Annotated in this window: 95 protein-coding genes and 1 pseudogene (1 of these 96 only partly in view); 43 read left to right on the forward strand and 53 right to left on the reverse strand. The window is 71.4% G+C overall.

Going from position 1 to position 114,018, the window contains the following annotated elements:
• Positions 1-166: 166 nt before the first annotated feature.
• Positions 167-895: a DUF6585 family protein gene (locus ACH4YP_RS17450; protein WP_398491084.1), complete on the reverse strand. Its 729-nt coding sequence runs from the start codon at positions 893-895 to the stop codon at positions 167-169.
• Positions 896-1,163: 268 nt separating this feature from the next.
• On the opposite strand from ACH4YP_RS17450, the gene ACH4YP_RS17455 reads away from it, so the two are divergent.
• The gene (locus tag ACH4YP_RS17455) at positions 1,164-2,045 is read left to right on the forward strand and encodes a LysR family transcriptional regulator (protein WP_398491085.1); all 882 of its coding nucleotides are present in this window, start codon (positions 1,164-1,166) and stop codon (positions 2,043-2,045) included.
• 17 nt (positions 2,046-2,062) lie between these two features.
• Here ACH4YP_RS17455 and ACH4YP_RS17460 read toward each other — a convergent pair whose 3' ends face one another.
• Entirely contained in the window at positions 2,063-5,410 is a 3,348-nt protein-coding gene (locus ACH4YP_RS17460) for a tetratricopeptide repeat protein (protein WP_361051074.1), read from the reverse strand.
• 191 nt (positions 5,411-5,601) lie between these two features.
• Here ACH4YP_RS17460 and ACH4YP_RS17465 point away from each other — a divergent pair, with 191 nt between their 5' ends.
• Positions 5,602-6,687 (forward strand): IS630 family transposase, encoded by a 1,086-nt coding sequence (locus ACH4YP_RS17465; protein WP_361051071.1) that lies wholly within the window; start codon positions 5,602-5,604, stop codon positions 6,685-6,687.
• A gap of 496 nt (positions 6,688-7,183) precedes the next feature.
• On the forward strand, positions 7,184-8,458 hold the full coding sequence (locus ACH4YP_RS17470) for a transposase (protein ID WP_361051068.1): 1,275 nt from the start codon (positions 7,184-7,186) through the stop codon (positions 8,456-8,458).
• On the opposite strand, the gene ACH4YP_RS17475 is transcribed toward ACH4YP_RS17470, so the two are convergent.
• On the reverse strand, positions 8,441-8,893 hold the full coding sequence (locus tag ACH4YP_RS17475) for a VOC family protein (protein ID WP_398491390.1): 453 nt from the start codon (positions 8,891-8,893) through the stop codon (positions 8,441-8,443). The two genes, ACH4YP_RS17470 and ACH4YP_RS17475, sit on opposite strands and share 18 nt — an antisense overlap.
• 68 nt (positions 8,894-8,961) lie before the next feature.
• The gene (locus ACH4YP_RS17480) at positions 8,962-9,561 is read right to left on the reverse strand and encodes a hypothetical protein (RefSeq protein ID WP_398491086.1); all 600 of its coding nucleotides are present in this window, start codon (positions 9,559-9,561) and stop codon (positions 8,962-8,964) included.
• A gap of 243 nt (positions 9,562-9,804) precedes the next feature.
• On the opposite strand from ACH4YP_RS17480, the gene ACH4YP_RS17485 reads away from it, so the two are divergent.
• The 6 genes from ACH4YP_RS17485 (at position 9,805) to ACH4YP_RS17510 (ending at position 14,830) form a co-directional block, all read left to right on the forward strand.
• On the forward strand, positions 9,805-11,589 hold the full coding sequence (locus tag ACH4YP_RS17485; protein WP_398491392.1) for a sensor histidine kinase: 1,785 nt from the start codon (positions 9,805-9,807) through the stop codon (positions 11,587-11,589).
• Between the two features lie 178 nt (positions 11,590-11,767).
• Entirely contained in the window at positions 11,768-12,430 is a 663-nt protein-coding gene (locus tag ACH4YP_RS17490) for a response regulator transcription factor (RefSeq protein ID WP_361051062.1), read from the forward strand.
• Positions 12,431-12,657: 227 nt separating this feature from the next.
• Complete coding sequence (locus ACH4YP_RS17495) at positions 12,658-13,056, forward strand: sortase-dependent protein (RefSeq protein ID WP_398491087.1); 399 nt, start codon at positions 12,658-12,660, stop codon at positions 13,054-13,056.
• Entirely contained in the window at positions 13,053-13,685 is a 633-nt protein-coding gene (locus ACH4YP_RS17500; protein ID WP_361051056.1) for a class F sortase, read from the forward strand. The genes ACH4YP_RS17495 and ACH4YP_RS17500 overlap by 4 nt, the downstream gene beginning before the upstream one ends.
• Before the next feature lie 163 nt (positions 13,686-13,848).
• Complete coding sequence (locus ACH4YP_RS17505; RefSeq protein ID WP_361051053.1) at positions 13,849-14,340, forward strand: RNA polymerase sigma factor; 492 nt, start codon at positions 13,849-13,851, stop codon at positions 14,338-14,340.
• Entirely contained in the window at positions 14,324-14,830 is a 507-nt protein-coding gene (locus ACH4YP_RS17510; protein ID WP_361051050.1) for a hypothetical protein, read from the forward strand. Before ACH4YP_RS17505 ends, ACH4YP_RS17510 begins: the two co-directional genes overlap by 17 nt.
• A 32-nt stretch (positions 14,831-14,862) precedes the next feature.
• On the opposite strand, the gene ACH4YP_RS17515 is transcribed toward ACH4YP_RS17510, so the two are convergent.
• The 3 genes from ACH4YP_RS17515 to ACH4YP_RS17525 form a co-directional block, all read right to left on the reverse strand.
• Positions 14,863-15,429 carry a hypothetical protein gene (locus tag ACH4YP_RS17515; protein ID WP_398491088.1) on the reverse strand — a complete coding sequence of 189 codons (567 nt, stop codon included), beginning with the start codon at positions 15,427-15,429 and terminating at the stop codon, positions 14,863-14,865.
• 145 nt (positions 15,430-15,574) lie between these two features.
• A complete protein-coding gene (locus tag ACH4YP_RS17520) occupies positions 15,575-18,160 on the reverse strand; it encodes a bifunctional FO biosynthesis protein CofGH (RefSeq protein ID WP_361051044.1) in 2,586 nt (861 codons plus the stop codon).
• Positions 18,161-18,257: 97 nt separating this feature from the next.
• On the reverse strand, positions 18,258-19,103 hold the full coding sequence (locus tag ACH4YP_RS17525; protein WP_361051041.1) for an LLM class F420-dependent oxidoreductase: 846 nt from the start codon (positions 19,101-19,103) through the stop codon (positions 18,258-18,260).
• Positions 19,104-19,327: 224 nt separating this feature from the next.
• Here ACH4YP_RS17525 and ACH4YP_RS17530 point away from each other — a divergent pair, with 224 nt between their 5' ends.
• Positions 19,328-20,899: a CehA/McbA family metallohydrolase gene (locus ACH4YP_RS17530; protein ID WP_398491089.1), complete on the forward strand. Its 1,572-nt coding sequence runs from the start codon at positions 19,328-19,330 to the stop codon at positions 20,897-20,899.
• 94 nt (positions 20,900-20,993) lie between these two features.
• Here ACH4YP_RS17530 and ACH4YP_RS17535 read toward each other — a convergent pair whose 3' ends face one another.
• The 4 genes from ACH4YP_RS17535 to ACH4YP_RS17550 all read right to left on the reverse strand — a co-directional run bounded on the left by ACH4YP_RS17535 (position 20,994) and on the right by ACH4YP_RS17550 (position 27,700).
• Entirely contained in the window at positions 20,994-23,270 is a 2,277-nt protein-coding gene (locus ACH4YP_RS17535) for a PQQ-binding-like beta-propeller repeat protein (protein WP_398491090.1), read from the reverse strand.
• 1 nt (position 23,271) lies between these two features.
• Entirely contained in the window at positions 23,272-25,215 is a 1,944-nt protein-coding gene (locus ACH4YP_RS17540) for a DUF4328 domain-containing protein (RefSeq protein ID WP_398491091.1), read from the reverse strand.
• Positions 25,216-25,395: 180 nt separating this feature from the next.
• Entirely contained in the window at positions 25,396-26,907 is a 1,512-nt protein-coding gene (locus tag ACH4YP_RS17545) for an alpha/beta hydrolase (protein ID WP_398491092.1), read from the reverse strand.
• A 145-nt stretch (positions 26,908-27,052) separates the two neighbouring features.
• The gene (locus ACH4YP_RS17550; RefSeq protein ID WP_398491093.1) at positions 27,053-27,700 is read right to left on the reverse strand and encodes a TetR/AcrR family transcriptional regulator; all 648 of its coding nucleotides are present in this window, start codon (positions 27,698-27,700) and stop codon (positions 27,053-27,055) included.
• A gap of 195 nt (positions 27,701-27,895) precedes the next feature.
• Here ACH4YP_RS17550 and ACH4YP_RS17555 point away from each other — a divergent pair, with 195 nt between their 5' ends.
• Positions 27,896-28,927 (forward strand): medium chain dehydrogenase/reductase family protein, encoded by a 1,032-nt coding sequence (locus ACH4YP_RS17555; RefSeq protein ID WP_361051029.1) that lies wholly within the window; start codon positions 27,896-27,898, stop codon positions 28,925-28,927.
• 125 nt (positions 28,928-29,052) lie between these two features.
• Positions 29,053-29,448 carry a nitroreductase/quinone reductase family protein gene (locus ACH4YP_RS17560; RefSeq protein WP_361051026.1) on the forward strand — a complete coding sequence of 132 codons (396 nt, stop codon included), beginning with the start codon at positions 29,053-29,055 and terminating at the stop codon, positions 29,446-29,448.
• A 19-nt stretch (positions 29,449-29,467) separates the two neighbouring features.
• On the opposite strand, the gene ACH4YP_RS17565 is transcribed toward ACH4YP_RS17560, so the two are convergent.
• The 8 genes from ACH4YP_RS17565 to ACH4YP_RS17600 all read right to left on the reverse strand — a co-directional run bounded on the left by ACH4YP_RS17565 (position 29,468) and on the right by ACH4YP_RS17600 (position 39,238).
• The gene (locus ACH4YP_RS17565) at positions 29,468-31,144 is read right to left on the reverse strand and encodes a serine/threonine-protein kinase (RefSeq protein WP_398491094.1); all 1,677 of its coding nucleotides are present in this window, start codon (positions 31,142-31,144) and stop codon (positions 29,468-29,470) included.
• A gap of 186 nt (positions 31,145-31,330) precedes the next feature.
• Positions 31,331-32,107, reverse strand: a complete 777-nt coding sequence (locus ACH4YP_RS17570; RefSeq protein WP_398491095.1) for a TetR/AcrR family transcriptional regulator — start codon at positions 32,105-32,107, stop codon at positions 31,331-31,333.
• Between the two features lie 35 nt (positions 32,108-32,142).
• Positions 32,143-33,042, reverse strand: a complete 900-nt coding sequence (locus ACH4YP_RS17575) for an SDR family NAD(P)-dependent oxidoreductase (RefSeq protein WP_361051017.1) — start codon at positions 33,040-33,042, stop codon at positions 32,143-32,145.
• 28 nt (positions 33,043-33,070) lie between these two features.
• Positions 33,071-33,835 carry an SDR family oxidoreductase gene (locus ACH4YP_RS17580; protein ID WP_361051014.1) on the reverse strand — a complete coding sequence of 255 codons (765 nt, stop codon included), beginning with the start codon at positions 33,833-33,835 and terminating at the stop codon, positions 33,071-33,073.
• Positions 33,836-33,964: 129 nt separating this feature from the next.
• Positions 33,965-35,416: an aldehyde dehydrogenase family protein gene (locus tag ACH4YP_RS17585; protein WP_361051011.1), complete on the reverse strand. Its 1,452-nt coding sequence runs from the start codon at positions 35,414-35,416 to the stop codon at positions 33,965-33,967.
• A 28-nt stretch (positions 35,417-35,444) separates the two neighbouring features.
• Complete coding sequence (locus ACH4YP_RS17590; RefSeq protein WP_398491096.1) at positions 35,445-37,178, reverse strand: amidohydrolase family protein; 1,734 nt, start codon at positions 37,176-37,178, stop codon at positions 35,445-35,447.
• A 54-nt stretch (positions 37,179-37,232) separates the two neighbouring features.
• Positions 37,233-38,351: an LLM class flavin-dependent oxidoreductase gene (locus ACH4YP_RS17595; RefSeq protein WP_361051005.1), complete on the reverse strand. Its 1,119-nt coding sequence runs from the start codon at positions 38,349-38,351 to the stop codon at positions 37,233-37,235.
• 110 nt (positions 38,352-38,461) lie between these two features.
• The gene (locus tag ACH4YP_RS17600; protein WP_398491097.1) at positions 38,462-39,238 is read right to left on the reverse strand and encodes an SDR family NAD(P)-dependent oxidoreductase; all 777 of its coding nucleotides are present in this window, start codon (positions 39,236-39,238) and stop codon (positions 38,462-38,464) included.
• Positions 39,239-39,549: 311 nt separating this feature from the next.
• On the opposite strand from ACH4YP_RS17600, the gene ACH4YP_RS17605 reads away from it, so the two are divergent.
• Entirely contained in the window at positions 39,550-40,284 is a 735-nt protein-coding gene (locus tag ACH4YP_RS17605; RefSeq protein WP_361051000.1) for a hypothetical protein, read from the forward strand.
• Between the two features lie 42 nt (positions 40,285-40,326).
• Positions 40,327-41,118, forward strand: coding sequence for a hypothetical protein (locus tag ACH4YP_RS17610; protein ID WP_361050997.1), 792 nt, complete (start codon positions 40,327-40,329; stop codon positions 41,116-41,118).
• Positions 41,119-41,288: 170 nt separating this feature from the next.
• Here ACH4YP_RS17610 and ACH4YP_RS17615 read toward each other — a convergent pair whose 3' ends face one another.
• The 3 genes from ACH4YP_RS17615 to ACH4YP_RS17625 all read right to left on the reverse strand — a co-directional run bounded on the left by ACH4YP_RS17615 (position 41,289) and on the right by ACH4YP_RS17625 (position 44,390).
• Entirely contained in the window at positions 41,289-42,089 is an 801-nt protein-coding gene (locus ACH4YP_RS17615; RefSeq protein WP_398491098.1) for a response regulator transcription factor, read from the reverse strand.
• Positions 42,090-42,234: 145 nt separating this feature from the next.
• A complete protein-coding gene (locus tag ACH4YP_RS17620) occupies positions 42,235-43,137 on the reverse strand; it encodes an LLM class F420-dependent oxidoreductase (protein ID WP_361050994.1) in 903 nt (300 codons plus the stop codon).
• A gap of 20 nt (positions 43,138-43,157) precedes the next feature.
• Positions 43,158-44,390 (reverse strand): amidohydrolase family protein, encoded by a 1,233-nt coding sequence (locus ACH4YP_RS17625; protein ID WP_398491099.1) that lies wholly within the window; start codon positions 44,388-44,390, stop codon positions 43,158-43,160.
• Between the two features lie 223 nt (positions 44,391-44,613).
• Here ACH4YP_RS17625 and ACH4YP_RS17630 point away from each other — a divergent pair, with 223 nt between their 5' ends.
• The 3 genes from ACH4YP_RS17630 (at position 44,614) to ACH4YP_RS17640 (ending at position 49,281) form a co-directional block, all read left to right on the forward strand.
• Positions 44,614-47,556, forward strand: a complete 2,943-nt coding sequence (locus ACH4YP_RS17630; RefSeq protein ID WP_398491394.1) for a BTAD domain-containing putative transcriptional regulator — start codon at positions 44,614-44,616, stop codon at positions 47,554-47,556.
• A gap of 215 nt (positions 47,557-47,771) precedes the next feature.
• On the forward strand, positions 47,772-48,014 hold the full coding sequence (locus tag ACH4YP_RS17635; RefSeq protein WP_361050990.1) for a hypothetical protein: 243 nt from the start codon (positions 47,772-47,774) through the stop codon (positions 48,012-48,014).
• A gap of 550 nt (positions 48,015-48,564) precedes the next feature.
• Positions 48,565-49,281, forward strand: a complete 717-nt coding sequence (locus ACH4YP_RS17640; RefSeq protein WP_398491100.1) for a hypothetical protein — start codon at positions 48,565-48,567, stop codon at positions 49,279-49,281.
• Positions 49,282-49,363: 82 nt separating this feature from the next.
• Here the strand turns inward: ACH4YP_RS17640 and ACH4YP_RS17645 are convergent, their stop codons facing one another.
• From ACH4YP_RS17645 to ACH4YP_RS17655, 3 genes are all read right to left on the reverse strand, one after another.
• Positions 49,364-50,560 (reverse strand): serine hydrolase domain-containing protein, encoded by a 1,197-nt coding sequence (locus ACH4YP_RS17645; RefSeq protein WP_398491101.1) that lies wholly within the window; start codon positions 50,558-50,560, stop codon positions 49,364-49,366.
• A gap of 201 nt (positions 50,561-50,761) precedes the next feature.
• Positions 50,762-51,421 (reverse strand): response regulator transcription factor, encoded by a 660-nt coding sequence (locus tag ACH4YP_RS17650; RefSeq protein WP_190229026.1) that lies wholly within the window; start codon positions 51,419-51,421, stop codon positions 50,762-50,764.
• Positions 51,409-52,695, reverse strand: a complete 1,287-nt coding sequence (locus tag ACH4YP_RS17655; RefSeq protein ID WP_361050979.1) for a sensor domain-containing protein — start codon at positions 52,693-52,695, stop codon at positions 51,409-51,411. The genes ACH4YP_RS17650 and ACH4YP_RS17655 overlap by 13 nt, the downstream gene beginning before the upstream one ends.
• 257 nt (positions 52,696-52,952) lie before the next feature.
• On the opposite strand from ACH4YP_RS17655, the gene ACH4YP_RS17660 reads away from it, so the two are divergent.
• Genes ACH4YP_RS17660 through ACH4YP_RS17670 form a run of 3 tightly spaced genes read left to right on the forward strand, consistent with a single transcriptional unit; the run spans position 52,953 to position 56,546 of the window.
• Positions 52,953-53,195 carry a hypothetical protein gene (locus tag ACH4YP_RS17660; protein ID WP_361050976.1) on the forward strand — a complete coding sequence of 81 codons (243 nt, stop codon included), beginning with the start codon at positions 52,953-52,955 and terminating at the stop codon, positions 53,193-53,195.
• Positions 53,192-53,956 carry an ABC transporter ATP-binding protein gene (locus ACH4YP_RS17665; RefSeq protein ID WP_398491102.1) on the forward strand — a complete coding sequence of 255 codons (765 nt, stop codon included), beginning with the start codon at positions 53,192-53,194 and terminating at the stop codon, positions 53,954-53,956. The genes ACH4YP_RS17660 and ACH4YP_RS17665 overlap by 4 nt, the downstream gene beginning before the upstream one ends.
• Positions 53,957-53,960: 4 nt before the next feature.
• The gene (locus ACH4YP_RS17670) at positions 53,961-56,546 is read left to right on the forward strand and encodes an FtsX-like permease family protein (RefSeq protein WP_398491103.1); all 2,586 of its coding nucleotides are present in this window, start codon (positions 53,961-53,963) and stop codon (positions 56,544-56,546) included.
• A 100-nt stretch (positions 56,547-56,646) separates the two neighbouring features.
• Here ACH4YP_RS17670 and ACH4YP_RS17675 read toward each other — a convergent pair whose 3' ends face one another.
• The gene (locus ACH4YP_RS17675; RefSeq protein ID WP_398491396.1) at positions 56,647-58,281 is read right to left on the reverse strand and encodes a fatty acid--CoA ligase family protein; all 1,635 of its coding nucleotides are present in this window, start codon (positions 58,279-58,281) and stop codon (positions 56,647-56,649) included.
• Positions 58,282-58,383: 102 nt separating this feature from the next.
• Between ACH4YP_RS17675 and ACH4YP_RS17680 the strand changes: the two genes are divergently transcribed.
• From ACH4YP_RS17680 to ACH4YP_RS17695, 4 genes are all read left to right on the forward strand, one after another.
• The gene (locus ACH4YP_RS17680) at positions 58,384-59,538 is read left to right on the forward strand and encodes a lipid-transfer protein (protein ID WP_398491104.1); all 1,155 of its coding nucleotides are present in this window, start codon (positions 58,384-58,386) and stop codon (positions 59,536-59,538) included.
• A 25-nt stretch (positions 59,539-59,563) separates the two neighbouring features.
• Positions 59,564-60,004 (forward strand): OB-fold domain-containing protein, encoded by a 441-nt coding sequence (locus ACH4YP_RS17685; RefSeq protein WP_361050964.1) that lies wholly within the window; start codon positions 59,564-59,566, stop codon positions 60,002-60,004.
• A complete protein-coding gene (locus tag ACH4YP_RS17690; RefSeq protein ID WP_398491105.1) occupies positions 60,001-60,771 on the forward strand; it encodes an enoyl-CoA hydratase/isomerase family protein in 771 nt (256 codons plus the stop codon). Before ACH4YP_RS17685 ends, ACH4YP_RS17690 begins: the two co-directional genes overlap by 4 nt.
• Before the next feature lie 114 nt (positions 60,772-60,885).
• Positions 60,886-61,386, forward strand: coding sequence for a hypothetical protein (locus ACH4YP_RS17695; protein ID WP_398491106.1), 501 nt, complete (start codon positions 60,886-60,888; stop codon positions 61,384-61,386).
• Between the two features lie 22 nt (positions 61,387-61,408).
• On the opposite strand, the gene ACH4YP_RS17700 is transcribed toward ACH4YP_RS17695, so the two are convergent.
• Positions 61,409-63,772: a serine/threonine-protein kinase gene (locus tag ACH4YP_RS17700; protein WP_361050955.1), complete on the reverse strand. Its 2,364-nt coding sequence runs from the start codon at positions 63,770-63,772 to the stop codon at positions 61,409-61,411.
• Positions 63,773-64,061: 289 nt separating this feature from the next.
• Entirely contained in the window at positions 64,062-64,820 is a 759-nt protein-coding gene (locus ACH4YP_RS17705) for a VOC family protein (RefSeq protein ID WP_398491107.1), read from the reverse strand.
• A gap of 148 nt (positions 64,821-64,968) precedes the next feature.
• On the opposite strand from ACH4YP_RS17705, the gene ACH4YP_RS17710 reads away from it, so the two are divergent.
• Positions 64,969-65,616: a TetR family transcriptional regulator gene (locus ACH4YP_RS17710; protein ID WP_107015451.1), complete on the forward strand. Its 648-nt coding sequence runs from the start codon at positions 64,969-64,971 to the stop codon at positions 65,614-65,616.
• A gap of 65 nt (positions 65,617-65,681) precedes the next feature.
• Here ACH4YP_RS17710 and ACH4YP_RS17715 read toward each other — a convergent pair whose 3' ends face one another.
• Both ACH4YP_RS17715 and ACH4YP_RS17720 read right to left on the reverse strand, forming a co-directional pair.
• Positions 65,682-66,215 carry a nitroreductase family deazaflavin-dependent oxidoreductase gene (locus ACH4YP_RS17715; protein WP_361050948.1) on the reverse strand — a complete coding sequence of 178 codons (534 nt, stop codon included), beginning with the start codon at positions 66,213-66,215 and terminating at the stop codon, positions 65,682-65,684.
• Positions 66,215-67,444, reverse strand: coding sequence for an acyl-CoA dehydrogenase family protein (locus tag ACH4YP_RS17720; RefSeq protein WP_361050944.1), 1,230 nt, complete (start codon positions 67,442-67,444; stop codon positions 66,215-66,217). The genes ACH4YP_RS17715 and ACH4YP_RS17720 overlap by 1 nt, the downstream gene beginning before the upstream one ends.
• Positions 67,445-67,567: 123 nt before the next feature.
• On the opposite strand from ACH4YP_RS17720, the gene ACH4YP_RS17725 reads away from it, so the two are divergent.
• Positions 67,568-68,740, forward strand: a complete 1,173-nt coding sequence (locus ACH4YP_RS17725; RefSeq protein WP_361050941.1) for a thiolase C-terminal domain-containing protein — start codon at positions 67,568-67,570, stop codon at positions 68,738-68,740.
• 70 nt (positions 68,741-68,810) lie between these two features.
• Here the strand turns inward: ACH4YP_RS17725 and ACH4YP_RS17730 are convergent, their stop codons facing one another.
• Entirely contained in the window at positions 68,811-69,407 is a 597-nt protein-coding gene (locus ACH4YP_RS17730; RefSeq protein WP_398491108.1) for a GtrA family protein, read from the reverse strand.
• A gap of 244 nt (positions 69,408-69,651) precedes the next feature.
• Between ACH4YP_RS17730 and ACH4YP_RS17735 the strand changes: the two genes are divergently transcribed.
• The gene (locus tag ACH4YP_RS17735) at positions 69,652-70,353 is read left to right on the forward strand and encodes a pyridoxal 5'-phosphate synthase (protein WP_361050936.1); all 702 of its coding nucleotides are present in this window, start codon (positions 69,652-69,654) and stop codon (positions 70,351-70,353) included.
• A 39-nt stretch (positions 70,354-70,392) separates the two neighbouring features.
• Here the strand turns inward: ACH4YP_RS17735 and ACH4YP_RS17740 are convergent, their stop codons facing one another.
• The 3 genes from ACH4YP_RS17740 to ACH4YP_RS17750 are packed head-to-tail and all read right to left on the reverse strand — an operon-like array spanning position 70,393 to position 71,944.
• Positions 70,393-70,995 carry a GNAT family N-acetyltransferase gene (locus ACH4YP_RS17740; RefSeq protein ID WP_398491109.1) on the reverse strand — a complete coding sequence of 201 codons (603 nt, stop codon included), beginning with the start codon at positions 70,993-70,995 and terminating at the stop codon, positions 70,393-70,395.
• Positions 70,996-71,022: 27 nt separating this feature from the next.
• On the reverse strand, positions 71,023-71,448 hold the full coding sequence (locus tag ACH4YP_RS17745) for a Zn-ribbon domain-containing OB-fold protein (protein ID WP_398491110.1): 426 nt from the start codon (positions 71,446-71,448) through the stop codon (positions 71,023-71,025).
• Positions 71,449-71,494: 46 nt separating this feature from the next.
• Positions 71,495-71,944 carry a DoxX family protein gene (locus ACH4YP_RS17750; protein ID WP_361050927.1) on the reverse strand — a complete coding sequence of 150 codons (450 nt, stop codon included), beginning with the start codon at positions 71,942-71,944 and terminating at the stop codon, positions 71,495-71,497.
• A gap of 209 nt (positions 71,945-72,153) precedes the next feature.
• On the opposite strand from ACH4YP_RS17750, the gene ACH4YP_RS17755 reads away from it, so the two are divergent.
• The 4 genes from ACH4YP_RS17755 to ACH4YP_RS17770 all read left to right on the forward strand — a co-directional run bounded on the left by ACH4YP_RS17755 (position 72,154) and on the right by ACH4YP_RS17770 (position 77,778).
• A complete protein-coding gene (locus tag ACH4YP_RS17755; protein ID WP_398491111.1) occupies positions 72,154-73,359 on the forward strand; it encodes a flavin-containing monooxygenase in 1,206 nt (401 codons plus the stop codon).
• Between the two features lie 395 nt (positions 73,360-73,754).
• Positions 73,755-75,980, forward strand: a complete 2,226-nt coding sequence (locus tag ACH4YP_RS17760; protein ID WP_398491112.1) for an acetate--CoA ligase family protein — start codon at positions 73,755-73,757, stop codon at positions 75,978-75,980.
• A gap of 295 nt (positions 75,981-76,275) precedes the next feature.
• Complete coding sequence (locus ACH4YP_RS17765; protein ID WP_398491113.1) at positions 76,276-77,055, forward strand: enoyl-CoA hydratase/isomerase family protein; 780 nt, start codon at positions 76,276-76,278, stop codon at positions 77,053-77,055.
• A gap of 99 nt (positions 77,056-77,154) precedes the next feature.
• The gene (locus ACH4YP_RS17770; RefSeq protein ID WP_361050915.1) at positions 77,155-77,778 is read left to right on the forward strand and encodes a flavin reductase family protein; all 624 of its coding nucleotides are present in this window, start codon (positions 77,155-77,157) and stop codon (positions 77,776-77,778) included.
• Between the two features lie 25 nt (positions 77,779-77,803).
• Here the strand turns inward: ACH4YP_RS17770 and ACH4YP_RS17775 are convergent, their stop codons facing one another.
• Complete coding sequence (locus ACH4YP_RS17775) at positions 77,804-79,117, reverse strand: MFS transporter (RefSeq protein ID WP_398491114.1); 1,314 nt, start codon at positions 79,115-79,117, stop codon at positions 77,804-77,806.
• A 71-nt stretch (positions 79,118-79,188) separates the two neighbouring features.
• On the opposite strand from ACH4YP_RS17775, the gene ACH4YP_RS17780 reads away from it, so the two are divergent.
• Positions 79,189-80,169, forward strand: a complete 981-nt coding sequence (locus tag ACH4YP_RS17780; protein WP_361050909.1) for a helix-turn-helix domain-containing protein — start codon at positions 79,189-79,191, stop codon at positions 80,167-80,169.
• A 28-nt stretch (positions 80,170-80,197) separates the two neighbouring features.
• Here the strand turns inward: ACH4YP_RS17780 and ACH4YP_RS17785 are convergent, their stop codons facing one another.
• The 3 genes from ACH4YP_RS17785 to ACH4YP_RS17795 form a co-directional block, all read right to left on the reverse strand.
• Positions 80,198-81,247, reverse strand: coding sequence for a Zn-dependent alcohol dehydrogenase (locus tag ACH4YP_RS17785; RefSeq protein ID WP_398491115.1), 1,050 nt, complete (start codon positions 81,245-81,247; stop codon positions 80,198-80,200).
• 33 nt (positions 81,248-81,280) lie between these two features.
• A complete protein-coding gene (locus tag ACH4YP_RS17790) occupies positions 81,281-82,435 on the reverse strand; it encodes an acyl-CoA dehydrogenase family protein (RefSeq protein ID WP_398491116.1) in 1,155 nt (384 codons plus the stop codon).
• A gap of 150 nt (positions 82,436-82,585) precedes the next feature.
• The gene (locus ACH4YP_RS17795; RefSeq protein WP_361050900.1) at positions 82,586-83,491 is read right to left on the reverse strand and encodes an SDR family oxidoreductase; all 906 of its coding nucleotides are present in this window, start codon (positions 83,489-83,491) and stop codon (positions 82,586-82,588) included.
• A gap of 96 nt (positions 83,492-83,587) precedes the next feature.
• Between ACH4YP_RS17795 and ACH4YP_RS17800 the strand changes: the two genes are divergently transcribed.
• Positions 83,588-84,514, forward strand: a complete 927-nt coding sequence (locus tag ACH4YP_RS17800; RefSeq protein WP_398491117.1) for a cyclase family protein — start codon at positions 83,588-83,590, stop codon at positions 84,512-84,514.
• A 516-nt stretch (positions 84,515-85,030) separates the two neighbouring features.
• On the opposite strand, the gene ACH4YP_RS17805 is transcribed toward ACH4YP_RS17800, so the two are convergent.
• The 4 genes from ACH4YP_RS17805 to ACH4YP_RS17820 form a co-directional block, all read right to left on the reverse strand.
• Positions 85,031-85,543, reverse strand: a complete 513-nt coding sequence (locus tag ACH4YP_RS17805) for an ATP-binding protein (protein WP_361051095.1) — start codon at positions 85,541-85,543, stop codon at positions 85,031-85,033.
• A gap of 495 nt (positions 85,544-86,038) precedes the next feature.
• Complete coding sequence (locus tag ACH4YP_RS17810; RefSeq protein ID WP_398491118.1) at positions 86,039-86,923, reverse strand: acyl-CoA dehydrogenase family protein; 885 nt, start codon at positions 86,921-86,923, stop codon at positions 86,039-86,041.
• A 4-nt stretch (positions 86,924-86,927) separates the two neighbouring features.
• Positions 86,928-88,082: an acyl-CoA dehydrogenase gene (locus ACH4YP_RS17815; RefSeq protein WP_398491119.1), complete on the reverse strand. Its 1,155-nt coding sequence runs from the start codon at positions 88,080-88,082 to the stop codon at positions 86,928-86,930.
• Positions 88,082-89,275 carry an amidohydrolase family protein gene (locus ACH4YP_RS17820; protein WP_398491120.1) on the reverse strand — a complete coding sequence of 398 codons (1,194 nt, stop codon included), beginning with the start codon at positions 89,273-89,275 and terminating at the stop codon, positions 88,082-88,084. Before ACH4YP_RS17820 ends, ACH4YP_RS17815 begins: the two co-directional genes overlap by 1 nt.
• A 154-nt stretch (positions 89,276-89,429) precedes the next feature.
• On the opposite strand from ACH4YP_RS17820, the gene ACH4YP_RS17825 reads away from it, so the two are divergent.
• Positions 89,430-90,938 carry a class I adenylate-forming enzyme family protein gene (locus ACH4YP_RS17825; RefSeq protein WP_398491121.1) on the forward strand — a complete coding sequence of 503 codons (1,509 nt, stop codon included), beginning with the start codon at positions 89,430-89,432 and terminating at the stop codon, positions 90,936-90,938.
• Here ACH4YP_RS17825 and ACH4YP_RS17830 read toward each other — a convergent pair.
• Positions 90,917-91,429: an EF-hand domain-containing protein gene (locus tag ACH4YP_RS17830; protein WP_361050882.1), complete on the reverse strand. Its 513-nt coding sequence runs from the start codon at positions 91,427-91,429 to the stop codon at positions 90,917-90,919. The two genes, ACH4YP_RS17825 and ACH4YP_RS17830, sit on opposite strands and share 22 nt — an antisense overlap.
• A gap of 177 nt (positions 91,430-91,606) precedes the next feature.
• The gene (locus ACH4YP_RS17835; RefSeq protein WP_361050879.1) at positions 91,607-91,981 is read right to left on the reverse strand and encodes an STAS domain-containing protein; all 375 of its coding nucleotides are present in this window, start codon (positions 91,979-91,981) and stop codon (positions 91,607-91,609) included.
• Between the two features lie 386 nt (positions 91,982-92,367).
• Between ACH4YP_RS17835 and ACH4YP_RS17840 the strand changes: the two are divergent.
• Together ACH4YP_RS17840 and ACH4YP_RS17845 are read left to right on the forward strand one after the other, a co-directional pair.
• Positions 92,368-92,944, forward strand: a pseudogene (locus ACH4YP_RS17840) (sigma-70 family RNA polymerase sigma factor); the annotation flags it as partial.
• On the forward strand, positions 92,928-94,280 hold the full coding sequence (locus ACH4YP_RS17845; RefSeq protein ID WP_398491122.1) for a zf-HC2 domain-containing protein: 1,353 nt from the start codon (positions 92,928-92,930) through the stop codon (positions 94,278-94,280). The pseudogene ACH4YP_RS17840 and the gene ACH4YP_RS17845, both read left to right, overlap by 17 nt.
• A 294-nt stretch (positions 94,281-94,574) precedes the next feature.
• On the opposite strand, the gene purU is transcribed toward ACH4YP_RS17845, so the two are convergent.
• Both purU and ACH4YP_RS17855 read right to left on the reverse strand, forming a co-directional pair.
• Positions 94,575-95,441: a formyltetrahydrofolate deformylase gene (gene purU / locus ACH4YP_RS17850; RefSeq protein ID WP_398491123.1), complete on the reverse strand. Its 867-nt coding sequence runs from the start codon at positions 95,439-95,441 to the stop codon at positions 94,575-94,577.
• Between the two features lie 75 nt (positions 95,442-95,516).
• Positions 95,517-96,017, reverse strand: a complete 501-nt coding sequence (locus ACH4YP_RS17855; protein WP_361050867.1) for a hypothetical protein — start codon at positions 96,015-96,017, stop codon at positions 95,517-95,519.
• A gap of 117 nt (positions 96,018-96,134) precedes the next feature.
• Here ACH4YP_RS17855 and ACH4YP_RS17860 point away from each other — a divergent pair, with 117 nt between their 5' ends.
• The gene (locus ACH4YP_RS17860) at positions 96,135-97,430 is read left to right on the forward strand and encodes an ABC transporter substrate-binding protein (protein ID WP_361050865.1); all 1,296 of its coding nucleotides are present in this window, start codon (positions 96,135-96,137) and stop codon (positions 97,428-97,430) included.
• 92 nt (positions 97,431-97,522) lie between these two features.
• On the opposite strand, the gene ACH4YP_RS17865 is transcribed toward ACH4YP_RS17860, so the two are convergent.
• Together ACH4YP_RS17865 and ACH4YP_RS17870 are read right to left on the reverse strand one after the other, a co-directional pair.
• The gene (locus ACH4YP_RS17865) at positions 97,523-99,679 is read right to left on the reverse strand and encodes a hypothetical protein (RefSeq protein ID WP_398491398.1); all 2,157 of its coding nucleotides are present in this window, start codon (positions 99,677-99,679) and stop codon (positions 97,523-97,525) included.
• 270 nt (positions 99,680-99,949) lie between these two features.
• A complete protein-coding gene (locus ACH4YP_RS17870; protein ID WP_361050863.1) occupies positions 99,950-101,335 on the reverse strand; it encodes a transcriptional regulator in 1,386 nt (461 codons plus the stop codon).
• A gap of 381 nt (positions 101,336-101,716) precedes the next feature.
• Here ACH4YP_RS17870 and ACH4YP_RS17875 point away from each other — a divergent pair, with 381 nt between their 5' ends.
• From ACH4YP_RS17875 to ACH4YP_RS17885, 3 genes are read left to right on the forward strand one after another with little or no spacing between them, the layout of a single operon-like run.
• Positions 101,717-102,376 (forward strand): bifunctional DNA primase/polymerase, encoded by a 660-nt coding sequence (locus ACH4YP_RS17875; protein ID WP_361050860.1) that lies wholly within the window; start codon positions 101,717-101,719, stop codon positions 102,374-102,376.
• Between the two features lie 52 nt (positions 102,377-102,428).
• Positions 102,429-103,223 carry an ABC transporter ATP-binding protein gene (locus tag ACH4YP_RS17880; RefSeq protein WP_361050857.1) on the forward strand — a complete coding sequence of 265 codons (795 nt, stop codon included), beginning with the start codon at positions 102,429-102,431 and terminating at the stop codon, positions 103,221-103,223.
• On the forward strand, positions 103,220-104,848 hold the full coding sequence (locus ACH4YP_RS17885; RefSeq protein ID WP_398491124.1) for a transporter: 1,629 nt from the start codon (positions 103,220-103,222) through the stop codon (positions 104,846-104,848). The genes ACH4YP_RS17880 and ACH4YP_RS17885 overlap by 4 nt, the downstream gene beginning before the upstream one ends.
• Before the next feature lie 76 nt (positions 104,849-104,924).
• Here the strand turns inward: ACH4YP_RS17885 and ACH4YP_RS17890 are convergent, their stop codons facing one another.
• A complete protein-coding gene (locus ACH4YP_RS17890; protein ID WP_398491125.1) occupies positions 104,925-105,821 on the reverse strand; it encodes an alpha/beta fold hydrolase in 897 nt (298 codons plus the stop codon).
• 663 nt (positions 105,822-106,484) lie between these two features.
• Positions 106,485-107,177 (reverse strand): metal-dependent transcriptional regulator, encoded by a 693-nt coding sequence (locus ACH4YP_RS17895; RefSeq protein WP_269649472.1) that lies wholly within the window; start codon positions 107,175-107,177, stop codon positions 106,485-106,487.
• A gap of 282 nt (positions 107,178-107,459) precedes the next feature.
• Here ACH4YP_RS17895 and ACH4YP_RS17900 point away from each other — a divergent pair, with 282 nt between their 5' ends.
• Positions 107,460-108,215 carry an SIS domain-containing protein gene (locus tag ACH4YP_RS17900; protein WP_398491126.1) on the forward strand — a complete coding sequence of 252 codons (756 nt, stop codon included), beginning with the start codon at positions 107,460-107,462 and terminating at the stop codon, positions 108,213-108,215.
• Between the two features lie 25 nt (positions 108,216-108,240).
• On the opposite strand, the gene ACH4YP_RS17905 is transcribed toward ACH4YP_RS17900, so the two are convergent.
• Entirely contained in the window at positions 108,241-109,647 is a 1,407-nt protein-coding gene (locus tag ACH4YP_RS17905; protein ID WP_398491127.1) for a PAS domain-containing protein, read from the reverse strand.
• Positions 109,648-110,379: 732 nt separating this feature from the next.
• Here ACH4YP_RS17905 and ACH4YP_RS17910 point away from each other — a divergent pair.
• Complete coding sequence (locus tag ACH4YP_RS17910; RefSeq protein ID WP_398491128.1) at positions 110,380-111,420, forward strand: isopenicillin N synthase family dioxygenase; 1,041 nt, start codon at positions 110,380-110,382, stop codon at positions 111,418-111,420.
• Between the two features lie 67 nt (positions 111,421-111,487).
• Here ACH4YP_RS17910 and ACH4YP_RS17915 read toward each other — a convergent pair whose 3' ends face one another.
• The gene (locus ACH4YP_RS17915) at positions 111,488-112,588 is read right to left on the reverse strand and encodes a citrate synthase 2 (RefSeq protein WP_398491129.1); all 1,101 of its coding nucleotides are present in this window, start codon (positions 112,586-112,588) and stop codon (positions 111,488-111,490) included.
• A gap of 316 nt (positions 112,589-112,904) precedes the next feature.
• Between ACH4YP_RS17915 and pdxH the strand changes: the two genes are divergently transcribed.
• Positions 112,905-113,570 (forward strand): pyridoxamine 5'-phosphate oxidase, encoded by a 666-nt coding sequence (gene pdxH, locus ACH4YP_RS17920; protein WP_361050835.1) that lies wholly within the window; start codon positions 112,905-112,907, stop codon positions 113,568-113,570.
• A 62-nt stretch (positions 113,571-113,632) separates the two neighbouring features.
• Here pdxH and ACH4YP_RS17925 read toward each other — a convergent pair whose 3' ends face one another.
• Positions 113,633-114,018: the 3' portion of a TetR/AcrR family transcriptional regulator gene (locus tag ACH4YP_RS17925; protein ID WP_361050832.1), read on the reverse strand. It continues 253 nt past the right edge of the window; only the last 386 of its 639 coding nucleotides appear in the window; the start codon falls outside the window, past its right edge; its stop codon occupies positions 113,633-113,635.

The raw sequence follows: 114,018 nt of genomic DNA on the forward strand, positions 1-114,018 counted from the left end.
TCGGCCACCGCTCCTCCAGCGATCGGATCGGACGTCACCGCACATCCAACCGCCACGACCGCCGACCCGGCGAACCAACGCGGCCACAGCACTAGCTAGCCACGGACCCCTTGGAATTGATCATCTAGGCGCCTCGCGGGAGGGCGGTTCGCGGGAGGGGCGACGTCTACGGCCGGTGGAGCCTGCCTGCGACGGCCAGGAAGACGTGGAGGTTCGCCACGCCGCTGACCGGGACGGTGCACCAGGGGCCGGCCGTGCCGGACTTCAGGATCCGGACGCTGCCTCCGCCGACCTCGATCCCCTGGACCTCGGACCAGGGAAGACGGCCGTTGCCGGTGGAGGACACACCCGTACGGGAGACCGACAGGGCGCCGAAGTCGGTCTTCCCGCCCTCCAGAACCGCTTCCAGGACCGCCTGCCCCTGTGCACGGAGAACCGCCTCCTGCATCCAGGGGCCCCAGCTCTCGGGGCTCTCGTAGAACTCCGTGATCTCCGCGCCGCCGGAGTGCGGGGCGACCACGGAGTAGACGTACTTGGCCGGGGTCGGGACACCGTTGACGATCAACTGGGTGATGTCCTGGTAGATCTTCACGGAGTCCCAGCGGAAGGCCGTCATGCCGTCGCCGAACCGCGGTTGCACGATCATCCCGTGTTCGAACAGGTAGAGGCGCTTGGCGGCCTGCTTCCTGCTGAAGTTCGGGAAGCGGCGCATCCACCAGTAGCAGAGCAGACCGGGAATCAGGAAGAACGCCGCGAACGTGACGATCATGTTGAGGTAGAGGACGAAGAGCAGTTTCCCGAGCCGCTTGGGGCCGAACTCGCCCTCCAGTCTGCCGAGTTCATGTCGGGCGGCCAGTTGGGCGGCCCCGGGAGAGCGGACGGTCGGTGTGGTCATGGGCCGCTGCCTCACTTGGAAGGGACGGAGATCGGGGAACCTGCCGGTGTCCGGGGCTATTGCGCCCCGAACTCCGGTCATCTGCCGGGCCGTCGGCGTGCCGGACCGGCGATGTCATGAGACGTTATGGGGCGGCACGGCATCCCACCAGCGACTGGATCGTATGGAAGCCATGCACTGAACGCATGTGTCCGGGACAGCGCACTGAACGCATACGTCGGGGAGAGATCACTGAAGGCATGTGCCCAAAGATCGCGCTGGAGGAAACGTGTTCGAGACCGAGGCACTGCGGCTGCTCGTGACCGTGGCCGACACCGGGTCGTTCACCGCGGCCGCGGCCAGGCTCAACTACACGCAGTCCGCGGTGTCCCGGCGGATCGCCGCACTGGAGCAGCAGGCGGGCGGGCCGCTGTTCGAACGGCTCCCCCGGGGCGTACGGCTGAATCCCGTCGGCCGGGCGCTGCACCGGCACGCCGAGGACGTGCTGGACCGGCTGTCGCGGGCGGAGCAGGAGCTGACCGTGATCCACTCGGGCAACGGCGGGATGCTGCGCGTGGGAGCCTTCGCGACGGCGAACATCTCGTTGATGCCCAGGGCCCTGCGGGAGTTCAGGCGCACCAGTGCGGACGTCGAGGTCATCGCGGTCGAGGGCCGGAGCGACACCCTGGTGCGGCGCCTCGCGGAGGGGGCCCTGGACCTCGCCGTGGTCAGCGACTACCCGTCCGGTCTGCCGTCGGCCGACGGCGTCACCACGGCCGTACTGCTGGAGGACGAACTGTGTGTCGCCCTCCGCCGCGACCATCCTCTGGCGGGATCCGGATCGATCGACCTGCGCGATCTGCGCGAGGAGGCCTGGATCCAGGACACGTACGGCGACCGTCCCACGATGCTCGCCGACGCCTGTGCCCGGGCCGGCTTCACCCCCAGGAAGATCATCAGGATCGCGGAGTGGACCGGCAAGTTCGGGTACGCGGCCGCCGGGCTGGGAGTGGCGCTCGTCCCCTCACTGGCCGCCTGGGCGGTCCCGGCCGAACTCGTGCTGTGCCGCCTGGACGACCCCGCCCTGCGACGGACGGTCCACCTGGCGCTGCCCGCCGCCCCACTCCCGGCGGCCCTGAGACTGCGGGACCTGCTGCACGGCCAGAGGTAGCTCACCGGCCGCTCCGCTCACGCCGGCGGCGCGGTCCGGTCCGCGTGGCGGGCTCGGATCGCGTCGCGGGCCGTCGTGACCTCCGTCAGCCGGGCGGTGAGGCGGTCGTGGTCGGAGCCGGGGCTCTCCAGTACGTCGGTGAGGATGGCGGCGAGGTTGGCGAGGTCGTCCCAGTCGGGGTTCATGGCCAGGAACTCGGCCAGGCCACGGTCGGCGGCGGGCCAGTCGGCGAGGGCGCAGCCGACGAAGCACCGGCCCTGCGCGCGCTCCGACTCGTCCAGGCCACCGCCCTCCTGGATGGTCCGGGCCAGCTCCCGCCAGAGCGGTTCGGCGGCCGGCAGGCCCTCGGATCCGCTGACGGTCACGGCCAGTTGGAAGGTGCCGGGGATCGGCTCCGACTCCCGCATCCGCTCGGCCAGCTGTCGGGCCTCCGGCCACCGCCCCGCGTGCCGGTGCGCCTCGACGCGCAGGTCGTCCAGGTCGTCGTCGGGCGTCGGCGCCCGGTCCGCGCCCGCCGCCAGGCGAGCCGTCGCCTCGTCCCAGCGGTCGCACAGCATCAGCAGCTCGACGGCCGTGCGGCGTGCCCAGTCCTCCTCCGTCCCCAGTTCGACGCACCGGTCCAGGTCGGCCAGCGCCCGCTCGCTCCGCCCGGTCGCCAGGCCGACCCGGGCGCGTGAGGCGTGGGCCCATCCGTAGTCCGGGTCCAGCTCCAGGGCACGGTCCAGGTGGCGGAGGGCCTCCTGGTGGTCCTTCATGACGCGGTAGGTCCCGCCCAGGCCGGCCAGAGTGACGTGGTCGTCCGGGCTGCGTTCCAGGATGCGGCGGAAGACGGTGACCGCCTCCTCGTACAGGCCCGCGTCGCGGTACTCCGCGCCCAGTTCGTGACTGGTCCAGTCGACGTGGGAATCCGTGTCCACGGCTCGCCGCAGGTCCTCGAACTTGCCTTCCCGGTCGCCCAGTTCGTGCTTCGTGTGGGCCCGCATCACCAACGCCCAGGAGTAGTCGGGCTCCAGCTCGACCGCACGGTCCAGATCGGCCAACGCCTCCTCGTAGCGGCCCAGTTCGTGGAGGGCCTGGCCACGGCCGGCCAGGGCCGAGGCGTAGTCCGGTTCGAGGGAGACGGCCCGGCCGAGTTCGGTGACGGCTTCCTCGTGGCGGGCGGCACGCCGGTAGGCGTCACCCCGCTCCGACGCGACCCAGGCCTCGTCGGGCGCCAGCTCGACAGCGCGGTCGAAATCGGCGAACGCCTCGTCAAGCTCCCCTCTGGTGCGGCGCAGCCGGGCCCTGCGCACCAGCGCCCACACGTACTCCCCGTCGATGCTCAGCGCGCGGTTGAAGTCGGCGAGCGCCTCGTCGTACCGCCCGAGAGCATGCCGGCACACGGCTCGCCCGGTCAGGACGTCGTCATTGGTCGGGTCGAGGGCGACGGCACGGTCGAAATCGGTGACGGCCTCCTCGAAACGGGCCGCGAGCCGATAGGTCTCCGCTCGCTCGGAGATGATCCACCCGGTGTCGGGGGCCAGTTCGTCCGCCCGGTCGAAGGCGGCCAGCGCGGCCGGGAGGTCGTCCATCAGCCGGAGGGTGAAGCCGCGGCCGTAGTGGGCCCAGGCCAGCTCCGGATCGAGTTCGAGCGCCCGGGCGTACTCCTCCAGGGCCCGCACGTGCTCCCCGCCGTGGCGCAGTTCCCGGCCCCGCAGGGTGTGCGCCGCCGCCCGGCCGCCGGTGTCCAGCCCCGGCCGGGCCAGGAGCAGGGCCATCGCTCCCGCCACCCCGCTCTCGTCGTCCGCGAGCGCCTCGCCCAGCTCCCGGCCCCACTCCCTGAGGGCCGCGTTGTCCGTCGCGTCGCCCGCTTCCGCCAGCATCCGCGCCCAGCGACGGCCGACGACCGCGTCCTCACGGCACGTCTCGACCAGCGACCGCAGCGCCTCACCGAGCGCGGCGGGCGGCCGGGCGCAGAGCAGGTGGTACGTCTCCTCCAGGCGCAGCCCGCGCCACTCCTCGTCCTCCCACAGGTCCTCGGGCTTCCGGCCGGCCCCGACGTCGGCCCGCCACTCGGCGAACGCCTCCGCCAACCGCCGGTGCCGCCCGGCCCACTCACGCCGGGACCTACGGCGTTCCATCCTGAGCATCGGCGCCCGTACGACGTCGTGGTACTGCACCCGCTCCCCGCGCTCGCCGACGAACGGCAGCCCGGTCAACCACTCGTACAGCACGTCCAGTTCGTCGTCCGGGCGGTCGGTGACCAGGACCCGGAAGACGTCGGCGTCGAGCCACCGGGGCAGGGCGCAGATCCCGGCGACCTTGCGGCGGACGGCCGGTTCCGACTTCAGGAACAGTTCCACGGCGCCGGCGCTCGGGTCTCGCACGGCGTCCGGGTCGCCGGGGCGCTTGTTGGCGAGCGTCGACACGAGGACGGGCAGGCCGCCCGTGAGGCGCAGCACCTCCTCGACGACCGGCTCGGCGACGACCCCCTTCCCGGCGAGCAGCCGGCGCGACTCGGTCTCGGTGAACGGCGTGAGCGGCACGTCCGCCACCGAGTCCAGGCCGCTCCAGCGGGCGGGGTCCAGCGGGCGCTGTCCGGCGGTGACCACGACGACGGTCGCGGGCAGCCCGCCGTCCGCCGTGCCGCGCGTGACCATCTCGTGCAGCCACGGGTCGAGATACGGCCCTGTCCGCTCGTACGTGTCGAGGAACAGGACGATCCACTCGGCGGTGGAGGCGGCGGCGCGCAGTTCGCGGAGCAGGATCGGCGTGAGTACCTTCTCGGGCGCCGTCACGAGTTCGATGTCGTCGGGGTTGCGGAAGCGGGCGCCGAGGCCGGCCCGCAGGCGGTCGGCGCCCAGCGCGAGCCGGTCCGCCGGGAGGGCGCTCGTGAGGAGGCCGCCGCCCGGCAGGCCGGCCTCCACTGCGGCGAGGCCCAGCCCCACCGCGGCCCTGCTGCCGGCCGACGCCGCCTCCGGCTCGGGTGCGGGGCCGCCGGCCAGCGCGGCGAGGGCCGCCGCCGCCGCCTCGTGCCGCCGCTCCTGGTACGCGGTCAGCCGCCGCTCCAGGTCCTTCAACCGCCGCCCCTGGTAAGCGAACTGGTCGCAGATCTCCGACAGCGCCTCCGGGACGCTTCCGGCGTGCTCGTCCACGTACGCGGTGAGCGCCCCGCGTTCGCGTGCCAGGTGCCGCAACTCCTGTACCAGGAAGGTCTTTCCGACGCCCGCGGTGCCGTGCACATGGAAGCGGAAGCGTTGTCCGGCGTCGCCGGGCCGGAGGTCGAAGTTCCGCAGGAACGCGGCCCGTTCGGTGTCCCGGCCGACAAATCCGGCGCGGTTCCCCTGCTGGATCAGCTCCTGCCTCGACGGCCCTGCCTGCGCCACCCGTCCGCCTCCTCGCCGCTTTCGGTCCCGCTTTCGGTCCCGCTTCGGTGCGGGTCCCAGTCTGGCTCAGGGTGCCGGAGATGACCTAGTGAGCTGGTCTTGAGTTGCTCCGTCGCCACGTGAGTCGTGTGCTGTTTCAGATCATGGCGTTGGTGGTGGCCCCGGCTGGTGGTTGGCGGTCTGCTGTGGGGATGGGCGACAACAGGCTTGAGCCGCTGGTGTTATCCGATGCCGGGCGGCGGACGTTGCACGGCTGGGCCACGCGCCGGACCACGGCGCAGGGCCTGGCCCTGCGGGCACGCATCGTGCTGGCGTGCGCGGATGGCGGCAGCAACATTGCGGTCGCCGCGCGACTGGGCGTCAACCGGGGCACGGTGGCCAAGTGGCGGGCGAGGTATCTGCGGGCCGGGCCGGACGGGCTGAGCGACGAGCCGCGACCCGGGGTGCCGCGCACCATCACCGACGCCCAGGTGGAGGAGGTGGTGGTGCGCACCCTGGAAGAGGTCCCGCAGGGCGCCACGCACTGGTCGAAGCGGGAGATGGCCCGGCAGGTGGGGATCTCCCCGACCAGCGTGCACCGCATCTGGCGGGCCTTTGGGCTGCAGCCCTGGCGGACCGAGGTCTTCAAGATCTCCCCCGACCCGCTGCTGATCGACAAGATCCGGGATGTGGTCGGCCTCTACCTGGCCCCGCCGGCGAATGCGGCGGTGTTCGCGGTGGACGAGAAGCCGCAGATCCAGGCCCTGGAACGGACGGCGCCGGTGCTGCCCATGGTGCCCGGGACACCCGAGCGGCGCAGCTTCGACTATGTCCGGCACGGCACGGTGGACCTGTTCGCCGCGCTGAACACCACCACGGGCAAGGTGATCGGGACGCTGTCCGCGCAGCACCGGGCAGTGGACTTCCGGGACTTCCTGGACGAGATCGACCGTCAGACCGGGCCCGGCCTGACGGTCCACGTGATCTGCGACAACCTCGCCGCTCACAAAGCACCCGTGGTGCACCGGTGGCTGCTGGAACACCCGCGCTTCCACCTGCACTTCACCCCGACCTACTCATCGTGGATCAACCAGGTCGAGCGGTGGTTCGCCGAGCTGGAACGGCGTTGCCTGGAACGCGGCGTGTTCTGCTCCCTCGACGACCTGAAGACCGCACTCGAGGACTGGATCAAGATCTGGAACAGCAACGCCAAGCCGTTCAAATGGACCAAGACCGCCGACCAGATCATCGACCGCATCTGCCGCTACTGCTCACGCATCTCCGGACCAGCTCACTAGGAGTTGGCAGGCGGAGGGGTACGCGCGATGAACCTTGGAGGCAGTGGTGCCGGTCACCGTCCAGGGCGCGGCGGCGGGCGGCACCTCAAGGCGCTTGCGGTGTAACGCGTATTTCGGCAAGTAGGCAGGTAGTGGGAACGCGGCATGCCCTGATCGGCCCGCCTCGTGAAAGCGCCAGGCGGGCCGATTGGGCCGTCTCGACCCGTCGGCCGTCAGTTCAGCTGATTCTTGCGAGGAACCCCGGGCGTTCACGCCCGGGAGGAATCGCATCTCGGGACTGCGACGCGGAGCGTCCCGGTGGCCTCTGTGGCGGAGCCGGAGCAGTTGCTCTCGGCGCGGAGCGCCGCACGGCCCCAAGAGGCCGAAGGCAGTGAAGGCCTGCATGGGCGCAACGGGTCGAACACCTAACGGGAACGGGTGTCCCAGTGGTCGGTGGTTCGGGTGCTCGATGGGCGAACATCCCTGTGACGACTCCCGGACCGGTAGCGTCCCGGTCATGAAGCTGGTCGTGCGGGTGAGACTTGTGCCGGATGCCGTGCAGGCGTCCGCGCTTGAGCGCACCCTGCCCACGATCAACAAGGCGGCGAACCGGGTCTCGGCGACCGCCTTCGAACGCTTCGGGTTGAAGGGCTCCGTGAAGGAGTTGCGGGGCCTGTGTTACGGGGAGTTGAAGGCCGGTGGCTTTGGTGCGCAGGCCGCGCAGCACATCATCAAGCGGGTGGCCGACGCGTATGCGACGTTGCGTGCGAACATCCGCGCCGGGAACCTTGGCACGCCGGGCTCCAAGCGTCGCCGTAAGGCGGAGTCCAAGCCGATCGTGTTCCGCCCCCATGCAGGCCACACGTATGACGATCGTTGCCTGTCGTGGAGCTACGACGCGCAAACCGTCAGCATCTGGACCCTGGACGGGCGGGTCAAGACTGTCCGGTTCGCCTGCTCGGCGAACGCGCTCAAGCAGCTCACCGAGCACCGCAAGGGCGAGTCCGACCTGACGTTCACAGACGGCAAGTGGCTGCTGACCGCCACCATCGACCTCCCCGAGCCCGACGTGTTCGCACCGAAGGACTGGATCGGAGTGGACCGGGGCATCAGCAACCTCGCCACCACATCCGACGGCGACAACCACTCCGGCCGTCGGCTGGACCGCTACCGGCGCTGGCAGGCCCGAAAGAAGGCCGAACTCCAAGCAAAACAGACCCGTTCCGCCAAGCAGTTGCTGAAAAAGCGGGCCCGCCGTGAGGCGCGGCACGCCACCCACATCAACCACAAGATCTCCAAGACTGTCGTTGCTGTCGCCCAACGCACCGAACGCGGTATCGCCCTCGAAGAGCTGAGGGGTATCCGCGAGCGGGTCACGGTTCGACGCGATCAGCGAGCACGACAGTCATCGTGGCCGTTCCACCAACTCGGCGCGTTCATCGCCTACAAGGCGAAGCGCGCCGGGGTTCCGTACATCGAGGTGGACCCGGCCTACACCTCGCAGCGCTGCCCGCGCTGCGGCCACACCGAGAAGGCCAACCGGCCCACTCGGGACCACTTCTCCTGTCGTCGGTGCGGCCTCGCTGGGCCCGCCGACCACGTCGCCGGGGTCAACGTGCGCCAGCGCGCACGCTCGGCGTGGGCCTTCGTCAACATGCCCGATCCCGTCCCGGCACAGCCCGGACAGGTAGATGTGACCCGTGACCGTCCCGTCGTAGGGGGCAGTCGGGAGCATAAGCAAAGCCGTCTCGACCGAGCCCACAAGCTCGGTCGTTCACGGCCGAGTAGTTGACTTCTTCTTCAGCTCCTCGGCGAGCATCACAAGGATGCCGCTGGGGCCGCGGAGGTACGTGAGCTTGTAGACGTCCTCATAGGTCGCCACCCCGCGAAGCGGATGGCATCCGTGCTTTGCGGCCACCTCAAGGGCTTTGTCGATGTCGTCGACCGAGAAGGCGACGCGGTGCATGCCGATCTCGTTGGGACGCGTGGGCTCCGACTCGATCGCTTCGGGGTGGATGTACTCGAAGAGCTCAAGGCGGCCCTGACCGTCCGGCGTCTGGAGCATCGCGATCTTGGCGTGATTGCCGTCAAGGCCGACGGCGGTCTCGGTCCACTCACCACTGACCGTGTCACGGCCGACGACCGTGAGTCCGAGATCGGTGAAAAACGAGATCGTCTCTTCGAGGTCACGAACCGCGATACCGACGTTCTCAAGTTTGATCCCCATACGCCGCATGCTATCGAGCCGGGCCGATCGGCGGCTTCCGGTAGAACACAGCCGAGTACGCCGGCCGCTCAGCGTGACTGGAGGGCGTCCAGGGCCACCGCCTGGGCGATGGCCAGGCGGCGGTCGAGGTCGGGGTTCGCCATGTCGAGTACGTAGCGGTCGCGTAGGCCGAACTTCTTGTCGACCGACATCGCCCGCTTGTCGCCCTCGGTGAAGTCGAAGTGGTACGGCCATGCGAACGGCAGGAAGTCGACGAGCGGCAGGAACTCCCAGACTCGGCGCAGTACGGCCACGAACCCGCTGCGCTCGCGTCCCGTGAGTTGTGTCGTGCCCGGTTGGTCCAGGCTCCAGGTCGAGCGCAGCAGGGAGGCGGCGAACTCCTTGCGGAAGGTGCCGATGGGGTTGCCCGACTCGTCCCGTACGTCGTAGGTGGCGCCGACGTCGAGGAGCTGACGGGCCTTGAAGGTGAGCAGGACACTCTTCTTGGACTCGTCGGAGTAGACGGTCATTTCTTCCTTGATCGCGGTCCGTTTCTGCTCGGCGTAGGCGACGACCTCGCCCTCGGAGCCGTCCGGACGGGCCACGGTCACGACATACCGGTTGGCCATGACGGTCATCTTCTGCCGGACGTTGAACCGCTCGTGCGCCTGCAGCTGTGCCTTGTCCACGTGACGTCTCCCGTTTTCGTTCCCCTGCGCTGCTTCCTGCCGAACCATCGTCGCCGCGACGGCCGGTCCGGATCAGTCCTCGAAGGTCGCGGTCCGCAGCGACCTTCGGCTACGGCGCCGACGCCCCCAACAGCGCCCGCCCCGGCCGGAGTCGTCCCGTGTTCGTTCACTTTCGTCGTTCGGCGGCGCGACGCAGGGATGATGCGGGCGCTCCCCGGCACTGCCTATCGTCGGGCCGTGGAACTGGACCAGGCGAAGACCGCCCGCATCTCATGGCCGCTCCGACGCGGGCTTTCCGCCGCGTCGCCCTGGAGTCGGGGGCGGATCGCCGGGGAGACCGTACTCACCGTTGTGCTCGCCGGGCTCGCCGGGCTGATCGACGCCGCGGGGGCCGGGTTCGGCGTACGGACCTTCGTCGTCGTCGCGGGCGTCGCCCTGCTGTCACTGATCCGGCGCGCACTGCCCGCGACGGTGCTGGTCGTCTCGGCCGCCGCGGCCGGGGATCTGGCCGGCGCGGCACCGCTGCTGCTCTACGCGAGCTGGTCGGCGGGCAGCCGCATCACCAAGCCCTGGCGGGTGGTCGCCGCTTTCGCCGCCGCGTTCGTACTGCATACCGCGCTGTCGTTCCGCAGCGAGCTCGGCGCGGGTTCCGACCTGCCGCTTGCCTTCACGGGCGCGCTGAGCGCGGCGGTGTTCCTGACTCTCTCGATCGTGCCGGGGCTGGCCTCCCGCTACCGGGCGCAGCGCCACTCCCTGCTGGACGCACTGCAGCGGAACAACGTCCAACTCGTGCGCGAGCAGGCCATGGTGGCCCGACAGGCACGTCTGCTGGAGCGGGGCCGCATAGCCCGGGACATGCACGACAGCCTCGGCCACCAACTCGCCCTGATCGCCGTGCACGCGGGCGCCCTGCAAGTCGATCCGGACCTGACCGACCGCCAACGGGAAGGGGTACGGATCCTGCGGGACGCCTCCGTGACCGCGATGGGCGAGCTGCGCGAGGCCGTCGGCATCCTCCACGAGGAACGGGACAACGAACGGGACGACGAACGGAACTGGCCCGACGTGCACACCCCCGAGCCCGCGCGCATCGAGCCCCCCGAGCCCGCGCCTGTCGAGCACACCGAGCCCGCCGACGCGGACGGCGGGCGTCCGGGCTCCCGCGCGGTCGCCTCCATCGACGGCCTGGTCGAGTCGTCCCGGGCCGCGGGCACGACCGTGGAACTGCTCCGGTCCGGCGCCGTCCGGCCGCTGGCGCCCGCGGCCGGCCACACGGCGTACCGCATAGCCCAGGAGGGCCTGACCAACGCCCACAAGCACGCCCCGGGCGCCCCCATCGCCCTCGCCCTGCGCTACGAACCGGACAGCCTGGTGGTGGAGGTCGCCAACGGGCCTGCGCCCGCCGGGGCACCAGACGTCCCGGCGGCGATCAGCGGGGGCCAGGGGCTGAGGGGGCTGCAGGAGCGGGCCCGGCTCATCGGCGGCATGGTGCACACCGGGCCCACCCCGGACGGCGGCTTCCGTATCGCGGGCATGCTGCCCTACGGCGCGACCTCCGTCGGTCCGTACAACGACTTTGTGGGGCAGCCGGGCGCCGGCGCCGCGGAACACAGTGGAGCGGTCATCAACCGGTCCGATCCGCAAGGGGAGTTCGCCGCCACCATGAGCAGGAAGAAGAACGTGGCCATCGGCTGCGCCGTCACCGCCGTCGTCCTCGTCGTGGGCGTTGTCGCCCTGGGAATCTGGGGGGTGAGCGCGCTGATGGACGAGATGAACAAGGCCACGATCCCGCCGAGGGTGTACGAGTCGGCGAAGGTCGGCGACCCCGAGTCCGCCGTGCAGGACAAGCTGCCCGACGAGGACTCGGTACTGACCTCGGCCTGGGCGGACCAGGGCCCGAAGATGCCCAAGGGCGCGGACTGCCGCCACTTCGCCTCCGACGACCCCGACGACACCACGACCGTCTTCCGGTTCTGCTTCCGCGACGGAGAGCTGGTCGAGAAGCGGACCTTCAAGGACGAGAGCTGACCCGGAGGAACGAGAAGTAGGCCGGAAGACCGGGAGTCGACCGCAAAGCCGCGAAACGACCCGGCCCGCGTCTGCGCCCGCGCCCCCGCACACCGTCTCCGCGACGCACCCGCCCGGATCAGGGCATGATGGCGAGGCCATGCCATCCGCTCCCGACCGACACCGCGCAGGAGGCCGTGTGATCCGGGTCCTCGTCGCCGACGACGAGCCGCTCATCCGGGCCGGCATCAGAATGATCCTGACCTCGGCCGACGACATCGACGTGGTCGCCGAGGCGGGTGACGGCCGCGAGGCGGTGGAGAACGCCCGGGGCACCGCCGTCGACGTGGCCCTGCTGGACATCCAGATGCCGGTGATGGACGGGCTGACGGCCCTGGCCGAACTGCGCCGGGCCGCGCCGAACGTACGGGTGCTGATCCTCACGACCTTCGGCGAGCGCGACAACGTACTGCGCGCGCTCGGCCACGGCGGCGCGGGCTTCCTGCTCAAGGACTCCGCGCCCGACGAGCTGATCCACGCGGTGCGGGCGGCCGCGGCCGGTAACGCCTATCTCTCACCGGCGGCCACCCGGCACGTGGCGGACGCCCTCTCCTCCCCCGGGGCCACCGCCCGCGCGGAGGAGGCCCGGCACCGCCTGGACGGGCTGACCGCACGGGAGCGGGACGTGCTCGCGCTGCTCGGAGAGGGCCTGTCCAACGCGGACGCGGGCAGGCGGCTGCACATGAGCGAGGCCACCGTGAAGACGTACGTGAGCCGCATCCTGACCAAGCTCGACTGCGACAACCGGGTCCAGGCGGCCCTCCTCGCCCGCGACGCCGGCCTGCACGCGGGCGACGTCTGACCCGACCGGTCCCGCGACGCGGCTCACGTTCTCGTGCGCCGTCTCGTCAGCAGTGGCATGACCACGAGAATCCGGTACGCCGACCTCCGCCGAGCGACGGGGCGACGCATCCGATGACTTTGCCAGCTCTTTACAACCCGGTGCGCCGCTGTCTCGTCTCTCCGCTCGATTCCGTACCCCAGTCCGCCGGATCACCGGGCGGGCGGGCCGACGAAAGAGAGCGATTCATGCGCCGAACTGTCCTCAGCGCCATAGCACTTGCCTGCACCGCCGTACTGGCGAGCACGGTGCCCGCGTTCGCCGACGCGTCGACGCCGACCGTGGCGCCGAGCCAGACCCCCGCCTCGACGGCGACGCCTGCGCCGAGCAAGCCCGCCGAGACCGACCCGACGCTCGCTCCGAGCGGGCCCGCCGAGTCGACCCCGGCGGCCACCGCCGAGCCGAGCCAGACGCCGGCCAACGAGGTCTCCGTCGTACCGAGCGGAGCGCCCGACACCGGTGAGGTGTCGACGTCGACGAAGTCCGGATCCGACAGCGGGATGATCGCCGGGGGCACCGCCGCGGCGTTCGCCCTCGGCGGGGCGGCGTTCTTCGTCGTACGTCGTCGGCGGGCGACCGGGGAATGACCCTGCCGTCCAGGCGCGCGCTCTCCCGGCGCGCGTTCGTCACCGCCGCGGCGGCCTCGCTGCTCGTGAGCTGCGACGGCGAGAGCGCCACGGACGACCGGGCCGGAACCACACCGACCGGGAGCTCGTCGCCGCCCTCGCAATCCCCCACGAAGGCGGCGAAGGCCCTGGGACGTTCGGTTCCGGTCAGGTTGCGGGTCCCGTCCATCCAGGTCGACACCCCGGTCATGCGGCTGGGGCTGGCCTCGGACGGCACCGTGGAGGTGCCCCCGATCGCGGCGGACGACAAGGCGGGCTGGTACGAGCACTCGCCCACACCCGGCCAGGTCGGCCCCTCGGTGATCCTCGGCCATGTCACGGTCGGCTCCTACGGCGACGGGGTCTTCCATCACCTCTCGCGGCTGCGCCGCGACGACCGGATCGTGGCACGGCTGGAGAACGGCACGGAGGCGGAGTTCACGGTCACCGACGTACGGACGGTCGCCCAGGCGGAGTTCCCGACGAAAGAGGTCTACGGGAACGTGGGCAGTCCCGAACTGCGTCTCATCACCTGCGGGGGCCCCCGCACCGGTGACGGGTACCGCGACAGCGTGATCGTCTTCGCCGAACTGAGCGCCGACAAGCAGTAATCCGTACTCCTCAGCGAGTAGTCCGGAACCGGAACACGTGGCCCGGACCACGTGGCCCGTAACCCGTAGCTCCAGGATCCTGGGCCGAGGCACCGTACGTCGACGTACGGTACGCCGACGGCCCGGGATCCTTCCTACGGGTCCATCACGACCATGGAGAGCGTTGAAACGGTCCCGCGAGACGGCAGCGTCCGAGCTGTTCGCCGCCCTCTACCCGCGCCTGGCCGGCTGGTGCCGCCGCCTGGTCGACGACGACGAGACGGCCCACGAGATCGCCTCGGAGGCCTTCACCCGGCTCTGGGCCCGCTGGACGAAGGTGGCCGAGCCCCGCGGTTTCCTCTACGTCACCGCCGCCAACCTCGTCCGGGACCACTGGCGCAAACTGGAGCGTGAGCGCAGAGCCGTACGCCGTGTCAGCGACGAGGTCGCCGTCCGGCCGCAGAACGAACAGGCCGACCCGTCGGTGCGCCTGCTCGTGCAGGCTCTGCCGGAACGACTGCGCGTGCCGATCCTGCTGCACTACTACGCCGACATGCCGATCCGGGAGGTGTCCGTGCTGACCGGGCGCAAGGAAGGAACCATCAAGTCCGACCTCCACGCCGCCCGAGAAATGCTCCGCGCCCACCTGAGGAGAAGCGTTGATCACACCCTCTGAGGACGGTCCGGACCTGGAGCCCGACGACCCCCTCGCCGTCATCCTGCGGCCGGCCTCCGGCTATCTCGCCCCGCCCCCGGGCGGCTACGAGGCGATCCGCCGCGACGCCTCCCGCCGCCGGGTGCTCCGCGCCGCGGCCGGGGTGGGTCTGTCCTGCGTCGCCGCCGCCCTCATCGCGCTGCCGTTCCGCCTGGCCGCGTCCGACGCTCCCGCTTCCCCGTCGGTGCCGATGGCCCCGCCGCCCGCGAGCAGTTCCTCGCCCCCGCCGACCCTGTCGCCGTCGTCCGGCGACCCCAGCACCGGCACCCGCGCCCCGAAACCGAGCGCCAGCTCCCCCGCCCCGGACGGCTCCACCGCCCCGAGCGAGCCGGCCGACCCCAGCCGCGGGACGTCGGCGACACCGGCCCAGCCGTCCGTCGAGCCGTCGGACCAGCCGTCGACGGCTCCGGACCAGACCGACACCGCGACCGAGCCCAACACCCAGCCGTAGGCCGGGCTCGGGCCCCAGGCCCAGGCCGGTTCCTAGTCGACGACCGCGACCTTCGTGCCCGCCGTGCCGAATTTCCAGACCGCGTCGCCGTCGGCGGCGCGCATCCGGATCCCGCCGGTCGGTACGCCGGACGCGGGCGGTGGCGGGGAAGCGCCGTCCAAGGCGTTCGAGAAGGCGATGTTGGTGCCGGAGCTGACGGTGAAGAAGACAATGTTCTCGATCTTCACGCCGTCGCTGCCCGTGCTGGCCTCACGCCGGGTGCTGACCGTGTACGAGCCGGGCGCCGGGTTCACCGTCCCCGGCCACACCGTGAAGCTGCGCCGGGACGCGTCGCTCGCGTCGACGAGCCATACGCGGCGCTGGTCGAGGGAGTAGACGATGCGCCGTCCGGTGCCGGAGCCGTCCGGCACCACGACCGGCTTGGTCTCGTCGGGGCCGGTGGAGGGCTTGGCGGTCGCCGAGGCGGAGGGCTTCGGTGACACCGAGGCCGTGGGCTGCGGGCCCTTGTCGGCCTTGACCGCCAGGAACGTCACCGCCACCAGAGCAGCCGCGGTCAGACCGGAGACCCAGACCCACGAGGGAAGCCGTCGGGCAGGCACGCGTACGCATCTCCTCAGCTCTGATTCACCCCGTCGGAGGGTCGGATCATCCTACTCCGACGGGGCCCTCGGCCGATCCTGGCCCACCGCCCCGGGCCCCGCTCCCGCACACCCGGGAACGCGGGAACCCACGCACCCGCGTCCGTCACTCCAGCACGGGCAGCAGCTCCGGCAGGTGTCCGTCCGAGGCCGCCGCCGCCCGCTGCCGCTCCTCGGGCACCTCGCCGTACAGCGTGGTGCGGGGCCGGGACGGCCGTCCCGCGGCATCCGCCACGGCGATCAGTTCCTTGACGGACTTGTACGAGCCGTAGGAGGAGCCCGCCATCCGGGAGATGGTCTCCTCCATCAGCGTCCCGCCGAGGTCGTTGGCGCCCGAGCGGAGCATCTCCGCCGCGCCCTCCGTGCCCAGCTTCACCCAGCTGGTCTGGATGTTGGGGATGTGGGGGTGGAGCAGGAGCCGCGCCATCGCCATCACCGCGCGGTTGTCCCGCGTCGTCGGGCCCGGGCGGGCGATCCCCGCCAGGTACACCGGCGCGTTCGTGTGGATGAAGGGCAGCGTCACGAACTCCGTGAAACCGCCGGTCTGTTGCTGGATCCGGGAGAGCGTACGGAAGTGGCCGAGCCAGTGGCGGGGCTGGTCCACATGCCCGTACATCATCGTGGAGGAGGAGCGGATGCCCAGCTCGTGCGCGGTGGTGATCACCTCGATCCAGGTCGCCGTGGGCAGTTTGCCCTTGGTGAGGACCCAGCGGACCTCGTCGTCGAGGATCTCCGCGGCCGTACCGGGAATCGAGTCGAGGCCCGCCTCCTTGGCCGCCGTCAGCCACTCGCGGATCGACATACCCGTACGGGTCGCGCCGTTCACGACCTCCATCGGCGAGAAGGCGTGGACGTGCATCCCGGGCACCCGCTCCTTGACCGCCTTCGCGATGTCGAAGTAGGCCGTCCCCGGCAGGTCCGGGTGGATGCCGCCCTGCATGCAGACCTCGACGGCCCCCAGGTCCCACGCCTGCTCGGCACGGTCGGCGACCTGGTCGAGCGACAGGGTGTACGCGTCGGCGTCCGTGCGGCGCTGGGCGAAGGCGCAGAAACGGCAGCCGGTGTAGCAGACGTTGGTGAAGTTGATGTTCCGCGTGACGATGTACGTGACGTCGTCGCCGACCGCCGCCTTGCGGACGTCGTCGGCGATCCGGCAGAGCGCGTCCAGCGCCGGTCCGTCCGCGTGCAGCAGCGCCAGCGCCTCGTCGTCGGTGAGGCGGGTCGGGTCGTCGGCGGCCGTCGCCAGCGCCGCCCGTACGTCCGTGTCGATCCGCGACGGCACCATCCCGGGCGCCGCGGCCTCCCGAAGCGCGTCCCAGTCGCCGTACACGTGGTCGTAGTCCTCGCGCCGGTCGGACGTGCGCCCCTCCGTGTCGATCGACGCGTGCAGATCCGTACGGCCCGACGAGGTGAACGCCTCCTCGGGCTCCTGCCAGGGATGGCCCTCCACGACCGCGTCGGCCACAGCCAGCCCTGTCTCCGGGTCGGCGAGCGCCCGTACGTGCGGGAGCAGCCGCGGGTCCAGCCACGGCTCGCCGCGCTGCACGAACTCCGGGTACACACACAGCCGTTCGCGCAGTTCGAAGCCGGCCTCCGCCGACTGCTCGCGCAGCAGGTCGATCTGCGGCCAGGGGCGCTCGGGGTTGACGTGGTCGATGGTGAGCGGCGAGACCCCGCCCCAGTCGTCGATCCCGGCGCCGATCAGCCGCCCGTACTCGGAGTCCACGAGGTTCGGCGGTGCCTGGAGGCAGGCGGAGGGGCCCATGATGTGCCGGGCCACGGCGACCGTCGCGACCAGTTCGTCGAGCTCGGCGTCCGGCATGCCGCGCATCGCCGTGTCCGGCTTGGCGCGGAAGTTCTGGATGATCAGCTCCTGGACGCCGTGGTACGCCCGCGAGACCTTCCGCAGCGCGAACAGCGACTCCGCGCGCTCCTCGTACGTCTCGCCGATGCCGATCAGCACACCGCTGGTGAAGGGGACCGACGAGCGGCCCGCGTCCTCCAGGACGCGCAGGCGGACGGCCGGCTCCTTGTCGGGCGAGCCGTGGTGCGGGCCGCCCGGCTCGCTCCACAGCCGTGTCGCCGTCGTCTCCAGCATCATGCCCATGCTCGGCGCGACGGGCTTGAGCCGCTGGAAGTCGGTCCACGACATGACACCCGGGTTGAGGTGGGGCAGCAGGCCCGTCTCCTCCAGGATGCGGATCGAGATGGCCCGTACGTACGCGATCGTGTCGTCGTAGCCGTGCGCGTCGAGCCACTCGCGGGCCTCGGGCCAGCGGTCCTCGGGCTTGTCGCCGAGGGTGATCAGGGCTTCCTTGCAGCCCAGTTCGGCACCCTTGCGGGCGATGTCGAGGACCTCGTCCGGAGACATGAACATCCCGTGCCCGGCACGGCGGAGCTTGCCGGGCACGGTGACGAACGTGCAGTAGTGGCACTTGTCCCGGCACAGCCGGGTGAGCGGGATGAAGACGCTCTTCGAGTACGTGATGACGCCGGGGCGGCCCGCCGCCTCCAGGCCCGCGTCACGCACCCGGGCGGCGGACGCGGTCAGGTCGTCCAGGTCGGCGCCGCGTGCCTGGAGGAGGACGGCGGCCTCGGTGACGTCGAGGGCGACGCCGTCGCGGGCGCGTTTGAGGGCGCGACGCATGGCGTTCGCGGTGGGCCCGGTTCCGGAGGTCGCGGAAGTCGTCATCCTTCGAGCATACGATCGCATTGATCAGGCCCTACGAGAGATGGGCCACGTCACCAGCGGCACCCCGGCGGCGCACCAGTGACACACCGGCGGCCCGCTACAGGTACTTGGCGTATTCGTCCAGAACGCGCAGTACGTCCCCCTCCCCGGCCGGCGGCAGCTGGAGGACGACCTCCTCGACGCCGAGGTCCGCGTAGTGCGTGAGCTTGCCGGGGGTGGGCAGCACGGCGTACGGCACGAGCTGGAGGGCCTCGGGGTCGCGGCCGGCCTCGGCCCAGGCGGCCCGCAGCACGGGGACGGACTCCGTCAGCCCGCGGCCACCGATCGGCATCCAGCCGTCCGCGTACTCACTGATGTGCGCGAAGAGCTTCGGCCCGGCCGCTCCCCCGACGAGCGTGCGCGGCCCGACGACGGGCCCGCGCGGCTGCTGTACGGGCTTGGGGTGGGCGTGGCTGGGCTTCACGGAGCCGAACTCGCCCTCGTAGCCGGTCGGTTCGGCGGACCACAGGGCCCGCATCAGGGCCATCCGGTCCCGGACCAGCTCCCGCCGCGTGCGCCAGTCGACGCCGTGGTCTGCGGCCTCCTCGACGTTCCAGCCGAAACCGAGGCCGAGGGTGAAACGGCCGCCGGAGAGGTGGTCGAGGGTCGCGATCTGCTTGGCGAGGCCGATCGGGTCGTGCTGGGCGACGAGGGTGATCCCGGTGCCGAGCGCGAGCGAATCGGTGACCGCCGCCGCCTGGCCGAGCGCGACGAAGGGGTCGAGGGTCCGGCCGTACTCGGGCGGCAGCTCACCGCCCGCCGGGTACGGGCTGACGCGCTCCACGGGTATGTGCGTGTGCTCGGGCAGATAGAGCCCGGCGAAGCCGCGCCGCTCCAGCTCACGGGCGAGCAGCGTGGGGGTGATCGTCTCGTCGGTGAGGAAGATCGTCACGGAGATGCGCATGGCACCTTCTCTACCGGCACGAGCCCGAACTGTCCATACCGACCAGTCGGCATTGCACCTGCTTCGCACGATTGCTTCTTATGAGTGCTGCACACCCGAAAACTGCCGATCCCCTTCCCTTGCACCACAGTTCACGGCTGAATACCAGGGTTGTCGTAGCACCCCCGCAGCACCTCAACCGCGACATGCCACTCAGTCACTCACGAGACCCGGGAGCAGCAGACATGTGCGAGGACGACCACAGCGGAGACCAGAGCGGAGACCGCAGCGGTGCCCAGATCGGTGACCACGGCATGGGCAGACGCGCGCTGTTCGTGACGGGAGCCGCCGCCGCGCTTACGTTGGGAAGCGTGAGCTTTCCCAGCGAGGCCGCCGACGCGGCCGACGCGTCCGAGACCCGGACGGTCCGCGGCACCCTGCCCACCGGTTCGCCGGACTTCGTCTACCTGCCCGTCGAAGTCCCGGACGGCGTACGGGAGATCAAGGTCGCGTACACCTACGAGAAGCCCGCCGTTCCGGTGGGCACCGCGGGCAACGCGCTCGACATCGGCGTCTTCGACCAGCGCGGCACCGAGCTGGGCGGCAAGGGCTTCCGCGGCTGGTCGGGCGGAGCGCGCACGGAGTTCTTCATCCGCGCCGACGACGCGACGCCGGGCTACATCCCGGGCCCGGTCGAGGAGGGCACCTGGCACATCGCGCTGGGCCCGTACACCGTGGCCCCGCAGGGACTCCCGTACGAGATCACCATCACGCTGACGTACGGCGAGCCGGGCAAGGTCGTGAAGCCGGTGTACCCGCCGTCGCGGGCCAGGGGCCGCGGGCGTGCCTGGTACCGGGGCGACTGCCATCTGCACTCCTGGTACTCCGACGGCCGCCGCACCCCGGCCGAGATCGCGGCCCTCGCGCGGGCGGCGGGCCTCGACTTCATCAACACCTCCGACCACAACACGCACTCCTCGCACGCCCATTGGGCCCCGGAGGCGGGTGACGACCTGCTGATCATGCTGGGCGAGGAGGTGACGACGAGGAACGGTCACGTCGTCGCGCTCGGCACGGACCCGGGGACCTTCGTCGACTGGCGCTACCGGGCGCGCGACAACCGCTTCGGCAAGTACGCGCGCCGGATCCGCGAGGCCGGCGGCCTGGTCGTGCCCGCCCATCCGCACGCAACCTGCGTCGGCTGCAACTGGAAGTTCGGCTTCGGCGAGGCGGACGCGGTCGAGGTGTGGAACGGCCCGTTCGGCCCCGACGACGAGGTGTCGCTGGCCGACTGGGACAGCATGCTGGTCGCCTCCGTGCGTGAGGGGCGGAGCGGCCGGGACTGGATTCCGGCCATGGGCAACAGCGACGCCCACCGCGACCCCGACCCGGTCGGCACCCCGCAGACCGTCGTCCTCGCCGACGACCTGACCCGCGAGGCGATCCAGGAGGGCATCCGCGCGGGCCGCTCGTACGTCGCGGAGTCGCGGAAGGTGTCGCTGTCGTTCTCCGCGACCGGCCCCAAGGGCGAACACGCGGGAATCGGCGGCCGGTTGAAGGTCGACCGCGACGACCCGGTCACCGTCATCCTGGAGGCCTCGGGCGTGCCGCGCTGCACGGTCCGCTTCGTCACGGACCAGGGTGTGCTCCACACGAGCGCGGTGCTGCCGGTGTCCGGGGCCGGGAGGGTGGAGTGGCGTACGACCGCGCAGTACGCGGCGTACGTGCGGGCGGAGGTGCGGCATGAGGCTGCGGCCGGGCCGTTGCCCGGGGCGTTGGCCGCGTTTACGAATCCGATCTTCCTCGGGCGTGGGTGAGCTGCGCTCGGCCGTTGGTGTGGGGCGTCGGCGGGGTGGTGCGTCGGGTGCGGTGCACTGTGGCCGGTCGCGCCCCGCGGCGAAGCCGCGTATGTCAACGCCCCGCGCCCCGGGAAGGGGCGAGGTGCGCGACCGGCTGCGACGGTTGGTCCGGGCTCACGGAGAAGGCCGTGTCGCCTGCCACGGCCACCAGCGCGTCCTTCACCAGTAGCGTGCTCGGGATTCGGTTCTCCGCCGAGGTGCCCGGGTCGGTCAGCTTGTCGGTGGTCCACTGGACGGCGCCGGTCCTGCGGTCGAGGGCGAGCAGGCGGCCGTAGCGGTTGGCGAAGTAGAGGTCGTCGTACTTCGTGGACAGGACCGGCGCCGACAGGTTCTCGACCTGTGTGTCCTTCTGCCACAGCCGGGCGCCGTCGTCGGCCCCCGTCGCGGTGACGGTTCCGTCGGGGCGGACGAAGTACACGGCGGTGCCGACGAGGCCGGGCAGGCCGCGCGGGGTGCCCTTGAGGGGGATGCGGATGACGTCGCCGTTCTTCGGGTTCACCTGCAGCAGCGCGCTGTACGGCTCGTCCCGGCCGTTGTCCGACTGGGACTCCTCGCTCTGCCGGAGGGCGAACAGCGGCTGCCCGCCGACCGCGCCGAGCGGCTCCGCGAGCAGGGGCAGCTCGGCGAGTTCCCGCGCCGTGCCGTCGGCCGGGGCGAGGCTCAGGAAGCCTGCGTCGCCCTTGAAGGGGTCGTCCTCGTTCACGCAGATCCCGTAGGGGGCACCGCCCAGGACCGTCGGGGCGCAGGCGGTGCCCGCCGACGACTTCGCCGGGGTGCGCCACAGGTTCTTGCCCGTCTTCGGGTCGAGGGCGACGAACTCCGCGCCCTCGCCCGACATCGCCAGGATGCCGCCGTCGAACAGGACAGCGGGGTGGCCGGCGTCGATCGTGCGGGTCCAGACACGCTTCCCGCTGTCGGTGTCGACGCCGACCAGCTCCTGGGTCGAGTACACCGAGTCCTCGTTCGGCTGGACGTGCGTGTAGACGAGCCCGTCCCGGACTCCGAGAGGACGCGCGGCGGCCTGCGAGTTGCTGCCGAACCGCCATTTCACGCGGCCCGAGGTGGCGTCGATCCGGGCGACCGTGAAGCCCGTCCCCGCGCAGTACAGGGAAGCTCCGCCGGAGACACAGCCGGAATCCACGCTGTCCACGTTGGTGACCAGGGACTCGTTCTTCACCGCTCGGGTGAGGTCGGTCCGCCAGGGCTGCCAGCCGGCGGGCAGCGCGGGCGAGGCGGAGGTACCGGCCCCTGACGCACGGTCGCCGAGCCCGCCCTCGGTGGTGTCCGGACCCGACACCAGGTGGTACACCGGCACGGCCGCCGCGGCGACGGCCAGTACCGCGCCGAGCACGAGCAGGCGACGCACCCGGCGCCCGCGGCCGGCGGCGGCGCCCGTCGCGGTCGTGTCGGCGGTCGTCGTGTCGGCAGTCGTCGTGGCGGCAGGTCCATGGGGGCCATCCCCGTTCCCCGGCACGCTCGGCAGGTGTGCCACGCCCGGCCCGGCAGGGGCGGCCGTGTCCGGCAGGGATCCGAACAACGCCTGCAGTTCGGCCAGTTGAGGCCGGGCGGCCGGGTCCTTGTCCAGACAGCGCTCGGCGATGCCCCGCAACGGCTGCGGGACGCCGTCCAGGGACGGCGGCTCGTTCATCACCTGGTAGCCCGTCACATACGGGCTGCCGGCGTCGAAGGGGCCGTTGCCCGTGGCCGCGAACACCAGGAGCGAGCCCAGCGAGAACACGTCGGAGGCCGCGGTGACGTCCCGGGGCGAGACGAACTGTTCCGGCGACATGAAAGGCGGGGTGCCGATCAGCCGCCCGGTCACGGTGAGGGCCTGGTTGTCGGCGGCGCGCGAGATGCCGAAGTCGATGACGCGCGGGCCGTCCCCGGCCATCAGGACGTTGCTCGGCTTCAGGTCCCTGTGCACCACACCGGCCTGGTGGATGTCACGCAGCGCCTCGACGAGCCCCAGCGCGAGCGCGCGCAGTTCCCGCCCGCCCAACGGCCCTTCCTTGTCCACCTTCTGGGACAGCGTGAGGCCCGGCACGTACAGCGTCGCCATCCAGGGCAGTTCGGCGTCCGGGTCGGCGTCCACCACCGGGGCGGTGAACGCCCCGCTCACCCGGCGGGCCGACACGATCTCCTGCCGGAAACGGGCCCGGAACTCCTCGTCCAGCGCGTACTGCGCGTGCACGACCTTGACCGCGACCTGCCGGCCCGAGGCGGAGTGCCCCAGGTACACGACCCCCATGCCGCCGCTGCCCAGCCGGTCGACGAGCGCGTAGCCGCCTATCGACCCGATGGGCCCCGGCTCCCCGGCGTGCGGCGGCATGTTAGGCGCCTTCCGCGATGCGGGCCTGCTGGAGGGACGTCAGCCTCTTCACGAAGAGGATGGCCACGACGACCGTCAGTACGCCGGTAAGGTTGGTGAACTGCACGTCGAGGATGACGCGAGTGGCGTCGAGGGCGGAGTCCTGGTCGTACCAGCTGCTGGTCGAGGCGTTCGCGTACGCCAGGACGTAGAAGAGCCAGAACCACCACCAGGTGTGCAGCCGCCACCGCCCGGCGCCCTTCGGCCGGCCGGTCGTCACCGTCCAGACGTCGTTGCCGATCTGCTTGGGCATGTAGAGGTTGACGAACGGAATGAACCAGGAGCCGGCCGCCATCCCGCGTGAGTGACGGACGCGCCCCGGCTCGAAGGCCTCGGCGTTGTTGCGCATGCGCCGGAACCAGAACAGCCACACGATCACGACGGCCGTGCCCACCAGCGCGTCGAGGAGCTCGGACGCCACCGACGCCAGTTTCAGGGCCTCGAAGTCCGTGGCGGCGTTCGGGGCGGACCCGGCGTCCACCGCGCCGAGCTGGACGTCGGCCACCAGGAGGACGACGACCCGGAGCAGCAGGGGCAGCGTGTAGAGGCCGAGCAGCACGGACAGCACCGCCGCCAGCCCCTTTGCCGAACGGGCGGAAACCTGCCGGGAGTTGGACAGCCGACGGGAGTCGGGCAGGGAGTGGTGCTGCGCCTGCGGCCCGCCCTGCGGAAAGCCCTGTGGCCCGCCCTGCGGGAAGCCGTCCGGCGGGAGACTGTCAGGTTGGAGGCCGCCCGACCGACCCGACTGAAAGCCGTCCTGCGGGAGGCTACCCGGCTGGGGACTGCCCGGCGGGGGGCTGCTCTGCCACGGGGGCCTCGACGGGTCGAACGCGACGGGCGGACCGAAGCCCTGCACCGGGGCTGGGGCAGGTGCGGGCCAGGCCGCGGGTGCGGGACTCTGCGCGAGGCCCTGTACCGGGGCCGGACTCTGCGCGGCGGCGGCTCCCTGGCCGGGGCCCGTCGCCTGTCCGGCGAGTGCGTGGCTCTGCGGGTCCTCGCTGTTCAGGAGCCGTACGGCGTGCCGGCCCAGCTCGGCCAGCACCTCGCCCGGCAGCCACGCGCCGCCCGTGCCCTCCGCACCCTCGATGCCGTCGATGGACGTCAACAGCATGTCCAGCGTGGGCCGTTGGGCCGGGTCCTTGTCGAGGCACGCCGATATCAGCCCGTTCCACGGCTCGGGTATCCCCACGATGTCCGCCTCCCCCGACGCGATGCGGAAGAGCAGCGAGTGGATCCCGCCCTCGCCGGCGCCGAAGGGCAGCCGCCCCGTCACGGTGTACGCCAGCACGGCGCCGAGGCAGAAGACGTCACTCGCGAACGTCACCCGCTCCCCGCGCACCTGCTCGGGCGACATGAAGCCCGGCGACCCCACGACAACGCCCGTCATGGTGAGGCCGGCGCCGGGCTGGGTGGTCGTGTCGAGGGCGCGCGCGATGCCGAAGTCGATGACGCGGGGCCCGTCGATCGTCACCAGCACGTTGGTGGGCTTGAGGTCGCGGTGCACGAGCCCCGCGCCGTGGATGGCCTGGAGCGCGCGGACGAGCCCGATCGCCAGCGCCCGTACGGACTTCGGAGGCAGCGGCCCGTACTGCTTGTCCACCACCTCGGCGAGCGAGGGCCCGGCGACGTAGCCGGTGGCGACCCAGGGCGTCGGCGCCTCGGTGTCGGCGTCGAGCACGGGTGCCGTCCACTCGCCGCCGACCCGCTGTGCGGCCTTCACCTCCAGCGCGAAGCGCTGCCTGAAGTCCGGCGTGCGGGCCAGCTCCTCCTTGACGACCTTGACCGCGACCGTACGGCCGCGCTCGGAACGGGCCAGGTACACCCGGCCCATGCCGCCTTCACCCAGTCTGCCGAGCAGTCGATAACCACCGATCCAGCCCGGATCAGCCGGGTCCAACCCATCCATGCGTGCTCCCTCTCCCCCGGCGGCCCGTTCGCCTGAGGATAGGGGAGGGGTGCGAGCGGCGTGTGGGAGACCTGTGTCTATCGACGGCCATATACCGATTGGCCGTCCTGTACCTGTCGGTACTCCTGTATGCAGGGGCAGTTCTGCACTTATGGACAGTACCCAAGGGCAACTCCGCACCTATCGGCAGTACGTGTCCCTGGCGGGCCGTTCCCCCGTCGCCAGGAAGCGGGTGACGGCCGCGTCCCCGCAGGCGTTGCCGTTGCCGAGGTAGGCGTCGTGTCCGGTGGCGTTCACGGTCACCATGACGGCACGCCTGCCGAGGGCGGCGCGGAGCTCGCGGGCACCGGCGAGCGGGGCGGCGGGGTCGCGCTCGTTCTGGACCATGAGGACGGTGGAGGGGCCGCGGTCGGTGATCCGTACCGGGTCCTGCTTCGGCGGATACGGCCAGGCGGCACAGAGGGTCGCGTTCCTCGGCATCCCGGCGGTCAGCGGGTACTTGGCGCGGCTCTCGTCGACCTCCTTCTGGTAACGGGCGGCCGACGAGGGCCACTTGCCCTCGTTGCAGAAGGTCGCGGAGGCGACGGCCAGGCCGTTCTGCAACAGCGCCTCCGGGGGCGCCTCGGGCGCGGGCGGCACGGTGCCCTTCCGGGCGGCCAGGATCAGCCGGGCCGCCGCCGGGAAGCCCTCGGGGTCGTAGAACGCGTCGAGCAGGCTCTGCCGCAGCACGTTGCCGTTCAGCTCGGCCGGACTGGCGCCGGGCCAGGGGATCGGCTCACGGTCGAGGCGTGCGGCGAGCCGCAGGAACATCGGCCGCACCTCGGCCGCCGTGTCGGCCAGCCGGTACGGATTCCCGGGCGCCGAGGCCCACTTGGCGAACTCGGGGAAGACGTCCTCGACGCCCTGCTCGAACCCGGCCCACAAACCACGGGAGACCTGGCCGTCGTGGGCGTCCGCGTTGGCGTCCAGATTGCTGTCCAGGACGAACCGGTCGGTGCGGTGGGGGAACAACTGGCTGTAGACGGCGCCGAGATAGGAGCCGTAGGAGACGCCCCAGGCGGACAGCTTCCGCTCGCCGAGCGCCGCCCGGATCCGGTCGACGTCGTGCGCGTTGGCGACGGTACCGATGTGCCGCAGCAACTCCCCGCCGTTGCGCTCACAGGCGCCGGCCATCCGCCGGGCGGCGGTCATGTTCCCGGCGACGGACCCGTCCGGGCCGACGGGCCACGGCCGGAACACGGACGCGGCCAGGTCCCGCCGCTCGAACCCACAACTCACCGGCGCGGAACGCCCGTTGCCCCGAGGGTCGAACACGACCAGGTCGTACGCCTCCCGCACCTGCCGGGGCAGTGTCCGTGCCTTCGCCGACTGCTCTTCGAGACTGCTGCCGCCGGGCCCGCCGGGTATCAGCAGTAAGACCCCGCGGCGTACGGCCGGCTTCTCGCTCCGGATTCGGGAGACGGCGATACCGATCTCCTCGCCCCCGGGGTCGGCGTAGTCCATGGGCACGTCGACGGTCGCGCACTCCTGCCCCTGGCCGAACCCGCTCCCCTCGCATTTCACCCAGTCAAGAGGCTTGGTTCGTACGGCAGTCGGGGCGGTCGAAGCGGTCGCGGTGAGCGGCAGGGTGAGCCCGAGCACCACGCCGGAGACGGCGGTCAGGGCGATGTTTCGCTTGCTCTTGTTCATCATGGGAAGAGCCTCGCGAATCCGCGCCGACCTGCCCATGCGGCCACCCGGCCTCTCCCCACGGCGGTTTCCCGAACCGGCGGCATCACGGGAGAGGTGCCGGAGCCGACCGGCACGCCCCGGCCGGGCACGACCCGGCACGGCGTGGTCAGCGGCTCAGCAGGTCGTCCAGTTCGGCCGCGTACAGCAGCGCGGGGTCGAAGCCCATCCCCGTGAAGTGACCGGCGAGCTCCAGGGACAGGACGCCGTGCAGGCGGGTCCAGAGGGCCAGGCCCCGGTGGAGTACGGCGGGCGGGGCGGGGTGGCCGGCCGCCCACTGGCGGTGGCTTTCGAGGTGGGTGTCGAACGGCGTCGCGGGACGGTCCGAGGGCAGTGCGGCGCAGGCGTCGAGCAGGGTCGCCATGATGTCCTGCGCGATTCCGGTGACGTCGTCCGGCGCGTGATAACCGGGTACGGGTGTGCCGTAGACGAGGAAGTAGCGGTGGGGGTCCGCGAGGGCCCACTCGCGCAGGGCGTGCGCGAGTGCGGTGAGGTCGGCGCCGGACTCGGCGGCTGCCTTGAGGGTCTCGGCGAGGCTGCTGTACGCGTCCCTGATCAGCTCGGTGATCAGCTCGTCGCGGCCGGCGAAGTACCGGTAGAGCGCGGGGCCGCTCATGCCCAGCTGCTTGGCGATCGCGTTGAGGGAGAGCGCGGTCGCGCCCGCCGTGGCGATCTGCTCCCACGCGCGTTCCTTGATCTCCGTACGCACCTGGGTGCGGTAGCGCTCTCGCGGGGTCGTCGTACCGGTCTCCGCCATGACCTGCCGCCTTCCGTGCTCGTGGGGACGCTCGTCAGATACAAGCTCAAGATTTAGTTAGAGGCTATCACTGAAGCCCTTGACGTCACCTTTCTCGTGGAGTTATAACTTCTAACAGAAGCGAGAGAGAGTAACTCACGCGGAACCCGAACACAGAGCGCGGAAAACAGAGCGCAGAACACAGTGGAGGCAGTCATGAACGCCGAAGGACTCGTCGAGGTCGTCCTGCCGGGCAAGGTGGAGCCGGAAGGGCTGGAGATCCGGCACGGAGCCGTACCCACCGCGGGCCCCGGCCAGGTCCTGATCCGGATGGAGGCGACCGGCGTCTCCTTCGCCGAGCAGCAGATGCGCCGCGGCCGCTACTACGACCAGCCGGATTTCCCCTTCGTCCCCGGCTACGACCTGGTCGGGACCGTGGCCGCGACCGGTGAGGGCGTCGAGCCGGGCCTGGCCGGCACCCGGGTGGCCGCGCTGGTCAAGGTCGGCGGCTGGGCCAGCCACGTACTCGTCGACGCGGCGGACGTCGTGCCGGTGCCCGACGGGGTCGGCGCGGCGGAGGCCGAGACGCTGGTGGTCAACGGCATCACCGCCTGGCAGATGCTGCACCGCAAGGCCCGCGTCCGCGCCGGGCAGACCGTCCTGGTGCACGGCGCCAACGGCGGCGTCGGCTCGGTCCTGGTCCAGCTTGCCCGGGCCGCGGGCGCGAAGGTGATCGGCACGGCGTCCGCGCGCCACCACGACGCGCTGCGGGCCCAGGGCGTCACCCCCGTCGACTACCGCACCGAGGACATCCCCGCCCGGGTCCGTGAACTCGCCCCCGGCGGAGTGGACGCCGTCTTCGACCACGTCGGCGGGCGCAGCGCGACCGACTCCTGGCACCTCCTCGCGCCCGGCGGCACGCTCGTCTCCTACGGCAGCGCCTCCACCCGGGACGACGAGGGCTCCAAGCAGCTGCCCGTACTCAAGCTGCTCGGCCGGATCTGGCTGTGGAACGCGCTGCCCAACCGCCGCCGCGCCTACTTCTTCAACATCTGGGCCGGACGGGCCCTGGGCAAGAACCGGTTCCGGGCCCGGCTGCGCGCCGACCTCACCCAGGTCCTCGCGGCCCTCCAGCGCGGTGACATCACCGCCCGGATCGCCGCGCAGCTGCCGCTCTCCCGCGTCGCCGACGCCCTGCGTCTGGCCGAGTCCGGCACCGTCGCCGGAAAGATCGTCCTGAACCCGTAGTACGCCCTCGGCCGCAACCCCGGCGGGCCGAACCGGCCGCCCGAGCCCTATCCTCACGACCGGTCGATCAATCGACCGACCGACGGCCTCGGCCGACAACCGTCCAGGACGAGGATCACAACGACATGTCACGCCTCCACGAGACCAAGTTCCGCGTCGTCACGACGATCCAGCGGTGGGTCGCCAACCCGGTGTCCAGACTGCTGCCGTTCCAGACGCTGTTGGAGACCACCGGGCGCAAGTCGGGGCTGCCGCGACGGACACCGGTCGGCGGGCGGCGGATCGGCCAGGAGTTCTGGATCGTGTCCGAGTACGGCGAGAAGTCGCAGTACGTGCGGAACATCCAGGCGAACCCGAGCGTGCGCGTCCGCGACAAGGGCCGGTGGCACCACGGCACCGCCCACCTGCTGCACGAGGACGACGCCCGCACCCGGCTGAAGTCCCTCCCCCGCATGAACAGCGCCGCGGTCCGGGCGGTCGGCACGAACCTGCTGACCGTGCGGGTGGATCTGACGGACTGAGCTCGGCCGACGAAACCGCCTAGGCCGCCCGCCGCCAGACCGTCAGGTCCCCGGAAACGAAACCAATGTCCGGCAGCACCGTCGACTTCACCTGGACCACGAACAGTCCGATGTCTCCGGAAGGTTGCTTGAAGCAGATCTCGCTGCCGGCCGCCACGATCGCGAGCGGGAGCTTGTGCTCGGCGTCGGCGAGGGCAATGCGGCACGACTCGATGGTGGCGCCCGGCGTCTCTGAGGGCACCCAGTTGATCACACTCGTGTCGCTCTCCAGCGCGCAGGTCTGCCTGCAGACGAAGCGGATGTCCGCCTTGCGCTCGTTGGCGCTCCTGGTGTCCTTGATGTCCTTGTCGGCCTTGGCGTAGCGGTAGGGATCCTTCATATCCAGGGGTTTCGTCGCACTCAGCATCAGCACGGGGTACGCGATCGCCTTCGGCGGCCCGGACGCGGTCGGGGAGGGGCTCGACGCCCCTCCTGATGTCCGGCCCCCGGCTCCCGACCCCGAGGACCGCCCGGATGCCGATGAGGACGCCGATGAGGACGCCGACGACCGTTCGGAGTCCCCCGAGCCGGACGTCGAGGACTCGGCCGCGTTCCGGTCGCGGAGCCGGTCCGACACGTCCAGGGTCGTCCATGCCACGCCCGCCGCCAGCAGCGCACCCACCGTCGCGACGGCCAAGAGAATCCTGGTACGCCGTCCGAGGGGCCGCCGCTCGTCCGGCCCCCTCGGCTGAGGACGCCGCTGCAGCTGCGGCTGCGGGAGCAACGGCATCGTGTGCACCGGGGTCGGGTGGGGAACCGGGGACGGAACCGTCACCTCCGGTCCCATCACCTCCCGCCAGACGGCCGGCCCGGCGCCCGCGTCGGCGTCCCGGCCCAGCCGCTGCCGACACCACTCGACGACCTCCGCCGGAGTGGCCCGCTCCCCCGGGTCGGCCGCCAGGCACCTGGCCATCAGCGGACGGAGCTGCGCGGGCAGCAGGGACAGGTCGGGTTCCGAGTGCACGATCCGGTACAGCACTCCGACCGAGTTGCCGTCCCCGTACAACGGCTCGCCCAGCGCCGCGAACGCCGCTGTCTGGCCGAGCGCGAACACGTCGGTCGCCGTCGTGACCTCGCCCCCGGACGCCTGCTCGGGAGCCATGAACTGGGGCGTGCCGACGGTGGCTCCCGTGGCTGTGTGCGAGGTGATGCCCGCGGCCAGCGAGATACCGAAGTCGATCACCCGCGGCCCGTCGGCGGCCAGCAGCACGTTGGACGGCTTCAGGTCCCGGTGCACGATTCCGGCGGCATGGATGGCCTGGAGGGCCTCGGCCACCCCCGCCATCAGCCACAGCACCGCGGGCACCGGCAGTGGTCCGCGCCGGGCGACGGCCTCCGCCAGCGAGGGGCCGGGCACGTACAGCGTGGCCAGCCAGGGCGGTACGCCGTCCGCGTCGCCGTCGATCAGCTCCGCGGTGTACGCGCCCCGGACCCGCTGGGCCGCCTTTATCTCCCTGCGGAACCCCCGCCGGAAGGTCGGGTCGTCGGCCAGCTCCGGCCGGATCACCTTGATCGCCACCGGTCTGCCGCCCTGGGTGTGCGACAGATAGACCCGGCCCATGCCTCCCGCGCCGAGCCGGGCGGCGAGGCGGTAGCCGGCCACCGTCGGCGGATCGTCCGCCTGCAGTGGCTGGAACACCTCAGTCGCGTGGTCCATCGGTCCCCGTCCCCTGTCCCCCGGTCGGAGCGGAAGGCACGGTGCCCGGCCACCCCGTCAAGATCGTACGAACTGGGAATTCAAGCACGACGGCGCCGAATTCGTGACCCGGTTCGGGAGTCGACCCCGAGTTCCCACGAAGGGCGTCGGGTCCGGCATGGAGAGGAGAAGGGAGAGGAGAACCGCCTAGCTCCGGGGGGCGTTCGAGATGCGGTCCAGCCACTCCGTGAGCAGGGCGTCCTCGGCGGGGCTGAGGACCGGGGCCTGGGCCTGGGCCTGGCGGAGGAGGGCGTTCAGCCGGGCCGCCGTGGCGGGGAGGCGGGACTCGTCGGCGTCGGTCGTTCCTGCCGCTCCTGCCGTCTTCGGCGCTTCCGCCTCGGGTGTCGAGGGGTCGGGGGACGCTGTCGGAGCCGTCATCACGTCCGGTGTGAAGACCGTGGCGTGGACCCCGTCCCGCAGCCGGCGGGACACCGAGACGTCGGTGAACGTCGCCGGGCGGGAGACCAGCATCAGGGCCACGCCGACGCTGGCGGACATGATGATCTGGGCGGCCAGCTCGGGGGCGAGGCGCAACTTGCCTTGTTCGGCGGCCCGTTGGAGGTCCGCCGTGAGGATGCGGTGGGACTCCAGGGCCGCCGCCGGGGGCGTACGCATCGCCGGGGAGTTCATCAGGCGGTACAGGTTCGGGTTGTGCAGGGCGAACTCGACGTGGGTGTCCCAGCCGTCCCGCAGGTCCTGGACGGGGTCCGTGTCGGGGGCGCGGTCGCGCTTGGTCGCGAGGTACTTGTCCCAGCCGTGGTCGACGACCGCCGACAGGAGGCCCTCCTTGTCCCCGAAGTGGCGGTAGAGGGCGGGAGCGCCGACACCTGCCGCCTCGCACACGGCCCGGGTGGAGACGTCCCCGTCCGGCGACTCGGCGACGAGGGCCGCCGCCACTTCGAGAATGCGCGCTTTCGTACTCACGGGAGCGACGCTAGCCGACGCGGTCCGGGCCGGGGTCACGCCGCCGTCCCGTGCGGGGCGAGGAGGTCGTCCAGGCCTATGCGGGTCAGGAACTCGGCGCGGATGCGGTCCGCGACCAGGCTGACCTCCTCCGACCCGTCGTTCGCGGGGTCGACGTGGACCCGGAAGGGCCGCTCGCCGTGCGGGGTGTCGACGACCTCGACGATCGCGTCGGCCACCAGGGACGCGGGGGCGTCGGCGGGCGCGAGGGCGGCGAGGCGCTGGGCGACCTGGTCCATCAGGCCCGCGTACCGCTCCTCGTAGGCGGGCAGGACCGCCTGCTCGGCGGGGTGGCCGCCGGTCGCGAAGTGGTTCGTGCCCGAGGTGAAGGCGCCCGGCACGACGATGGTCGTCTCTATGCCGAAGCGGGCCAGCTCGGCCGCGTACGACACCGCGAGCGCGTCCGTCGCGGCCTTCGCGGCGAAGTACGGCGCGAGGTAGGGCGGGGTGCCGCCCCGGGTCGAGGTCGAGCCGATCCAGAGCACCAGGCCGTGCTCCTGGGCCCGCAGGCGGGGCAGCGCGGCGCGGTTGACCCGCTGGGTGCCGAGCACGTTCGTGTCGTACACCGCGGCCAGTTCCTCGGGGGTGAAGGCCTCGGTCGGGCCGGTCACCATGTGGCCCGCGTTGTGGACGACCACGTCCAGCGTGCCGGCCTCGGACAGGACCGTGGCGACGGCGGCGTCCGCGGACTCCTGCGAGAGGACGTCCAACTCGACCGTCCGCAGATCCACTTGGTGCTCGGCCGCGTACGCCTCGGCCTCCGCGACCCGGCTCGCGTTGCGCCCTGCCGTGTCGCGCATCGCCGCGTAGACCGTGTGACCCGCGTCGGCCAGCGCCCGTGCGGCGAGCGCGCCGAATCCCGAACCGGCGCCCGTGATGACGATCGTCCTGCCCATGACGGAACTCCTGAGGAGAGAAGGGGGCTTAGGCGATGCCGCCGTTGGCGCGGAGCACCTGGCCGTTGACCCAGCGGCCGGCCGGGCCGGCGAGGAAGGACACGACCCCGGCGATGTCGTCCGGGGTGCCGAGGCGCTCCAGCGGCGGCTGGGCGGCCATCCTCGCGATGGTCTCCTCGTCCTTGCCGTCCAGGAACAGGGCGGTGGCGGTCGGGCCGGGGGCCACCGCGTTCACCGTGATGTCCCGGCCGCGCAGCTCGCGGGCGAGGATCAGCGTCATGGCCTCGACGGCGCCCTTGCTGGCGGCGTACGCGCTGTAGCCGGGGATGGCGAGGGCCAGCACGGAGCTGGAGAAGTTGACGACCGCGCCGCCCTCGCGGAGCCGGCGCACGGCCTGCTGGTCGACGACGAACGTGCCGCGGATGTTCGTGCGGTGCATCCGGTCCAGGGCGTCGAGGTCGAAGTCGGCGAGCGGGGCCAGTGTCATGACGCCGGCCGCGTGGACGACCACGTCGACCCCGCCGTACGTCGACTCCGCGGCGTCGAAGAGCGCCGCCACCTCGGTCTCGTCCGCCACGTCGGCCCGGAAGGCGAGCGCCCGCCCGCCCGCCTCGGTGATCGCCGCGACCGTCTTGTCGGCCTCGGTCTGATTCCCCGCGAAGTTCACGACGACCGCGAAGCCGTCACCCGCGAGCCGCTCCGCGGTCTCACGGCCGATACCGCGGGACCCGCCGGTGACGATCGCGACGCGGTCAGTGGTGGGAGTGGGGGTGATGGGCTGCTGGTCGCTCATGCCGGTGCTCCTGTCGTGGCGGGGGAACGGGTTTCACTCCCCGACAGAAGCAACGCTAACACCGATTCGATAGCAACGCTACCCTCGGCCGTAGCATCGCTACGGTGTCGTGGTCCGGGCGGGATCCGATCAGCCCGGCCACACCAGTGACTGGAGTTCCGAGTACGCGTGCAGGGCGTACGAGCCGACGTCGCGGCCCACCCCGCTCTGTTTGAAGCCGCCGAACGGGGCCTCCATGTTGCGGCCGACCGTGTTGACGCCGACGCCGCCGGCCCGCAGCTGCCGGGCCACGCGGAAGGCGCGGGCCACGTCGCCGGACCAGACGTAGTCGATGAGGCCGTAGTCGCTGTCGTTGGCGAGCTCGACCGCTTCGTCCTCGTCGTCGAAGGGGAGGACCACGACGACCGGGCCGAAGATCTCCTCGCGGACCACCCTCATGTCGGGCGTGCAGTCGGCGAGAAGGGTCGGGGCGACGTAGAAACCCCGGTCGGACGGCGGCCGTTCACCGCCCGCCGCCACCCGCGCCCCCTCCTTGCGGCCCAGTTCGACGTACGACTCGATCCGGTCCCGGTGGGCGGCGGAGATGACCGGGCCGACGACCGTGTCCTCCGCCCGCGGATCCCCCACCTTCAAATAGCCGACGTACGCGGAAAGTTGGGCCACCAGCCGGTCGTAGACCGGACGCTGCGCGAGCACCCTTGTCGGGGCCGTGCAGATCTGTCCGCTGTAGAAGGAGAAGGTGGTTCCGATGCCGCGGACCGCCGACTCCAGGTCCGCGTCCTCGAAGACGACCGCCGCGCCCTTTCCGCCCAGCTCCATCAACTGCCGTTTCATACCGCGCCCGCACACCTCGGCGATGCGCCGTCCGACTGCGGTCGAACCGGTGAAGCTCACCATGTCGACGTCGTCCGAGTCGACGGCCGCCTCGCCGACCTCGGCGCGCGAACCGCTGACGACGTTCACGACCCCCGGTGGCACTCCCGCGGCCTCCAGCGCCTGAGCCATCCGGTACACGGAGAGCGGGTCCTGCGGGGCGGGCTTCACGACGACCGTGTTGCCCATCGCGAGCGCCGGGGCGATCTTGCCGGCCGGGTTCGCCCAGGGGTTGTTGTACGAGGTGATGCAGGTGACCACGCCCACCGGCTGGCGTACCGCCAGGGCTCCCATCACCGCCGCCCTGCCGAACGGGCCCGCCTCGTTGATCTGCGGGGGCAACGGCTCCTCGACGGGCTCCACGCGCGCGTACCGCTCGAATCTGGCCGCCCCGACACCCACCTGCATCCCGCGCGCGGTACCGGTCGTGGCGCCGGTCTCGGCCTGGGCCAGTTCGGCGTACGGGACGAGGTTGCGCCGGATCTCCTCGGCCGCCCGGTGCAGGACGGCGGCCCGCTCCTCGGGTGCCGTGCGCGACCATGCCCGGAAGGCCTCGCGAGCCGCCGCGGCCGCCGCGCGCACCTGGTCCCGCGAGGCCTCCGGAGCCAGCCCGACGACACCCTCGGTCGCCGGGTCGATCACCTCGTAGTGGCCGCCGTCCGGCTCCACCCACGAACCGCCGATGAACAGCCGCTGCCCGTCCGTCACTTGACCCTCCGCGCCCGCCGCCGCCGCGTCACTTCGTACTCACCGTGCGGGTGTCCCGGCCCGACCGCAGCACCCTGCCCGGTACGGCACCGCTCACCACGTCGCCCCGTATCGCCTCGACTCCGTTGACCCAGACGGCCGTTATGCCGATCGCCTTCGAGTCGAGGCGCGGGCTGTCTCCCGGCAGGTCGTGCACCAGGGTGGCCTTTCCGGCGTCGATGCGGTCCGGGTCGAAGAGCACGAGGTCCGCGTGGAAGCCCTCCGTGATCCGTCCGCGCTCACGCAGTCCGAAGAGCCGCGCCGGGTCGTCCGTGAGCATCTTCACGGCCTGCTCCAGGGTCGTCAGCTTCCGGCCCCGCAGACAGTCCCCGATGAACCGGGTCGTGTACGGCGCCCCGCACATCCGGTCCAGATGGGCGCCCGCGTCCGACCCGCCGAGCATCACGTCCTCGTGCCGCCACGTCTCCTGGCGCAGCGACCACGAGTCGGGGTCGTTGTCGGTCGGCATGGGCCAAAGGACCGTACGCATACCGTCGTTGGCGCAGATCTCGATGATGCACTCGAACGGTTCCTGGCCGCGCTCGGCCGCGATGTCCCGTACGACCCGGCCGGTGAGGCCCTCGTTCGCCTCGCTGTAGGTGTCCCCGATGACGTACCGCCCGAAGTCGGCGAGGCGCCGGAAGACACCGGCCTCCTTGGAGTCGGCCCGCCGCAGCATCTCCGAACGGACCACGGGGTCCCGGAGTTTCGCGATCCGTTCGGGCACGGGGAGGCCGAGCACGTCGCCCCACCCGGGTATCAGGTTCAGCGCGCAGAAGGTCCCCAGCGACATGTTCATCGGCGTGAGGATCGGCATCGTGAGGGCCACGATCCGGCCACCCGCCTTACGGGCCCGCTCACTTGCCGCCAGCTGACGCGGCACGCGCTCGGGGACGGCCGCGTCGATCGTCAGGACGTTCCAGTTCAGCGGACGTCCCGCCGCCGCGCTCATCTCCACGAACAGATCGATCTCGTCGTCGCTGAACTGGTCGAGACAGCCCGCCACGATGGCCTCGATCTGCGTGCCCTCGTGATCGCCCACCGCCCGGGAGAGCGCGAGCAGTTCGGCCGGCTTCGCGTGCCGCGAGGCGACGGGCTTCCCGTCCCCGTCGGAGTGGGTGGACGACTGCGTGGTGGAGAGCCCCCAGGCACCGGCCTCCATCGCCTCGTGGAGCAGCGTGAGCATCTGCGACAGCTGCTCACCGGTCGGCTGCCCGCCGACGGCCTCCGGCCCCATCACGTACCGCCTGAGCGCACAATGCCCCACCATGAAGCCCGCGTTGACCGCGATCCGCCCCTCCAGGGCATCGAGATACTCCCCGAAGGAGTGCCAGCTCCACGGCGTCCCCTCCTCCAGCGCGACCAGCGACATCCCCTCGACCTTGGACATCATCCGCCGCGTGTAGTCGGCGTCCTCGGGCCGCGAAGGATTCAACGGGGCAAGAGTGAAGCCACAGTTGCCACCCGCGACCGTCGTCACCCCGTGGTTCAGAGAGGGCGTGGCGTACGGGTCCCAGAAGAGCTGCGCGTCGTAGTGAGTGTGGGGATCGACGAACCCGGGCGCGAGTACGAGCCCACTCGCGTCCTCACTCGTACGCGCCTCCTCGGTGACCCGGCCGCCGATCACGGCGATCCGGCCGTCCCGTATCCCCACATCGGCGGTGAAGGCGGGCCCACCCGACCCATCGACGACGGTCACGCCTTTGATCAGATGGTCAAGCACGACGAAACCCTTCTCTCCCTGAGCCTTCTGGCGACCCGCACCCTCCGACGGCCCTCAGACCGCCCCGCGGAACCGGGTGGTCCGATGGACGGGATCCGTGTCGATCTTCGGAATCACCTGCTCGCCGATCAGCTTGATCGTCTGGAGCGTGTCCGCCTTGGGCACCCCGACCGGCAGCCCGAAACTGAGCTGGTCGGCCCCGGCCTGCTCCCACCGCTTGCACTGCGTGAGCACCTCGTCCGGGTCCCCGCAGATCAACAGCTCCTCGGCGATGAGCAGTTCGATGAACTCCTCGTTGTACTCGGGCAGCGTCTCCGGCCACACGGGGAAGCCCTCGGGCCGCGGGAACGTGTCGTGGTACCGGAACACCAGCGACGGCAGGTAGTGCAGCCCGCCGCTCACGGCGATCCGGATCGCCTCGTCGTGCGTGGGCGCGCAGATCGCGGTCGTCGTCACCATCACGTTGTCGTTGACGAAGTCCCCGATCGGCTCCGCGTCCACGACGGCGGTCTTGTACTGCTCAAGCACCCACTCCATGTCGGAGACCTTCTGCACGCTGAAGCCGAGCACCCCGAGCCCCTTGCGGGCGGCCATGGAGTAGGAGGGCGGCGACCCGGCGGCGTACCACATCGCGGGGTGCGACTTCCCGTACGGCTTGGGCAGGATCTTCCGCGGGGGCAGCTGCCAGTGCTTGCCCTTGAACCCGACGTACTCGTCCTGGAGCCACATCTTCGGGAACTCGGCGATGGTCTCTTCCCAGATCTCCTTGGTGTAGTTCATGTCGGTGATGCCGGGAAGGAAGCCGAGGATCTCGTGCGAGCCGGCGCCGCGTCCGCTGCCGAACTCGAAGCGGTTCTCGGTGAGATGGTCGAGCATGGCGACCTTCTCGGCGACCTTCACGGGATGGTTGACCTGGGCGAGCGGGTTGAAGATGCCCGACCCGAGGTGGATCCGCTCCGTCGCGTGCGCGAGGTAGCCGAGGAAGACGTCGTTGGCGGAGAGGTGGGAGTACTCCTCCAGGAAGTGGTGCTCGGACGCCCACGCGTACTTGAAGCCGGACTTGTCCGCCTGGATGACGTACTCGGTCTCCTCCATCAGCGCCTTGTGCTCCGCGAGCGGATCGGTCTCGGCCCGCTTGCCCACGTATCCCTGTACAAAGAGCCCGAATTCCAAGGAGGTTCACCGTCCCCTGTCCGTCATCCTGCCGAACCTGACGCACCGTCAGATTCACCTGCCGCCGACTGTTGCACCGCGCCCGCGAGGCGTCAATACCTGATGGACCGTCACATGACGCTGACGCCCGCCAGCCAGCCCCCGTCGATCACGAACGGCTGCCCGGTGATGTACGAGGAGTCCTCGCAGGAGAGGAAGAGGGCGAGCCGGGCCACCTCCTCGGGCTTCCCGATCCGGCCCATCGGCACGAGCTTGCGGTAGAGCTGCTCGACACCGGCCGAGGACGCCTCGGCGTCCGCCGTCGGGTCGAGCAGGGCCGGGTTGCTCATCGCGGTGTCGATGGCGCCCGGACAGACGGCGTTGACGCGGATGCCCTTGGGGGCCAGTTCCAGCGCGGCCACGCGCGTGAGGCCGACGATCGCGTGCTTGGTCGCGCTGTACGCGCCGACGTACGCCATGCCCGTCACCCCGGTGTACGAGGCGGTGTTGACGATGGTCCCGCCGCCGGCCGCCTCGATCTCGGGGGCCAGGGTCTTGACGCCGAGGAAGACGCCGACCTGGTTCACCTGCACGACCTGCATGAACTCGTCGAGGGGCGTGTCGACGAGGGAGTTGAAGCGCAGGATGCCCGCGTTGTTGACGAGCCCGTCGACCTTCCCGTACGCCTCCTTCGCGGCGGCCACCGCGGACGCCCAGTCGTCCTCCCGGCTCACGTCCAGGTGAACGAAGAGCGCGCCCAGCTCCTTGGCCAGCTTCTCCCCCTGGTCGTCGAGCACGTCCGCGACGACGACCTTGGCGCCCTCGGCCGCGAAGAGCCGCGCCTCCTGCTCGCCCTGGCCTCGTGCGGCGCCGGTGACGAGTACGACCCGCCCGTCGAGCTTGCCCATGGGTTTCTCCTTCGGGGACGCGGACACGTGGACCATTTCTGACGCACCGTCACACGAGTGACGGGCACGCCCATGGTCGTATCTGACGCATCGTCAGGCAAGGGGTCGGGAGTCCACACAGATGACCCGTCCGGGGCCCTCCGGGGGCTCTTCGAGGGCACGTCGGGGACGCTTCGAGAGTTTCGCGGTGTGTCGCAATGCACACGTCAAGTAACCGGCCGGTAGGGACATTTGACTCTGTCGGGTCCGCCGGGGCGGACCAATAATCCTTTCTCGGCAAGGCAAAGAAGCGCCCAAGGACGGAGCAAGTCGTGGCCAAGAGGGCCCTGAAGAACAAGAAGATCCGACTCGTCGCCATTGGGTCCGCACTCGCCACCGGCGCGGCGGTCGTCACCCTGCTGCCCTCGGCGAACGCGGCCGAGGAGAAGACGCCGGAACAGATCATGACGATGTGCGAGAGGTCCGCGGTCCTCAGCGGAAAACAACAGTCGGTGAGCGATTTCGGCGGCGCGTTCGCAGACGGATTCCAGGCCGACAACTGCGATTTCGCCGAGACGAAGTTCGAGACCTTCGACGGCCCCAAGGAGAAGGCCTCGATCGACTTCCCGAACTGCGAGCCGAACGCCACCGAGCCGGCGAAGGTCAGCATCGCCTGGAAGTCGACCGTGGGCCAGGGCGAGGGCAAGTACACCGCGACACAACAGGGCGCGAGCGGCGGCCTCTTCGGTGCTCTGAGCGGGTCCTGGCTCAAGCACAAGGCGACGACCGACCTGACCGTCAGGACCGTCACGGCCGGCGACACGGAGACGAGGGAAGTCCCGGTCGGCAAGGTCCTGCACATGGAGTTCACGCCGAAGATGCAGCGCATGACGGGCGAATGGCGGGTGCGGATCGACGCCGATCCGGGGAGCTTCGCCGTCAATCCCAGCCCCGAGAAGAACTTCGCGGCGCCCGAGGTCATCGAGGGACCCGTCGTCCTGGCGGGAGCCGCCGGCGCCCCCGGAATCGCGGACGGAGTCGCCAAGCCGGTCCTGACGGACTGCTGACGACCCCCTCCCCCTCCCCCACTTCCTCCAAGGAGACGCACCATGACACGCACCGGCCGCAAGGGACATCACCGGAGCAAGAAGAAGCGCATCGCCCTCATGCTGGCCCCGGTGGTCGCCGCCGCGGTGGCCGTTCCGCTGATGAACCAGGCGGGTGCCGCCACCCCCTCCGAGGTGTCCAAGGACTGCGCGGAGAACTCCGCGAAACTGGACGACTGTCAATTCGTCGACGTCCAGGTGAAGAGGAACAGCCTGGGCGCGAACAAGCGCGTCTCCACCGTGACGGACAACTGCGGATCGACGACCGCCGCCACGAAGGACTTCAGCGTGGCCGCCTCGGTGACGAGGTCCATCACCCTGGAGGACGGGTTCACGGCCGCCGCGGACTCGAAGCTGAGCAACTCGTTCTTCGAGATCGGCGCCAAGTTCAACACGTCGGAATTCAGCATCAAGCGTGACGACACGGGAACCGGATTCGACTTCTCCAGGACCGACACCGTGAAGGCCGACCACCTCGGCTTTTTCATGTGGTCCGAGAAGCGCACCGATGTGAGCGGATTCCTCAAGGCCACGTACAAGGAGGAGCAGAACGGCCAGAAGGTGTTCTTCTCCCCCAGCGAGGGCGGCACGAGCGTGCACGTCTTCTATCCGCAGCTCCTGAAGAACGGCACCCCCGACGGCCGCCTCTGGCTGCGCAACGTGAAGTGCGGAACTCCCGAGGCGAGCGGAATCCAGAACTCGGCCAACAGCATCCGCACGGAACCCGGATTCGAAGAAGGCGGCGCGAACGTCGCGGACGTCGAGATCCCGCTGTCCGAGATCCCGGCGCCGTAGGCAGGACCCACAGCCGCACAGCGGGCGCGACCGCCGTAATCGGGAGCGACCCGCCGCGAAACGCGGCAACGGCAACAAGGCACGAACGGCCCCCGCGAATCACGCGGGGGCTTCTCCGTGTCCGTACCCACCGGCACGGACACGCGGACACCACCGTGCCGCCCGCCGCCTCAGCGCGCGGTCGATCCCGTGGAGCCGAGGGAGCCCAGGCTGTCGCTGTACGGGGCCCCGAGCCACCGCAGCACCGCGTCCGTGCCGCCGCGGGCGTCCAGCTTGGCGTAGATGTTGCTGAGGTTGTTGCGGACGGTCTTCCCGCTCAGCCCCAGCCTCAGGCCGATCTCCTGTGCGCCGAGCCCGGTCGAGAGCAGTTCCATGATCTCCCGCTCCCGGGGCGAGAGCAGGGCGCGCATCCGTTCCGTCGCCTCCCCGCCGCCCGGCGTCCGCCGGGCCGCGTCACGCAGCGCGGCGCACGCGGTCGGCGACAGGTAGGTGTGGCCGATCGTGGCAGCCATCACCGCCGAGGACAGCATGTGGGTGCAGTAGTCGCCCTCGACCAGATAGCCCGCGCCGCCCCGGAACACCTCGACCACCGTCTCGGTGTCCCGCCGGGGGCTGAGGACGATCACCGGGGCGCTCATCGCGCCCATGGCCTTCAGCAGCCCCGCGAAGGCGGTCGACGGGTCCTCGCAGCGGAGAACGACGACGTCCACCGCGCCCTCCGAAGGACGTTCCCGGAGCGCGCGGTAGGGCGGGGACAGGCGCAGCACCCGGCCCACGTACGGATCGTCCGGGGCCGGCCAGTCCTCGTGGGGCCAGTCCTCGTTCGGCCGGCCGCCGTCGGCGCAGGCCAGGGCGACGGACAGCTTGTGGGAGGTGTCCGCCGGCGCGGGGGTGCCGACGTGCGCGGAGCCGTGCTGGTCGCTGTGCTGTGCGCTGTGCTTGGAAGTTCGGACGTGCCGGGGGGATCGCACTTCGCGTGTCCTTCCGCCGAAGCCATGACGTCCTTACATACGCGGCACGGGCGGAATTTGTTCGAAGTTTCAATAACAAACTGTCTGGCTGTCAGACAGGTTCCCCAGGAACAGGTCTTCCAGGGGCAGGCCTCCCGGGAGTGGCCTACAGCAGCGGGGCGACCTCGGCGCCGAACGCGGCCATCTGGTCGGTGAGTTCGGTACCGCTCCGGCTGCGGAACCGTATCTGGATCTGATGCACCCCCATCGCCCGGTACGCGCGCAGCGACTCGGCGAGCACCTCGGGGGCTCCGGTGAGGGTGCGGCGCCCCACGCTCCACCCCGGCTCCCCCACGTACAACGGCTCGGTGATGGCGCCGACGGTGAAGGGCCCGACGACCCCCGCGTCCTCCCTCAGCCGTCGGACACGGGCGATCTGCTCAGGCAGCCGCTCCCGCGGATCGCCCTGCGGCAGCCACCCGTCACCCCTGACCGCGGCCCGCCGGACGGCGGCGGGCGAGGACCCGCCGACCCAGACGGGCACCCGTTCCTGCGCGGGCCTGGGCCGCTGCCCGAGCCCCTCGAAGTCGTACAACTTCCCGTGGTGGGTGGGAAATTCATCGGGTCCGAGCGCGGCCCGCAGCGCGTCGACGCACTCGTCGAGCACGGCCCCGCGCCGTTCGAAGTCCACCCCGAGGACCTCGAACTCCTCCTGTACGTGTCCGGCACCGACCCCGAGGATCAGGCGCCCGCCGCTCAGGTGGTCGAGGGTCGCGTACTGCTTGGCGGTGAGCAGCGGGTGCCGCAGCCCGACGACCGCGACATGGCTCAACAGCCGTACGCGCTCGGTGACCGAGGCCAGAAAGGCGAGGGTGGCGACGGGGTCGTACCAGACCGTGCTCATCGCGGACGCGAGGCGGCGCGGGATGGCGACGTGGTCGCAGCTCGCGACGTAGTCGAAGCCGGACCGGTCGGCCGTGCGGGCGATCTCGACGAGATCGGCGGGACCCGCGTCCGCCTCCCACGCCTCCGCGTAGAGGGTGCTCTGGGACTGGACGGGGAGCTGCATCCCATAGGAGAAGGGTGTACTCAACGGGCACCGCCCGGTCCGGCCCACAGCCCGTCCTCGGTCAGCCCCAGGAGCTCGATCGCGTTGCGCCGTACGATCCGGTCGACGACGTCCGCGTCCAGGTGACCCATCTGCGCCTCGCCGACCTCCCGCGACTTGGGCCAAGTGGAGTCGGAGTGGGGGTAGTCGGTCTCGTACAGCACGTTCCCCACGCCGATGGCGTCGAGGTTCCTCAGCCCGAAGGCATCGTCGAAGAAGCAGCCGTACACGTGCTCGGTGAAGAGTTCGGACGGCGGCCGGTGGACCTTGTCGGCGACGCCGCCCCAGCCGCGGTTCTCCTCCCAGACGACGTCCGCGCGTTCGAGGATGTACGGGATCCAGCCGATCTGGCCCTCCGCATACATGACCTTGAGGTTCGGGAAGCGCTCGAACTTGCCGCTCATCAGCCAGTCGACCATCGAGAAACAGCAGTTGGCGAAGGTGATGGTGGAGCCGACGGCCGGCGGGGCGTCGGCGGAGGTGGAGGGCATCCGGCTGCTCGACCCGATGTGCATGGCGATGACCGTGCCCGTCTCGTCGCACGCGGCGAGGAACGGATCCCATTCGTCCGTATGAACGGAGGGCAGTCCGAGGTGCGGAGGTATCTCGGAGAAGGCGACGGCCCGTACCCCGCGGGCGGCGTTGCGCCGCACCTCCCGCGCGGCGAGCTCCGCGTCCCACAGCGGTATGAGGGTGAGCGGTATCAGCCGGCCCGCGGCATCGGGGCCGCACCACTCGTCGACCATCCAGTCGTTGTAGGCGCGCACCGAGAGGAGCCCCAGTTCCCGGTCCTTGGCCTCGGTGAAGGTCTGGCCGCAGAAGCGGGGGAAGGTGGGGAAGCAGAGGGCGGACTGGACGTGGTTGACGTCCATGTCGGCCAGCCGCTGCGGGACGTCGTACGACCCCGGGCGCATCTGCTCGTAGGTGATGACTTCGAGTTTGATCTCGTCCCTGTCGTAGCCGACGGCGGTGTCGAGACGGGTGAGGGGGCGGTGCAGGTCCTCGTAGACCCACCAGTCGCCGATCGGGCCGTCGTCCCCGGGGTTGCCCATGACCGGGGCGAACTTGCCGCCCAGGAAGGTCATTTCCTTGAGCGGGGCGCGGACGATGCGCGGGCCCCGGTCCCGGTACTGCGACGGGAGCCGGTCCCGCCAGACGTTGGGGGGCTCCACCGTGTGGTCGTCCACCGAGATGATCTTCGGGAAGGTCTCCATGTGTTGTACGGTAGCGCCGATCTGACGGCCCGTCAGCTATCGCGCGGCGGCTCTCTGGAATGCGAGAACCTCGTCACGGGGTTGCGGGGAGGGGGTGTGGGCCCTGTGAGGGCTTGCGCCACTCGGCACGGCGGCCTGTGATCGGTATCTCCCACGGCTGACGCATCCGCCATGAACAAGGCAAACTGGCCTGGTTGTCATGACGTTTCGGCAGGGGGCAGCGATGGACGGTGTACCGCGAGTACCGGAGCAGGGGCGTCCCGAGGATTCGGCGGCGCTCCGCTTCAGCGTGCTCGGCCCGGTGCGCGCCTGGCGTGGGGCGGATTCCTTGCCCACCGGGTCCCCTCAGCAACGTGCCCTGCTGGCGGCCCTGCTGCTCCGCGAGGGCCGCACGGCGACGGCGGGCGAACTGATCGACGCGCTGTGGGGGGAGGAGTCGCCTTCACAGGCGTTGGCCGCGGTGCGGACGTACGCGTCGCGGTTGCGGAAGGTTCTGGACCCGGACGTCCTGGTCAGCGAGTCGGGCGGGTACGCCATCCGTTCCCTGGGCGACGGGGCGCTCGACCTGGCCCTGGCCCAGGAGTTGGCGACCGACGCCGAGAAGGCGAAGAACTCCGGGGACCTGTGTCACGCCCGCGCCCTCCTCAACAAGACGTTGAGCCTGTGGGACGGCGAGCCGCTGGCGAGCGTTCCGGGGCCGTACGCCGAGACGCAACGGGCACGCCTTGAGGAATGGCGCCTCCAACTCCTGGAGTCCCGGCTGGACATGGACCTGGAGCAGGGCTGCCACGCGGAGGCGGTCTCGGAGCTGACGGCCCTGACGGCCGCGCATCCGTTGCGGGAGCGGCTCCGGGAACTGCTGATGCTGGCGCTCTACCGGTCCGGCCGCCAGGCGGAGGCGCTCGCGGTCTACGCGGACACCCGACGCCTGCTCGCGGACGAACTGGGGGTCGACCCGCGCCCCGGTCTGAGGGAACTCCAGCAGCGGATCCTCCAGGCGGACCCGAACCTGGCGGAACCGTCCGCTCCGGTGGCGGAGCCGACCGCCGCCCCCGTGCGCCCCGCGCAACTGCCCGCCACGGTCTCCGACTTCACCGGCCGGGCCTCCTTCGTCTCCGAACTGGGCGATGTGCTGGCCTCCGCCGAGGGCCGGGTCATGGCGGTGTCGGCACTGGCGGGCATCGGCGGCGTGGGCAAGACGACACTCGCGGTGCACGTTGCGCACCGGGCCCGCGTGGCATTCCCCGACGGGCAGCTGTACGTGGACCTGCAAGGCGCCGGGGCACGGGCGGCCGAGCCGGAGACGGTACTGGGCGCCTTCCTGCGGGCCCTGGGCACGGCGGACTCGGCGATACCGGACTCCCTGGAGGAACGGGCGGCGCTGTTCCGCTCGGTGCTGGACGGCCGGCGGGTGCTGGTGCTGCTGGACAACGCCCGGGACGCGGCGCAGGTGCGCCCGCTGCTGCCGGGCACGGAAGGCTGCGCCGCGCTGATCACCTCCCGGGTGCGGATGGTGGACCTGGTCGGGGCCCACCTGGTCGACCTCGATGTGATGTCTCCCGAGGAGGCCCTCCAGCTCTTCACGAAGATCGTGGGCGCGGAACGGGTCGCCGCGGAGAGGGAAGCGGCACTGGACGTGGTGGCGGCGTGCGGCTTCCTGCCTCTCGCGATCAGGATCGCCGCCTCCCGCCTGGCGGCCAGGCGTACGTGGACGGTCTCGGTCCTCGCGGCGAAGCTCGCCGACGAGCGGCGACGCCTGGACGAGCTCCAGGCGGGCGACCTTGCCGTGAAGGCGACCTTCGAGCTGGGATACGGCCAGTTGGAGCCGGCCCAGGCCCGCGCGTTCCGGCTGCTGGGCCTCGCGGACGGTCCCGACATCTCCCTGGCCGCCGCCGCGGCGGTGCTGGACCTCCCGGTCGAGGCGACCGAGGACCTGCTCGAATCCCTCGTCGACACCTCACTGCTGGAATCGGCGGCGCCCGGCCGCTACCGCTACCACGACCTGGTCCGGCTCTACGCGCGTGCGTGCGCCGAGCGGGACGAACAGCCGCCCGGCGAGCGGGCGGGGGCGATGTCCCGGCTGCTCGACTTCTACCTGGCCACGACCTCGGTCGTGTACGCGATCGAGCGGCCCGGGGACCGGCTGGTGGACCACCTGGAGGCGGCCGAGTACCCGGGACTGCGGTTCACCGAGGGCAGCGCCGCCCTCGACTGGCTCTACAACGAGGCCTCGCCACTGCTGGCCTGCGTACGCCAGTCCGCGGACACGGACCGGTTGCGGCGGGCGGTGGATCTGCTGTGGGCCGCCAGGGATCTCACCGAGTCGGGCGCGAACTCGCACCAGTACGAGGCAACCGCGAGGGCGATGTGCGACGCCACGCGGGTCGCGGGGGACGCGCGTGCGGAGGGGAGAGCGCGGACGACGCTCACCCACCCGCTGCTGGTCTCCGGCCGTATCCAGCAGGCCGCCGAGCAGGCGCAGCTCGCCATGGAACTCGCCGCCTCCGCCCAGGACGCCATGGCCATGAGCTGGGCGGCCAACGACCGCGGGCTCACCCTCATGCACCAGGAGCAGTACGCGGACGGCAAGCCGTTCTTCGAGCGGGCGATCGAGGGGTACGCCACTATCGGCAACCGGCCCCTCGAAGCGCTCAGCCTGTGCAACCTGTCGCGGGCCCACCTGGGCATGGGGAACGTCGCCATGGCGGTGGAGATAGCGCAGCGCGCCCTTGCGGCGTACCTGGAGATCGGCCAGACCCTGCGCCTCGCCAACGGTCACTTCACCCTGGGCATCGCCCTGACGAGGGCCGGCCGTCACACCGAGGCCCTCAGCCAGTTCTCCGACGCCCTCTCCGTCTTCGGCAGCCACCGGCAGCGGCTCTGGGAGGGGACGACCAACTTCCGGATCGCCGAGGTGCACCTGGCCGCCCGCCGCCCCGCACAGGCGGCGCAGCACGCCGAGCAGGCCCTCGCGCTCGGCTGCATCGGCGGCGACCGCATGCAGGGCACCGTGCTGACACTCCTGGGCCGGGCCCTCACCATGCTGGGGCAGGTGGACCGGGCCAGGGTCTGCTGGCGCGAGGCGCTCAGCCTCTACGAACAGCACGGCGGTGCCGCGCAGGCCGAGGAGGTCCGCGCGCTGCTCACGCCCGCCACCGCGGCGTGAACGGCGTGCCGGTGACCGGGCAGTAGCGGACGTTCAGCATTCGTTTATCTCCGCCCGGCACTCTCATACGTGTCACACCGTCGCGTCGGGGGGCAGACGGTCTGACCAGGAGCCCAACGGCTGATGTGCGGCTCCGAACGCCCGTCCAGCGACCCTCGGGGGAGTCTCTGGACGGGCGTTCCTTACTCGTCACCACAACGGAGGGATTCAGGCCCATGAGCGAGACGAAGAAGGAAACGGACCTCACCACTCAGGACAACGGCATGCCGTCGCCGCCTGCCAAGGACCCGGTCGTGACTCCGCTCGACAACGGGATGCCGACGCCGCCCGCGAAGGACTCGGGCGTCACCACGCAGGACAACGGGATGCCCGCGCCGCCGGTCAAGGACCCCGAGGTCACCACGCTCGACAACGGCATGCCCTCCCCGCCGGCACTCGACCTCGACGGCAGCAAGTAAAGACCTTCATCCCGACGGGGATCGGCCGCGGTGGCGCGGAGGGGGAGCCACCGCGGCCGAAGTCTGCCCGGATACGGGGGCGGGCCCGCCCCCAACCAAACTCAGCCCCCTCCCCTCCGCGCACTCGCCGGACTAGGTGACTGGAAGGTTCGGGACACCCACCCGCCTCCTCAGCCACCTCCAGCCGTCCCAAGCCTTCCAATCCCCTCCCAGCCGCCCACTCGCGCCCAGCGTTGTCCACAGGGGCGGGGGTGGGTGGGGGGCGTTGGGGGATTCTGGGTGGGTGGATCATGGGGAATCTCTAGGCGCTCTTGCTGAGGGTGGGGTGCTGCTCTCCTGTCGTGCTCTTGAAGCCGGGTGGGGGCGGCGGGCGCTTTCCCGGGCGCTCAGGAGGGACGGGTGGACCCCCGTTCGTAAGGGGGCCTGGGCCGAGCCGGGGCGGGACGTGGATCTTCGGGTGCGCCTGCGGGCCGTGCAACTCACGCGGCCACAACTCGTCGTGAGCCACCGCTCGGCGGCCGCGCTCTGGGGCATTGAAATGCTTGGCCGCGTGGAGCGCGGCCCCCTGGAGTTCATCGACCCCGAGTGCGTGATTCGCCGCCAGGGCGAGGGCATGCTCGTCCACCGCATGGCCCTCGAAAAGGAGTACGCGGTCCTGCGCGGTGGCCTGCGTGTGACGGACGTCGGGCGTACGCTCGCCGATCTCCTCCGGGGCGGGCCCCGCGACGAGGCCCTCGTCGCCGTCGAGTCCGCCCTCACCCGGCGAAGGGTCGGAGGCGTCCGCCGCCCGCCGCTCACCACCTGGTCCGCGATCGCCCTCGCGCTCGAAGCCCCCATGCGCGGGGCGGACAGAGGCCGCCGCTGGTTCCGGCTGGCCGACCCGAACGCGGGTTCACCCGCCGAGACCGTCGCGCGCCTGCGCCTGGACGACGCGGGCCTTCGCCCGGAGAGCCAGGCCGAACTCCTTACGCCCAACGGCCGCCGCCGCTACCTGGACTTCCTCTTCCGGGCCGAGGGACTGGCCGTCGAGATCGAGGGGTACGCGTACCACGGCAGCCGGGAGTCCCACCGCCGGGACATCGCCCGCTTCAACGAGGTCCTCCAGTGCCCCGAGGTCCGCCTTCTCCTCCGCTACACCGCGGCGGACGTCTTCCACCGCCCCGGGAAAATGGTCGAGGAGATCCACGCCGCCCTCTCGAAACTCCGGGGAGGACCAGGAGGGCCAGGAGGATCGCGGAACGCATCGGGCCCGGGGCGCCCCTCGTGAGGCGCCGGAGGTAGGAACCGGAGGCAGGAAAAGGCCGCGACGGCCCTGGGGGAAGGGCCGTCGCGGCCGGAGGGACCCGGTCTCAGGCGCAGAGTTCGCCGTCGATCAGGTCGTTCTGGGCCTGCTCGGTGGACAGGTCGGAGGCGCCGTCGCCGGTCGCGTGCAGGACCACCACGCGGCGGCCGTCCGGGCTGATGCCATTACGGGTGGTGGAGCCGGGGAGGTCGCCCGCGTGGCTGTAGTAGGAGCCGCCGCAGGTCAGCGGGATCTGCATCAGGCCCAGGCCGTAGCGCGCGCCGGGCCACACCGGGTCGACCTCTTCGGCCCGTACGGTCTTCTTCATCGCCGCGAGCTGCGCCGGGCGGAGCAGCTTGCCGCCCAGGAGCGCCTTGTAGAAGCGGGTCAGGTCGGCCGTCGTACCGATCATGGCGCCGGCCGCACCCGCCGCGGAGGGGTTGAACGCGGTGGCGTCGATCGTCGGCCCGGTCTTCCCGAAGTCGGAGTAGCCGTGCATGTGGCGGCCGGCGATCCGGGAGTCCGTGGTCGGGGCAGAGGTGTTGTGCAGGCCCAGCGGGCGGATGATTCGCTTGGTGACCTGCTGCTCCCAGCTGTGCCCGGTGACCTTCTCGATGATCATCCCGGCGAGGATGTAGTTGGTGTTGGAGTACGACCACTTGGCACCGGGCTCGAACTCCGGGGCGTGCCGCATCGCGATGCCGACCAGCTGCTCCGGGGTCCAGGTGGTGTAGCGGCCCTCCTGGTAGGCGGCCACGCTGGTCAACGGGGCGAAGTCCGCGGTGTAGTTGAACAGTCCGCTGGTGTGCTGGAGCAGCTGCCGTACGGTGATCTTGCTGCCGTCGTTGCCGTTGCCCGAGACGACTCCCGGCAGCCAGTGCTCCACGCTGTCGTCCAGCGACAGGCGTCCCTCACCGACGAGTTGAAGTATCACCGTGGCGACGAACGTCTTGCTGGCGCTCGCGATACGGAACCGGTCGCCGGAGCGGGCGGCGGCGCCGGTGGCCTTGTCGGCCAGCCCGGCGTTGGCGTACCGGGAGCCCCGCGGACCCGTCGACTGGGCCAGGACACCCACGGTCCCGGTCTTCAGGATCGCGTCCACGTCCGCCTGAAGCGCCTTGTCGTGCGCCTTGCCGTGCGTCTTGTTGAGCGTCGGCTTCGCCGCCGGCCCTGTCGCGCCCGCCGCGGGGAGGGTCAGTCCGATACCGGCCAGGGCGGTCACCAGCGTCGTGGCCACAATTCGGGAGGTCAGCTTCGTCTTCATGCGGGCGGGCTCCTAGCGGGTCGGTCGTCGTACCGCCGTTGCGGTGTGATCACCAACTTAGGAATTCCGGCCGTACGCCACGATCCGGCAGCCTGGCCCTTCGGTACGGGTGCCCACTCCCCCGTGCCGGTAGTGCCTGCTGTACCCGACCGGGCCTGACCTCGGCCAACACTGCTTAGACCAAAGGTGGGTGACGGTACGTCAGGTGCGGCGGCGGGCGTCGTCGAGGTAGCGCAGGACCGCCGCGACCCGCCGGTCCACCTGGTCGGCGGGCGACAGGTCGAGCTTGGCGAAGATGCTGCGGATGTGCTTGTGGACGGCGCCGTCCGTGACGACGAGCCGTTCGGCGATGGCGCCGTTGCCCAGGCCCTCCGCCATCAGTCCGAGCACGTCGCGCTCGCGCGGGCTGAGCCGTTCCAGGCGGGTGTCCTGGCGGCTGCGCGTGAAGAGCTGCGCGACGACCTCCGGGTCGATGGCCGTGCCCCCGGCGGCCACCCGGTTGAGCGCGTCGAGGAACTCCTCGACCCTCCCGACCCGTTCCTTCAGCATGTAGCCGAGCCCGGTGACCCCGCCGGCGAGCAGATCCGTGGCGAAGGACTGCTCGACGTACGCCGACAGGACGAGGACCGCCAGATCGGGCCTGCGGCGTCTCGCCTCGACGGCCGCGACTATCCCCTCGTCGGTGTGCGTCGGCGGCATCCGTACGTCGAGGATGGCGACGTCCGGCTTGTGGGTGTCGATGGCGTCGAGGATGCCGTCGGCGGTGCCGGCGGTGGCCACCACGTCCAGTCCCTCGGCGCGCAGCAGCAGCGCGAGCCCCTCCCGCAGCAACGGGTCGTCCTCGGCGATCACAATCCGCATGGCATGTCCACCTTGAGAGTCGTCGGGCCGCCCGGTGGGCTGGCCAGGTCGAGGGTGCCGTCGTGGGCCGCTATCCGGCGGCGGATGCCGGTGAGCCCGGAGCCGCCGGCCTCGTCGGCGCCGCCGCGGCCGTCGTCGGTGATGTCCAGTCGCAGCCGCCCGCCGCGGCTGCGGACCGTGACGGTGGCGCTCGTCGCCCCGCTGTGCTTGGCGATGTTGGTGAGCGTCTCGGCGACCACGAAGTAAGCGCTGGCCTCCACGGACGCGGCGCACCGCTCGGGCGCCTCGACGTCGATCCGGCAGGGCACCGGGCAGCTCGCGGCAAGTCCGGTGAGCGCGCCTTCGAGGCCGCGGTCGGCCAGTACGGGCGGCAGGATGCCCCGGGCGACCGAGCGCAGCTCGGAGAGGGCCTGCTCGGCGGCGCTCTGGGCCCGTTCGAGGAGTTCGTCGGCGCCCGCCGGGTCGCGGGCCACCATGCGGCGGGCCGCGCCGAGCAGCACGGTGACGGTGACGAGCCGGTTCTGGGTGCCGTCGTGCAACGAGCGCTCGATGCGCCGCAGTTCGGTGGCGTGCGCGTCCAGGGCGGCCGCCCGGGTGGCGGTGAGTTCGGCGACGCGCAGGGACAGGTCGGTGTCGGGTCCGGCCGCGAGGAGGGCGCGTCCCGGGCGGGCCTGGAGCCGTGCCATGGCGGGGGTGAGGCCCAGGATGATGGCGATCCAGCCGAGCCCCAGCAGAGTCACGGCCAGGGCGTCGGGCCAGCCCTGGGCCTGGCCGAGGCCCACGGACGTACTGGACGTGCTCTCCGGCATGAAGCGCCAGTACAGCGGGAACAGCGCGTCGCGTGCGGCCATCAGCGGCAGCAGCAGCGCGATCAGGCCGAGCAGCAGCCCGAGCGTGCCGTGCCGGGCCAGCCAGCGCAGCTCCCCCCGGGTGGCTGGGTCGACGAGGGCGAGCCGCAGCCGGGTCGGGGAGGGGTCGGGCCCGATGATCTCGGGACCCCACCGGGCGAGCCGGCGGCGTTCACGGTCGGCGAGGGAGTGCAGGGTGCGCAGCGCGGCGGGGGCCATGAGCAGTCCGACGCCCACGACGGACGTCACGGCGGTGACGGCCAGCCAGAACAGCATGGCCAGCGCCAGCACCGCGGTCCCGAGCCCGCCGATGAGCTGTCCGAGCGCGGCGCCCGCGGCCTCGGCGGTCCGGATCGCGCTTGCCCTGATCCCGGGCCGTCCCGCGCCCGCGTCGACCGGCTCACCGTGCCGGGTCGAGGTCGACATCCGCCCCCTCCCTTCCCTCTTGCCTTCACACGTGCGCCAACGGCCTTCTGCCGCAGCGCGGTTCTGACGGTTCACGAGCCCGGGGGCCAGTCACGGGCCCGGGGCTCGGTTCAGGAGCCTAGAGGTACAGCCTGCTGTACCCCGAGTCGGGCTGCTGGCGGGCTCGGCCGCACAGGGTGCTGATCCGTAACTTCGGTGATGTCAGCGAGACCCGCCCCAGGGTCCGGAGAGTTCGAAGAATCCGAAGAGGGACAGCGATGGCCACCACGGACCCCTACCGCCTCACCAGCGGCGCCGAGGGCACGGACCCGGCGAAGACCGACGTCACCCGCAACGACGTCGTGCGTACGGTGCTCTGGCTGGTGCTGGTCATCAGCACCGTCGGCAACATGGTGGCCTCCTACGGTGCCGCCTCCACCCAGATCCACCTGGCCTGCGGCGGCGTCACCGCGCTGTGCGTGACCGCCCTCGTCACCCGCCACCTTCGGGGCCGGCGATGAGCGGCGTCCAGGCGGGGGCCGGCCTCCCGACGGCGACGCGGACCGCTCCCGCCATCGTGCTGGAGAACGTCAGCAAGACGTACGCGGGAGGCGTCCACGCCCTCGACAACGTGTCGCTGGCCGTGGAGCACGGCACGTTCCTCGCCGTGATGGGTCCCTCGGGGTCCGGCAAGAGCACGCTGATGCACTGCGCGGCCGGTCTCGACTCGCCGACCTCGGGCAGCATCCGGATCGGCGGCCGGGAGATCGGCGGGCTGAACGAGACCCGCCGCACCGAACTGCGCCGCGAGCACATCGGGTTCGTGTTCCAGTCCTACAACCTGGTCCCCGCCCTCAGCATCGCCGACAACATCACGCTGCCGCTGCGTCTGGCGGGGCGGGCCCCCGACCGGGAGTGGCTGGGGGCGCTGGTCGAGCGGGTCGGTATCGCCGACCGGCTGTCGCACCGGCCCGCCGAGCTCTCCGGCGGGCAGCAGCAACGGGCCGCGATCGTACGGGCGTTGGTGGCCAAGCCGGCCGTCGTGTTCGCCGACGAACCGACCGGAGCGCTGGATCTGCGCAGCGCCCACGAGGTGCTCGGCCTGCTGCGCGAGCTCGTCGACGAGCTGCGCCAGACGGTGGTGATGGTCACCCACGACCCGGCCGCCGCCGCCCAGGCGCACCACGCGGTGGTGATGGCCGACGGCCGGGTGGTCGAGCGCCTGTACCAGCCCACCGCACCCGAACTGGCCGACCGTCTCGTCAAGCTCGGAGAGGTCTAGAACCATGCTGTATCTCGCGGTCCGGATGGCCGGACACCGGATCACCGCCCTGCTGGCGGTGGCGTGCGCGGTCCTCGGCGGAGCGGCCCTCATCACCGGCACCGGAGTGATGGCCGAGTCCGGATTCCGCTCCCAGCTGCCGGCCGGGCGCCTGGCAGGCGCGCAGGTCGTGGTCTCCACCGAGCAGAGCTTCGACGCGGGCGCCGACCTGCCGATCGCGCTCACGGAGCGCGGCGCGGTCCCGGCCGAGTTGGTCGACGAGCTGGCCCAACTGCCCGGCGTCACCTCGGCGGTCGGCGACATCGGCTTCCCCGCCGCCCTCGTCGACGCCGACGGCCGGGTCGTACCGACCGAGGACCCGCGGACGGCCGGGCACGGCTGGTCCTCGACGAAGCTGATCGTGGACGCGAAGGTCGACGGCTCCGCTCCGGCCGGCGCCGGCGAGGTCGCTCTCGACAGCGCCACGGCCGCCACCGCGGGAGTCCGGGTGGGCGACAGCGTCAAGGTCGTCGCCGCCGGCCGCGCCGCCGCCGAGTACCGCGTCACGGCGCTGGTGAAGGCACCGGACGCCGGAATCCTCTTCGCCGACCCGACGGCCGTACGGCTGTCCGGCCGCGCCGACGGAGAGCGCGCCGGGACCGTGGACCTGGTCGCCCTGCGCACCGAGCCCGGCGCCGAGGCCTCGGTGGCCGCGGCGGCCCGCGAGAAGATCAAGGACACCGGCAAGAAGACTGCCGCCGGCAAGAACACCGAGGCCGCCGCCCCGCTGGTCGTCTCCACCGGCTCCGAGCGCGGCGACATCGCCTCCCCCGGCGCGGGCGCCGCCCGTTCCCTGCTGATCCTGCTGGCCAGTTCGCTCGCCGGGATCATCATGCTGATCATCGGGTTCGTGATGGCGAGCGCGCTCGCCGTGTCGATCGGCGGCCAGCGCCGCGACCTGGCCCTGATGCGGGCCGTCGGTGCGACTCCCCGGCAGATCAGGCGACTTGCGGCCGGACAGGCCTCCATCATCGCCGCCGTGGCGGTCGTGCCCGGGGTCGGCCTCGGCTACCTGCTGGCCGGACAGTTCCGGACCATGCTGGTCGACCGCGGGGTGATCCCGGAGGCCCTGCCGCTCACGTTCAGCCCGCTGCCCGCCCTCGCCACCGTGCTGCTCCTCGGCCTCGCCGTGCAGGTGTCGGCCCGATGCGCCGCGTGGCGCACCTCGCGCATGCCCGCCACCGAGGCGGTCGCCGAGTCGCGCAGCGAACCCCGCACCCCGTCGAAGACGCGCGCCCGCTGCGGGCTGCTGCTGATCGTCGCCGCGACCACGCTGTCGGTCGTACCGCTGCTGAGCCGTACGGCCATCGGCGCGACGGCCACCTCCATGGCCGGCGTCATCGGAGCGATCGGCCTGGCCCTCGCGGGCCCCGCCCTGGTCCGGGGCATCGGCAACGCGGCGAGCCGACGGCTGCGGCCCGGGGTCTCGGCGCCGACCTGGCTCGCGGTGTCCAACATCCGCGGCTACGCACTGCGGCTCTCCGGGGTCGTCAGCGCCCTGGCCATGGCGGTCGTGTTCGTCCTGACCTACACGCTGGCCCAGACGACCGTCATGAGCGCCACCGCCCAGGACACCCGCACCGGCACCCTCGCCCAGCAGCGGCTGACCGCGCCGGGCCTCGGCGGCCTGCCCGCCGGCACCCTCGCCACCGTCACCAGGACCCCCGGCGTCGAGGCGGCGGCCCCGGTCGGCGACACGACCGTGATCCGGGAGTACAAGCAGTTCGGCGACCCGGTCGTCGAAGCCGGCTCGGCGAAGATCCTGACCCCGGCCGCGTCGGGCGTCCTCGACCTCGGCGTACGGAACGGCAGCCTGGCCAGGCTCACCGGCGACACGGTCGCCGTCAGCACCGAGGTCGCCCGCACCCCCGGCTCGGGACTCGGCAGCCGCATCACCCTGGTCCTCGGGGACGGCACCCGGGTCAGCCCCAAGATCGTCGCCGTCTACGACCGCGCCCTCGGCTTCGGCCCGCTCGCCCTCTCCCACGACCTGACCAAGGGCCACACCACCACGGGCCTCGACCAGAGCATCCTCGTCCGCACCGACGGCACCGAGAAGGCCCAGCGCGCTCTCACCGCCCTCGCCGCGGGCCGCCCGGGCCTGGCCCTGGAGCCCACCGACACCGGATCGGGAGGCAGCCTGAGCGACGCGCCGCCGGAGATCTGGATCAACCTGGCCCTCATCGTCGTACTCCTCGGCTACCTCCTCCTCAGCATCGCCAACAAGCTGGTCGCCACCACCGCCCAGCGGCAGGGCGAGATCGCCACGCTCCGCCTCAACGGCACCACGCCGCGCCAGATCCTCGCGATGATGCGCCGCGAGGCCGCGGTGATCGGGGTCGCCGCCGTCACCACCGGCCTGCTGCTCTCCGCGATCCCCCTCGCGCTGCTCGGCATCGGCTTCCTGGACCGGCCGTGGCCCGCGGGCCCGGTGTGGCTGCTCCCCGCCGTCGCACTGACCGTGATCTGCACCGCGTTCATCACGGTCGAACTCCCCACCCGCCAGGCACTGCGCACGGCCCCCGCCCATGCACTGTCCGCCCGCGAATAGCGCGGGGCGCGAGGAGAACGGAAACGGGAGTACGGGCAGACGCGCGGCCGGGACGATCCGGCCGCGCGTCTGCCCGTACTCCCGTTTCCGGACCAGCCCCTCAGCGCCCCCGCAGCTCGCCCTTGACGACCTTGCCGCTGGCGTTGCGCGGCAGTTCGCCCACGAACTCCACCGTCCTGGGCACCTTGTAGTTCGCCATCTCCCGTCGGGCCCAGGCAATGAGGTCGTCCCCGGTCGCCACGGCCCCCGGCCGCCGCACGACGTACGCCCTGCCGACCTCGCCCAGCCGCGCGTCCGGTACTCCGATCACCGCCACGTCGGCCACATCCGGGTGGAGGCCGAGGAGTTGCTCTATCTCGGCCGGGTACGCGTTGAAGCCGCCGACGATGAACATGTCCTTGATGCGGTCGGTGATCCGGAGGTTGCCCGCCGGGTCCAGGACGCCGACGTCGCCCGTGCGGAGCCAGCCGTCGAAGGTGAGGACCTCTGAGGTGGCCCGGGCGTCCTCGTAGTAGCCGCCCATCACGTTGAAGCCGCGGACCAGGACCTCGCCCTGGGCGCCGGGGGCCACGGAGGCACCCGCCGCGTCCACCACCCGCACCTCCGTGCCCGGGATCGCGCGGCCGGAGGTCGACGCGATCACGCCCGGCTCGTCCCCGCGCCGGCACATCGAGACGATCCCGCTCGCCTCGGAGAGGCCGTAGGCGGTGAGAACGGTCCCCACCCCGAGTTCCTCCCGCAGCCGCTCCACCAGGCGCAACGGCACCACCGCGGCGCCCGTCACCACCAGGCGCAGCGGCGAGAGGTCGTACGCGTCGCGGCCCGGGTGGTCCAGGATCGACTGGTGGAGGGTGGGCGGGCCGGGCAGGACGGAGATCCGTTCCGAGGCCACGTTCGCGAGGACCGTGTCCACGTTGAACACCGGCTGCGGGATCATCGTCGCGCCCCGCATCAGACAGGCGATCACACCGGCCTTGTAGCCGAAGGTGTGGAAGAAGGGGTTCACGATCAGATAGCGGTCGCCCTGGCGGAGGCCCGCGAGCTCGCTCCACACCTCGTACGCCCGCAGGGTCTGCGCGTGGGTGATCACCGCGCCCTTGGGGCGGCCGGTCGTGCCCGAGGTGTAGACGATGTCCGAGGGAGAGGACGACTCGACCGCCGAGGCCCTGGCCCGTACGTCCGCCGCGTCCACCCTGTCGCCGCTCGCCAGGAAGTCCTTCCAGGTGCGGAAGTCGGCCGGGGCGTCGTCCGAGAGCACCACCACCTGCTCCAGGTGCGGGAGTCCGGGCAGCGGACCCACGGCACCCGCCCCCGGCTCCGGCTCCGGCCCCGCGGAACCCGGCACGTCCCCGGCCGCCCGCCGCAGCGACGCCACGTACGACGTCCCCAGGAACGTGCCCGTCACGAACAGCAGTTTCGCCCGGCTCCGGGAGAGGATGTACGCCGCTTCCGTGCCCTTGAAGCGGGTGTTCAGCGGTACGAGGACCGCGCCCGCCGACACCGCGCCCAGCGAGGAGACGATCCAGTCCAGGGTGTTGGGCGCCCAGATGGCCACGCGGTCACCGGGGTCGACGCCGTTCGCGACGCAGGCCGCCGCCGCGCGTTCCACCCGGGCGCCCAACTCCGCGTACGAGACGCGTGTGCGGCCCTCGACGACCGCCTCCACGTCGGCGTACCGCTCGGCCGCCCCCCGCACCAGCCCCGGAATGGTGCCCCACTCCATGTCACCGCGCACAACGAGCCTCCCCACGGTCGACTCCCACTAGCTGACTACCCGTCAGATTAGCTGTAGCCTGACGCCCTGTCAGCATTCGTGGACCACGGTGGAGGTGCGCCCATGACAGGGGCAGGACTCAAGGACGCCACGGCCGTCGTAGGAATCGGGCAGACCCCCTTCGCCAAACAACTCCCCGAGAGCGAGAAGGCGTTGGCCTGCCGGGCGATCCTCGCCGCGCTCGACGACGCCGGGATCTCCCCCGCCGAGGTCGACGCGCTCGCCTCCTACACGATGGAGGAGACCGACGAGGTGGAGGTGGCGAAGGCCGTCGGCTTCGGCGACCTCACCTTCTTCAGCAAGATCGGTTACGGGGGCGGCGGTTCGTGCGCCACCGTCGCGCATCTGGCCGCCGCCGTCGCCACCGGGCAGGCCACGGTCGGCGTCGCCTGGCGGTCACGGAAACGGGGCAGCGGCCCACGCCCGTGGAAGAACACCGCGGTCCAACTCCCCACCCCCGCCCAGTGGACCCGCCCCTTCGGTCTCCTGCGGCCGGCCGACGAGATCGCCATGCTCACCCGCCGCTATCTGCACGAGTACGGGGCGACCCGCGACCACCTCTTCAACGTCGCCCTCGCCTGCCGCAACCGGGCCAACCAGAACCCCGCGGCGATGATGTACGAGCGGCCGCTGACCCGGGACATGTATATGACCTCGCGGTGGATCAGCGAGCCCCTCTGCCTCTTCGACAACTGCCTTGAGACGGACGGCGCGTTGGCCTGCGTCATCGTCTCCGCCGAGCGGGCGCGCGACTGCCGGCAGCGGCCCGTGTACGTCCACTCGGCCGCCCAGGGCCTGCCCGCCCAGCACCACGGCATGGTCAACTACTGGAACGACGACCCGCTGACCGGCCCGGCCTGGACCGCGGCCCGACACCTGTGGAAACACTCCGACTTCACCCCGGACGACGTCGACGTCGCCCAGATCTACGACGCGTTCACCCCCCTCATACCGCTCTCCCTGGAGGGATACGGCTTCTGCGGCCGGGGCGAGGGCGGCGCGTTCACGGAGGGCGGCGCCCTGGAGATCGGCGGGCGGCTGCCGATGAACACGAGCGGCGGCGGCCTCTCGGAGGCGTACGTCCACGGCTTCAACCTCATCAACGAGGGCGTGAAGCAGCTGAGGGGCACGAGTACCGCGCAGGTCCCGGACGCCGCCACCTGCCTGGTCACGGCGGGCGAGGGCGTACCGACGTCCGCCCTGCTCCTGAGGACCTGACCGACCGAGTTTCCGAGGAGCCGACATGCTCACACCTGTCGTGGACGACGACGGCGCCCCCTTCTGGGAGTACGCCGCCCGGGGCGAGCTGCGCGTCCAGGCCTGCGCCGAGCCCGACTGCGGCGAACTCCGTTTCCCGCCCAGGCCCTGCTGCCCGCACTGCCACTCCTTCGACAGCGAGTGGCGCAGGATGAGCGGCAAGGGCCGCGTCTGGTCGTACGTGATCCCCCATCCGCCTCTCCTGCCCGACTACGCGGCGCAGGCCCCGTACAACGTGATCCTCGTCGAACTGGCGGACGCTCCCCGCATCCGGCTCGTCGGGAATCTCGTCACCGGGCCGCGGGCGCCGCTCGACTCCGTCGCCCAGGAGCGGATCCGGATCGGGGCGAAGGTGCAGGTGGTCTTCGCGGACGGTGAGGGCGGCGGGGGCGGCGGGCTGCCCCGCTGGGTACTGGAGCGGCCATGACTCTGGACATCTCCGCCGACAAGGACACCGGCGTCGCGGTCGTCACCCTCGACCGGCCCGAGAAGCTCAACGCCATCGACCTCGACACGGCCGCCGAACTGACCGCCGCCTGGCGGGAGTTCAGGTTCGACGACTCCGTGCGCGCGATCGTGCTGACGGGCGCGGGCGGTCGGGCCTTCTGTACGGGGCTCGACCGCGGCGCCGAGGTCCCGCAGCCCGACTCCCCCTACATGGTGGACGATCCGCTGATCCGCATCGGGCCGAAGGCGTGCGACCTGTGGAAGCCGGTCATCGCCGCCGTGAACGGGATGGCCTGCGGCGGGGCCTTCTATCTGATCGGCGAGGCCGACTTCGTGATCGCCGACGAGACGGCCACCTTCTTCGATCCGCACACCACGTACGGCATGGTCAGCGCGTACGAGTCCATCCTCCTGGCGCAGCGGATGCCGTTCGGGGAGGTCGCCCGGATGGCGCTGATGGGCACGGCCGAGCGGGTCTCCGCGCGGCGGGCGTACGAGGTGGGGCTGGTCAGCGAGCTCACGGCGCCCGGTGAGGCGCTGGCCGCCGCCGTGCGGTGCGCGGACGTCATCGCCTCCTGTCCGACCGAGGCCGTGCAGGGGACCGTACGGGCCGTATGGGCGGCGAAGGAGGCGACGCGGACGGCCGCGCTGGCGCACGCCCCGCATCTCGTGTCGATGGGCAACCTTCCGGACGAGGCGCAGGCGGGACTGTTCACCGGCCGCCGCACGGAGTTCCGGACCCGCTGACCACCACGCCGGGCCTCCCCCGCACTCGCCGTCACTGAGCGTGGCCGTCGCGTGGCGGGGGTCGGCCACCCGGCGTAGCGTCTGCGTCGAGAGCCCGGGAACGGAGGTCCGCGCATGGTCCGCAACCTGCTCGGGTCCGTCCTGGCTCTCGCCGGAGCGACGGCCGCCGTATGGAGCCCCTTCCGTGCCTGGTACGACGGCCGTCACGGCAGGCACTACCGCCTGGGCGACCTCTTCTCCGCGGCCGGCGTCACCGACGTCCCCGCCGAGCTCTTCGCCTCGCTCTTCCTGCCCTTCGCGGGCGCCGCGCTGATCACGCTGGTCGGGCTGCTGCTCCGGTCGCGGCTGCTGGTGGCCCTGGCCGGCGTGATCGTCCTCGGCTTCACCGTGCTCTGGCTCGTCCGGGTGGGGCAGGCCGCGGGGAGCCTCGTCATCTCTGGTGACGCGGGCGAGGGCCTGGGCGCCGGCACGGGGCTCGCCTTCGGCGGTGGCCTTCTGCTGCTGCTGGCTTCCGTGGTCCTGCGGGGGCGGGGGGTTCGGGCGGAGCCCGTGTACGTACCCCCGCCGGATCCGGCGGTACCGACGCTCGACGGTCCGCCGATGGACTACCGCTGAGCGCCACCTGGGCCCGCGCCTGTCAGGCGCGGGCCGTCCCCGTCCCCTTCTCCGCGTCCAGGGCGTACACGCACCGGTCCTTGCTGCACGCGTACACCACGCCGTCCTTCACGACGGGCGCCCCGGTGATCTCTCCGCCGGTCGCGAGCTTCCAGCGCAGGCGGCCGTCGTCGGCCTTGAGGGTGTAGAGCAGGTGGTCGGTGGAACCGAAGTGGATCCGGCCGTCGGCGACGGCGGGTGCGCCCACGACGTCGCCGCCCGCCTGGAAGCGCCACTTGGGCGTACCGGTGACGGCGTCGAGGGTGTAGAGGCCCTTGCCTGACCCCACGTGGACGTGCCCCGCGGAGACGAGCACGGGATCGAGCGAGGACCGGGCCTCCGTGGCGATGCGCCACCGGTCGCGGCCGTCCGTGGCGTCGAGGGCGTACACCGTGCCGAGGTAGTCGGCGAGGTAGATCCCGCCGCCCGTGACGGCGGGCCCGGGCGCGAAGGTCGGCGGGCTGAGGAAGACGGCGGGCGCCTCGAAGTGCCAGCGGACGTGGCCGCCGGCGACGTCGATGGCGAGGACCCGGGTGCCGGCGGACACGTACACGTAGCCGTCGTCGGCCTGGGTGATGCGGACGGGCACGCCGCCGCAGGACGCCGCGTCCCCGATGGGGTACGACCAGCGCTCCTCGCCGGTGCGGGCCTCCAGGGCGCGCAGCCGGGCGTCCTTCCAGACGTAGACCGTGCCGTCGTGGACGGCGGGTCCGGCCTCGGGCGACTCGAAGTCGGTCTGGGCGCCGGTGATCTCCCAGAGCTTCTGGCCGTTGGCGGCCTCCCAGGCCTGTACGCCGCCGCCGCGGGTGCCGGTGACGACGGTGCCGCGGTCGGCCTTGAGGGAGTACACCCAGGCGTCGGTCGGCAGCCGCCACAGGTCGGTGCCCTCGCGGGCGTCCAGGGCGAAGAGGGTGGGGCCGTCGGAGGCGTGGACGCGGCCGCCCGCGACCGCCATGGACCAGGCGACGTCCCGGGTCTTGAAGCGGCGCCGGCCGGTGGCCACGTCCAGGGCGTGCACCTCGAAGGACGTGACGTAGACGAGGTCGCCGGCGACGGCGGGGGTGCCCCACACGTCGTTCGACATGCGGAAGCGCCACGGCCGCCAGGCGGTGGCGGAGTCGGGGCCGGGGGCCGGTGCGGGTACCGGGACGGGTCCGGCGCCGGGGAGGTCGGCGCCGTTCACGCCGGGGCGCGGCCGGGACCAGGAGGCGGCGAGGCCGGCCTCGGGAGGAGGTGCCTTCACGGCGGCGGCGCGGGCGTCGGCGACGCGCGGGCCGGGGCCGATGGGCACCTGGCCGCCCGCGAGGCGTACGGGCCCGGTGTCGGGCGCTCCGCCGTGCCTGCCGGTGCCGGCCCCGACCGGGACCGGAGGCGGGTCGTGGGGCGGCGGGGGCGGCACCACGGGGGCGCCACGGCCGCCGCTGCGGCCGGAGGACGGCTTGGCCGCCGGGCGGCCGCCGCGGCGCTGCTCGATGAGGCCGACGGCCCGCTCGGGCAGCCACGCGGACGCGGTACCGCTGTCGTCGGAGCCGGAGCCGAAGAGGTGGGGTGCGAGCTGGGCCTGGAGGTCGGCCGGGTTGGGGCGGGCCGTGGCCTCCATCTGCATACAGGACTCGATCAGCGGACGCAGCTCGTCCGGGAGTCCTTCGAGGTCCGGGCCCTCGCGCAGCAGCATGAAGACGGTCTCGACGGGGTTCGCGCCGTGGAAGGGCGCGTGGCCGGTGGCGGCGAAGACGAGCATCGAGCCGAGCGAGAAGACGTCGCTCGCGCCGGTCACGCTGCGGGAGTCCTTCGCCTGCTCGGGCGACATGTAGGCGGGGGTGCCGACGGCGACGTTGGTCATCGTCAGACGTGTGTTCGACACCCCGGAGGCGATACCGAAGTCGATGACGCGCGGCCCGTCCTCCACCACGAGGACGTTCGACGGTTTCAGGTCGCGGTGGACGAGACCGGCCCCGTGGATGGACTGCAGGGCCTCGGCGACACCCGCCGCGAGCCAGCGGACCGCCTGGGCGGGCATCGGCCCGCACTCGGTCACTATCTCTTCGAGGGAGGGTGCGGGCACGTAGGCGGTGGCCAGCCAGGGCACGGCGGCGCGCGCGTCGGCGTCGACCACGGCGGCCGTGTAGAAGCCGGAGACGGCGCGGGCCGCCTCCACCTCGCGCGAGAAGCGGACCCGGAACAGCTGGTCCTCGGCGAGCTCCGTCCTGACCGTCTTGATCGCCACCCGCCGGCCCGAGGCCGAGCGCGCGAGATAGACCAGCCCCATGCCGCCGGCTCCCAGCCGTCCCAGCACCTCGAACGGCCCGATCCGCCGCGGATCGTGCTGTGTCAGCTGATCCACCACTTGCCTGCCACCTCCCCGTACGCGGCTGCGCTTCCAGCCACCGCTCCAGCCGCAGCTTCGGCCACTGCGCAGCGTCTCACCACCGAACCGCTCCGGCGGCACGCACCCCGATTCTTCCTGGCCGCGGCTCCGGTTGCGAACCCGGGCCCGAATCGGGATGTCTTAGCGCGTCCTATGACAAAAGGCCCGTGCTCGCCTTGCTTTTCAACGTCGCCCGGTGTTTTTCGACGCCTTTCGCAGCTTTGCGCACACCGTTCGTACGCCCTTCAGTACTGAAGCACCGCGAATTTCAAGTTTGCAGCAAGGCAAAGGACGCCCCCTGGCTGTCCGTGACGACGGCCACGCGCCCGTACGAGGTGTCGAAAGGCGGCGCCTGGACCCGTCCGCCGAGCCGCACGACCGTCCCGAGCAGGGCCTCGCAGTCGTCCACCCCGAAGTGGACGAGGAAATGGGGCGGCATCTCGGCCGGGAAGGCCTCGGTGACGAGGACCCGGCCGAAGTCGCGGGTGGTGCCGGGGCCGAAGAGGGCGTCGTGGAAGAGACCGGCGTAGAAGGAGTCGGCGACGGCCGTGTCCCGGGCGTACAGCTCGACCCAGCTGAAGGAGCCGGGCCCGTGCCGCTTGCCGAAGCCGGGGTGCGTGCCGCCCTCCCAGAGCCCGAAGACCGCGCTCTCGGGGTCGGCGGCGAGCGCCATCGTGCCGTACGGGCCCACCGGCACCGGCGCCGTGATCACCTGGCCGCCCGCCTCCCGGATCCGATCGGCCAGGTCATCGGCGTCCGGGGTGGCGAAGTACACCGTCCACACGGTGGGCATCCGGCCATCCCTCTTCGGTACGAGGGCCGCCACGGGCTCGCCGTCGAGGTGCGCCCGCACGGAGCCCGCGTACGGGCCGGGGCCCGTCGGCTCCTCCGTCCTGCCGAAGGGCTCGAAGGTCCACCCGAACAGCTCGCCGTAGAAGCGCTTGCCCGCCTCGACGTCCGGAAGCTGGGCGTCGATCCAGCAGGGGACGCCCTCGGCGAAAGCGGCAGAGCCTTCAGATCCAGCCATGCGGCCAAAGTAACGGCCTTCCGCTCATCCCGCAGAGCGGGCGGCGCCCGCCCACCGCGCCCGCCCTCCACGCCCTCTCCGAGAGCCCGCGCACCCCATTTGCAGTCGGCCGAATCGCGCTCCGATCACCCCTCGGTAAGCTGACGGCATGACAGGACAAGTGCGTACCGTCGACGGCCGTGTGGCCGGTCGACGCGGGCAGGCGACGCGGCAGAAGCTGCTCGACTGCCTCAGCGAGATGCTCAGCTCCTCGCCCTACCGCGACGTCAAAGTCATCGACGTCGCGCGGAAGGCGGGCACTTCACCGGCGACCTTCTATCAGTACTTCCCGGACGTCGAGGGCGCCGTCCTGGAGATTGCAGAGCAAATGGCGGCGGAGGGCGCCGGGTTGACCGAACTCCTCGAAGGACGCTCCTGGGTCGGCAAGGCCGGCTGGCAGACCGCCCAGGAACTCGTGGACGGGTTCCTGGAGTTCTGGCGCAAAAACGACGCCATCCTCCGAGTCGTCGACCTGGGCGCCGCCGAGGGCGACAAACGCTTCTACAAGATCCGCATGAAGATCCTGAACTCCGTGAACAACTCCCTCACGGACACGGTCAAGGAGCTTCAGGCGAAGGGCAAGGTCGACAAGGACGTCAGCCCGGCCGCGATGGCGGGTTCCCTCGTCGCGATGCTCGCGGCGGTGGCCTCGCACCAGAAGGGCTTCCAGACCTGGGGTGTGAAGCAGGCCGAACTGAAGCCGAACCTCGCCCTGTTGGTGCATCTGGGTGTGACCGGCAAGAAGCCGACCAAGTAGTCCGCCGCACCCCCGCGCCGGACGCCGGGTCTTCCAGGCACAAGTCCTGTCACGCAGGCGGCAGTTCACTCAGGTGGGCTGCCGCCTGTCGCGTTCCGGGAACTCCCGGCCCCGTCCCGCCGGACGATCCGGAACAGCCGGATCTCCCGGTCGATACGCGCCTGGTACGTCGCGTACGGCGGCCAGAACTCCAGCAGCGCCTTCCAGACCGTGTCCCGCTCCTCGCCCCGCAGAAGATGAGCGGTGACCGGGATGTCCCTGCCCTTCCAGCTGACCTCGGCCTCGGGATGGGCAAGGAGGTTGGCGGTCCAGGCCGGATGGTCCGTACGCCCGAAGTTGGACCCGATGAGGATCCAGCTCGCACCCTCCTTGCCCTTCCCGCCCTCCGGCATGCAGGCCAGCGGCGTACGCCTGGGCAGTCCGCTCTTCGCACCGCGCGCGGTGAGGATGACACCGGGCAGCATCTGGGCGCTGAGCAGGACCTTTCCGCGGGTGAGCCGGTGTACGGCCCGGTCGAGCGCGGGGATGAGATGGGGTGCGATCTTCGCGAACGCGGGTGCCGAGGACACCTTCTGCACGATCCTGACTCCGGCGCCCATCAGACCGCCACCTCTCCGCCGCCGAACAGCCGGGCCGCGTCCGCCGCGTGCCCCCGCAGCCGGTGCACCGGCCCGAAGAGCAGCTCGTCGCCGGCCGCCCGCTTGAAGTACAGATGCGCCTCGTGCTCCCAGGTGAACCCGATGCCGCCGTGCAGCTGCACGGCCTCGGACGCGGTGATCCGCAGCGCCTCCAGCGCCTGGGCCAGCGCGAGCCCGCCCACGCGTTCCTCCCCGGCGCCCGTCGCCCAGGCCGCGTAGTACGCCGCCGAGCGCGCCGCCTGCACCTGTACGTACAGGTCGGCGAGCCGGTGCTTCACGGCCTGGAAGGACCCGATCGCGCGCCCGAACTGCTCGCGCTGCTTGACGTATTCGACGGTCCGCTCCAGTACGCGGTCGGCGGCGCCGACGGCCTCCGCGGCGAGGACCGCGGCGGCCGAGTCACCGACGGCGGCGAGCGCCCCGGTCACATCGGCGGACTCGCCCTCCTCGCCGAGCAACTCGGCTTCCACGTCCCGCAGTTGGATCCGGGCCTGCGACCGCGTCTCGTCGAGGGAGGTCAGCCGTACGCGGGTCACCCCGGCGCTCCCGGAACCGTCCCGGCCGAGAGAGTCCCCGACGAGCGGGTCCCGTACAAGAAAGAGAAGAGTCCGGGAGCGGGCGAAGCCACCGGCGTGCGCGGCCACGATCAGCAGGCCCGCGCTGTGCCCGTCGAGCACCTGGTCGGCCTGCCCGTACAGCCGCCACCCGCTGTCGGTCCGCCGCGCCTGTACGCCTCCCGCGCGTCCGCCGCCCGCCCAGTCACCGCGGTTGTCGCCGGTCAGCCCGAGGGCGGTGGTCAGGCTCGGGCCCGACACCGCGAGCGCGGCGGTGAGTTCGCCGGAGGCGATACGGGGCAGCAGGGCGGCCCGCTGCCCCTCGCTCCCCAGGGCCAGCAGCAGAGGCACACCGAGCACGGCCGTGGCGAGAAGCGGTGAGGGGGCGAGACTCCGCCCCAACTCCTCACTGGCCAGGGCGAGTTCGGTGACGGTGCAGCCGACTCCTCCGTACGCCTCGGGAAACGCGAGCCCGGGCAGCCCGAGTTGCCGCGCCAGGGTCTCCCAGAGCGCGGGGTCGTACCCGCCTTCGGTCTGCACGGCGGTCCTGACCTCCTCGGGGCCACAGCGTTTGAGGAGGAGCTCACGGAGGGTGCGGCGGATCTCTTCCTGCTCCGCGGTGAAGGTGGCGTCCATGGGCAGCACACTCCTTCGCATCTGACGGCGCGTCATGTTAGAGCGGCGGCGGCCAGATGCACAGAGGTGCGACGCCCTGCGCACCCTGCCGAAGTCCATCGAATCTGATGTACCGTCAGATTCATGACTCAGCGGAAGGTGGCGGTCGTCGGCGTGTCCCTCTCCGACTGCGGCCGGGTGGACGAGGCGACGCCGTACGCGCTCCACGCCCAGGCCGCCCGCCGGGCCCTGGCCGACTCGGGCCTGGACCGCTCGGTGATCGACGGCTTCGCCTCGGCGGGCCTCGGCACGCTGGCACCGGTCGAGGTGGCCGAGTATCTGGGCCTGCGGCCCACCTGGGTCGACTCCACCTCCGTCGGCGGCTCCACCTGGGAGGTCATGGCGGCCCACGCGGCGGACGCGATCGCCGCCGGGCACGCCAACGCGGTTCTGTTGGTGTACGGGTCCACCGCCCGCGCGGACATCAAGGCGGGCCGCCGCACGGGCAACCTGTCGTTCGGCGCCCGTGGCCCCCTGCAGTTCGAAGTCCCGTACGGGCACACGCTGATCGCCAAGTACGCGATGGCCGCGCGCCGCCACATGCACGAACACGGCACGACTCTGGAGCAGTTGGCGTCGGTGGCGGTGCAGGCGCGGGCCAACGCCGCGCTGAATCCGGACGCGATGTTCCGCGACCCGATCACGGTCGACGACGTCCTGTCGGGCCCGATGATCGCGGACCCCTTCACCAAACTGCACTGCTGCATACGCTCCGACGGCGGGGCGGCGGTCCTGCTGGCGGCCGAGGAGTACGTTCAGGACTGCCGTACGGCTCCCGTCTGGGTCCTCGGCACCGGGGAGCACGTCTCCCACACGACGATGTCGGAGTGGCCCGACTTCACGGTGTCACCGGCGGCGGTGAGCGGGCGAACCGCCTTCCGGCGGGCGGGAGTCGGTCCGCAGGACGTCGACTTCGCCGAGATCTACGACGCCTTCACCTACATGACCCTGGTGACGCTGGAGGACCTCGGCTTCTGTGCGAAGGGCGAGGGGGGCGAGTTCGTCGCGAAGGGCCGCCTGAAGGTCGACGGCGGCGACTTCCCTGTCAACACGGACGGGGGTGGCCTGTCGGCCCAACACCCCGGCATGCGGGGCCTGTTCCTCCTCGTGGAGGCGGTCCGCCAACTCCGCGGCGAGGCGGGCGACCGCCAGGTCCACCGCCCCGACGGCCACCTGCCGGAACTGGCGGTGGCCTCGGGAACGGGCGGCTGGTTCTGCTCGTCGGGGACGGTGGTGCTGGGGCGGTCACCGTCCTAGCCCGAAACTGATCGGCGAAGCCCTCGGCTCGCGATCCGAGTTCATGATCCGAAGCCCATTGATTCGAAGCTCATGATCCGACCGCGAGCGCCGCGGGACTGAGGACACGGTTCGGCAGGCGTGTCGGCACGGAGACCACCCGGCGCCGGGCCACGGCGGCCTTGCGGGCGAAGGTCCGGTCCCGGACCTGCTCCAGACCCTGGTCCCGTGCCTGCTCCTGCCCCTGGGTCCGGGCACCCGCGAAGACGAACAGCCGCAGCACCAGGAAGCGTGCTGTCCCGGCGAGCCCGGAGGCGCTGAGGTAGACGGCCTGCTCGGTCGGCATCCCGGGCGACGACTGCACGAGGTGCAGGACCAGCATCGCGAGGGAGGTCACCGCGTACGCCGCCGTCGCCGACCCGGCGGACTGCCAGTGCCGGCGCCAGCCCGCCCGCTGACCGGTCCCGAAGGTGAAGAGCGCGTGCAGCTCCGTGCAGAGGACGGTCGACGCGACGGTGATGACCGCGTTCGCCACCACCCAGGGCATCGAGTCGGCCAGCAGCGCCACCGCACCGCTGGAGAGGACCCCGATCCCGCCGCCGCACACCACGAACCGGACGAAGGAGGCGAACGGCCCGGGAGCAGCCTCGCCCACCGTCTTCGCCTGCTGCGCGAGCTGCGACTCCATGGGGTGTTCCTTCCGGGCGGCGGGGCCGTGAACCCCTGCGATCAACTGGGTTCAACAATGCCGTCGCCCGCCCGCCCCAACGAGACAGCCCGCACCCGAACCCATGGTGGTGCTGGCTCCACCATGGAAGGGGGGTACGCCCGCCGAGCGGCCGTGAACGTCCTCCGCGCGGCACCACGTTTCCGGCCCGCGGAACTGGGATCTCGGTACGGTCCGAGCCGGAGGCAGGCGCGACAATCACCCCATGAGCACAGAGTCCGCCTCCTCGTCTTCTTCCTCCTCCCCGCCCTCCGAGTTCGTACGGCTGCTGAGGGCCCAGCGGGTCTGGGACACCGAGCTGCCCAGCTTCGCCCCGGACACCGCCCCGGCGGAGCCGTTGCCGCTGTTCGAGCGGTGGTTCGCGGAGGCGGTGGGGGCAGGGCAGTCCGAGCCGCACACGATGTCCCTGGCCACGGCGGACGAGGAGGGCCGGCCCGACGTACGGACCGTGATGCTGCACGGCGCCGACGAGGAGGGCTGGCACTTCGCGTCGCACGCGGGCAGCCGGAAGGGACGGCAGCTGGCGGCCCGGCCGTACGCGGCGCTCGGCTTCTACTGGCCCGTGCAGGGCCGGCAGATCCGGGTGCGCGGCCGGGTGACGGTCGCCCCGCCCGAGGTCGCCCACGCCGACCTGCACGCCCGCTCGACCGGCGCCCTCGCCTCCGCGCTGGTGGGCCGCCAGAGCGAAGTCCTCGGCTCCTACGAGGAGTTGGTCCGCGCCTCGGAGGCAGCCTGGCAACGCGCCCAGCGGGAACCGGACGCCCCCGCCCCCTCATGGACGGTGTACGTCCTCACCCCCGACGAGGTGGAGTTCTTCCAGGGCGACCCCCGGCGCCGCCACGTACGCCTCACCTACCGCCGCACCGAGTCCACACCCACTTGGCGCAGCGAACTGCTGTGGCCCTAGGCCCCACGACGTGTACAGCCGGAGCCCCCACCCGAGGCGTCACGAGTCGACAGGCTCTCCGTCCGTGGCGAGCCGTGCGTGCAGATGCACATCCCGGAACGCGTCCTGCCGCCCCGCCTCGAACATCGCCCCCCGCAACGTCCCCTCGTACAGAAACCCACACCGCTCGGCGACCCGGCACGACGCGTCGTGCCCGAGCGCGTGCCCCAGCTCCAGCCGATGCAGCCCGAGCGCCTCGAACGCCCACCGCCCGGCCAGCGCCAGCGAACGCGTCGCGACCTGCCGCCCCCGCGCTTCCGGCAGCACCCAGTAGCCGACCCGCGCGACGCGTATGACGTGGTCGATGTCGTTGACCCCGATGTGCCCGAGCGTCGCCCCGCTCTCCGCGTCGGTGACACGGAAGGAGGCCCCGACACCCTCCACCGCCGCCTTGGCCCGGGCCCGCAGCGACTCCCGCGCCCCGTCCATGTCCTCGATCGACCTGAGCGGGGTGTTCCACCGCTTGAACTCGGGGTCGGAGCACCCCCGCAGCCATGCCTCGACATCCGGGTCGGCCTCCGCGTCCCACGGCCGCAGCCGCAGACCGTGACCGTGGAGTTCGGGAAAGGGACGGGCACCGTGGGACTCGTACAAGTCGGTCATCTGTCCATTCAACAACGGACGCCCGAGCTAGGCGGAAGCGGGCCGGAACACCGGAACCACCACCCTGACCGCGCCCTCGGCCTCCTCCGCGCGGAAGGCCACCTCCAGCGCCATCCCCACCCGCAGTGACTCCTCCCCGCACCCCACCACCTCAGTCATCATCCGCGGACCCTCCGCGAGATCGACGACGGCGGCGACGTACGGCGTGCGGGAGCCGAAGGGCGGCAGGTCGTTGCGGTGGACGACGGACCAGGTGTAGAGCGTGGCGCGACCGCTCGCCGGTTCCCAGGTGACGTCCTCGCTCCAGCAGCGCGGGCAGAACTCGCGGGGGTAGTGGTGGACGCGCCCGCACGCCCCGCACCGGCGCAGGAGCAGTCGCCCCTCGGCGGCCGCGTCCCAGTACGGCCGCGTGAAGGCGTCGACCTCCGGCAGATCGAACCGCGCCCCGCTCACGACAGCACCCCCACCAGAAGAAACCCGGTCCCCAGAACCCCGGCCATCAGAAGAAGCCCACCACGCTGTCCAGCGACCACGTCTGCCAGGACATCCCGAAGAGGGCAACCAGGGAGATCAGCGCCATCATCGCGTTCTGCCCCTGCTCGGCCCAGTCGTGGATCATCAGTACGAGGTAGAGGAGGTTGAGGAGCAGTCCGCCGACCAGGGCGATCGGGGTCAGGAAGCCCACGACGAGACCGAGCCCGAGGGCGAGTTCCGCGTACACGACGACGTACGCCATCGTGCGCGGCCGTGGCGCGACCACCGTGTCGAAGCCACTGCGCACCGCGTTCCACCGGTGCTTGGCCGCGACGTCCGACGCCCACGCGATCCCGGTCCCGCGCTCGAACCAGCCCTTTTTGTCCTTGTGCCGCCAGCTCTCCAGCCACCACAGCCCGAGGCCGATACGGAGCACGGCGACCCATTCCGCCCCGGTGAGCCAGATCGTGTCCATGAACTCCCCTGCCGCCGAACGGGATCTGACGGTACGTCAGTTCAGCGTACGGACGGCGTACGCGCAAGAGCCGCGCCTCACCAAGCCCCCACAACCAGACGCCCTACGTCACGAGCCCCACGCACGCCTCCTACAGCCGTGATCAATCCGCAACCAATTCCGAGCTTGACCGAGACCCATCAAGTGACTACGTGCATACGCTCAGGCACATGGCCGACTCCACAGCGCCCGGGGACCCCGCGGCACAGCCCCTCTCCGACCGCCCCGTGTACGTCATCGGCGGCGGCCCGGGCGGTCTCGCGGCGGCGCACGCGCTGCGCGCGCAGGGCGTGCGCGCCGTCGTGCTCGAAAAGTCCGAGCGCGTCGGGGCGTCCTGGCGACGGCACTACGACCGGCTCCATCTGCACACCACGCGGCGGCTGTCCGGGCTGCCGGGCCTGCCGATGCCGCGCTCGTTCGGGCGGTGGGTGTCGCGCGACAACGTGGTGCGGTACCTGGAGAAGTACGCCGAGTACCACGAGCTGGAGATCGTCACGGGTGTCGAGGTCTCCCGCGTGGAGCCCTCCGCCGACGGCAGCGGCTGGCTGCTGCACGCCACCGGCGGGCGCGAGCTGACCGGCAGCGCGGTCGTCGTCGCGACCGGCTACAACCACACACCGCACGTGCCGGACTGGCCCGGCCGCGACGCGTTCAAGGGCGAACTCCTGCACGCCGGCGAGTACCGCAACCCCGCCCCCTACGCCGGACGCGACGTCCTCGTCGTCGGGGTCGGCAACACCGGTGCCGAGATCGCCGTCGACCTCGTCGAGGGCGGCGCCTCGCGCGTACGGCTCTCGGTGCGGACCGCGCCGCACATCGTGCGGCGGTCGACGGCCGGGTGGGCGGCCCAGTTCACCGGGGTCCTCTGCCGGCGGCTGCCGGTCGGCCTGGTGGACCGGATGGCCGGGCCGCTGGCCAAGGTCAGCGTGCCCGACCTGTCGGCGCAGGGGCTGCCGCGGCCGGACACCGGCCTGTACTCCCGCGTGAACGAGGGCGCCATCCCCGTGCAGGACGTCGGCCTGATCGACGCCGTCCGCAAGGGCCGCGTCGAGGTCGTGCCCGCGGTCGACGGCTTCGAGGACGGCAAGGTCGTCCTCGCGGGCGGCGACCGCGTCGCCCCGGACGCCGTGATCGCCGCGACCGGCTACCGGCGTTCCCTGGAGGGTATGGTCGGCCACCTCGGCGTCCTGGACGGCCGGGGCCGCCCGGTGGTCCACGGCCCGCACACTCCCAAAAACGCCCCCGGCCTCTACTTCACCGGCTTCACCAACCCCATCAGCGGCATGTTCCGCGAACTCGCCCTCGACGCCGAGAAGATCGCGAGAGCGATCACCCGGGACAAGGACCGACGACTCCCGTCCCGCATCACGGGCTGAGCCCCGAGCCCGAGCCCGCGCCCTTCCAGGGGCGCGGGGAACGGCGCGGTCTTTTTTTGGGGACGCGGGGAACGGCGCAATCCTTTGGGGGCGCGGGAGCTGCGCAGATTTTCGGGGGCGCGGGGAACTGCGCAATCTTTTAGGGGCGCGGGGAACTGCGCAGTCTTTCAGGGGCGCGGGGAACGCGCAGCCCTCCAGGGGCGCGAGGAACCGCGCGACCAGCCCCCGCCGCCAAAGACCCACCCTCCCAACGGAGTTCCCCCACACCCTCCACCGGGTACAAACCCTGTGCTCGCCACAACTTCTTTGCGTGCAGACCCGTTCCTGACGAGCCGTCAGTTCAGTAATCTGACACTGCGTCAGTTATTGGCAGCCACACAGGAGCGGGCGGACCGATGCTTGGATCAACCCACGGCACCCTCACCACCGACTCCCGCCGGGCCCGAGTCATCGCCTGCGGCGAGCAACCGGCCCCTGCCGTGCACGGCAGGCCCGCCGCCACCGACGACCTCGACGTCAGCGGCCGTCCGCTGTACGCCGGCGTACCCGATCTCGACCGCTTCTTCCGCCCCGAGCGCGTGGCGGTGGTCGGCGCCTCGGACACCGAGGGGCGGCCGAACACCGGCATCACCCGACAACTGCTCGCCTGGGCCGAGCGGGTCGGCGCGCGGCTGCATCCGGTACATCCGACACGTGAGTCGGTCTTCGGCATTCCCTGCGTCGCCACTGTCGGGGAGCTGCCCGAAGAGGTCGACCTGGCAGTGCTGCTGGTCTCCGATCCACTGCCCGTCATCGAGCAACTCGCCGAGACCAAGGTGAAGTTCGCGGTCGCCTTCGCCTCAGGGTTCGCCGAGACCGGCGCGGAGGGCGCCGCCGCGCAGGCCAGGCTGGCCGCCGCCGTGGAACGTACCGGGCTGCGGCTGCTCGGCCCGAACACCAACCTCAACGCCTTCGAGAAGTTCCGCGACGACCTGGACGGACCGGCGATCGCCCTGATCACCCAGTCCGGCCACCAGGGGCGTCCCGTCTTCACGATGCAGGAGCTGGGCGTACGGCTCTCGCACTGGGCGCCAACCGGCAACGAGGCCGACCTGGAGAGCGCCGACTTCATCTCCTACTTCGCCGAGCAGCCCGAGGTAGGAGCCATCGCCTGTTACGTCGAGGGGCTGAAGGACGGGCGGTCCTTCCTGCTCGCCGCCGACCGGGCGGCGCGGCGTGGGGTGCCGGTGGTGGCGGTCAAGGTCGGCCGCACCGAGACCGGCGCCCGTACGGCCGCCTCGCACACCGGCAAACTGACCGGCGCCGACGCGGTGGTGGACGCGGCGATGCGGCAGTACGGCGTGATCCGCGTCGACGGCCTCGACGAACTCCAGGACACGGCCGCGTTGTTGGCGCGTGCCCGTCCCCCGTCCGCCGACGGCGTGGTCGTCTACTCGATCTCGGGCGGCACGGGCGCGCACTTCTCGGACCTGGCGTCGGAGGCGGGGCTCTCCCTGCCCACGCTGTCGGCCGGCAAGCAGGCCGAGCTGCACGAGTGGATCCCCGAGTACCTGGACGTGTCCAACCCCGTCGACAACGGCGGGCATCCGGTGGGCGACTGGCGCGGCCGGAAGATCATCGACGCGATCCTCGCGGACCCTGCGGTGGGGGTGCTGATCTGTCCCATCACGGGTCCCTTCCCGCCGATGAGCGACAAACTGGCGCAGGATCTGGTGGACGCGGCGGAACAGACGGACAAGCTGGTGTGCGTGGTGTGGGGTTCGCCGGTCGGCACGGAGGCCGCGTACCGGGAGACCCTGCTCGGGTCGTCCCGCGTGGCCACCTTCCGTACGTTCGCGAACTGCATCACGGCGGTGCGGGCCCATCTGGAGCACGCTCGGTTCTCCTCGCTCTACCGCTCGCCGTTCGACGAGGCGCCGCGTACGTCGTCCCCCTCGTTCCGCAAGGCGCAGGCGTTGATGCGGCCGGGGCAGCAGTTGAGCGAGCACGCGGCGAAGCAGTTGCTGCGGGCGTACGGGATTCGCGTGCCGCGCGAGCAGTTGGTGACCAGTGCGGCGGCGTCCGTCCGGGCGGCCGGGCTCGTCGGCTACCCCGTCGTGATGAAGGCCTCCGGCGCGCAGCTCGCCCACAAGACCGAACTCGGCCTGGTGAAGATCGGGTTGACCTCCGCGAGTCAGGTCCGCGACGCGTATCGCGACCTGACCGACATCGCGCGGTACGAGGACGTGCCGCTCGACGGGGTGCTGGTGTGCCAGATGGTCGAGCCCGGTGTCGAGATGGTCGTGGGTGTCACGCAGGACGAGCTGTTCGGGCCGACGGTGACGGTGGGGCTGGGCGGGGTGCTCGTCGAGGTGCTGCGTGACAGCGCTGTGCGGGTGCCGCCGTTCGGCGAGGACCAGGCGCGGTCGATGCTGTCCGAGCTGCGCGGGCGGGCGTTGTTGGACGGTGTCCGCGGGCGGCCTCCGGCCGACCTCGACGCGCTCGTCGAGGTCGTCCTGCGGGTTCAGCGCATGGCGCTCGAACTGGACGGGGAGCTTTCCGAGTTGGACATCAATCCGCTGATGGTGCTGCCTCGGGGACAGGGGGCGGTCGCCTTGGACGCGTTGGCTGTCTGCCGCTGAGGATGACTTGCGGTGGTTTGTCGGGTGCGGGTTGGGTGGGTGCTGGTCGCGCGGTTCCTCGCGCCCCTAAAGATGCGCCTGCCGTTCGTCGTGGGTCGGGGCCGCGACGGGGCATCCGATCGCAGCTGTGTCGTCCCGGGCCATCAGGGTGCCCTCGGGAGGTCGTGCTGCGATCGGAAACCCCGACACGACCCCTTCGTCCGGAGGGCGGCTGCCGGAGAGTGGGACCACCGTTCAAAGGGGCCACGCCCCCCATCCGCACTCACTGACCCACAACCCGGATCGGACCACCCCCTTGATACTCCACACCATCACCAACCACGTCTCATGGATCACCCTCAACCGCCCCGAAGCCATGAACGCCCTCCTCCCCGACCAACGTGACCGCCTTGTCCAGTTGTTCGAGGAGGCCTCCGGTGACCCGTCCGTACGGGCGGTGGTCCTCACGGCTACAGGCCGCGGGTTCTGTGCGGGCGCGGACCTCCGCGGCGGCCCGCCGGCAGGCGACCGCGTCGCCGGAGATGTCGCCCGGGTCATCCGCCAAGGCGCACAACGCCTGATCACCGCGATCCTCGACTGCGAGAAACCGGTGATCGCCGCGGTGAACGGCACCGCGGCCGGCATCGGCGCCCATCTCGCGTACGCCTGCGACCTGGTCATCGCCGCCGAATCGGCGAGGTTCATCGAGGTGTTCGTACGCCGCGGCCTCGTCCCGGACGGCGCCGGCGCCTATCTTCTCCCCCGCCTCATCGGGCCCCGGCGGGCGAAGGAGCTGATGTTCTTCGGCGACGCCCTGACCGCCGCGGACGCGGAACGCCTCGGGCTCGTCAACCGGGTCGTACCGGACGAGGAGTTGGAGAAGACGGCCCGCACCTGGGCCGAACGCCTCGCCGCCGGCCCCACCCGCTCGATCGCCCTCACCAAGCAACTGGTGAACGCGTCCCTGGACACCGACCGCTCGACCGCCCTCACCGCCGAGGCCACCGCACAGGAGATCAACATGACGACGGCGGACGCAGGGGAAGGGGTGAAGTCGTTCGTGGAGCGCCGGGGGCCGGAGTTCCACGGCCGCTGAGCCCGCGCTCGTGTCAACTCCCGCCGGTGCGGGTACCGCAGGGCCGGGGGTGCGAACCCCTTCCAATCTGACACCCCGTCAGCTTCAATGGAAGGCGTGATGGGACACGCAGGGATGGCCGCAGCGGCCGTCCGGTACCTCAGGTCGGCCGGAGCCCCGAACACCGCGGGCCGGGTCGAACCGCTCCCACGCCCGGACCTGCGCGCGGTCGGCGACGACGAACGCGCACCGATCGACCCGGCCGAATTCCGCCGCGTACTGGGCAACTTCGCCACGGGCGTGACGGTCGTGACCGCACCCGCGGGTGAGGGAGAGTCGGCAGGACCGGCCGGCTTCGCCTGTCAGTCCTTCTCGGCTCTGTCGCTCGACCCGCCGCTGATCGCGTTCATGGTCGCGCGTACGTCGACGACCTGGCCGCGTATCGCCCGCGCGGGCGTCTTCTGCGTGAACGTCCTGGGCGCCCACCAGGGCGACCTGTGCCGCGGCTTCGCGGTGAGCGGCGCCGACAAGTTCGCGGGGGTCGCCCACGAACCGGCCCCGGTGTCGGGGTCACCGCGCCTCGTCGGCGCCCCCGCCTGGATCGACTGCACGATCCACGCCGTCCACACGGGCGGCGACCACCTGATCGTGGTGGGCAGGGTGGACGCCCTGGGCACGGCGGACGGTGACGGCACGCCCCTGCTGTTCCATCGCGGCCGGTTCGGCCGCCTCACCACCGACTGAGGCCGGGCGGCGGTCCCGTACGGCTTCAGGCGAGTACCGCCACCGGCCGTCGCCGGATCACCAATGCCATCAGCGCCGCCGCCGCGCACAGCGCGCCCGAGGCGTACCACATCACGTCGTACGAGCCGAAGGTGTCGCGCGCGACACCGCCGAGGAAGGCGACGAGGGCGGCGCCGACCTGGTGGGAGGCGAGGACCCAGCCGAAGACGATGGCGCTGTCGTCGCCGTAGTGCTCCCGGCACAGGGCGATGGTGGGCGGGACCGTGGCGACCCAGTCGAGGCCGTAGAAGATGATGAAGAAGATCATCGGCGGGTGGACCGAGGGGGCCAGCAGAAGGGGGAGGAAGAGGAGGGAGATGCCGCGCAGGGCGTAGTAGACCGCCAGCAGGCGGCGCGGGTCGAAGCGGTCCGTGAACCAGCCGGAGGCGATCGTGCCGATGACGTCGAAGACGCCGATGACCGCGAGGAGCGAGGCGGCTGCCGTGATCGGCATGCCGTGGTCGTGGGCGGCGGGCACGAAGTGGGTCTGGATCAGGCCGTTGGTCGAGGCCCCGCAGATCGCGAAGGTTCCGGCCAGCAGCCAGAACGGGCCGGTGCGCGCGGCCGAGAAGAGGACCTTCACCGTACGTCGTGCCGCGCCGGGCACGGGCGGCGGCTTCTCGACGAACTCCGTTGCCCCGTACGGCTTCAGGCCCACGTCCGCCGGGTGGTCGCGCAGCAGCAGCCAGACGAAGGGCACGACCGCGAGGGCCGCCAGGGCGACGGTGACGGCGGCCGGACGCCAGTCGTGCTTCTCCACGATCCAGGAGAGGACGGGCAGGAAGATCAGCTGACCGGAGGCGGAGGCCGCGGTGAGGATGCCCGTGACCAGGCCGCGCCGCTCGGTGAACCAGCGGTTCGTGACGGTGGCGGCGAAGGCGAGCGCCATCGAGCCCGATCCGAGCCCGACCAACAGGCCCCAGCACAGCAGCAGTTGCCACGCGGTCGTCATCCACACCGTCGCGCCGGATCCGACCGCGATCACGAGCAACGCGATCGCGACGACCCGGCGGATGCCGAACCGGTCCATCAGCGCGGCGGCGAACGGCGCCGTGAGCCCGTACAGCGCGAGGTTGACGGAGACCGCGAGCCCGATCGTGCCGCGTGACCAGCGGAACTCCGCGTGCAGCGGGTCGATCAGCAGCCCTGGCAGCGAACGGAAGGCCGCGGCCCCGATGATCGTCACGAACGTCACCGCGGCGACGAACCAGGCCCGGTGTATCCGCCGACGACGCCTGCCGGGCACGGAGTCCTGAAGGGCAGCGGCCTCAGTGGCTGCGGCATCGGTTGTCTGTGTCACGTCATAGAGCTTCCGGCCTGCGGACTCTCCGAACGAGTGGCCAGAAGGACAGCATTAGCTAGAATCGGGCCATGGGTACGCAGACCCCCTTCCGGCCCCACCGCGTGGTCGTCCTCGCCCTGGACGGCCTCCTCCCCTTCGAGCTGGGCATCCCGCAGCGGATCTTCGGCCGCGCCAAGGACGCCGAGGGCCGCCGCCTGTACGAGGTGGTGACCTGCTCGATCCGGCCGCCGGGCCGGGTGGAGGCGGAGGCGGACTTCTCCATCCTCGTGGAGAACGGCCCGGAGGCCCTCGCCACCGCCGACACCGTCGTCGTCCCGGCCTCGTACGAGCTCGGCCCGGTGCACTCCGAGGGCGTGCTCACGGACGAGCTGGCCGCGGCCCTCGCGCTGATCCGGCCGGGCACGCGGCTCGTCTCCATCTGCACGGGCGGGTACGTGCTCGCCGCCGCCGGATATCTCGACGGCCGCCCGGCGACCACGCACTGGGCGTCCGCCGAGCACTTCCAACGGATCTTCCCGAAGGTGCGGGTGGACGCGGACGTGCTGTTCATCGACGACGGCGACGTGCTGACGTCCGCCGGGGTCGCGGCCGGGATCGACCTGTGCATCCACATCGTGCGCCGCGATCACGGCACGGCGGTGGCCAACGAGGTGGCCCGGCGTACGGTCGTGCCGCCGCACCGTGACGGCGGGCAGGCGCAGTACATCCAACGCCCCGTTCCCGAGCCCCAGTTGGCGTCCACGACCGCCGCCCGTGCCTGGGCGCTGGCTCGGCTGCACGAACCGATCCAGTTGCGCGACATGGCCGAGCAGGAGTCCATGTCGGTGCGCACCTTCACCCGCCGCTTCCGCGAGGAGGCCGGCGTCAGTGCCGGCCAGTGGCTCACCCAGCAACGCGTCGAACGCGCCCGCCACCTACTGGAGTCCACCGACCTCTCGATCGACCAGATCGCCCACGCCTCGGGCTTCGGCACCCCCCAGTCAATGCGCCAGCACCTCCAGTCCACCCTGGGCGTAACCCCCACGACCTACCGCCGCACCTTCCGCTGACCGACTCCCCTCGCCCCAGCAACGTCACTCAGAACGTCAGAACAGCCCGGGCAACCCGCCCGCCCCCCGCATCGGCCGCCGCCTTCTCGAAGTCCTCCACCGGATACGTCTCGGTCACCAACTCGTCCAGCAACAACCGCCCCTCGCGGTACATCTCCGCGTACAACGCGATATCCCGCTGCGGCCGAGCAGACCCGTACCGACACCCAAGAATCGACTTGTCCAAGTACATCGACGAGACAAGGAAGGACGCCTCGGCCGTAGCCGCCGGAACACCGAGCAGCACCGCCTGCCCATGCCGGTCGAGCAGATCGACGGCCTGCCGGACCAGCTCCACCCGCCCCACACACTCGAAGGCATGATCGGCCCCGGTCGGAAGAACCTCCCGCACCCCCTCCGTCGAAGACAGGAAGTGCGTCGCCCCGAACCGCCGGGCCACCTCCTCCTTCGCCGGATTGGAATCCACCGCGACCACCGTCAGTGCCCCGGCGATCCGCGCCCCCTGGATCACGTTGAGCCCGATCCCCCCGGTACCGATGACGACCACGCTGTCCCCGCGGTCCACCCGCGCCCGGTTGAGCACGGCCCCGACCCCGGTCAGCACCCCGCACCCGATGAGCGCGGCGGAGGCCATCGGAATGTCGTCGGGAATCCGTACGGCCTGCACGGCCTTCACCAACGTCCGTTCCGCGAAGGCGGAGTTGGACGCGAACTGGTACAACGGCTGCCCCGCCCGTGTGAACGGCCGCTGAGGCATCCCGATGGCCTTGCGGCACATGGTGGGCCGCCCGCGGTCGCACTCCGCGCACGTGCCGCAGTTCGCGAGCGTGGAGAGGGAGACATGGTCTCCGGGCCGGACATGGGTGACGCCCACACCCACGGCCTCCACGACCCCCGCCCCCTCATGGCCGAGGACCACGGGTACGGGGAAAGGTATGGTCCCGTCCACCACGGAGAGGTCGCTGTGGCACAGCCCCGCCGCGGAGATCGCCACCAGCACCTCACCCGGCCCCGGCTCCCGTATCTCCAGGTCGTCGACCACCTGGGTCTGCTTGCCGTCGAAGATCACACCCCGCATGTCACACCCCTCACACGCCGCATCGCGCCCACCTCAACCCTTCGGTTCCCTGGGAAGGCCGAGCACGCGCTCGGCGATGATCGTGCGCTGTACCTCGTCCGAACCGCCGTAGATCGTGTCGGCCCGGCTGAACAGGAACAGGTGCTGCAGCGCGTCCAGTTCGTAGGGCGCCGAGGCCGACCAGTCCGCGGGCCCCACCGCCGCCCCCGCGCCCCGCACCCGCATCGCCAGCTCCCCGAGCCGCTGATGCCACCGCCCCCACAGCAGCTTGGCCACGCTGGGAGCACCCTGGACCTGGACCTGATCCGCCGAACTCCCCAGCGTCCGCAGGGCGTTCCACCGCATGACGCGCAACTCCGCCCACTGGCGCACGAGACAGTCCCGTACGACGGGGTCGTCCACCGCACCCGTCGAGACGGCCGTCTCCACCACCCGCTCCAACTCCTGGGCGAAGCCGATCTGCTGGGCGAGAGTGGAGACACCCCGCTCGAAGCCGAGCAGGCTCATCGCGACCTGCCACCCGTTGCCCTCGCCCCCGACGACGTGCTCCACACGCGCGTGCGCCCCGTCGAAGAAGACCTCGTTGAACTCGCTCGTCCCCGTCAGCTGACGAATCGGCCGCACCTCGATCCGCCCCGGCTGGTCCATCGGTACGAGCAGGAAACTCAGCCCGCGATGCCGCCGCGACCCCGCCTCCGTACGCGCCAGCACAAAACACCAGTCCGCCTCATGGGCGAGCGAGGTCCAGATCTTCTGGCCGCTGATCCGGTAGGTCCCCGCCTCCCGCACGGCCTCCGTACGAATCCCCGCGAGGTCCGACCCGGCCCCCGGCTCGCTGTACCCCTGGCACCAGAGCTCGTCACCGGACGCGATAGCGGGCAGGAACCGGGACTTCTGCTCCGCACTGCCATGAGCGATGAGCGTGGGCGCGAGCAGGTTCTCCCCGATGTGCCCGGAGCGCGGTGGCGCCGCCGACCGTGCGTACTCCTCGGCCCAGACAACCTGCCGACTGAGCCCGGCCGGCCGATTCCCGTACCCGCCCTCCCCCCACCCGAGCCCGATCCACCCACCCGCACCGAGCGCCCGTTCCCACGCCCGCCGGTCCAAGGCACCCGGAACACGCTCCCCGAGCCACCCCCGCACCTCGACGCGAAACGCCTCATCCTCCGCGGTGACACCGAACTCCATATCTCCTCCGCCCACCACAACGCCCCGATCAGGGGCGCGGGGAACTGCGCAGTCTTTTAGCTTTTAGGGGTGCGGGGCTGTGACATCTGCGGCTCCGCGGCATGGGCGCGCTCAGCCACAGGGCCCCGCACCCACCACCCAGCCCAGCCCCTACGGCGCCTTCTTGGAACGCGCCGCGCGAGCCATCTCCTCCACCTGCGCAAGCAAGGGCATGGGGTCCGTCCCCACACTCCCCGGCAGGAAGTCCGCGATCCGCTCAGGGGTCCAGGACCCCTCCGCGTACCCGGAACGGAGTTCCCTCGGCTGCGCCCACACCGCGATCTTCGGCCCGGCGATCGTGTAGACCTGACCGGTGATCCGCTCCTCCCGCGCCCGCTCGGACAGCAGGTACACCACGAGCGCGGCCACGTCCTCGGGTTCGCCGATCTCCTTCAACTCCATCGGCACGTTCGCGGACATCCGCGTACGCGCGACGGGCGCGACGGCGTTCGCGGTGACCCCGTACTTGTGGAGCCCCAGCGCCGCGCTCCGCACGAGCGAGATGATCCCGCCCTTCGCGGCGCTGTAGTTGGCCTGCGAGACGGATCCCTGGTGGTTGCCGCTGGTGAACCCGATGAGCGTGCCGGAGCCCTGCCGCCGCATGATGGCGGACGCGGCCCGGAAGACGGTGAACGTGCCCTTCAGATGCGTGGCGAGGACCGGATCCCACTCCTCCTCGGACATGTTGAAGAGCATCCGCTCGCGGAGGATCCCGGCCACGCACACGACTCCGTCGAGCCGCCCGTACGTCTCCAGCGCCGTGTCGACGACGCGCTGTCCGCCCGTCATCGTCGAGATGTCGTCGGCGACGGCGACCGCGTCCCCGCCGGCCGCCTCGATCTCCTTGACCACGGTCTCGGCTATCTCGCTGGTCGGCTCCGCGCCCTCGATGGACACCCCGTAGTCGTTGACGACGACGCGTGCGCCCTCGGCCGCGGCGGCCAGCGCCACCGCGCGTCCGATGCCCCGTCCCGCCCCTGTCACGGCGACGACCTTGTCTGCCAAGAAGTTCCCCACGCCCCGGCCCCTTCCCGCAGTTTCTGACGGTCCGTTAGATTCAACTCAGATTCTACGACCCGTCAGATACCTGGAGACAAGCCCCGGGGAGTACTCATGTCGATGCCGGCCGAGTTCCACGAGATCGCCAAGCGCGTGAACAACTGGGGACGTTGGGGTGCCGACGACGAGATCGGCACGCTGAACCTGATCACCGACGAGGTCGTGCGCGAGGCCGCGGCGACGGTTCGCACGGGCCGTCGCGTCCCGCTCGCGCTCCCGCTCAGGGAGGACGGCGTACAGACCGGGATGATCCCGGGCCGGGTGAACCCGCTGCACGCGATGGTGCAGCTCAACCAGGAGCTGTTCGGGCCCGGCACGGTCGCGTGCAGCGACGACGCCGTGACGATGGGCCTCCAGGCGGCCACCCACTGGGACGCGCTGACCCATGTCTCGCACTCGGGGAAGATCTACAACGGCCGTCCCGCGACCACCGTCACGGCCCACGGCGGCGCCGAGTTCAGCGGCATCGACAAGCCCCGCCACATCGTCTCGCGCGGCATCCTCCTGGACGTGGCCCGCGCGCTCGGCAAGGACCGCCTCGACGGCGGCCACGCGGTGACCCCGGAGGACCTCGAAGCCGCCGAGGAACTGGCCGGGGCGAAGGTCCGCGCGGGCGACATCGTCCTCGTACGTACCGGCCAGATGCAGGTCTACCTGGCGGGTGACAAGCACGCGTACGCGTTCCCGTCGCCCGGTCTGTCCGTCCGCACACCGGAGTGGTTCCACGCACACGATGTGGCCGCCGTCGCGAACGACACCCTCACCTTTGAGATATTTCCGCCTGAAATAGAGGACTTGTGGCTTCCGGTGCACGCTCTCGATCTGGTCGAAATGGGCATGCTCCAAGGCCAGAACTGGAATCTCGAAGAGTTGTCCACAGCCTGTGGAGAACTTGGCAGCCATACGTTCCTGCTGTCGGCGATGCCCGAACCGTTCGTCGGCGCCACGGGAACCCCGGTGGCACCCGTCGCGATCCTCTGAGACACCCTCACCGGCTCCGCCTCCCGCCGGCCGAGGGGTCGGCTGGCGGCGCGCCGCCCCCAGACTCGGCCACGCCCGGGCGGGAGGGACCCCACCTCACCCCGAGCACGACACCGCGCGCCGCCATCCGGCTCCGGCGTACCCGCCCTGCTCCCGACCCTGGAGGAGCCGACGCCGATCGCGACCCACGCTCGCCAAGGGCTCCCGTCACCGGAACCCTCGCCGTCCCCTCACGGCGAATCGCTGACCACAAGCGTGATCAAACGGACACGACTCGTCAACACCTGTTCGGGGATTCACGGCTTACGCACCTCTTTGTACCGTCACGGGTGGAAGCACGGTACGGCGCATCGAGCAACGGGGGCTCAGGCCCCGTGCTTCCGTGCTCCGCCTGAACGCCCGGATGCCACGCGCGGATCACAGCAGACCGATCGCACCCACGATGAGGTCCCCCGCTCGATCGAAACCGAGAGTGGGGGAGGAGCCGCCGACACCCCCGAAGGGGCACGGCCTCGCTCAGACCACCTCGAACGCCAGATCCCCGTACGCGGTCAGATCCCCGTACGCGGCCGAAGCCGCGTCGCACGTCACCGCGGACGCCGCCGTCGCCGAACAGCGGTCCACCTCGCACCAGATACGCTTGCCGGCGCCCTCGCCGCTCCAGCCCCAGCGGTCGGCGAGGCCGTCGACGAGGGCCAGGCCGCGGCCGTTGGTCGCGTCACCGTCCGCGCACCGGGGGCGGGGTGGCCGGGCGCTGGCGTCGAGCACCTCCAGGCGGACGGTGCCAACGGCTTCCGCCACGGCCCGCTCTCCGGCGGTGGTCCCGGTCACGACGTCAGGCAGCGACAGCCGCAGCACGGCCGGACGGCCGGTGTGCACCACCGCGTTGGTGACCAGCTCGGAGACGAGCAGGATCAGCGTCTCTGCCAGCGGCTCATCGACCTCTATCCCGGACCCCGCGAGCCGCGAACGGGCCCACCTCCGGGCCCGCCCCACCTCTGCGGGGTCGGGCCGGATCTCCAGCTGCACTTGAAGCACCTGCACCGCTCACACCATCCGAACCGGCGGACACATCGCCTCGCGCCTCGCAAGGGCCACGATCGTGGTCAGAAAAGGGTTCACGGAACGTGATTCCCTTGGGAGACAGCATGGTTGACGTACAGTCACCCCAACAAGCGCTTCGGGCATATTCCAGCGCGAAGGAGTACGCGTGCGGCATACTGTGCGACGCTCGTCACGGGGAGTCGAACAGGCAGGAACGGTCCTGCTTCCCGCCTCGCGAGCGGTACGCAGCTCCGGATCCGGAGCCGCCTCAGGGGCAACACCGTGATGGACCGGCCTCAGAACCACTCGCATCCCACACAAGGTACCGGAGCACGGCTCCGACTCCAGGCCGTGACGAGTCACGCATAGGACACAACCCGATATCAACGCTCGGTAATTCCCGTTTGCCACGTTCAGTGACATCTGCCCGTTCAGGCCCGTTCCGTCATGCCACGATCGACGGCAATGAACGTGCACAGTTCACGTCCGGGGCCCCGGTGCGGCGGTCACCAGATCCTCCGCGAGTACGTCCTCGACCTCGGCCGCGCTCTGTCCGCGACGGGCCCGCAGCCAGGCACGTTTGAGATGAAGGTGCACGTCGGACTCCCACGTGAAACCCATGCCTCCGTGCACCTGGAGACAGTCGCGGGCGCCGCGTTCGGCGGCCTCGTCGGCCAGCAGTCCGGCCGCCGCGATGTCGAGCGGATCGGCCGTGACGGCGGCCGCGTACACCGCACCACGCGCCACCTCCACTCGCACCAGCATCTCGGAGCACAGGTGTTTCACCGCCTGGAAGGCCCCGATCGGCCGGCCGAACTGCTCACGGGTCCGGGCGTGTTGCACGGCCAGTTCGCAGGTGCGGGAGGCGGAGCCCAACTGCTCGGCGGCGGTCAGCAGCGCGGCCACCGGGTCGGGCGGCGCGAGGCGGGGCACCCGGTGCAGCGGAGTGAGCGGGTCCGCCGAGCGCATCGCGACGGCTCCCGTCACATCGCCGCGTACGACGTCGGCCTCGTCCAGCCACTCGACGAGCGTGCCGTCGACGGCCGCGACGACGCTCTCGCCGGTGGCCGCTCCGGGCACCTCGCCGGCCGCGAGGTGCGTGGCCACGAGCGGTCCGGTCAGCAGGGCCCGGCCGGCCTCCTCGAAGGCCAGCACCGCCTCCGGGAGTCCCAGTCCGACCCCGCCCTCCGCCTCGGGCAGCCGCAGCGCGAAGAACCCCGCCTCGCCCAACTCCCGCCAGAGCGCACGGTCGAGCCCCGGGGCGTCCACGGCGGCCCGCAACTGCTCCCGCCCGAAGCGCCGGACCAGCAGTTCGCGTACCCCCGCCCGCAACGCCCGTTGATCATCAGTGAGTTGGAAATCCATACGGTCATCGCCCCTTCGGGAGGCCCAGGATCCGTTCGGCCACGATGTTCCGCTGGATCTGCGAGGTACCGGCCGCGATGGTGTACGAGAGGGACGACAGCCGGTCCAGCGTCCACGGGCTGTCGAGGTCGAGCGCCTCGGGACCGAGCACGTCGGCCGCCGCGTCGTACAGGTCCTGCCGCGCGCGCGAGTAGCTCAGTTTGAAAACCGAACCCCCGACGCCCGGCACCCCGCCCGAACGCTCCGACTCGCTCACGTTCCACTGAGTGAGCCGCCACAGCGCACGGAACTCGGCGTTGAGACGACCGAGCCTGCGCCGCAGTGGCACATCGTCCCAGCGGCCGTTCTTCCGTGCCTCGCGCGCGAGTTCGCCGAGGACGCGCCGGCAGGCCACCACCTCGCCCACGAAGGCCGTGCCGCGCTCGAAGGACAGCGTCACCATGGTCACGCGCCAGCCGTCGTTCTCCTCGCCGACCCGGTTGGCGACGGGCACCCGCACCTCGTCGAGGAACACCTCGGCGAACTCGGTCGAACCCGCGAGCGTACGCAGCGGACGGACCGTGATCCCGGGGGCGTCCATCGGCATCGCGAGCCACGAGATCCCCCGGTGCTTGGGCGCCTTCGGATCGGTCCGCACCAACAGCTCGCACCAGTCGGCGACTTCCGCGTGGGAGGTCCAGATCTTGGAGCCGCTCACCACGTAGTCGTCGCCGTCCCGCCACGCGCGCGTGCGCAGCGCCGCGAGGTCCGAGCCGGCGTCCGGCTCGCTGAACCCCTGGCACCACACCTCCTCGCCGCGCAGCACGGGCGGTAGCCAGCGCGCCCGCTGCTCGGCGCTGCCCTCGGCCGCGATGGTGGGCCCGGCGTGCAGCAGCCCGACGAAGTTGGCCCCTACGTAGGGGGCGCCCGCCTTCTCCGTCTCCTCCAGGAAGATCAGGTGCTGGGTGGGCGTGGCCCCGCGCCCCCCGGCGTCGGCGGGCCAGTGGAGCCCCGCGTACCCGGCGTCGTAGAGCATGCGCTGCCAGCCGAGGTCGTACGCGCGTCTGCCGGGCCAGTCGTCGGGCGAGGGTTTCGGGGGCAGTCCGGGGAGGACCTTCGCGAGCCACTCCCGCAGCCGCGCCCGGAACTCCTGTTCCTCGGGCGTGTAGGAGAGGTCCATTACTTATCGAGGTCCAGGCCCAGCATGCGGATGGCGTTGCCGCGCATCAGCTTGTAGATGGTCTCGTCGTCGAGGCCCTTCACATGGTCGAGGGCGACCTCCTTGGTGTGCGGGAAGGTCGAGTCGACGTGCGGGTAGTCGGTCTCGAAGGTCGCGTTGTCCCGGCCCACCACGTCCAGCGACGCGACGCCGTGCTTGTCGCGGAAGAAGCAGCAGAAGATCTGCCGGTAGTAGTAGGTGGAGGGCGGCTCGGGGATCAGGTCCCTCACCCCGCCCCAGGCCCGGTGCTCCTCCCACACGTCGTCGGCGCGCTCCAGGGCGTACGGGATCCAGCCCATCTGCCCTTCGGAGTAGGCGAGTTTGAGCTGCGGGAACTTCACCAGCACCCCGCTGAACAGGAAGTCCATCATCGAGGCCATGGCGTTGTTGAAGCTGAGCGAGGCCTGGACGGCGGGCGGCGCGTCGGGTGAGGCGGCGGGCATCTGGCTGCTGCTGCCGATGTGCATGTTGACGACCGTGCCGGTCTCCTGGCAGACCGCGAAGAACGGGTCCCAGTAGCCGGAGTGGATGGACGGCAGCCCGAGGTGGGTGGGGATCTCGGAGAAGGTCACGGCCCGCACGCCCCGGGCCGCGTTGTGCCGGATCTCGGCGACCGCGAGGTCGATGTCCCACAGCGGGATGAGGCACAGCGGGATCAGCCTGCCACCGCTGTCACCGCACCACTCCTCGACCATCCAGTCGTTGTAGGCGCGCACACAGGCCAGCGCGACCTCCTTGTCGTGCGCCTCGGCGAAGGTCTGCCCGCAGAACCGCGGAAAGGTCGGGAAGCAGAGCGAACCCTCGACATGGTTCGCGTCCATGTCCTTGAGCCGCTCGACGGGATCCCAGCAGCCGGGCCGCATCTCCGCCCGCGTGATGCCCTCAAGCGTCATCTCGTCCCGGTCGAAGCCGACGGCGGCGATGTTGCGCTTGTACGGGAACTTCAGGTCCTCGTAGATCCACCAGTCGGTCGGCGGCCCGTCCGGGTCCATCGTGATCTGGTACTTGCCCGCCACATAGGCGAGTTCGCCGATCCCGGCCGTCAGCGGCTTGGGGCCGCGGTCCTGGTACTTCTTCGGCAGCCAGGTCTCGAAGAGGTTCGCGGGCTCGATCACATGGTCGTCGACGCTGATGATGCGGGGCAGTTCGGTCATGGGTCCCCTCCGCCGGGCCAACTGCGGGTATCTGACGGACCGTCAGCTACAGGTCCCCTAGAAGGCTAGCCCCGCACCCCTGGACCGACAAGGCGCCGAGCCCTACGCTCTCCAGCCAATCTGACTACCCGTCAGCTGTGAGGAGTACCGGGCAATGACCGACACCGCACACGCACTGGGCACCTCCCGCACCTTCTGGGAACTCGTCGAGCTCCGCGCCGCGCTCACCCCCGACCGCCCCGTCCTCCTCCAGGACGACCGCACCCTCACCTTCGAGGAGCTGCGCGCGGGCGCGGAACGGACCGCGGCCGGCCTCCATGACCTGGGCGTACGCCCCGGCACGGTGGTCGCCTGGCAACTGCCCACCCGCATCGAGACGGTCGTCCTCGCGATGGCCCTGGCCAGGCTGGGCGCGGTCCAGTCCCCGGTGATCCCCTTCTACCGGGACCGCGAAGTCGCCTTCGCCGTACGGGAGTCGGGGGCCGCCCATTTCGCCGTACCGGGCGAGTGGCGCGGCTTCGACCACACGGCGATGGCCGAACGCATCGACGCACGCGGCGTCTTCGAGGCGTACGACTCCCTCCCCGAAGGGGACCCGTCCGTCCTGCCGCCGCCGCCCACGAGCGGCACGGACGTGCGCTGGATCTACTGGACCTCGGGGACGACGTCCGACCCCAAGGGCGTTCTGCACACGGACCGTTCGCTGATCGCCGGCGGTTCCTGCCTCGCCCACGCGCTGCACCTGACGGCCGACGACATCGGCTCGATCGCGTTCCCCTTCGCGCACATAGGCGGCCCCGACTACCTGGTCATGCTGCTGCTGTACGGCTTCCCGGCGGTCCTCTTCGAGAAGTTCGCGCTGCCGGACGCCCTGGAGGGCTACCGCAAGCACGGGGTGACGGTGGCGGGCGGCTCGACCGCGTTCTACTCGATGTTCCTGACCGAGCAGCGCAAGCAGCCGGACACCAGACTCATCCCCACCCTGCGCCTCCTCGCGGGCGGCGGGGCACCGAAGCCGCCCGAGGTGCACCACGCCGTCGTACGGGAGATGGGTGTCCAACTGACCCATGGATACGGCATGACCGAGGTCCCGATGATCACGATGGGCTCGCCCGACGACTCCGTGGAGAACCTCGCGACGACCGAGGGCCGCCCCCCGGAGGGCATGGAGATCCGGATCATGGACGGGGAGGTGAGGCTGCGCGGGGAAGCCGTCTGCACGGGTTATCTGGACCCGGCCCAAACGGCACAGGCCTTCGACGAGGACGGTTTCCTGATCACGGGAGACCTCGGGCGCCTCACACCCTCCGGCCACCTGGTCCTGACGGGCCGTCTGAAGGACGTCATCATCCGCAAGGGGGAGAACATCTCGGCGAAGGAGATCGAGGACCTGCTGCACCGCCACCCGGCGGTAGGAGACGTGGCGGTGATCGGCCTGCCGGACGCGGAACGCGGCGAACGCGTATGCGCGGTGATCGAACAACCGGACAGGACCCCGCAGTTGACGCTCGCCGCCGTCACCGACTACCTACGCGCGGAAGGGCTGTCCGTGCACAAGCTGCCGGAGCAGCTGGAGCTGGTGGACGCCCTTCCGCGCAACGAGACCCTGCGGAAGGTGCTCAAGTACAAGCTCAGGGAACGCTATTCGGGCACTGTGAAGTAGCGGGCGAAGGCGCTCACGATCTCCGGCTCGGTGACCCGGCCGTCGGCGTCCGTGTCGAGCGCGCCGGCCGCGGCGGTGGCGACGGTCTCGGGTGCGCCGAGGGCCTTGAGGGCCCGCGCGATCTCGTCGACGGTCGCCGCCGTGTCCCCGTCGCCGTCCGCGATGGCGAGCGCCGCGTCCAGGAAGGGGCGGGCGATCTCGGCGAACCGGTCGGGGTTGTCCCGCAGCCGCTTCACCGCGCCGCCCACGAACTCCTCGCGGGTGATCCGCTGGTCGCCGTCCCGGTCCGCTATTCCGGCCATGCCCTGCCAGAAGGCTTCGGCGCCGATGTAGAGGGCCTGGCCCTTGTCGGACCGGGCCGCCGTGCCGAACTCGGCGAGCAGCGCCTTGGTCGCCGCGTTGAAGTCCTCGCGGTCGATATAGCCGTTGCCGTCCTGATCGAAGGTGGCGAACCGCGCGGCGATCTTTCGCTCGTACTCGGTGCTGACCATTGTCTTTTCGGGCCGCCTTACATCACGTGGGTACGTCTGCCTGGGAGCGTACGACGACCGGGCCCTCCGGGGAGCGGGAAAACGGCGCTTGTGCCAAGACCGGAGGAATTCCGCGACAACCGCGTCGCGGAGTCACGGGACGATCTTCCCCTCCACGCGGCCCGGGCGTGACGCGAATCACGCCGACAGGGAATCCGGTTCGTCGTCGACGGCGGCGTCGACATCGGGATACACGTCGAAGAGCCGACGCACGCCGAGGGCACCCAGCACCCGGTTGACGTGTGAACCGTCCACCGCGCCCTGCGCGGGAAGGATCAAGCGGAGGCGCCCCTGGCAGGACCGGAGCAGCCGCCGGGTGGCGATCAGCACCCCCACACCACTGGAGTCACAGAACAGGACTCCGGACAGATCGAGGACAACACTGTGCCGCCCGTCGGCCACGGCGTCGTGCACGCGCTGCCGCAGCACCGGTGACGTCACCAGATCCATCTCGCCCGACACCCGGAGCACGGCCCAGCCGTGCTGCTCGCCGTCGGTCACCCTGAGCGTCACGCGCCTGCCCCTCGCTGGTCGTTGCGGACCCGGAAACGGAACCGGAAGTGGTCCTGTCACTTCCCTGGTGCGCGGCTGCCCCACCCTCACTCCATGAAACACCGGATGCGAAATCGAAGCGTGCCCCAGTTGGGCTGTTTCGGTCGGGAACGGTCTAGTACGGTCGATCCTGATCGGGCCAAGTCACGGCAGACACACGCACACCGTGAGGAGCCGCACGCACAGCGTGATCGGGGCACTACCATCCACAGCCCCGCGAGGGGCGCGCATTGCCACAAAGGGGCGTGCGTCGCCGGGGGTGCCGACTACATTCGGGAGGAAGCCGGAGAGGAGAATCCGGTGGACACAGGGACAGGCGCACCGCACGACCGGGGGTGAGGGGCCGCATGACCAAGAAGGACGCGCCGCCCCGCTGGGACCGCAAGATGCAGCAGCGGCTCGCACGCGGGGAGGCGGCCGCGCTCGGTGAGTTCTACGACCGATTCGCTTCGCTCGTGCACGGCCTCGCCCATCGAGTGCTCGGAGACGACCGGGCGGCCGACGGTGTCACCCGCGAGGTCTTCGCCCATGTCTGGGAGAACCCCGAGTCGTACGACCCCAAGCAGGGCCCTCTGCGCTCCTGGGTCGCCACGCTGACCCACCGCCTCGCCGTGCAGCGCCTGCGCGCGACGGAGACCGCCGCGCTCGCCCACGACGGCTCGGGCAGCACCGAGGAACTGGAACGCAAGGTCCGCCGGGCCTCGGTGGCGGCCCGCGCCGACTACATCGTCCAGTCCATGCCCGCCCCGCTGCGCGCGGCCCTGGAGCTCGCCTACTTCCAGCGCCGCGACTACCGCCAGACCGCCGTCGACCTCGGCGTCACCGAGGACGAGGCCCGCCGTCGCCTGCGCCTGGGCCTCCAACTCCTGTCCACGGCCCACGACGCGGGCCGGTCCGGGGGCGCCGGATGAAGGGCACGGAGGCACACGACGGGTACGGGGAACAGCCGGACGACCCGGAGGACCACAACGGCGGAACGGGCCCCCACAAGGACACCTCACCCCCGGAGAACACCCCGGGCGGACCGTCAGGCCCCAAGCCCCCGGAACCCAGCACGCCCCACACCCCGGACGAACCCCCGCGCATACCCATGCCGCGCTCGTCCGTCGAGGACACGGGCCTTCCCCTCCCCGAGCCGGCCCCGGCACCCCTCTTCCTCGAACACCGGGTCCTGAAGGCCCTGCTGGGCGCCTGGGCCCTGGCGGCCTGCTCGCCCGAGGAGACGGCGGCCGTCGAGGACCACCTGGGCACCTGCGGCGCGTGCGCGGACGAGGCCCTGCGCCTGCGCGACGCGGTGGGCCTCCTGCACCCGCCGGAGAGCCTCGACCTGGACCCCACCCTCCGCACCCGGGTCCTGGAGAGCTGCCTGGGCCGCCGCCCGCCCCGCATCCCGGTCCCCGAATGGGCAACGGCGTACGACGCGGAGACGGCCCGCCTGGACGCCCTCCTCCAGGACATCGGCGACTCGGAGTGGCACGCTCCCGTACGCCTGCGCTGGTTCGAGGGCGACGAACAGGCCAGCCGCCGCACCACCGTCGCCGGCGTGATCGCCCATCTCCTGACCGTGGACGGCCTGGTGGCCGTGACCCTGGGCCTGGACGACCCCCTCGAAGCCCCCGCGGACACCCCCACCCCCGCAGACCGCACAGAGGCCTTCTGGTCCACCTCGCACTTCCCGCCCACCCGTTCCGTACGAGGCCCCTGGCGCGAGCAGGCCCACAACCTGGTCCGCACGGTCGCCTTCGCGGGCGGAGGCTCGGGGCGGCTCCCGGTCTCGTACGGCGCCTTCGAACTCCCGCTGCGGGACGCGATGCTGGACCGTGCCTTCGAGACGTGGGTCCACGCGGGAGACATCGCCGAGGCGGTCGACTACCCCTACGAACCGCCGTCGCCCAGCCACCTGCACGCCATGATCGACCTGGGCGCCCGTATGCTCCCCACGGCCCTGGCCGCCCGCCGCCAGGCCGGCCTCGCCACCCCCGGCCAGACCCGCCACCTGGTCCCGGCCGGCACCCCGGGCCGCAGCCTCCGCCTGGAGATCGAGGGCCTGGGCGGCGGCGAATGGCTCATCCCCCTGGACTCCCCCGCCGCCCTGCCCTCCCCCGACCACGAGGTGGCCCACATAGCCCTGGACGGCGTCGAGTTCTGCCAACTGGCCGCAGGCCACGTACCCCCCGAGGAAGCGGCAGCGGGCCAGGTGGGCGACCGAGAGGCAATCAGAGACGTCCTCTTCGCAGCAGCGTCACTGAGCCGCATCTAGCGCACGAGCCGCATGCAACGCACAATCCGCACATAACGCACGAGCCGCATGTAGGGCGAATGGTCTCCAGCCCCCAACCCGCACCCGCCCTACGCACAGGGCGCGGGCCGTGCCGGTACGTCGAAAGTCCGCCGCATACGGCTCCTCCAGGCAAGGTCTTCCTCGAAAACCAACAGCCGTACACCCCGCCGCGGCGGACTCGACGTACCGGCACGGCCCGCGCCCCCACGCAAGACAGGCGCGACACACCTCAGCCGAAAACGACGGCCCTTCAGCCGAAGACGACGGTCGGCTTCAGTCGAAGACGACGGTCCGCCGCCCGTTCAACAGAATCCGCCGCTCGGCATGCCACTTCACGGCCCGGGCCAGCGCCTGGCACTCCACGTCACGCCCCACAGCGACCAGCTGCTCCGGCGTGACCTGGTGCCCCACCCGCTCGACCTCCTGCTCGATGATCGGCCCCTCGTCGAGGTCGGCCGTCACATAGTGCGCGGTGGCACCAATGAGCTTCACACCACGAACGTGCGCCTGGTGATATGGCTTCGCGCCCTTGAAGCTAGGCAGGAACGAGTGATGGATATTAATGATCCGCCCGCTCAACTGCTTGCAGAGATCATCAGAGAGCACCTGCATGTACCGAGCGAGCACAACGAGCTCGACACCCCGCTCCCGCACCAACTCCAGCAACTGCGCCTCGGCCTGCGCCTTGTTGTCCTTGGTGACCGGAATATGATGAAAAGGCACATCATACGAAGCCACAAGTTCGGCGAACTCCGTGTGATTCGAAACCACAGCCGCGATCTCGACGGGCAACGCCCCGGTCCGCGCCCGGAACAGCAGATCGTTCAGGCAGTGCCCGAACTTGCTGACCATCAGCACGACCCGCATCCGGTCCTCGGCCCGGTGGATCTGCCACTCCATCTGGAACGAGTCACCGATCGCCGCGAAGCTGGCCCGCAGCTTCTCCACCGTCACCGGCGACTCCGCCGAGAAGTGGACCCGCATGAAGAAGAGCCCCGTGTCATGGTCACCGAACTGCTGGCTGTCCTCGATGTTGCACCCGGTCATGAAGAGATAACTCGACACGGCGTGCACGATGCCCTGCTTGTCGGGACAGGAAAGCGTGAGGACGTACTGCTCGGTCACGGACTGCTCGTTCATGCACGCCAGGGTCCCACAAACCGAGCCGCACCCGGCCACACGTCCCGCCTGCCGGACTACAGCCGAGCGGCAGCCCTACGCGGACCGCGTCATGATCCGCAGAACCTCGAGAGTCCGGGGCTGCACATCGGGATCCTCCCCATCACTCGCCGCCATCCGAACGTGCGCGTCCCGAGCGGCCCGCACGGCCTCAGGCCACCCCGGATGTTCGAGATAAACAGAGACGACAGCATCAGGCCCCACCTGATGCATGATCCGCAGCACCCGAAGCACGGCGCTGTCGACGAGCGCCGCCTCCTGCGAGTCCCGGAAGATCGTCCCCACGTATTTCTCGGCGGACCAGTTGTCCAGCCAGGTGTCCTCGACGAGGCGATAGACGGCGTCGGTCACATCCCCGTACCCGTCGACCCCCGCGAGCCAGACCCCTCGCTGGAACTCGGTGTCGGAAAGCATGTGCAGCGCGGAGCGCACATTGCTGCGCCAGCGCCACCACGGCATGTCGTTCAGTGGCATGCCGCCCATGGTGGATGAGCGACGCCCGCGACGGGAAGAGTTCTCCGAACCTTGCACGGTCACCGATCGTACGTTCTCGCCGATTCGTCCCGCCCCGCACCCCGGAGTTCACCTTCTGGTCACCGCACGTTGACCGTGGGTCACACCGGCCGTAGCGGTGTGACGGAATGGTGCATGTCCATGACCGGCAGGCGACGCACCCGTACCCTCCTCCCCGCCCACCACCGTCCCGCCAGGACCAGAGCGCTCTCCGCGGGCGCGTTGGCGGCGTGTGCGTCCATAGCCGTCGGCTGCGGTGTCGTCCCCGGTACCACGGGGGGTTCCGGGGACGACACCATAACGGTCATGACGTGGGCGCCCGAGAGGACGAAGGCGACCAACAAGCCGGGCATGCCCGCCATGGCGCTGACCTACGCGCGCTGGATCAACTCCAAGGGCGGCATCAACGGCCGCAAGCTCAAGGTCCTCACCTGCAACGACCACAACGACACGGTGGCCGCCGCGACCTGCGCCCGGCGCGCGGTCGACGAGAACGTCGTCGCGGTCGTCGGCTCGTACAGCCAGCACGCCCGCTCCTTCTTCTCCCCGCTGGAGGCGGCCGGCATCCCGTATCTCGGCGGGTACGGCGTCACCGACGACGAGTTCACCAGCCCGCTCTCCTACCCGGTCAACGGCGGCCAGCCCGCCCTCCTGGCCGGCCTCGGGCAGCAGCTCGCCGCCAACTGCGGCCCCGTCACCCTGGTACGCCCCGACACGGTCGCCGGCGACGAGCTGCCCGTGCTGCTCGACTCCGGCCTCAGCGCCGAGGGGCACTCGGCCGCCGTCGACCAGCGGGCCGCCGAGGACGCCACGGAGTACTCGAACCACGCCGACCAGGCGCTGCGGCGGGTCACGGCGGATCCGGCGGAGGAGGGGTGTGTGGTGCCCGCGCTCGGGGACCGCACGGACACCTTCATGGACTCGTTCCGGCGTGCCCGCGAGGCGTACCCGACGGTGCGGACGGCGTCCGTGCTGGGCAGCGTCGACCAGTCGGTGATCGACGCGACGGGCAGCGCGTACGAGGGCTCGTACGTCACCGGCTGGTACCCGGCGTCGAGCGACAGGCGGTGGAAGCCGATGCGCGCGGTGATCCGCGAGGAGGCCTTCGGCGACAACCGGATCGACGCGTCCGACCCCGGGGTGCAGACGACCTGGGTCGCCTACACGGTGCTGAAGAAGATCGTCGAGTCGCTGGGCGACGGCGAGGTGTCCTCGCGGACGCTCCGGCGGAAGCTCGACGACGGCCTGAAGATCAGCACGGGCGGGCTGACGCCGACGCTCAGCTGGAGCTTCGACGATCTGACCGCGGCGAGCGGCTTCCCCCGGCTGGTCAACTCGGACGTGTCGTTCCAGGTGGTGCGCAAGGGCCAACTGGTCTCGGCCCGCAAGGGGTTCGTGAACGTGTCGAAGGTGCTGGAGAACACGGAGGCCTCCTGACACCGGCCGGCGCCCACCGGGCACCGGCCCCCGTCGGCCTCGTAAGCCATACGGGCCGCACGGGCCCTGCCCGGCCCTGCCGGCCCCGTCGGTCACAGCTGGCCGGGCTGGCGCTCCGTCAGTCCGTAGGTCTGGGCGATGGAGTTCCACAGCTTCGCGGCCTTGGCCTTCTGCGTGGTCGCGGTGCCGCTCTCCCGGTTGCCGGCCGCGGTCTGGCCCGTGTTGCGGGCCTGGCCCTTGCGGCAGCCCTTCTTGCCCGCGGTCTGGTCGGCCCAGGCCGCGTAGTGGGTGTCCGCCGCGGAGGAGGCCTTCCAGGCGCTGTTGAGCGCGGCGGTCAACTGCGCGTAGTTCGGCAGCTTGTCGACCGAGAGGTCCCCGAGGCTGGTGACCAGGCCGTCACGCTGCTTGGCCGCGTCGCGCAGATCGGTGGCCGCCTGTCCGAGGCTGGCGCACTTGCGTACGTTGCCGACGGCCTTGACCACCGAGTCGCGGCTGTCGCCGCTGTCCGCGAGGAGCTTGTCCAGGGCCACGGCCTGTTCCTTGGCCGGGTCGGCGGACGCGGAGGCCGATTCGTCCGTGGCGGGCCCGGTCGCCGCCACCGTCTTGTTGTCGTCCCCCTTGTCGTCCCCGCCACCGCTGAGCAGGGCGCCCGCGCCGATACCGAGTACGGCGATGCCCACGCCGACCGCGGCGATCACGGGCACGCGGGAACGGGTGCGGCCGCCGCGGCCGTTGTCACCGTCCGCCGCGCCTCGGCGTGCGCCACGGCCGGTGGGCCCCTCGGGCACGCCCGGGCCGCCGGGGGCACCCGGGACACCGGGACGGTTCGGGGAGCCGAAGCCGGCCGGGGCACCCTGTCTCGCTCGCGGCTGGTCGACTCGGGGCAACTGCTGCGTGGAGCCTCCGGCGTCGGCCCGGAAGAGGTTGTCGAACTCGGCCGGCGGCTGCTGCCGGTCCTCGGGTACGCCCGGGCGTACTCCGTACTGCGCCGCGCCGGGCTGGGCCGGTACGGGCGCGATGAACTGCGTGGGCTGGGCGTCGGGGTCGACGGCGGCAGGCAGGGGTCCGGGGCCTCCGGACGCCGGTCCCGGCCCGTCCGGCCGGACCCGGCCCAGATACCGCGTGGACTCGGAGGACATCCCCGCGGGGGCCGCCCCCGCGGGAGGCGTCTCGGGCGGCAGCGCGCCGGGGCCCACCGGCGGAAGAAGCTGTGTGGCGCCCTCGTCGCCGGACGGCGAGGCGGGAACCGGCGGCAGATACTGCGTCGCCCCCTCGTCCACGGCGGCGACGGGCGGCAACGCACCGGCACCGGGACCGACGGGCGGCAACGGCGCGGCAGTCTGCCCACCGGGGGCGTACGGCGCGGGCGTCTGCCCACCGGGACCCTGCGGGTAGCCGTAGCCACCGGGCCCCTGCGGTCCGGCGGGGCCGCCCTGCTGCTGACCCGCAGAAGGCTGAGGCGCCGCCTGGCCACCAAGACCCTGCGGAGGGCCGAAACCACCCGGAGCCTGCGACCCGGCGGGGCCGCCCTGCTGCGGCACGGCGTGACCCGCGTGACCCGCGTGAGGCTGAGGTGCCGCCTGGGCGCCGTGGGCCTGCGGGTAGCTGTAGTCGCCCGGAGTGTGTGGCCCGGCTGGGCCCTGTGTCTGGGTGTTGCCGGGTGCGTACGGGCCGGGAGTCTGCGGGGCGCCGTACCCGTTCGCCGGGGCGCCCTCGTGCGGGAGGGGTGTCCCGGGGCCCGACCGCTGCTCGGGCACGGAGCCCGCTCCGGCGGTCTGCGGCGGAAGCCAGCCGCTGTCGTTCGGCGCCTGCGGGCCGCCCGCCGTGCCCTGTGCCCCGTACTGCGACGGCTGCCCGGCGTATCCGCCCTGCGCACCGGCGCCCGGAGCCGGGGCGCCCGGGCCTCCTTGGCCTTCCGGTCCCGAAGGGGGCGTGCCCCAGCCCGACGGCTGTGCTCCCGCGTCCGGAGCCGGGGCGGTCCAACTCGAAATCTGCGGGGGCGCCTCCGAGGCCGGAGCGACCCCGCCCTGGTCGGCGTGCGGCGTGCCCCAGCCGGGCGCCTGCGCGCCCTGGTCCTGGCCCGCACTACCCCATTCACCGGTCGGCGTCCAACCCTGCCCGGGCTCCGGAGAGGCCCCCTGGGCGGGTCCCGGACCCCACGGCTGGTCCCAGGCCTGACCGCCCGCCGGAACGGCGCGGTCGCCCGTCTGGCCCGGCAGGAGGGGCTCGCCGCCGTCGGACGGCAGCACGATGCCTTCGTGCGCGGGCCGCGCCGAGGGCTCGTCGTCCTGTCCGTTGTGCGTCACCGGGACTCCTACGAATGGGGGACCTTCGGAATCGTCGGTTCACGCTACCGGGTCCCCACAACCCGGTGCCACGCAGCACAGGTCGTGACGGCTGTCTCCGGGGGCGGCAGTAACGAATCCGCCCCCCAAGACGCTGTTTATGCCTCCTTTCGCCTCAGGTCCCTCCGTTCACCCCGCGTTCACTCCCGCGTGGGCCCAGGCCCGTCCGGCGGGTCAGGCCGCCGCCTGAAGGTCCATGCGCGCCCCGAACTCCCTTACCACCGGCTCGTCCCGGTAGGGCTCCAGGCGCTGTTGGAAGTCGTCCAGGTACTCCGCCCCGCGGTTGGACCGCAGCGTGCCGAGCAGTTCGACCGCTCGCAGACCCGTGTGGCAGGCCTGCTCGACCTCGCGCTGCTGGACCTGCGCGGTGGCCAGCAGTACGTACCCGATGGCGCGGCGCCTCGCGCGCGTCTCGGGGTGCCCGGCGAGGGACTCCTGAGCGCACCGCGCGGCCGCCTCGGACTGTCCGAGGTCCCGGTGACAATGCGCCAACTCGTCGGCCAGATACGCCTCGTCGAAGTGCGCGATCCACCGCGGGTCGTCGCCGGACTCCGGATCGGCCTGCTCCAGCGCCGCCACGGCCCGCCCGGACGCCACCTGTGCCGAGCGCGCGTCACCCATCAAGGCATGCCCCCGCGCCTCCGCGGCGTGGAACATCGACTCCGCGCGCGGCGTGACCCGCCCGCGCGCCCCCTCCTGCGCCGCCCGCGCCAACTGCGCGATCTCGCGCGGATTCCCGAGCTGCGCCGCCAGGTGGCTCATGGACGCGGCGAGCACGTACCCGCCGTACCCGCGGTCGCCCGCCGCCTGCGCGAGCCGCAGCGCCTGGATGTAGTACCGCTGCGCGAGCCCCGGCTGGCCGGTGTCGACCGCCATGTAACCGGCCAGCTCCGTCAACCGCGCGACCGCCGCGAAGAGTTCACGCCCGACCGCTTCCCGGTACGAGCCCGCCAGCAGCCCGGAGACGACACTGTTCAGGTAGTGCACGACGACCGGGCGTACGTGCCCGCTGCCGTACTGGTGGTCGAGGTCGACCAGCGCCTGGGTCATCGCGCTCACCGCCGCCACGTCGGACTGCCCGACCCGTGGCCCGGCCGCCCGCGACACCTGCGCGTCCGGCGAGGAGATCAGCCAGTCCCGGCTCGGCTCGACGAGCGCGGAGGCCGCGACGGACGAGCCGGACAGGAAGTCCCGCCGCCCCACGTCGCTGCGCCACAGCTCGCAGACCTGCTCGATCGCCCCGAGGACGGTCGGTGAGAACTGCAGTCCCACACCGGAGGCGAGGTTCTTGCCGTTCGCCATGCCGATCTCGTCGATCGTGACCGTCCGGCCCAGCTTGCGGCCGAGCGCCTCGGCGATGATCGCGGGCGCCCGCCCGCGCGGCTGCTGTCCCCGCAGCCAGCGCGCCACGGACGTCTTGTCGTAGCGCAGATCGAGACCGTGCTCCGCGCCGCACATGTTGACCCGGCGGGCCAGCCCGGCGTTGGAACAGCCCGCTTCCTGGATGAGCGCCTGCAGTCGTTCGTTCGGCTGCCGCGCGACGAGAGGCCTTGCGGCCATTGGCGTACCCCCTGTGGCTGCGGTGCCTGCCCACGCACCGAGTTGACGAGTCCTCAGTGACCGGGACCTCCCGCACCCCCGCGGGGAGCGAAAAGATCCGGCCTCGAAGATCAATGCCCCGCGGACATACCGAAGATGCGAGACATGTGAGGATTGCCGGGGTAAAGGCTGCTGCCCGCCCCTCCGGTGGCTACCCACCCCCCGCTGCCGCCTCCCATGCGCGCCCCCACAGATGCATCCATGCGCCCCACGTGTGGAATCGGTGCTCCTCCCCCGCGCGCGGGGGAAAAGAAGGTGCGAGCCCGAAGGGTTTTCCCAAGAAGGGCGGTGGCGGGAGACGGGTGGGCGTAACCCCTGGTGGGTGCGGGAGTTGAGTTCAGCGTGGAAGAGACGATCGCAGGCACCGAGACCGCCCAGATCCCGAAGCAGCGAGGCGAGTCGCTGCAGGACATCGCCGTGCGCTATGCCGAAGAGCGCCACTGGGACGTGTTCCCAGGCACGTGGCTGGAAGCCGCCGACGGGGTGCAGCGCTGCTCGTGCGGCGAGCCCTCGTGCGCCCTGCCCGGCGCGCATCCCGCGCGCGAGGACTGGGCGACGCAGGCCACGGGCAGTGCGACCGTCGCGCGTCGGCTGTGGGCGAAGCAGCCGTCGGCGTCGATCCTGCTGCCCACGGGGCGGACGTTCGACGCGATCGACGTCCCCGAGACCTCGGGGTTTCTCGCGCTCGCCCGGATGCGGCGGATGGAGCTGACGCTCGGGCCTGTGACGTGTACGCCGGACCGGCGGATGCAGTTCTTCGTGCTGCCGGGCGCCGCCGTGAAGGTGCCCGACCTTGTGCGCAAGCTCGGGTGGCCGCTCGCTTCCCTTGATCTGGTCGTGCTGGGGGAGGGTACGTACGTGGCCGCGCCGCCCACCCGGTTCGGCGCTCGGGGGGCTGTGCAGTGGGCCTGCCGGCCGACTCCCGCGAACCGGTGGCTGCCGGACGCGGAGGAGCTGATCTCGCCCTTGGCCTACGCCTGCGGGCGGGATGCTCGTCGGTAGGAGCCGTTCCCCGCGCCCCTGAACGAGCACCGGCCCCCGTATCGTGCCCTGCATGACGGAGGGGGCGCGGGTGAGTGATGCGGTGGCCGTGCGGGTGCGGGGGCTGTGGAAGCGGTTCGGGGAGCAGATCGCCGTCGCGGGGATCGATCTGGAGCTGCCCGCGGGGCAGTTCATCGGGCTGGTCGGGCCCAACGGGGCGGGGAAGACCACGACTCTGTCGATGGTGACCGGGCTGCTGCGGCCCGATCAGGGGTCCGTGGAGGTCGTCGGACACGACGTGTGGCGCGACCCCACGGAGGTCAAGGCCCGGATCGGGGTCCTGCCCGAGGGGCTGCGGCTCTTCGAGCGGCTCTCGGGGCGGGAGCTCCTCGCGTACACGGGGCGGCTGCGCGGACTGCCCGGTGACGAGGTCGACAAGCGGGCCACCCAGCTGCTCGACGTGCTCGACCTGGCCGGCGCCCAGCACAAACTCGTCGTCGACTACTCGACCGGCATGCGCAAGAAGATCGGGCTCGCGGCGGCTCTGCTGCACAACCCGGAAGTACTGTTCCTGGACGAGCCGTTCGAGGGCGTCGACCCGGTCTCCGCGCAGACGATCCGCGGAGTCCTGGAGCGCTACACCGCCTCCGGCGCGACCGTCGTCTTCTCCTCCCATGTGATGGAGCTCGTCGAGTCGCTGTGCGACTGGGTCGCCGTGATGGCGGCCGGCCGCATCCGCGCCCACGGCCCGCTCGCAGAGGTGCGCGGCGAGGCGCCCTCCCTCCAGCAGGCCTTCCTCGAACTCGTCGGGGCGAACGCCCGCGACACCGGCTCCGACCTCGACTGGCTGGGCGGCGGCGCCCGATGACCGCCGCGACCACCACGAAGACCTCCGCCACTTCGACCGTCTCCCTCACCCCCGTCGTCGTACGCCTCAAGCTGTCGCTGCTGCGCAACGGGCTGCGGCAGTCGGCGGGGCGGCGGGCGGTGTACGTGGCGTCGCTCGTCATCGTGCTGCTGTTCGCCGCGCTCCAGCTCATCGGCCTGATCGCGCTGCGCGGCAACACCCACGCGATGACCGTGACGGTGCTGCTCACCGCCGTACTGACGCTCGGCTGGGCCGTCATGCCGCTCTTCTTCTCCGGCGGCGACGAGACCCTCGACCCGACCCGCCTGGTGATGCTGCCACTGCGCCCGCAGCCGCTCGTACGCGCGCTGCTGGTGGCCTCGCTGGTCGGCATAGGCCCGCTGTTCACGCTGTGCCTGCTCGTCGGCTCGGTCGTCGCGATGGCGCACGGGGCGGCGGCGTACGTCACCGGCGTCGTCGCGGTCGTCCTCGCGCTCCTGGTGTGCGTGGCCCTCGCGCGGACCGTCGCGACCGCCAACACCCGGCTGCTGACCAGCCGCAAGGGCCGCGACCTGGCCGTCCTGAGCGGTCTGGTGATCGCGGTGGGCGCGCAGGTCGTCAGCTTCGGGGCGCAGAAGCTCGGTTCGTCGGGTCTGTCCACGCTCGACCCGGCGGCCGACGTGGTCCGCTGGGTGCCGCCCGCGTCGGCGCTCGGGGCGGTGGACTCCGTCAGCGAGGGCTCGTACGCCGTCGGACTTGCCCAACTCGCCCTGAGCGGGGTGGCGCTGGCCGTGCTGCTGGCCTTCTGGCAGCGGAGTCTGACCCGGCTGATGACCTCGCCGGACGGCTCGACACTGCAGGCCGCCGAGCCCTCCCGGGACAAGGCGGGCCGTTCCTCCGGGCTCGGCCGGCTGCTGCCCGCGGGGCGCACGGGCACGGTCATGGAACGCAGCCTGCGGTACGTGTGGCGGGATCCGAAGACCAAGGCCGCGTGGGTGACCTCGCTCGCGATCGGTCTGATCGTGCCGGTGTTCAACGCGCTGCAGGGCACCGGCTCGGTCTACTTCGCGTGCTTCGCGGCGGGCATGCTCGGCATCCAGATGTACAACCAGTTCGGGCAGGACACGTCCGCGTTCTGGATGGTCGCGATGACGATCTCGTCGACCCGTGACGCGTATGTCGAGCTGCGGGCACGGGCGTTGGCGCTCCTGGTGATCACCCTTCCGTACGCGGCCCTCGTGTGCGTCCTGACGACGGCGCTGCTCGGCGACTGGCGCTCGCTGCCCGAGGTGTTCGGCCTGTCGTTCGCGCTGCTCGGCGCGATGCTGGCGACCGGGGCCTGGTCCTCGGCCCGCTTCCCGTACTCGATCCCGCAGGAGAGCTACAAGAACGTGGCTCCCGGCCAGGCGAGCCTCGCCGGATTCTCGATCTTCGGCGGCATGGTCGCGGCGGCCCTGCTGTGCGCGCCCGTCATCACCCTCACCATCTGGCTGAACGTCTCGTCGGACGGCCAGGACTGGACCTGGCTGCTCCTCCCGGTCGGAACCGCCTACGGAGCGGCGATCGCCCTGGCGGGACTACGACTCGCCGCACCACGGACAGCACGGCAGCTGCCGGAGATCCTCGCGGCGGTGAGCAAGGGCTGACCGACCGACATGGGCCCGCGCCCCGTTTTCCAGGGGCGCGGGGAACTGCGCAGTCTCTGTCCCGACGGCCTACGGCCTAGCGGAGCGCCTCGTCCAGGAAGGGTTCGACGGCCGCCCGCCACGCCTCCGGCTGGTCGTAGTGGACGAGATGCCCCGCTTCGGCCACCTCCGCGTACTGCCCGTTCGGCAGGACGCGGACCATCTCCTGGGACTCGGCCCGGCCCAGCTCGCCGTCGAGGCCACGCACCACGAGGGCGGGGCACCGGACCTGTGTCAGCTCCTCCCAGTGCGCGTCGTACACCCAGGTCTCGCGGGACTTGAGCATCTGCTCGGGCTCGAAGACGGGCCGCCAGCCGTCCGGCGACTCGGCCATCACCTCGGCGTAGAACTCACCGCGCGAGGGGTTCGGGCGCTCCACCCAGGGGTCGTCCTCGCCGAACCACTTCCGTACGTCGGCGAGTGTGGCGAAGGGGACCGGCCAGGCCTTGAACCAGTTCTCCCACTCGCGCTGCGAGGCGGCTCCCAGCGCCGAGGCGCGCATGTCGCAGATGACCAGGCCGCGCACGAGGTCGGGGCGCTTGGCGGCGAGCTGCCAGGCGGTCAGGGCGCCCATGGCGTGACCGATGAGGACGGCCGGGCCGAGGCCCAGCTGTTCGAGGGCCGCCTCGGCGTCCTCGACGTACGCCCCTCGGGTGTAGGAGGCCTCGGGCGGCTTGTCGCTCTGGCCGTGGCCCCGCTGGTCGAGCGCGACGGCGCGGTGCCGCTCGGAGAGCCAGCGGGCGGTGGGCGCCCAGTGGGACGCACGGCCCATGAGGCCGTGCAGTAACAGCACGCCGGGCGCACGCTCGATCTCCCCGGACGTCTCAGCCCTTAGGGGATCGGCCCTGGGAGGATCGGTCTTGGGAGAGTCGGCGAACTCCCAGGCGGCGAGGCGTACGCCACCCGCACCGCTCACATCGATGCGCCGCACCATACGTTGGCACCCCCCTTGATCCGCTCGGCCGGGTCGTCCCGCACGAACCGGCCGGCCCACTCGTAGCGCTGGTCGTACCGGTGCTCCTGCTGGTTCTTCCTGCGTAATCCGTAGTGGTTCCGTCACTCATACGCTATCGAATGCGCATTCGAAGATGGGGGTCTTGGTGGCAACACCCCTCCTTCGAGTGACCTCGCTCAAGGATTGACCGCCGCCGCCGAGGGGAGATCTTCAACGGGAGGCGGGCCGCTCGGGGAAAACGGTCCGTGGGGAATGACCCTGGGAGCTCGGGGCTCCGGGTCAGCACAGGGGAGGACAGGCCCCGGCGCCTCAGGGCGCCGGGGCCCTCCTCACGTCCACGGCACATCCTCCCGCCCCCTCCCCGACCGCGCACCGGCGCCGCTGCCGCCACGGTCAAGAGCTCTCAGGTCATATGCCTCTCGCGACAGCCTCGCACGCAAACGGCCCCACCGCTGCGATTCCGCACACTGAATCTTCAATTCTGAGCGAAGACCGAGGTGGGACAACTGGGTTGTGTGTTAAAGGAGTTGAGGACGGGTTCGCGAACGGGCAGGGCAGCGCAGGGGCGCCTCTGAAAGGGGCGCGGGGGGAGCGACCAGCCACAGCCAACCCGCCGCCGAACAACGCGCCCCAGGCGGAGCGCTACCGCTTCGCGACGAACACGTGCGACGCCACGTCCGACTCCAGCTCCGCCGCCTCACCGCCGCTGCCCACCAGCACCCCGCCCGCGGACTCCGTCACGCTGACGACGGACCCGGGCTGCACGCCCGCCCTCCGCAGCGTGTACATCAGCTGCGCGTCCGTCTGGATCGGCTCACCGATGCGGCGGACGACGACCGTCTTGCCGTCGAGCCCGGGGTCGAGATCGGCCAGCGACACCATGCCGGCGTCCAGGAACGGGTCGGCCCCGTCCTTCTCGCCCAGCTCCTCCAGGCCCGGGATCGGGTTCCCGTACGGCGACTCGGTGGGGTGCCGCAGCAGTTCGAGCACGCGCCGCTCGACCGCCTCGCTCATCACGTGCTCCCAGCGGCAGGCCTCGGCGTGCACCTGCTCCCACTCCAGACCGATCACGTCGACGAGCAGACACTCGGCGAGGCGGTGCTTGCGCATCACGCGCGTGGCGAGGCGGCGGCCCTCGTCCGTGAGCTCCAGGTGCCGGTCGCTGGCGACGGACACCAGCCCGTCGCGCTCCATGCGCGCCACGGTCTGGCTGACCGTCGGCCCGCTCTGGTCGAGCCGCTCGGCGATCCGGGCGCGCATGGGGACCACACCTTCCTCCTCCAGCTCGAGGATGGTGCGGAGATACATCTCCGTGGTGTCGATCAGTCCGGACATACGTGCCCCTCGATTAGCTCTGCCGGAGGCTGAGTGGCTCACCGGCGTGTGCGCTGGCCCTGGCACCAATTCTGACGCATCCCACTGACAACCGTGCCGCGCAGGTGAAACCGCGTGGTGACGAGTGCCGGCGCGAACGGCCGGACCATGAGCTCGGCCGGGCGGAACGGGGCCCTCAGCACCCAGTGTCACCCCTGCCGACCGTATTGACACAGCACTGGTCCAGACCGCAACGTGATCCGCGACACGACCTGGTGCGGACGGTGAGAGAGGGCTTCACGCATGGGCGACAGCAAGCTGGCCGGGCAGTTCTTCGACGCCGCGATCGGCCTGCTGCAGCGGGTGCGGGACGAGGAGGCCGGGGCCGTCGAGGCCGCCGGGACACTGATCGCCGACACGGTCGCCGACGGCGGGCGGCTCTTCGCGTTCGGCGCCGGGCACTCCTCGCTGGCCGCGCAGGACCTCGTGTACCGGGCGGGCGGCCTCGCTCTGATGAACCTGCTCGCCGTGCCGGGCGCCGTCGGGGTGGACGTCGTGCCGGCGACACTGGGCTCCGCCCTGGAGCGGGTCGACGGCCTGGCGAGCGCCGTCCTCGACACCAGCCCGGCCCGCTCCGGCGACGTACTCGTGATCGTCTCCCTCTCCGGGCGCAACGCCCTGCCCGTGGAGATGGCGATGCACGCCCGCGCGCTGGGCCTCAGGGTCATCGGGGTCACGTCGGTCGCGTACGCCTCCGAGACGGAGTCCCGGCACACCTCGGGTACGTATCTGAAGGACCACTGCGACGTCGTCCTCGACTCGAAGATCGCGATCGGCGACGCCGAGCTCACACTCGACACCGTCCCGGCCCCCTTCGCACCCGCCTCCACGGTCGTCACCTCCGCCCTCCTCCAGGCGGTCATGGCCATCGCGGCGGGCACCCTCGCGGACCGCGGCATCGAGCCCCCGCTCCTGCGCTCCGGCAACGTGGACGGCGGCCACGAGTGGAACGGCCGCGTGTTCGAGGAATACGGGGACCGGATCTTCTACCGCCGTTGATCCTCCGGAGGGGGGCGGAGCCCCCTCACCCCCGCCCCTCCAACGCCTCCCCCAGATCCAGCGCCGCCGCGATCCGAACGGCGACATCCTCCGCGTACGTGGCGTCGAGCCGCTCGAACTGCGTACGACTGGAGCCACGCAGGAACGTGACGACGCCCAGCGTCCGCCCCCGGCTGCGCAGCACCGCGCACAGGGCGTGCACGGAGTCGGCGGGCCACTGCCGGGCAACGGCCCACTCCCGCGCCCGCTCGGGCTCACTCGCCCCGGCCCCGGCCCGCGCCGCCCCCGCACTGGCCCGTACGGACCCGATCCGCTCCACGCACTGAAGCGCCGGATGCCCGTCGGCATACCGCACCGGCAGCCCCGCCCGCCCCGCGGGAAGACTCGGCCCCGGCGCCCCGGAGGGCGTGGCGGCGGCCCGTACGAGCCGGACCGGCCCCTCGCCGTCAGGCACGGCGCCACCGGCCACCCGGTCGATCAGCGCGTGATCGGCGAAGCCGGCCAGCGCGAAGTCGAGGTGGACGCTCGCCGCCTCCGCCGGGTCCTCGCACTCGGCGGCGGCACGCGCGGCCCGGTGCAGCTGGTTGGTCCTGAACCGCAGGAGCGCCGCCTCCTGCTCGGTCTGCTTGGCCTCGGTCACGTCCTGGAAGAGCCAGCCCACCCCGAGCGGAACCGGTTCCTCCGCGAGCGGCGAGGCGAGCCGCAGGAAGCCGCTGCGCCAGCACCGCCGCTGGTCACCCTCAGCGGTCCGCACGGTCACCCACATCTCGGCGGGCGCGGGCGGAGCGCCCTCCGCGAGAACGTGCGTGAGCGCGCTCTCCAGCTCCTCCACGCCCTGCGCGAGCAGCTCACCCAGGGGGCGCCCCAGTACGGCCGTACGCCCCGCGCCGAACGCGCGCGCCGCGTGCGCGTTGACGACGGCGGGCCGCAGATCGGCGTCGACGAGCACGACGCCCCAGGAGGCGTCGTCGAACAGTGCCTCGCTCAGCGCGATCGACCGCTCCAGATCGATCTGCGCGTGCACCTCGCTGAAGGCGCAGTACACCCCGGCCGGCTTCCCGTCGGGACCCGGCACCGCGGCGGACTGGGTCCGTACGAGCACCCGGCCGCCGCTCTTGGTGAGCAGCGCGAACTCATGGACCTGCCGTCCGGGCGCCTGCATCGCGGAGAGCAGCCGGCCCTCGACCTCCTCGGCGTCCGCGGGCCGTACGGCCCAGCCGGCGAACCCCTGCCGTCCGACCGCCTCGGCCGCGGTCCAGCCGAGGATCCGCTCCGCCTCCCGGTTCCAGTGCGTCACCACTCCGTCGGCGTCGAACGCGCACAGCGCCGCGTCCATCCCGTCGAGCAGAGCGGCGAGCAGATCGGCCCCGTCCCGCTCGGGCTCCTGCGGCCCGAGCTCGTCCGTGGTCCCACTACGCCGCGAAGCACTCACCTGGCACCCCCTGCAGGCCGTGTCGGCGTGTCCTGCGCGGTGTGCCCGCGCGTCTGATCACTCACTTCACTCACTACGAATCACTCACTACGAATCATTCAACTCGAACGTGACGCAGCCCACATCTGGTTCCCACAAGATTGAGGAAATCGTTGTGTGCGGGTACGTCGGCGTACGGATCGATCAGCGGGTCCGTCCTGCCGCGGCTCCGCCGCCGGGTCGACGACGGTGGTCGTACGGCTCCGGACCGTGGCCGTCCCGAAAACCGGTTGAGCGATGCGGATCCGGTTCCTAATGTGTGTCGCACGCCGAAAGGAGGTGATCGGGTACATGTCTGAAACCCGGACCAGCGAGGTGGCTGCGGGCTAGCGGCCCGTCACCACATTCAGTGCGGTGCCGGACCAGCGCGTGAGATGAGCGTGCGGCCGGCCCAATCTCAGCAGTCACCCGACCCGCGAGCTCGCCGGTAAGTCCGGCCGGCTCCCTCCTCGGAGGGAACCAGAGTTCGCGGGTCGTCTGCGTTTCGCAGGTGTGTGAGGTGCGGCACTGGCGTATTGGGCGAGTCGGAGTACTCTTGCGCCATGCTTCCGATGCTCGTTCGACGCCGTCACGTGGACTACGTGCGCGTCACGAGCATGGGCTGTCGGCGCTCCGCCTGACCTCAGCCCCCCTTCTCCACCTGGCACCTGCGGGCCCGCCCCATCCTCGGCGGCTGCCCCGGGCCCGTAACCCATGCGGACGCACACCATGACGAACTCGTTGAATCAGGCGTATCAGCAGCTTCCGATCATTGATCTTTCCGCGGCCAGCCGCGGGCCGCAGGCGCGGGCGCTGCTGCACGCGCAGTTGCACAGTGCGGCGCACGACGTGGGTTTCTTCCAGCTCGTGGGGCACGGGGTGGCGGAAGGCGAGACAGCTGCCCTGCTCGACGCGATGCGTCGGTTCTTCGCGCTGCCGGAGGCCGACCGGCTCGCGATCGACAACGTCAACTCGCCCCATTTCCGCGGCTATACGCGGACCGGTGACGAGCGCACCGGTGGCAGCCGGGACTGGCGCGACCAGCTCGACATAGGGGCGGAACGGCCCGCCCGGACACCCGGTCCCGGTGAGCCCGCGTACTGGTGGCTGGAGGGGCCCAACCAGTGGCCCGCCGCGCTGCCGGAGCTGCGGAGCGCCGCCCTGGCGTGGATCGACCGGCTCAGCTCCGTCGCGGCGCGGCTCCTGCGCGAGCTGCTCACCGCCATCGGGGCGCCCGCCGGTTTCTACGAGCCCGTGTTCGGCGAGCGTGCCCATCCGCATCTGAAGCTGGTCCGGTATCCGGGCAGTGCGGGGGACGGCGCCGGTCAGGGGGTCGGGGCGCACAAGGACTACGGGTTCCTGACGCTGCTGCTGCAGGACCGGGTGGGCGGGCTGCAGGTGCAGCGCGAGGACGGGCTGTTCCATGACGTGCCGCCGATCCCGGGGGCGTTCGTGGTGAATCTGGGTGAGCTGCTGGAGGTGGCCACCGACGGGTATCTCGTCGCCACCAATCACCGGGTGGTGAGTCCGGCCGGTGCCACCGAGCGGTTCTCCGTTCCCTTCTTCTACAACCCCCGGCTCGACGCCCGGATCGAGCCGCTGCCCTTCCCGTACGCCTCCGCCGCGCCCGGGATGACGAGCGACCCGGCGAACCCGCTCTTCGCCGAGTACGGACGGAACGAGCTGAAGGGCAAGCTGCGGGCGCATCCGCTGGTCGCGGCCCGCCATCACGCGGAGCTGCTGGTCCCCGCGTGACCTGCGTGAGACGGGTGTGGCGGCTCCCCATTGAGAGCCGCCACATAGGCCGTCAACACACGAGAAATCAGTGGGCGATGTCCTCGTAGCCCTCGATCTCGCGCGGGTTGCGGGTGCCCGGGCCCACGTAGCGGGCGGAGGGGCGGACGAGACGGCCCGTGCGCTTCTGTTCCAGGATGTGTGCGGACCAGCCGGCGGTGCGGGCGCAGGTGAACATCGAGGTGAACATGTGGGCCGGGACCTCGGCGAAGTCGAGGACGATGGCGGCCCAGAACTCGACGTTCGTGGCGAGGACGCGGTCCAGGCGGCGGGCGTGGAGTTCCGCCAGGGCCGCCTTCTCCAGGGCCTCGGCGACCTCGAAGCGGGGGGCGCCGAGTTCGCGGGCGGTGCGGCGCAGGACGCGTGCGCGGGGGTCCTCGGCGCGGTACACACGGTGGCCGAAGCCCATCAGGCGCTCGCCCTTGTCGAGGGCCTGCCGGACGTAGGCGTCGGCGTCGCCGGTGCGCTCGATCTCCTCGATCATGCCGAGGACGCGGGAGGGGGCGCCGCCGTGCAGCGGTCCCGACATGGCGCCGACGGCGCCCGAGAGGGCCGCCGCCACGTCGGCACCGGTGGAGGCGATGACGCGGGCGGTGAAGGTGGACGCGTTCATGCCGTGCTCGGCGGCGGACGTCCAGTAGGCGTCGACGGCCGCGACGTGCTTGGGGTCGGGCTCGCCGCGCCAGCGGATCATGAAGCGTTCGACGACGGACCGGGCCTTGTCGATCTCGCGCTGCGGGACCATGGCCAGGCCCTGGCCGCGGGCGGACTGGGCGACGTACGAGAGCGCCATGACGGCGGCGCGGGCGAGGTCCGCGCGGGCCTGCTGCTCGTCGATGTCGAGGAGGGGCCGCAGGCCCCACACGGGCGCCAGCATGGCGAGCGCGGACTGGACGTCCACGCGGATGTCGCCGGAGTGGACGGGGATCGGGAACGGCTCGGCGGGCGGCAGGCCGGGGTTGAAGGCTCCGTCGACGAGCAGCCCCCAGACGTTGCCGAAGGAGACGTGGCCGACCAGATCCTCGATGTCGACGCCCCGGTACCGCAGGGCGCCGCCCTCCTTGTCCGGTTCGGCGATCTCCGTCTCGAAAGCGACGACTCCTTCGAGCCCGGGTACGAAGTCGGACATCAGGCGGCTCCTCATGATGTGTGCGACAGCTGGTTCGTGGGGTGTGCGTTTCCGTGGTGCGCGAGGGTGCTCGTGACCATACGTCTGGGATGGGTGTGGCAGTCCGGTTCCGCGGTCGCCTCGTGGACTCGCGGTCCGTACGTCACCCCGGTGATGCCCCGTCCGGATGGCGGTCACCCAACCGTTTCGGAAGCAGGACGATATCCCTTGGTGCCACCTTTGGGGAGAGTGCGCGGCACTGAGTGCCATGGCGTGATGAATGCCACGCCCGCCGTGAGCCCCGCTGCCGCCTTTCGGAATACGGCAGGATGACCGCGTGACCGACCGTGAACCCGTCCTCGACCCGGCGTTGATGCGCAAGCACTACCGGGCCGAGGGACTCGACGAGACCGAGCTGGCCGACCACCCGATGGAGCAGTTCGGGCGCTGGTTCGCCCTGGCCGCGAGGGACGGCCTGCTGTACGAGCCGAACGCCATGGTCGTCTCCACCGCGGACGCCGAGGGGCGGCCCAGCTCCCGCACGGTGCTCCTGAAGCAGTACGACGAGCAGGGTTTCGTCTTCTTCACCAACTACGAGTCCCGCAAGGCGAGCGACCTCGCCGCCAATCCGTACGTCTCGCTGCTCTTCCCGTGGCACGCGATGGCCCGGCAGGTCATCGTCAGCGGCACGGCCCGGCGCACGGGCCGCGACGAGACGGCCGCGTACTTCCGTACCCGTCCGCACGGCTCCCAGCTCGGCGCCTGGACCAGCACCCAGTCCGCGGTGATCTCCTCCCGCGCCGACCTGGACACCGCGTACGCCGAACTGGCCACCCGCTACCCCGAGGGCGAACAGGTCCCGGTCCCCCCGAACTGGGGCGGCTTCCGCGTCGCCCCGCAGACGGTGGAGTTCTGGCAGGGCCGGGAGAACCGGCTCCACGACCGTATGCGGTACGTGGCCCAGGAGGACGGGTCGTGGCGGGTGGAGCGGCTGAGTCCTTGAGGGAGAGGGCCCCCTCAGCCCAGCACCCGGCGAGGCCCTCGGCCCAGTACCCACCCGGGATCTCAGCCCAGTACCCCGTCCAGGATCTTCGCCCACTGGCGTACCACGCCCTCCCGGCGGGCCGTGTCGTCCGTGAGGAGGTTGGCCAGGCCGAGGCCCCGGGACATGTCGAGGAAGCCCTGGACGGTTTCCCGGGCGCCGGGGCGGGATTCGTCGGCGTTGAGGAGGTCCACGGCTATGCGGTGGGTCTCGCGGCCCACGTGGGCCTCCAACTCCGTTACGCGGGGGCGTAGTTGGTCCTCGTTGGAGGCGGCTGCCCAGAGGTGGAGGGCGGCGCGGAAGAGGGGGCCGGTGTAGAGGTCGACGAGGGCGGCGACGACCGCGTGGCGGTCCGTGGGGCCGTCGGGGAACAGCGCGCGCAGGGCGGTGGAGCGTTCCTCGGCGACGT

Source organism: Streptomyces sp. NPDC020747 (genome assembly GCF_044334695.1).
Lineage (GTDB): Bacteria > Actinomycetota > Actinomycetes > Streptomycetales > Streptomycetaceae > Streptomyces.

Bases quoted from the DNA above. Each gene is read 5' to 3' on its own strand.
- ACH4YP_RS17450 (WP_398491084.1), bottom strand. From the start codon at position 895: ATGACCACACCGACCGTCCGCTCTCCCGGGGCCGCCCAACTGGCCGCC.
- ACH4YP_RS17465 (WP_361051071.1), top strand. From the start codon at position 5,602: ATGGGCGACAACAGGCTTGAGCCGCTGGTGTTATCCGATGCCGGGCGG.
- ACH4YP_RS17470 (WP_361051068.1), top strand. From the start codon at position 7,184: ATGAAGCTGGTCGTGCGGGTGAGACTTGTGCCGGATGCCGTGCAGGCG.
- ACH4YP_RS17475 (WP_398491390.1), bottom strand. From the start codon at position 8,893: ATGGGGATCAAACTTGAGAACGTCGGTATCGCGGTTCGTGACCTCGAA.
- ACH4YP_RS17495 (WP_398491087.1), top strand. From the start codon at position 12,658: ATGCGCCGAACTGTCCTCAGCGCCATAGCACTTGCCTGCACCGCCGTA.
- ACH4YP_RS17500 (WP_361051056.1), top strand. From the start codon at position 13,053: ATGACCCTGCCGTCCAGGCGCGCGCTCTCCCGGCGCGCGTTCGTCACC.
- ACH4YP_RS17520 (WP_361051044.1), bottom strand. From the start codon at position 18,160: ATGACGACTTCCGCGACCTCCGGAACCGGGCCCACCGCGAACGCCATG.
- ACH4YP_RS17525 (WP_361051041.1), bottom strand. From the start codon at position 19,103: ATGCGCATCTCCGTGACGATCTTCCTCACCGACGAGACGATCACCCCC.
- ACH4YP_RS17530 (WP_398491089.1), top strand. From the start codon at position 19,328: ATGTGCGAGGACGACCACAGCGGAGACCAGAGCGGAGACCGCAGCGGT.
- ACH4YP_RS17535 (WP_398491090.1), bottom strand. From the start codon at position 23,270: ATGCCGCCGCACGCCGGGGAGCCGGGGCCCATCGGGTCGATAGGCGGC.
- ACH4YP_RS17540 (WP_398491091.1), bottom strand. From the start codon at position 25,215: ATGGATGGGTTGGACCCGGCTGATCCGGGCTGGATCGGTGGTTATCGA.
- ACH4YP_RS17545 (WP_398491092.1), bottom strand. From the start codon at position 26,907: ATGATGAACAAGAGCAAGCGAAACATCGCCCTGACCGCCGTCTCCGGC.
- ACH4YP_RS17550 (WP_398491093.1), bottom strand. From the start codon at position 27,700: ATGGCGGAGACCGGTACGACGACCCCGCGAGAGCGCTACCGCACCCAG.
- ACH4YP_RS17555 (WP_361051029.1), top strand. From the start codon at position 27,896: ATGAACGCCGAAGGACTCGTCGAGGTCGTCCTGCCGGGCAAGGTGGAG.
- ACH4YP_RS17560 (WP_361051026.1), top strand. From the start codon at position 29,053: ATGTCACGCCTCCACGAGACCAAGTTCCGCGTCGTCACGACGATCCAG.
- ACH4YP_RS17565 (WP_398491094.1), bottom strand. From the start codon at position 31,144: ATGGACCACGCGACTGAGGTGTTCCAGCCACTGCAGGCGGACGATCCG.
- ACH4YP_RS17575 (WP_361051017.1), bottom strand. From the start codon at position 33,042: ATGGGCAGGACGATCGTCATCACGGGCGCCGGTTCGGGATTCGGCGCG.
- ACH4YP_RS17580 (WP_361051014.1), bottom strand. From the start codon at position 33,835: ATGAGCGACCAGCAGCCCATCACCCCCACTCCCACCACTGACCGCGTC.
- ACH4YP_RS17600 (WP_398491097.1), bottom strand. From the start codon at position 39,238: ATGGGCAAGCTCGACGGGCGGGTCGTACTCGTCACCGGCGCCGCACGA.
- ACH4YP_RS17610 (WP_361050997.1), top strand. From the start codon at position 40,327: ATGACACGCACCGGCCGCAAGGGACATCACCGGAGCAAGAAGAAGCGC.
- ACH4YP_RS17620 (WP_361050994.1), bottom strand. From the start codon at position 43,137: ATGCAGCTCCCCGTCCAGTCCCAGAGCACCCTCTACGCGGAGGCGTGG.
- ACH4YP_RS17625 (WP_398491099.1), bottom strand. From the start codon at position 44,390: ATGGAGACCTTCCCGAAGATCATCTCGGTGGACGACCACACGGTGGAG.
- ACH4YP_RS17630 (WP_398491394.1), top strand. From the start codon at position 44,614: ATGGACGGTGTACCGCGAGTACCGGAGCAGGGGCGTCCCGAGGATTCG.
- ACH4YP_RS17635 (WP_361050990.1), top strand. From the start codon at position 47,772: ATGAGCGAGACGAAGAAGGAAACGGACCTCACCACTCAGGACAACGGC.
- ACH4YP_RS17645 (WP_398491101.1), bottom strand. From the start codon at position 50,560: ATGAAGACGAAGCTGACCTCCCGAATTGTGGCCACGACGCTGGTGACC.
- ACH4YP_RS17650 (WP_190229026.1), bottom strand. From the start codon at position 51,421: ATGCGGATTGTGATCGCCGAGGACGACCCGTTGCTGCGGGAGGGGCTC.
- ACH4YP_RS17655 (WP_361050979.1), bottom strand. From the start codon at position 52,695: ATGTCGACCTCGACCCGGCACGGTGAGCCGGTCGACGCGGGCGCGGGA.
- ACH4YP_RS17660 (WP_361050976.1), top strand. From the start codon at position 52,953: ATGGCCACCACGGACCCCTACCGCCTCACCAGCGGCGCCGAGGGCACG.
- ACH4YP_RS17665 (WP_398491102.1), top strand. From the start codon at position 53,192: ATGAGCGGCGTCCAGGCGGGGGCCGGCCTCCCGACGGCGACGCGGACC.
- ACH4YP_RS17670 (WP_398491103.1), top strand. From the start codon at position 53,961: ATGCTGTATCTCGCGGTCCGGATGGCCGGACACCGGATCACCGCCCTG.
- ACH4YP_RS17680 (WP_398491104.1), top strand. From the start codon at position 58,384: ATGACAGGGGCAGGACTCAAGGACGCCACGGCCGTCGTAGGAATCGGG.
- ACH4YP_RS17685 (WP_361050964.1), top strand. From the start codon at position 59,564: ATGCTCACACCTGTCGTGGACGACGACGGCGCCCCCTTCTGGGAGTAC.
- ACH4YP_RS17690 (WP_398491105.1), top strand. From the start codon at position 60,001: ATGACTCTGGACATCTCCGCCGACAAGGACACCGGCGTCGCGGTCGTC.
- ACH4YP_RS17695 (WP_398491106.1), top strand. From the start codon at position 60,886: ATGGTCCGCAACCTGCTCGGGTCCGTCCTGGCTCTCGCCGGAGCGACG.
- ACH4YP_RS17705 (WP_398491107.1), bottom strand. From the start codon at position 64,820: ATGGCTGGATCTGAAGGCTCTGCCGCTTTCGCCGAGGGCGTCCCCTGC.
- ACH4YP_RS17710 (WP_107015451.1), top strand. From the start codon at position 64,969: ATGACAGGACAAGTGCGTACCGTCGACGGCCGTGTGGCCGGTCGACGC.
- ACH4YP_RS17715 (WP_361050948.1), bottom strand. From the start codon at position 66,215: ATGGGCGCCGGAGTCAGGATCGTGCAGAAGGTGTCCTCGGCACCCGCG.
- ACH4YP_RS17720 (WP_361050944.1), bottom strand. From the start codon at position 67,444: ATGGACGCCACCTTCACCGCGGAGCAGGAAGAGATCCGCCGCACCCTC.
- ACH4YP_RS17725 (WP_361050941.1), top strand. From the start codon at position 67,568: ATGACTCAGCGGAAGGTGGCGGTCGTCGGCGTGTCCCTCTCCGACTGC.
- ACH4YP_RS17730 (WP_398491108.1), bottom strand. From the start codon at position 69,407: ATGGAGTCGCAGCTCGCGCAGCAGGCGAAGACGGTGGGCGAGGCTGCT.
- ACH4YP_RS17735 (WP_361050936.1), top strand. From the start codon at position 69,652: ATGAGCACAGAGTCCGCCTCCTCGTCTTCTTCCTCCTCCCCGCCCTCC.
- ACH4YP_RS17740 (WP_398491109.1), bottom strand. From the start codon at position 70,995: ATGACCGACTTGTACGAGTCCCACGGTGCCCGTCCCTTTCCCGAACTC.
- ACH4YP_RS17750 (WP_361050927.1), bottom strand. From the start codon at position 71,944: ATGGACACGATCTGGCTCACCGGGGCGGAATGGGTCGCCGTGCTCCGT.
- ACH4YP_RS17755 (WP_398491111.1), top strand. From the start codon at position 72,154: ATGGCCGACTCCACAGCGCCCGGGGACCCCGCGGCACAGCCCCTCTCC.
- ACH4YP_RS17760 (WP_398491112.1), top strand. From the start codon at position 73,755: ATGCTTGGATCAACCCACGGCACCCTCACCACCGACTCCCGCCGGGCC.
- ACH4YP_RS17770 (WP_361050915.1), top strand. From the start codon at position 77,155: ATGGGACACGCAGGGATGGCCGCAGCGGCCGTCCGGTACCTCAGGTCG.
- ACH4YP_RS17780 (WP_361050909.1), top strand. From the start codon at position 79,189: ATGGGTACGCAGACCCCCTTCCGGCCCCACCGCGTGGTCGTCCTCGCC.
- ACH4YP_RS17785 (WP_398491115.1), bottom strand. From the start codon at position 81,247: ATGCGGGGTGTGATCTTCGACGGCAAGCAGACCCAGGTGGTCGACGAC.
- ACH4YP_RS17790 (WP_398491116.1), bottom strand. From the start codon at position 82,435: ATGGAGTTCGGTGTCACCGCGGAGGATGAGGCGTTTCGCGTCGAGGTG.
- ACH4YP_RS17800 (WP_398491117.1), top strand. From the start codon at position 83,588: ATGTCGATGCCGGCCGAGTTCCACGAGATCGCCAAGCGCGTGAACAAC.
- ACH4YP_RS17810 (WP_398491118.1), bottom strand. From the start codon at position 86,923: ATGGATTTCCAACTCACTGATGATCAACGGGCGTTGCGGGCGGGGGTA.
- ACH4YP_RS17815 (WP_398491119.1), bottom strand. From the start codon at position 88,082: ATGGACCTCTCCTACACGCCCGAGGAACAGGAGTTCCGGGCGCGGCTG.
- ACH4YP_RS17820 (WP_398491120.1), bottom strand. From the start codon at position 89,275: ATGACCGAACTGCCCCGCATCATCAGCGTCGACGACCATGTGATCGAG.
- ACH4YP_RS17825 (WP_398491121.1), top strand. From the start codon at position 89,430: ATGACCGACACCGCACACGCACTGGGCACCTCCCGCACCTTCTGGGAA.
- ACH4YP_RS17830 (WP_361050882.1), bottom strand. From the start codon at position 91,429: ATGGTCAGCACCGAGTACGAGCGAAAGATCGCCGCGCGGTTCGCCACC.
- ACH4YP_RS17845 (WP_398491122.1), top strand. From the start codon at position 92,928: ATGAAGGGCACGGAGGCACACGACGGGTACGGGGAACAGCCGGACGAC.
- purU (WP_398491123.1), bottom strand. From the start codon at position 95,441: ATGAACGAGCAGTCCGTGACCGAGCAGTACGTCCTCACGCTTTCCTGT.
- ACH4YP_RS17860 (WP_361050865.1), top strand. From the start codon at position 96,135: ATGACCGGCAGGCGACGCACCCGTACCCTCCTCCCCGCCCACCACCGT.
- ACH4YP_RS17870 (WP_361050863.1), bottom strand. From the start codon at position 101,335: ATGGCCGCAAGGCCTCTCGTCGCGCGGCAGCCGAACGAACGACTGCAG.
- ACH4YP_RS17880 (WP_361050857.1), top strand. From the start codon at position 102,429: ATGACGGAGGGGGCGCGGGTGAGTGATGCGGTGGCCGTGCGGGTGCGG.
- ACH4YP_RS17885 (WP_398491124.1), top strand. From the start codon at position 103,220: ATGACCGCCGCGACCACCACGAAGACCTCCGCCACTTCGACCGTCTCC.
- ACH4YP_RS17890 (WP_398491125.1), bottom strand. From the start codon at position 105,821: ATGGTGCGGCGCATCGATGTGAGCGGTGCGGGTGGCGTACGCCTCGCC.
- ACH4YP_RS17895 (WP_269649472.1), bottom strand. From the start codon at position 107,177: ATGTCCGGACTGATCGACACCACGGAGATGTATCTCCGCACCATCCTC.
- ACH4YP_RS17900 (WP_398491126.1), top strand. From the start codon at position 107,460: ATGGGCGACAGCAAGCTGGCCGGGCAGTTCTTCGACGCCGCGATCGGC.
- ACH4YP_RS17910 (WP_398491128.1), top strand. From the start codon at position 110,380: ATGCGGACGCACACCATGACGAACTCGTTGAATCAGGCGTATCAGCAG.
- ACH4YP_RS17915 (WP_398491129.1), bottom strand. From the start codon at position 112,588: ATGTCCGACTTCGTACCCGGGCTCGAAGGAGTCGTCGCTTTCGAGACG.